The organism is Amycolatopsis sp. NPDC003676 (assembly GCF_053587275.1).
This window is the reverse complement of record NZ_JBSFNS010000032.1, coordinates 1-86,937: the sequence shown is the minus strand read 5'-3', so window position 1 is coordinate 86,937 and position 86,937 is coordinate 1. Positions and strand designations below refer to the sequence as shown.

Here is an 86,937-nt window from a genome sequence, read left to right as displayed (position 1 = left end):
ACGCCGTCGGCGCGGATTGGGTGCATCTGACGCACCGAACGCCACATTGGGTGCATCGCACGCACCCAATGCCACATTGGGGCGCTAGCCCCACCCACCGACCGCCGCCGACACACCCAACGATCGAGGCACCCAGCCCCTCCCCCGCACCCCGATATGAAGCGTCCCTGCACAATCAAGCTTCGGGGTGCCCCACGCACGCCAGGGCGCAATGTCGCCGCCAGGCGACGAGCCGAAAGACTCACCGCCGACGAAACGCCTCCTCAATAACCCCCCACCGCTGCAAGTTATGCCGAGCATCAGCCAACGCGTCATGCTGATCCCCAGGCGCAGCAGGCAACTTAGGCTTCCCCGCATCCTCCCACCGCTGCCGCAAATCCCGGGTGAACCGAGGCAACTGCCGAGGCAACGCAGGCATCGGCCCCCACAACTGCGCCAACGCCACATGGTCATAAGCGGCGAACCAAGCCCAAAGCTCGATCCCCCCAGGCGGCTTCCCGAAGAACTCCAGCAGATCCGCCCGAATCCGCTCGCGACTCCGCCAAGCCGGATCCGCCGGCGAGGGCAGCTTGGGCAGCACATTCTCCCGCACCCAAGCCCCGGCCCTGCCAGGGTCGAAATCAGTGGACACGGCATAGAACTCGCGTCCGCGCTCGTCAACGACACCGATCGACACCAGGTCAATCGTCACGCCGTCCTCAATAAACTCGGTGTCGTAGAAAAAACGCACCGGGGAACTCTAGTGGGGCGCTACCCGGCCTTCGTCTCCGGCACCCGATCGGCGTCAAGACCACTCGGCTGAGGCGGCACCGCGGGCTTGACACCGGCGGCCTCGGCCGCCAGCAGTTCCTTGGCCTTCGCCGCGTAAATGTCCACGTACTCCTGGCCGGACAGCTCCATCAGCGCGTACATGATCTCGTCGGTGATCGACCGTTCGATGAACCGGTCGCCCGACAGCCCCTCGTAGCGGGAGAAGTCGAGCGGCTTGCCGAAGCGGATCTCGAGCCGCCGCGGCCACCACATCTTGGAGCCGATCGGGTTGACCTTGTCCGTGCCGACCATCGCCACCGGGACCACCACGCCGCGCGATTCGAGCGCGATCCGGGCGACGCCGGTCTTGCCCTTGTACAGCCGGCCGTCCGGGGAGCGGGTGCCCTCGGGGTAGATGCCGAGCAGGTGCCCGTCCTTGACCAGCCGGATCGCGGTGTCGAGCGCGGCCTGCGCGGCGTTGCCGCCGGAGCGGTCGATGGGGAACTGGCCGACGCCGGTGAAGAACCACTTCTTGAGCAGGCCCTTGAACCCGGGCTCGGTGAAGTACTCCGACTTCGCCGGGAAGGTGACCTTGCGCTTGACCCGCAGCGGCATGAAGAACGAATCCGCGACCGCGAGGTGGTTCCCGGCGAGGATGGCGCCACCCGTCTCGGGGATGTTTTCGGCGCCGACGACCTTGGTGGGCCACAGCGTCTTCAGCAGCGGCCCGATGAAAACCCACTTCATCAGCAAGTACAGCACCGGGTTCCAGTCCTTTCCTGCCCGCGCGGGCCCCGGCAGGTCAGGGTACGGAACAAGCACCGGCCCGCACAACGCGCCAGCGGGCGGTCACCCGGGGGCAGCGACCGATCTCACAGCGGGACCGGAAGGATCCTCGCTTCCGGAGTGGGCCCCACAACCCGGCTTCGGCGTGAGAGCATGGGAAGACTCCACCGCTTCGATTCGGAAGGGCGTTCGTGATGGGCGTGCTCGCCGGCGCGGAACCGTTCTCCCACCCGGGTACCTCCGGGGCCGGCTTCCTGCTCTGCCACGGATTCACCGCGACGCCCGACGGCATGCGCGCCTGGGGCGAGCACTTGGCCGCCGAGGGCTTCGCGGTGCGCTGCCCGCTGCTGCCCGGCCACGGCACGCACTGGCGCGACCTCAACCGGACAACCTGGCAGGACTGGTACGCCACCGTCCGCGAGGCGCTGCTGGCGCTGCGCGCGGAATGCGACCAGGTGTTCGTCGGCGGGATGTCGATGGGCGGGACGCTCGCCCTTCGCCTCGCCGAGGAATTCGGCGCGGACATCTCCGGCATCGTGCTGGTCAACCCGTCGGTCACGCGGCTGAGCCTGGACGCCAAGGTGCTGCCGCTGCTGTCGCGGGTGGTCCCGTCGATCCGCGCGATCGGCAACGACATCGCGAAGCCCGGCGAGGTCGAGCTGGCCTACCCGCGCACGCCGGTGCGGGCCGCGGCGAGCCTCGCCCGGCTGTGGAAGATCGTGCGCGCCGACCTGGCGAAGGTGACGCAGCCGGTGCTGCTGCTGCACTCGCGGGTCGACCACGTCGTCGAACCCGAGAACTCGCAGATCGTTCTGGACGGCATCTCGAGCACGGACGTGACCGAGGTGGTGCTGGAGAACAGCTTCCACGTCGCGACGCAGGACCACGACGCGGAACTGATCTTCAGCCGCAGTGTCGACTTCGCCCGGCAACCGCGGGCGGGACAGGTGGGTGCCGGATGAACCGGGGGAAAGGCGCGGACGGACCCGAGGACGTCGACGCCACGTTCGCCGAGATCGTGGCCGACCTGCGGGCCGAGGGCGTGGGCGTGTTCCTGGACGAGGACCCGTTCTCCAGCGCCGGCCCCGCGTCCGCCGAACCCGAGGCGTCCGCCGGAGCCGAACCCGAAACGGGCAAGGCCAAGCCGAAGCCCACCGCGGACCCGCCCGCTCCGCCCGCGCCCGCGTCGTCGTCGGACGGCTGGCGCACCGGCGGCAGCGACTGGGACACCACCATGTTCTCCGGCGACCCGGCCGAGGACGACGAGCACTACGTGCCGCCGGAGCCGCCGCCGCTGCCGCGCTGGCGCAAGGGCGCGTTCATCGTGCTGCTGTTCTTCGTCGTCGGGCTCCTGCTGCTGATCGTGCCGAACCTGATCGGGGTCGGGCCCGCGCTCGCCACGCCGCTCGGCATCCTCTCGCTCGCCACCGGCATCGCGCTGCTCCTGCTGCGCGTGCGCCAGGGCCCGCCGCCCGGCGCGGACCCCAGCAACGGCGCCCAGGTCTGACCGGACGGGCATGCGGATCGACTTCCAGGCGTCGCGGCGTTCCACGGTCGGCGCGGAATGGGAACTCGCGCTGGTGGACCGGCGCAGCGGCGAACTGCGGTCGGTCGCGGAGGAACTGCTCGCCGCGGTCTGCCCGGAGGGGGAGGCCGAGCATCCCCGGATCAAACAGGAGCTGCTGCTCAACACGATCGAGGTGGTCAGCGGCGTCTGCCGCACGGTCGGCGAGGTGAAAAAGGACCTCGACGAGGCGCTGGACGAGGTGCACCGGGTCGCCGACCCGCTGGGCGTCGAGCTGTTCTCCGCCGGATCGCACCCGTTTTCCTCGTGGTACCGGCAGAAGGTGACCGACAAGGAGCGCTACGCCAAGCTCATCGACCGCACCCAGTGGTGGGGCAGGCAGATGCTGATCTACGGCGTGCACGTCCACGTCGGGCTCGACCACCGGGACAAGGTGCTGCCGGTGCTCGACGGGCTCCTGCGCTACGCGCCGCACCTGCAGGCGCTGTCCGCGTCGTCGCCGTACTGGTCCGGAGAGGACACCGGGTACGCCTCGAACCGGGCGCTGATGTTCCAGCAGCTGCCGACCGCCGGGCTGCCGTTCCAGTTCCGCGAATGGGCGGAGCTGGAGGGCTACGTCGAGGACATGTTCACCACCGGCGTGATCGACCACTTTTCCGAGATCCGCTGGGACATCCGCCCGGCCCCGCACTTCGGCACCATCGAGATGCGCGTGTGCGACGGACTGCCGACGCTGCAGGAGGTCGGCGCGATTTCGGCGCTCACCCAGTGCCTGGTGGACGACTTCAGCGCCCGCCTCGACAAGGGCGAAACGCTGCCGGTGCTGCCGCCGTGGCACGTGCAGGAGAACAAGTGGCGCGCCGCGCGCTACGGCCTCGACGCGATCGTCATCCTCGACGCCGCCGGCCGCGAACGCCTCGTCACCGAAGATCTCGCCGAGCTGCTGGACCGGCTGGAACCGGTCGCGCGGCGGCTGGACTGCGTCCGCGAGCTGCGCGATGTCGAGAACATTCTCCGGGTGGGCGCGAGCTATCAGCGGCAGCGGGCGGTCGCGAAGCAGTACAACGGATCTTTGAAGGCCGTGGTCGCCGCGCTGGTCACCGAGATGCGCGACGGCGTTCCGCACGCTTAGCTGGTCTGGGAGGCAGCGATGTCGCATACGTTCAGCACGCTCGTCGAGCTCAACGGCAAGACCGCCACCGGTTTCCGCGTCCCGGCCGAGGTCGTCGAGGCGCTCGGCCAGGGACGGCGGCCGAAGGTGCGGGTGAGGATCGGCCCGCACGCCTACCGCAGCACGGTCGCGGTCTACTCCGGCGAGTTCATGCTGCCGCTCAGCGCGGCGAACCGGGAGGCGGCGGGGGTCGCGGCCGGGGAGACGGTCGAGGTCACGCTCGAAGCCGATCTCGCCGAGCGGACGGTCGAGATGCCGGACGATCTCGCTGCCGCACTGGCTGACCGGAAGGGCGCGCGGGCCGCGTTCGACAAGCTTTCCTTTACCGCCCAACGGGAACGCGCCGAAGCTGTTACTTCCGCCAAGCGCGCGGAGACCCGGGAGCGGCGGATCGCGAAGATCGTCGCGGAGCTTGCCGGGGACGGGCTTCCCTAGCCCACCGTTACCCCTGGCTTGCCGAAGCCGCCGAGCACGGTGTCGACGACGCGGGTCGCCAGCGTGTCCGGATCGGCGGAGTCTTGGTCCTGCGCTGCTTCGTGGATGAGCGCGCAGTACACGCGGCGTGCCCAGACCAGGTCGACGCCGGGCCGCAGTGTGCCGGTTTCCTCCAGGCGCTGGAAGAAGACGTCGCACTGGGCGACGACGTCCGGGGTCAGGACGCCTTCTTCCTGCGGGTGCGCGTTCATCGCGAACCCCCACCGGAGCTTGACGCTCAGCACCTTCGCGGTCACCTGGTAAAGCGCGACCAGCGGCGGCGTGACGTCCGGCCGGACGCTGGCGAGCGCGTCGTGGAACTGCTGCGTCGCCCAGAGAGTCATCGCGTCCACCAGCGCGTCGCGGCTGGCGAACCGGCGGTGCACCGTCGTCCGCGAGACGCCCGCCGCCTCCGCGATCTGCTCCATCGTCGCCGCCGGGTTGTCGCTGAGCACCCGTTCGGCGGCCTCCAGGATCGCCTGGGCCGTCCGTTCCGAGTCCGCGCGCAGGGCCCGTTTCTCCATGCTCACCAGTTTACGCCATGGTTGCCACTCTCATCATAGTTGCGACACTTGTGTTGCAACTGCTAGCTTAGATGCATCGGACCTGACACGCCTTTGGGGGCTTTCGAATGGACATGCAGTTGACCGGCAAGACCGCAGTGGTCACCGGAGCGAGCCGAGGAATCGGCCTGGCCACGGTTTCCGCGCTGATCGGCGAAGGAATGCGAGTGGTGGCCGCGGCCCGGACGATCACGCCGGAACTGAAGGAAACCGGCGCGGTGCCGATGTCCGTGGACCTGTCCACTCCAGACGGCCCCGGACGGCTGATCGACCAGGCCGTGGCTGAGCTAGGCGGATTGGACGTCCTGGTGAACAACGTCGGCGGCGGCGACAGCAGCGAGGGCCAAGCTGGCGGTTTCTTGTCTCTCACCGATCAACAGTGGACAGACATGGTGGAGCTGAATTTCCTTGCCGCGGTACGGGCTTCTCGCGCTGCCCTGCCGCACCTGATCGAACGGCGGGGCGCGATCGTCACGGTGTCCTCGAACGGTGCGCGGATCCCGCATTCGGGCCCGATCGCTTACACCACCGCGAAAGCCGCGCTGACGGCGTTCGGGAAGGCACTGTCGGAGGAGTTCGGACCACAGGGCGTACGGGTAAATACGGTCTCCCCCGGGCCGGTTCGTACCGCACTGTGGGAAGGCCCAGACAGCTACGGCGCCGAGCTGGCTTCGTCGATGGGGCTGTCGCATGGGGATTTGCTGGCCGCGGTTCCGGCCGGTGCAGGGATGCTGACGGGCCGGTTTGTCGAACCGGAGGAGGTGGCCACGCTGATCACGTATCTCGCATCGCCGCTGGCCGCGAGCATCACCGGGACGGACCATCTTGTCGATGCGGGGGCGGTGAAGACTGTGTGACGGCTGATCGCCTAGGCCGGTTGCTCCACGCCGACCTGGGCTGGGTGAGGCGGGCGTGGGCTCGGCTCGGTGAGGCACCGCACGCTCCGCGGGCAAGAGGTGAAGCGGCAAGATCGCGCGGCTTGCCTGGTCGGTCTAACTCCGGCAGCGAGGTTTTGTCCCGCGCACCCGCGCACCCGCGCACCCGCGCACCCGCGCACCCGCGCACCGAGGCCGCCTACCCCACCGCGCAACTCGCGGTCACCGCCGCCCACGAAATTCTCGCCCGGTAGCGGCGAAACCGCGACTGCCCAACCCCAGTAAGGAGATTCCCGGCCACCTACACCCCGACGGCGCGCCAAGACCGTGACGAGCGCCTAGCTGCTGAGCTCCCGCAACAAGGTTCCCGGCCCGAGCACCCGCGCGCCGAGATCGCCGACCCGGCCGCGCAGTTCGCGGTCGGCCGTCACGACCACGACGTGATCCTCCAGACGTTGCCGGGCGGCGGCAGTCACCTCGACGATCTTCGAATCGCCGTCGGTGTCCGCCGAGACGACCTCGACGCCCGGGATCGGCTCCACTCCCCTGGCCTTGCCCTCGACCACCAGCACCACCCGGGGCCACCAGGACCACGCCGGGCCCGCGCCGATGCCGGCCACGTCGTCGCGCAGTCCGCGTTCGGCCGGGCCGGTCAGCTGGTCGCGGAGCCGTTCCGCGGCGCCGCGGCGGTCGCGCCACCAGCCGTCCGGACGGGAGCCCATCACGTTCGCCGCGTCGACCACCAGGACCAGTTCCCGGCCCAGTTGCTCGCGCAGCACCGGCCAGGCGGCGGCGAAATCACGGTGAAGGTCGAGCGCGGCCACCTCGTCCGGCGGGACCCAGCGCATCTCGGCGCTTTCCTCGTTCGCGACCTGCGCTTGCAACGCACTGTCGGCCAGCCCGAGCACGGTCGTGTACTGCCACTCGCCGTGGTCCAGCACCGACGCCGACATCGCGCGAAACGCCGACGCCGGAATGGCGGCTTCTTCCCACGCTTCCCGAGCAGCGGCCTCGTGCACGGTCTCGCCGACTTCGAGCGCACCGCCGGGCAAGGCCCACGTGCCGCCGTTGTGCACCCACCACGCACGACGCTGCAGCAACACGCCCCGCCGGGGATCGCACAACAACAACCCGGCCGCGCCGAACGCGCCCCAGTGCTGCCTGCCGCAAGAACACCGCACAAAGCGGTTGGCGGTCATCGGCGTCACCCGGCCCAGCCTTCCACAGAACCGCGCGAGTGCCTATGCCGGTCAAAACCCGAAGATCGCTCCGGCGACAGCGGCAGGTTACGAACCTCGTGCGCGGCGAATCCAGGGCGAACCGGAATCAGCAGCCACCACACGCCCAACGCGAACGCCCGGCGGGATCGCGCACCGCCGGTGCGACGCTCCCCGCCAACGGGAACCAGCAAACCCGGCGACACAGCCATCACCAACGCCGCCCACCTGCTACCACTCCGGCAAGAACAGCAGCCCACCAACCGGCCCAGCGAAAACCGGAATCAACAGCCACAACGCGGCCACCGCCAACGCCCAGCCACAACCGCCCGACGGGAGTCGCGCACCGCCGGTGCGACGCCCCCTGCCAACGGGAACCAGCAAACCCGGCAACACAGCCATCACCAACGCCGCCCACCACTCCGGCAAGAACAGCAGCCCAGCGAGAGCAAGAACCGGAATCAGCGCCAGCAAGCCCTACAACGTGTCCATCGCCAACGCAGCCGCCCCCACGATCGCCGTGTCGTCCCCCAGGTGCGCAGTCCGGATCCGAGCCAGCGGGCGGTGCCGCGCACCCGTAATCGCCCCGGAGTAATGCTCCCGGGCCTCGTCCAGAAACAACGGCGCGGACTCCGAAACCCCGCCCCCGATGACGATGATCTCCGGGTCGAAGACGTCCGCCACCAAAGCGAGTCCCTCGCCTAGCCACTTGGCCAGCTCCGCCATGGCGCGCAAGGCGATCGGGTCGCCGTCGCGGGCCGCGCGGGCTACTCGGCGGCCGGTGACTGAGCCGGGGTCTCCGGCAATTTCTCGGGACAGCACGGTGGAACGGCCGGGATACCGGGCGAGCAGTTCCACGGCGGTCGCGGCCAGCGCGGTTCCGCTGCAGTAGCGCTCCCAGCAGCCGTACTTTCCGCACGGGCAGGCGCGGCCGTCGCGCACCACGGTGAGGTGGCCGAGTTCAGGGGCCACTCCGTGTGCGCCGCGGTAGATCTCGCCGTCCAGCAGCAAGCCCGCGCCGATTCCGGTGCCCAGGGCGACCAAAGCCGCAACCCCGGCCCCGCGGGCGGCGCCGAAGCGGTGTTCGGCGACTACCGCGGAGTTGACGTCATGCTCCAGGGTCACCGACAGGCCGACGCGTTTCGCGATCCGGTCCGCCACCGGGGCGTTGCGCCAGGCCAGGTGCGGCGCGAACATCACCGAGCGCCGGTCGCGGGTCACGAAACCGGCGACCGCCAGGCCGACCGCGGCGACGTCGTGGCGGTTGCGCAGGCTTTCGACGACCCCGGCGATGGCGTCTTCGAGCGCGTTCTCCTCGCTCGGCGTCCCGACGCGCGCCGTGTCGAGAAGCGAGCCGCGCTCGTCCACGACGCCGGCTCGCACGCTGGTGCCGCCGACGTCCACCCCTACGGTCAGCAATCAGTTCTCCCGATCCGGCTGCCAGTCCGCGCGCTTGCGGACGACGATGTGCTGGACCCGCGACGACGATTCCGAAGACGACGCTGCCGCGGTCGCGGGCGGATGCGCGGCGGGCCGGAACCCGGGCATGTGCACGCCCTCGTCCGGCTCCCAGCGGTCCGCGAGCACCGCCCGCAGCAGCGCGACGAGCTGAGCGGCCTGTTCGAGGACCCTGGCCACGAACTCCGGCCGCTCGCCGCGCACGACGGCGACGATCGCACACAGCGGGCACCATCCGCATCCCGAAGTGCTGTCCTCCACACCGGTGCCACCCTCGGCGCCGGGTTCCTCCGGGGCGCCGTGCCCGGCGGCCATCACACCTTCGAGCCACGGCGCGGCGCGTTCGATCACCATCTCGACCAGCAGCCGGATCTCCCCGGCCAGCTTCAGGCCGTCCGCGTAAGACCCCTCGTGTTCTTCGCTCACCCGGATCCCCGGTTCCCGGCCAGGCTGACCACCAGGCCGTCGGCGTCGGATTCCGCGCCGGTGATCCGGCACGGGCGCAGCGTCTCGGGCAGGGCGACCAGCCGGCGGAACCCGTCCACGGTGATCGCCAGGTCGTCGTCCACGCGGGCGAGGTCGACTGCCGAATCCCGGTCCAGCGGGAGCGCGACCCGCAGCCGGAAGCCGTCTCCATCAGCAGCGACCGACAGCAGCGGCGTGACCGGTTTTCCGTTGCCGGACAACGGATCCCGGCTGCCGTACAGCTCGCGGGCCAGCTCGGCGAGCGCCTCCGCGCCCACCGGTTCGCTCGCCCGGTGTTCGACGCGGGCCAGCTCGCCGGGACCGAAACCGGCCTCCGCGAGTTCCGCCAAAACCGCGTCCTGCTGATCCCGCCGGGTGCGCAGCCATTTCGCCGCCGAACCGCGCCAGAAACCGGGCGCGGGCATCAGCCGGTTGGCGATCAGGCCGTCGACCGCGATGCCGCGCAGCGCCAGCGACGTGAGCGTCCGCCGTGCCTCGGCGACCACCACTCGTTCCGGCGTGAGCACCAGCCGCACGGTCGTCACGCGTGGGTCGGTGAGCAGTTCGCGCAGCGCGTCCAGATGTGCGCCGAGCTGCCGGACCGACGCCGCGACGCGCCGGTTGCCGAAAACCCGGCCCAGGTAACCCGACACGGCTTCCGGCAGCGAAAGCAAGCGCAGCGTCTCAGCGGTCGGACCACAGTCGACCACCACGGTGTCCCACGGACCCTGCGACGCCAGCCGCCGCACCTCGCTCAGCGCGAGCAGCTCGTCGACGCCGGGCAGCACGGTCAGCTCTTCCGCGTCCAGGATGTCCAGACCGGCTCCGGCCAGCACTTTCCGCAGTTCGCCGCGCAGCTCGTGCCACGTGCGATCGGCCAACGCCCGCGAGTCCACCTGCGCCGCCCACAGACCGGCTGGCGTGCCGTCCCGGCGGATGTCCACTTCGGAGGGTTCGGCGGCAAGCGGCGTGCCGAACGCGTCGCCGAGCGAATGCGCCGGATCGGTGGACACGACGAGCGTCTTCCTGCCGCGGCCGGCGAGCGCGGCAGCGGTAGCCGCGGCGAGCGTCGTTTTCCCGACACCCCCCTTGCCGGTGAACAGCAGGATGCGCATTTAGCCCTCGGCCCTGCGCTTGAGCTCCTTGAGCGCGGTGTCCATGACCATCTTCTCCGCCTTACGCCGCAGCAGCCCGATCATCGGGAGCGCCAGCTCAACGGACAGCGTGTAGGTGACGCGGGTGCGCCCGCCGCCGAGCGGTTCGAGCGCGTACCGGCCGTTCTGCGCCTTCTGCATCTGGCCCTTGACCAGGTGCCAGCTGACGCCGAGACCGGAATCGTCCCAGTCGTACTCGAGCGTGTACACGTCCTTGATCGGCCCGGCATCGAGGGTGAGCTTCACCTGTTTCGCGCGGCCCGCGTCGTCGGTCGCGAGCACCTCGGTCTCGCGGACCGCCTTGGCCCACTCCGGGTACGCGGGGAAATCGGAGATCACCGACATCACCCGCGCGGGCTCGGCGTCGACCTCGATGGACTGCGTGGACTGCTCGGCCATGGGACGAAGCGTAGCCGGACAGCACAGTCACCAGCGCAGCACGTACGGCTGCCCGGTCTCCTTGAAGTGACCTACGTTACGGCATTCGGTGTGCCCGACCCGGCGCCGCACGGCCAGCGGCTGGTGCACGTGCCCGAATACCGACCAGCGCGGACGCTGCCGCCGGATCAAGTCCAGCAGCGCCTTCGAACCGAGTTCGGCGCGTCGCGCGACCACGTCGTAGGTCAATTCGGGCACCGCGGGCGGGATGTGCGTGCACAGGACGTCGACCTGGTCCAGCAAGGAAACCGCCGCGTCGAACTCCTCGCGCGCCCGCAAGTACGGCCGCCACGCCGCGCCCTTGCGCGGACGCGGGAGCACGCCGTCCGGCAGGACAGCGCCGCCGGCGAAGCCGAACCGCAGGCCGCCGATGGTGACGACCTCGCCGTCGACCAGGTGCACGCCTTCGCCGGCGAACTCCGGCCAGGCTGACGGCGCGTCGACATTGCCGGGGATCGCGTACGTCGGCGCGGTCATCGAGGCGAACATCGTGGAGTACTGCTCCCGGACCGCTTCGTCGACTGCGGCGGCCGGGTCGTCCAAGGTGGCCCACAGCGTGCGCGAGTAGGCGACCGTCTCGTCCCTGGTGCCTTCGCGGCGCAGGCGGGCGAACTCGCCGACTTTCTCCGCGCCGAACAGCACGCCCATGATGCCTTTGTCGTGGTCGTGGTAGTCGACGAAGTCGAGCAGGTCGCCGAGCACGACCAGCGCGTCCGCCCCGTCCCCCGCCCGCTTCAGCGCGTCGGCGTTGCCGTGCACGTCCGAAACGACGTGAACCCGCACAAGAGCCTCCTACTCGACGGTCCGGGGCGGAACCCCCGGCTCGCGCCCGTCCTCGAGGATCTCCTTCAGGCTCAGCGCCACGTCCTTCGCCGCGCGCGCCCGCCGGTCGAACTCGCGGCGCAGTTCGCGCGGGCTGAGCTCGCGCGGGACGCCGCCGGGACCGGCCGGCGTGGCCCGGAGGAAGTAATGCAGCACGGTGCCGTCGAGAACAGGTTCCAGCCAGACCTCCATGGTACCGATCAAGGCGCCCGTGACGGTCCAGCGCAGGCCCTTGTCCCCCCGGTCGGTGTAGACCTGCAACTCCAGGTCGGGCCAGTACCGCCGCCACGAACGCGGGTCGGCGAAGGCCGCCGCGACGGTGGACGGGGGCACGACGATGAAGGTCTCGTCGACGAGATCGAGAGCTGGCGGTGCGTGCACCCGGACACGATGTCACGACCTCGCCGCGCGCCCCGTGCCAGCATGGTCTTAAGGTCTACGGCACGCTAAGTTGACTGGCGGGTAACCGCACGCGTCGAACACGGAGGTCCGAGTGCGCGAATACAGCGCCCCCGCCGGGAAGCCGGTGACCGACGACGAGAATCTGGCCGATGTCGTCTGGGCGAACGCGGAGCGGTTCTCCGACGTGGTCAGCTTCCGGCGGCAGGTCGAGGGCACCTGGCTCGACGTGACCGCGAAGGATTTCGCCGACCAGGTCGCGGCCGTGGCCAAGGGCCTGATCGCGGCGGGCGTCGGGCACGGCGACCGCGTCGCGCTGATGTCGAAGACCCGCTACGAGTGGACGCTGGTCGACTTCGCGATCTGGGCCGCGGGCGCGGTCACGGTCCCGATCTACGAGACCTCGTCGCCCGAACAGGTGTACTGGATCCTGTCCGACTCGGCCGCCAAGGCCGTCGTCGTGGAGACCGGCGCGCACCGGAAGGCGATCGACGAGATCAGCGGGCGGCTCAGCACGCTCGAGCACACCTGGCAGATCGAGGGCGACTCCCCTGCGGTCGACGAGCTGACCGCGCTGGGCGCCGAGGTCTCCGACGAGGACCTGCACACCCGCCGCCGCAGCGTCACCGCGAACGAGACGGCCACGATCGTCTACACCTCGGGCACCACCGGGCGGCCCAAGGGCGTCGAGCTGACCCACCGGAACCTGCTGGCCGAGATCCGCGCGGACATCGAGGCGTTCCCGGAGCTGATGGAGCAGGGCAACTCGCTGCTGTGCTTCCTGCCGCTCGCGCACATCCTCGCCCGCGCGATCGCCATCACCGCGCTCACCGCCCGGGTCACGCTCGGCCACACGCCGGACGTGAAGAACCTGGTCCCGGACCTCGGCACCTTCCGGCCGACGTTCGTGGTCGCCGTGCCGCGCGTATTCGAGAAGGTCTACAACACCGCCAAGCAGAAGGCGCACGCCGACGGCAAGGGCAAGATCTTCGACGCCGCCGAGGCCACTGCGGTCGCGTACAGCGAGGCGCAGGAAAAGGGCGGCGCCGGGCTCGGCCTGCGCGCGAAGCACCTGGTGTTCGACAAGCTGGTGTACGGCAAGCTCCGCGCCGCGCTGGGCGGCCGCTGCATCGCCGCGGTGTCCGGCGGGGCCCCGCTGGGCGCGCGGCTGGCGCACTTCTTCCGCGGCATCGGCGTGCCGGTGTTCGAGGGCTACGGCCTCACCGAGACGTCCGCCGCGGCGAACGTGAACACCAGCGCGGCGTTCCGCGTCGGCACCGTCGGGCGCCCGGTCGCGGGCACCTCGGTGCGCATCGCGGAGGACGGCGAGGTCCTGCTGAAGGGCGACGTCGTGTTCGGCCGGTACTACAACAACCCGGAGGCGAGCGCGGAAGCCCTCACCGACGGCTGGTTCCACACCGGCGACCTCGGCGAACTGGACGCGGAAGGCTTCCTCAAGATCACCGGCCGCAAGAAGGAGATCATCGTGACGGCGGGCGGCAAGAACGTCGCCCCGTCCGGTCTCGAGGACACCATCAAGGCCGCGCCGCTGGTGAGCCAGGTGATGGTGGTCGGCGATCAGCGGCCGTTCATCGCCGCGCTGGTGACTGTCGACGAGGAGTACTTCCCGGCGTGGAAGTCCCAGCACGGCAAGCCCGCCGAGGCGACGGTGTCCGAGCTGGCCGAGGACGCGGACCTGCGCGCGGAAATCCAGGCGGCGGTCGACGAGGCGAACAAACAGGTCTCGCACGCGGAGTCGATCAAGAAGTTCACCGTGCTGGCCAACGACTTCACCGAGGCTGGTGGCGAGATCACGCCCAGTTTGAAGTTGAAGCGGAATGTCGTGAACAAGAATTACGCGTCCGACATCGAGGCGCTGTACCGGAAGTAGCCCGGAAGAAAAACGGGCCCGCACCGGGTTTCCGGTGCGGGCCCGTTTTCTTCTGTCACATCGCGACCGGCTCCTGGAGCTTGTCCTTGAAGAAGTACTCGGACGCGAGGTTCTTGCGGATCTGGTCCGCGTTCCCCGCGTATCTCGAATCGTTCTTCAGCACGTCGTCGATCCTGTCCAGCATGGCCTTGTTGTTTTCCCGGACCTCTTTGTTCGGCATCCGGTCGACGTCGGCGGCCATTTCGTCCCAGGTCTTGTTCCGGTTCCCGACCGGCACGTCCTCCAGTTTGTAGTCGGCGCGCAGGCCCGGGTTGACCTTGTTCTCGTTCCGGAGCACGTTGTCGTACTCCAGCAGGGAACCGTTGGTGTTGTTCTTGGTGAAGTTGCCGTCCTGCTTCTGGAAGGCATGGCCCAGTTCGTGCGCGATTTCGTTGTCGCTCTTGCGGGGATCCATGTTGATCACTTCCTCCCGCGGGTTGAACCCGGCACCGCCGTCCCGGTCGAGAAGGTGGTTGGCCCGCGCGTTCTGACCGGATGGCTTCGGGGTGCCGTCCGGATTGAAGTAGTCCTTCCGGTCGTACCCGAGCATTTCGGCGAGCGACTTGTCGTTGTATTTCGGGTCGATGTTGTGCTTGAGGTAGTCGGGCAGTTCCGACACCTTCGTGGTCGCCGCGTATTTGGGGTCGTCGGGGATGCGCAGCACGCCCGGCTCGTTCTTCAGCACGCGCGGGGGATCTTCGGCCTTGAACTTCTTCAAGGTCTCGTCGATCTTGGCGTCGACCCGCTCCTTTTCGGCCTTGGCCTCCTCCCCCTCTTTGATCTTGTACGGAGGGGCTTTTTCCTTCTCGGCGACCTCTGTCTTGTTCAGCCCTTCCTTCTTCTTCGCGAGTTGCTCTTCCAGCGACAAGCCGGGCTTCTTCGCGGGCGGCGGACCGCCCGGGACCTTTCCGGGCGGCGGAGGAGCGGCCGGAGGCCCGCCGGGGACCTTGCCTGGCGGGGGCGGCGGAGGCGGCGCAGGGGGTCCGCCGGGAGCTTTGCCCGGCGGCGGCGGAGGCGGGGGTGGCGGCGGAGGAGCCGACGACGCCGTGGTCGTCTCCGGAGTCGGTTCCCGGGGCGGAGGCGTCGGCTCGCGCGGCGGCGGGGTGGGCTCGCGCGGCGGCGCGGACGACGGATTGGTGTCCTGCACGTGTCCGGCGTTGTTGCCGCCGCCCGGGGTTTCGTTCGGGCGCGCGTCGTCGTTCGGGCCGGATTTCTGCCTGCCCAGGCAGTTGCCAAGGCCCAGCGGGTCGGCGTCGGCGAGCGGGTTGGGCACGTAGGCGGCCGGATTCGGGGCCGGGGCGAGGCCGAGCGGGTCCTGGCTCAGGTAGCGGCCGGTGCCGGGGTCGTAGTAGCGGAAAACGTTGTAGTGCAAGCCGGTCTCGTCGTCCGCGTACTGGCCGGGGAACCGCAGCGGCGTGGCGCCCGGGCGAGTGCGGCCCCACAGCGAACCGGACGCGCGCCAGGCGACGGTGCCGTAGGCGTCCACCAGACCCACCGGCGTGCCGACCGGGTCGGTGACGAACGAGAAGAACCGGGCGCTGCGGCCCAGCAACTCGGTCTGCGTCACCGGGCGCACGGTGCCGGGCAGGTGGTCCCACGTCAGCGTGAGCGGGCCGGACCCGGCCAGCCGGTGTTCCTGTTCGACCAGGAGCTGGCCGCTCCACGAGAACAGCGTCTCCTCGGCCGGGGTTTCCGCGCCGGGCAGCCAGCGTTGTTTGGCGATGCGACGGCCCAGCGGGTCGTAGCGGTAGCGCCATTCCACGCCGTCCGGGGTTTCCACGGCCAGCAACCGATCCTGCGCGTCCCAGCGGTAGGTCCAGGTGCGCGAGTTCTCGTGGCGGGCGACGAGGCGCCCCTGTCCATCGTGGACATACCGCACCGAGCCGGCCGCGGCGAGCCGGTTTCCGGTGTAGCCGCGCGAACCGGAATCCGCTTCGGCGAACGGGAGTTGCGCATGCCGGATGTTGCCGGACGGGTCGTAGTGGTAGGTCTCCTGGCCGTCCCGCCGGGACACTGCGGTGACGCGGCCGACGGCGTCGAGCTGGTATCGCGTGGAGCCGGACAGGGTGTCGTCCACGCCGATCAGGTGGCCGTCCGGGCGGTAGTGGTACTCGCGCCGCTGCCGGATCTGGCTGCCCGCGGCCAAAGTTTGCGCGACCAGCTGGTGCTCGGCGTCGAAAGCCTGTGCCAGCACGGTGTTGCCGCCCAGGACGCGTTCGACCTCGTGGCCCGCTTCGTCGTGGCGGAAAAGCACTTCGTGCCCGGCGGTCGACAGCGCGACTGCCTTCCCAGCGTCGTCGAAGCTCCACTCGCTGACCGAGCCGGACGGGGTGGTGCGGCGCATTCCCGAAGGATCGTGGACGTACGAGACCGCGCGGCCGTCGACCGATTCCCGGACTACGCGGCCGTCTTCGTCGCGCTCGATCTCCAGCACGCAGGAACCCTCGGTGGCGCGCGCGAGGAAGCCGACGGGGTCGTACTCGTAGCTGATGGTCCCGCTGTCCGTGCGACGCTCGATCACGTTGCCGAGCGCGTCGTAGCGGTATTCAGTGGCCGCGCCCAGCCCGTCGACCGACCGCACGAGCTGGCCCGCCGCGTCGTAGGCGAACTGCCGCTCGCGGCCGTCGAAGTCGCTTTCCGCGATGAGCCTGTTGTCGGCGTCGTAGGTGTAGTTCCAGGTCAGGCCCGCCGGATCGGTGATCCGGACGAGCCGCAGTTCGGTGTCGTACTCGTACGAAGTGCGGGCGCCGGTGGCGTCGATCTTCGCGACCGGCAGGTCGAACGGGCCGTATTCGAACCGGGCGTCCGTGCGTTCCACGAGGTTTCCCTCGGCGTCGTAACGCCATTCCTCGTGCCGCCCGGACGGGCCGGTCCGGCTGGCCTGGCTTCCGTCGACCGTCCAGCCGAACCGGGTGCCGTCGGCCACCACGCGCGGGCGGCCGAACTGGTCGCGCTCCACCGGGTCGGGCTCGCCGCGCGGCGGCTCTCCCCCCGTCAGCTGGCGGTCCTGGGCGAACTCGGTCGCGGCGATCCCGGCCTGCGCGGTGAACAGATCCGGCGCGGTGCCCGGCGGATAGGCGCGCCGCCAGGTGCGTTCGGCGGTCTCGACGGTGACGGTCAGCGTGCCGTCCGGCGCGGAGCTGACCTGCGCGCGGCTGCCGTCCGGACGGACGACCGCGGTCAGCAAGCCCTCGGCGGTGTACTCGAACCCGGTGGTGCGGCCGAGCGGATCGGTGCGCGACAGCAGCCGGTCGTAACGGTCCCATGTGGACACTGTGGCCGCGCCGAGCGGGCTGACTTCCTTGGTCGGCTGCGAGGTTTCGTTGAAGTGGAACTCCGTGACGTGACCCAAAGCGTTGGTGTAGCGGGTGATCCGCTGCTCGCGGTCGTAGGCGAACTCGCCGTCGTACACGCCCCGGTCGCCGACTGTGCGGACGCAGCGGCCGTCGGCGTCGTAGATGTAGCGGTACCAGATGCCGTTGCGATCCTGCCAGCCGGTGATCCGGCCGTCGGCGTCGTAGTCGTATTGCGTTGCCAGGCCGGAGGAATTGAAGACCCGGACCAGCCTTCCCCGTTCGTCGTAGCCGAAAGTGCGGACCAGCACCGGTTCCTTGCCCTCGCCGAGCACCCGGATCGCGGTGACGCGGCCTGCCTCGGCGTCGAGTGCCACGCGGTAGCCCGCGGAGTGGCGGATCAGCCGGGGAGCGCCGCTTTCGTCGTACTCGACGTCCATCCGGTCGCCCGCGGCGTCGGTCGCGGCCAGCAGCGGGAAGACGCCGTCGCGACCGGGGCCGAAGCGCAATTCCGTGCCGTTGACCGGATCCTCCAGCAGGTACCCGCCGTCGTCAGTCGCGGTCAGCGGGCGGCGCGGGCCTTCCAACGGCAGCCCTCCGGTCCGTGGATACACCAGGATCCGGCCGTCCGCCGCGTAGAACCGGACGGCTTCGGAGTCGGCTTCGAGCCGCTGGTCCACCGTCGACGTCCAGCTCGGACCGAACCAGCGGCCGGACCGGTAGGACGAGACGTGCAGCCGGTCGAGCACGAGCGGGCTCGGCAGTTCGAGGTCGACGTCCGCGATCAGGACGGAGCCGCGCACGACGTCGACCGGGTCCCCGGCGGTCTTGCACTCGTCCTTGCCGCCCCGGGTGTCGCCCGCTTTCGGGTCGTCCTTCGGCGGGGTCTTAACGGTCTCGCCCGGGTTGCCGCTCCGGTCCGACGGCGGCGGCTCCTCGGAGTGGTTGCCCTGCGGTTTCGTTTCGTCCTTCGGCGGCTGGGAATGGTCGCCCTGCGGTTTGGTCTCGTCCTTCGGCGGACCGGAATGATCTCCGGAGGCGGTGGTCGAGTCCCCGCCGTGCTCCGGCTTGGGCTCTGACTTCGGCTTAGTCTCGATGTTCTTCGGCGCGCCCGACGGCTTGGGCTTGCCGCCCTTGATGCCCTTCAACGCCTTCGCGGCGTCCTCGAACAGGACGCCCGCCTTCTTCAGCAACGGCATCAGCGCCTTGAGCGCGGCGACCAGCTGCTTGGTGATCTTGGCCAGCTGCGCGGCGGTCTTGGCGACAGCGCCGACCACCTGCGGCAGCACCCACGCCATCCCGATCCCGGCGGTGAACAGCACCTGCAACGCCCAGCTGATCAGGTGTCCGACGAGCTGCGCGATGATGTCGCGCACCAGCATCCGCACGGCCGCGACGACCTCACCCGCGGTCTTCACCCCGGACGCCGCGCCCTCGGTGCCCTTCTGCGCGGCACCGAGCAGGTTCGCCACGTCCTTGGTCCGCTCGCGGTAGGAGTCGGCCGCTTCGCCGGTCCAGCTCTGCAGGTCCTTCTCGACGCAGGCGGTCAGGTCCTTGCCGATGCTTTCGAGCTCTTTCGCGACGTTCTGCCACGTCTCGGCCTGCGCTTTGATCTCGTCGGCCTTGCCGGTCAGCGCCTCCAGCGCCTGCTTCAGCGGCCCGACGTGCTCGATCAGCCAGCCGACGCCCGCCGCGAGGATCGACCCGAACGGGTCCATCGCGGTCGACAGCACGTCCAGCGCGACCCCGACCGCCCCCATCGCGATCGACGCCCAGTCGCCGGATTCGATGCCGGACTTCACCGCCTCGCCCGATTCGAGCAGCGTGATGCCCGAATACGCCTTGGTCGAGTCCTTCGTCTCCGCGATCAACGGGTTGCTCACACCGAGAACGCTATCCGGGACGGCGAGGGCCTTTTCCGGCCTCGCACGCTAGTTGCCCGTGCATCCACGAAGAGCTGGACGCACGGGCAAGCCGGTCGTGGGGGCTCAGGCCTGCGGCGGCTGAGCCTGGTACTGCTGCTGCGGCGCCTGCGCGTACTGCTGCTGCGGGGCGGCCTGCTGCTGTTGCGGAGCCTGCTGCTGAGCGCCGTCCGGGACCACATACACCGCGGTGCCGTAGGCGGCGATTTCGCTGGCGGTGCCCGCGATCTCGTTGCAGTCGAAGCGCAGCGCGAGCACGGCGTTGGCCCCGTGCTGCATGGCTTCCTGGCACAGCCGGAAGAGGGCTTCGTGGCGCGAGTCCGACAGCAGCTTCGTGAGGCCCTTGAGCTCGCCGCCTCCCATCGCCTTGAACCCCGACCCGATGTTGGAGAACATGTTGCGGCTGCGGACGGTGAGCCCGAAGACCTCGCCGAACACGCGGACCACGCGGTACCCGGGCAGATCGTTCATCGTGGACAGCAGGATCGGGAACTGCGGCGTTTGCGCTGGTGCGGCTTGAGTCATGCGCGGATCGTATCGTCGGCGACGCGCTCACGCTGTGATTCGCGCACTCCAGTCCAGATGATGCCGATATGCCCACCCTCGTTCCGCCCCGACGTCGTTGCCCGCGCTGGCCGCCACGAGCTTTTCGACCCGGGCGCGGCGCAGCCGGTCGTAGGCCGCGAACGCCGCGGGCGCGTCCGGGAGATCGCGCAGGCATTGGCCGAGCACCACCGCGTCTTCCAGCGCCATCGACGCTCCCTGCCCGGCCGCGGGCGACGCCGCGTGGGCGGAATCACCGGCCAGCACCATCGACGACGTCGACCACACGCGGGTGGTCGGCAGGTCGTAGGAGTGACCGCCGTGCACGTCGTCGCCGGTCGCTGCCACGATCTCGGCGCACGGCAGCGGGTCGTCCGCGAAGGCAGCGTGGATGAACTCACGCCAGCCTTCCGGGGTGACGGCGGCGATCTCGGCGCGTGAACGTTCCTCGTCGGGGACGCGGGCGAACCAGAATGTCGCGCCGTCCGGAGCGGTGGTGTAGCCGAACGCGGCGCGGCTGCCGCGGAACATCCGGTAAACGCCGGGCGCGGGAGGAAGGCCTTCGGCGCGGGTGTAGCCGTAGACGACGGTCAGGCCGGTGAAGCGCGGCGGCTCGGCCTGGGGATCGATGAGGGTGCGGACCACGGAATGCAGGCCGTCCGCGCCGACGAGCACATCTCCGGACTCGGTGGTGCCGTCCTGGAAGGTCGCGGTGCCGCCCTCGGTGGCGGAGATCAGGCGCTTGCCGTGGACGATCTGGACGCCTCGGCGTTCCGCTTCCTGTTGCAGCGCACGGTAAAGCGCGGCGCGGGTGAGGGTGCGCGGGCCGTCGAGTTCGCGGTCGAACTCATGCGCGCCGAGCGTGGTTCCGTCCGGACCGACGAGCTCCATGCCGGTGGAGGCGAAGGACGCCTCGATCACCGGAGAGTCGGCGTCGATCGCGCGCAACGCGTTCATGCCGTTGTGCATCACTACGAGGAACGCACCCGCGTCCGCTCCCCCGCTGGGATGCGCCTCGAACACCACCGACTCGTGCCCGGCCAGCCGCAGCGCCATCGCCGTGACCGTGCCCGCGACTCCGCCGCCTGCGATCAAAACCCGCATCGCGCCCCCCTGGATACGACCGTGCCGCCGCCACCGTAGCGGGTGGCGGCGGCACGGAACCAGTGCTCAGGCGCGCTGCGCGACCGCGAGCCGCACGCAGACGGCGAGGGCGCGGACGGCCTCCTCCACCTCGGCCAGCTCGGGGAAGGTCGGCGCGATGCGGATGACCGCGTCGGCCGGGTCGTCGCCGTGCGGGTGGGTGGCCCCGGCCGGGGTCAGCGCGACGCCCGCCTCCTTGGCCAGCCGCACGACCTCCTTCGCGGTGCCCTCCGGGACGGTCAGCGAGATGAAGTACCCGCCGGTCGGCTTGGTCCAGGTCGCGAGGTCGCCCAGCTCCTCGCTGAGGATGCGCTCGACGGCGGCGAACTTGGGCGCGATCAGCTCGGCGTGCTTGCGCATGAGCGCGCGGACGCCGTCGGCGTCCTTGAGGAACAGCGCGTGGCGCAGCTGGTTGACCTTGTCCGGGCCGATGGTGCGCTTGCTGAGCACGCTCTGCCACCAGGCGAGGTTGGCCTCGGACGCGCCGAAGAACCCGACGCCGGCCCCGGCGAAGGTGATCTTCGAGGTGGAGCCGAACACGAACGCGCGGTCCGGGTTCCCGGCCTCGGCGCAGAGCGCGAGGATGTCGGCCAGCTCCGGCTCGTCGTCGGTGAGGTGGTGCACCGCGTAGGCGTTGTCCCAGATGATCCGGAAGTCCGGCGCGGCGGCCGGCATCGCGGCGAGCCGGCCCGCGGTCTCGGCGCTGAAGGTGACGCCGGTCGGGTTGGAGTACTTCGGCACGCACCAGATGCCCTTGACCGCGGCGTCGTCGGCGACGAGGCGCTCGACGGCGTCCATGTCCGGGCCGGTTTCGGTCATCGGCACCGGGATCAGCTCGATGCCGAACCGCTCGGCGAGCGCGAAGTGCCGGTCGTAGCCGGGCACCGGGCACAGCATCGCGATGCGGGGCTCGTCGGCCCAGCGGCGCGTCGCGCCCGGCAGGGTGCTGAGCATCGCCTGGGCGATGGTGTCGTGCATCAGCTCCAGGCTGGAGTTGCCCGCCGCGAACAGCTGCTCGACCGGCACCTGCAGCGCGTCGGCGAAGATGCGGCGCAGCTCCGGCAGCCCCTTGAGCCCGCCGTAGTTGCGGGTGTCGGTGCCGTCCTCGGCCTTGTACTGGCCGTTCGGCAGCGTCAGGAGATCTGCGGAGAGGTCGAGCTGCCGGGGCGACGGCTTGCCGCGGGTGATGTCCAGGGACAGGCCGCGCTCGACCAGCGCAGCGTAGTCGCGACGGGCGGTGTCGACGTCGACAGGAGCTGTGGTCATACCACCACGCTAAACCGCTCGCACAAGCCAGTTTGGGTGACCCCCGGCTCTCGTGGGCTAGCGTGGGATCCGTGCGGTACCTGGTGCATGCCGAGCAACGGCAGTTCTCCTTGCGGGACAAGGACGCCTGGCGTCCCGGCGACGGCGGGTGGACCGAGGAGGCGGTGTCCGTGCACCGCGTCGCGGTAGAGCCCTCGTCGCTCTCCGTGGCGACCGCGCGCTCCGATTGGGTCGAGGTCGACGTGTCGGTCTCCGCGGCCGCACCGTCGGTGTTGCCGGACGCGTCCCACGTCGTGGAAGCCGACCTCGACGTCCCCGGCGGCGAGGCGACGCTGGCCGGCCCCGCCGGCTACGCGCGGCAGGAGCACCGGATCTCGGTCCCGCCCGGCCGGTACCGGGTCCGAGTGTCCTATGTGGAAAGCGGCCCGCCGGACGCCGAATGGCACGACCACGAGTTCGGCGAGCATTTCCGGTACGTGCTGGACCTGTGGCCGACCGCCGGAACCGCCCCGGTCGCGGTGCTGCGCCAGGGCGCCGAGGTCTGGGACGGCTGATATCCCGTTGGCGGCGCGCGGACGGGGACGGCAGACTCGGCGGCATGCAGTGGATCACCACCGAGATCGGCGAAGAGTTCGTGCGCGGTGCACTTGAGCTGGAACGCACGCCGCAGGGCTTGCTGCCGCACCGGCTGACCGCACGGGCGCGGGCGCAGAACACCGACAGCAGGCTCGCGCTGGCCGAGACCCAGCCGTCCGGCGTGCGCCTGGCGTTCCGCACCGAGTCGACCGCCATCGAACTGGACACCCACCGCACGAAGGTCGGCTACGCGGGCGTCCCGCCGCTGCCGGACGGCGGCTACGACCTGGTGCTGAACGGACGTTCGGCCGGTTCCGCCACGGTGTCGGGCGGCGACGAACTGATCCTCGACATGATGACCGGCTCCGGCGAAACCCGCCCCGGCCCGCCCGGCACGGTCCGGTTCTCCGATCTGCCCTCGGGTGTCAAGGAAGTCGAGATCTGGTTGCCGCACAACGAAACCACTCGCTTGGTCGCGTTGCGCACCACTGCCCCGATCTCGCCGCTGCCGCCCGCTGGACGCGTCTGGCTGCACCACGGCAGCTCGATCAGCCACGGCACCGGCGCGGCCGGGCCCTCCCAGACGTGGGCCGCGCTCGCCGCCGCGGCCGCCGGGGTGGACCTGATCAACCTGGGCTTCAGCGGGAGCGCGCTGCTGGACCCGTTCACCGCGCGAGCGATGCGGGACACGCCCGCCGATCTGATCAGCGTGAAGCTGGGAATCAACATCGTGAACGCCGACCTGATGCGATTGCGCGCTTTCGGCCCGGCTGTGCATGGTTTTCTGGACACGATCCGGGAGGGGCATCCGGACGTTCCGCTGGTGGTGATTTCGCCGTGGTTGTGCCCGATCCACGAGGACACGCCCGGGCCGGGTGCGCCGGACTTCAGTGCCGGGACGCTCCGATTCAAGGCGACGGGCGATCCTTCTGCGGTGGCGGAGGGGAAGCTGACACTGAAGGTGATCCGGAAGGAGCTGGCGCAGATCGTGACGGCTCGGGAGGATCCGGAGCTGTATTACGTGGACGGGCTTTCGCTGTACGGGGAAGGGGATTTCGCCGCCCGCCCCCTGCCGGACGCACTGCATCCGGACGCGGCGACACATCGGTTTGCCGGGGAACGGTTTGCCAAGCAGGTCTTCGGACCAGGCGGCCCCTTCGCGGGCTGAGGAGCGCTGCTAGTTTTCGAGCCATGGCGGACCACACTCTCCGGGCAAAGCTGACCGACTCCGGCAGCGGCGTGCTGCTCTTCGGCATCACCCCGCCGCGCCTCAGCACCTCCCCCGAGCGGATCCGGGAGATCACCGCCGCCACTCTCGCGCGGCTCAGCGACCTCGACGTCGACGGCCTCGCCCTCTACGACATCGACGACGAGAGCGACCGCAATCCCGAGGAGCGGCCGTTCCCCTACCTGCCCACCCTCGACCCGGCCGCCTATCACGCGGGCTATCTCAGCGAGTGGGACCGGCCGGCGGTGATCTACCGGTGCGTCGGCAAGTACCCCGGGGACGAGCTGCGCGACTGGCTGCGGACCGCCGACACCGAGCGGGTGCTGTCGGTCTTCGTCGGGGCGTCCTCGAAGGGCAAGGAAGTGCACACCCGGCTGTCCGAGGCACAGGCGTTGCGCCGCGAAGTGCGGCCGGACCTGCTGCTCGGCGGCGTCGCCATCACCGAGCGGCCCGACGAGCACCTCCGGCTGATCGCCAAACAGCAAGCCGGCTGCGCGTACTTCATCTCGCAGGTGATCTACAGCGCCGACGCGGCCAAGAGCATGGTCTCCGACTACTTCTACGCGTGCCGCGAGCAGCAGCTCGAACCGAAACCGGTCCTGTTCACCCTCTCGGTGTGCGGTTCGGCGAAAACGCTGGCGTTCCTCAAGTGGCTCGGCGTCCACGTCCCGCGCTGGCTGGAGAATTCCCTGCGCCACGCGGACGACACGCTGGCCGAGTCCTACGAACAGTGCCTGGCCAACGCCCGCGAACTGGCCGCGTTCTGCCGCAAGCTCGGGATGCCGTTCGGGTTCCTCGTGGAGAGCGTGTCGATCCGCAAGGTCGAGATCGAGGCGTCAGTGTCCCTCGCGCGAGAGGTCAGCGGGCTGCTCGGCCGGACCGGTTAAAGCGGATCCAGCGCGGTGATCTTCCACTGTCCGTCGGTGCGATGCGCCGTCACGGAAAGCTGGCCGACCGACGATTGAGGCGCACCGCCGCCGGGCAGGATCGTTTGCTGGTCAAGGAAAAGCAGCAGGCTCGCGTCGTCGCCGTGCAGGGAGCGGACTCCGATCGCGCGGACGGTCGTCGTGCGGACGAGTTTGTCGTTCGTCGCGCGTTGGCGGGCCGCGGCGAATTGGCTTTGGTACTGGCCGACCGCGGAACCCGTGAGGACATCGCCCGCGGCGCGAGCGGTGCGGTCCAGATTCGCGTAGTCGTAAGAAAAGACCGCCTTGACCGCAGCGCTGACCTGGTCGGTGACTTGAGATGTCGCGACGGGGTCGACCATCGCTTCGTCGTCTTCGGGTTGCAGCAGCGACGCTTGCACCCCGAACCACACCGCGCACGCCAGCGCGACTGCGGCCACGCCAGCGGTGATCGTCCGCCGGTTCACGAGCCCACCGCCTGGACAGCGCCGATCTTCCACGCATCACCGTCGCGCGCGAAGTCCACGGCCAGACGCGCCTGTTTCGCCGAGGGCGCGCCATCGCCGGTGCTCACGCGGACGTTCAGGACTGCGATCAGCCTTGCCGTGCCTGCCGAAGGGTTCAGATCGGTGACAGCGGCTTGCACCAGCGAAGCTGTCGACACGATCTTGGCGCGCTTGGCCCGGTCGATCTGCATTTGCCGGTCGCCGGACAGGTCTTTGCCGTACTGCCCGGTGGTCGCGGAGATCCAGCGGTCCACGTCGACCGCGCTCGTGCGGTAGTCGATCGTGTTGAGCGTGACCAGGCTCGTGCTCGCGGCGGCCAGCACGGCGTCCCGGGCCCGGCCGCGCGCGAGGCTGTCGTCCTGCGCCGCGCTCCACCACGACCAGCCGAACCAGGCAGCGGCCAGTACCGCGACTACGGCCAGCGCGGTCAGCACCCGTCCGCTCAGGAAGGTCGGTCCGGAATCCTCAGCCGAGTCAGCCATCACGAACCGCCCAGCAACGCCCCGAGCCCGCCCTTCAGCGGCGCAGTCAACTGCCCCAGCAGACCCGGCAACTGCTGCTGCGAACCCTGGTCCGAAGGCGCGGAAGCCTTGGGCGCGGCCGGAATCGCGGGCGGCTTCCCCGCGTACGGCGCGTTTTGCGCACCCCGCACCTCGGTCGGGCTTCCGGGAGGCTCAGCGCAGTAAGCGTTCATGTTGACCGGCGCTTCGCTCGTGTCGTTGGCCGGACGCTGTTTCGTGCCCTCGTACCCCTTCGTGCACGAATGCGGGTCGAAGAAGTTGAACACCACGCCCAGATGCCCGGTGCCGTCCGGCGAGGTCGTCGGCGAGAACGCCGAGATCACCGGGTACGCCACCAAAAGCTCCTCGATCGCGTCCTTGCGCATCGAGGTGACCTGCGCGGTGGTGAGCGAGTTCGCGAACAGCACCCCGAGGTCGGTCCCGGACGTCGCGAGCACGTCGCTGATCTGGCGGCTCAGCTGCGGAGCCTCGTCGATCACCTTGCGGATAGCCGGATCCGACGATTTCAGCTGCCCGGCGATCGTCTTCAGCCCGGACGCGAACGCCGTGATGTTCTGCGCCTGCCGTTCCTGCGTGGCGAACACGGTCTTCGAATTCGCCAGCAAGCCTTGCGTGTCCGGGACGTACTGCGCGGCCGTCGCGGTGAGGGAACTGGTGCTGTCCAACAGCTTCTGCAACTCCGGCCCGGAACCGGCGAACGCGTCGTACGTCTCGTCCACCACGGTCTTCAACGACTCCGGATGGACGCTCGCGACCAGGCCGTCGAGATGGGTCAGCACGGAATCCGGCGTCGCGGGCAGCGACGTGCGGTCCTGCGTGATCACCGCGCCGTCCTCCAGGTACGGGCCGGATTCGCGGTCCGGCAGCAGGTCCACGAACTGCTCCCCCACCGCCGACCGGTTCGCGACCTGCGCGTGCAGCGCGGACGGGATGTCCGGGCCGCCGGAGTCGATGTCGAGGCGGACGTCGATGCCCTGCGGGGTGAGCGTCATGGCCCCGACCCGGCCGACCGTCACGCCGCGGTAAGCGACTTCGGAGTTCACGAAAACCCCGCCCGAGTCGGCGAGTTTGAGCGTCACGTGGTAGCCGCGGTTGCCGAAAATCCGGTCGAGACCGGCGTAATGCCCGCCCGCGTACGCCACCGAAACGATGGCGATCGCGAAGAACACCAGCAGCTGGATCCGGACTTTGCGCGTATTCATCAGCCGCCTCCCAGCAGACCGCCGAGCAACCCGCCCAAGCCCGGTTTCGCTCCGCCCGTAGCCGGGGTGTTGGGCAGCGGCAACGGCAACTGCGGCAGCTGCGGCGTCCCTTGCCCGGCAGCGGGCGGCGTGCCTCCGGTCGAAGGCGGCGTCGGCAGCTGGAACGGCGGCTGCGAAGAGTTGGTGAAGTTCTGCACCAGCTTGTCGAGATCCAGGTTGATCCGCGCGTCGACGTTCGCGTAGTCGCCCTTGATCACGTTGCCCGCGTAGTCCGGGAACGGATAGGTGAGCAGGATCCGCAGCGCGTTCGGCAGGTCCTTGCCCGCCGCGCTGAGCTGGCGCAGCGTCGGTTCGAGCGCCTTGAGGTTCGCGATGAGCTGGTCCCGGCTGCGGTTCACCGTGTCGACCGCGACGCCGGACAGCTTGTTCAGCGAGTTCAGCATCGCCACCAGCTGGTCGCGCTGGTCGGCGACGATCTTCAGCCCCGGCGCGAGTTTGTCCAGCGCGGTGGCGAGGTTCTGCTTCTGCCCGACGAGCGTGGTCGACAGCTTGTCCAGCCCGTCGATCGCGCGCAGGATCTCGCCCTTGTGCCCGTCCAGCTGGGTGGCCAGTTCGTCCACTCGGGACAGCAGCGCGCGCATCTGCGGTTCGTTGCCCGACAGCGCGTCGTTGAGCTCGTGGCTGATGTTCTGCAACTGGTCGACGCCGCCGCCGTTGAGCAGCAACGACAACGCGCCCAGCACTTCCTCGATCTCCGGGTTGCGGTTCGTGCGCCCGAGCGGGATCTGCGCCCCGTCGGCAAGCTTGCCGGACGGCTTCTCCGCGGTCGGCGCGCTCAGCTGCACGAACTTCTCGCCGAGCAGGCTGGACTGGCGCAGTTCGGCGCGCGCGTTGGCGGGCAGCTGGACGTCGCCGTTCACCGTCATCGACACGAGCGCGGACCGGGTGTCCGGGGTCAGCGCGATCCGGTCGATCCGGCCGACCGCGACGTCGTTCACCTTCACGTTCGCCTGCGGCACCAGGTCCAGCACGTCGGTGAACAGCGCGGTGACGTGGTACGGGTGATCGCCGACGTCCGGGCCGCCGGGCAACGGCGTCGAGTACAGCCCGTTGAACCCGCCGTCGCTGCACCCGGCGAGCACCAGCACTCCGGCGAGCACGCCCGCCAGCCGTTTGCGGAGGCGTTTCACTTGGCGCCTCCGGGTTTCTGCGTCATCACGTCCGACAGCGGCAGCGGGAACGGCGGCAGCTGGCCGTTCTGCAGCGAGTTCAGCGCCTGCGGAATGGACGGCAGCTTGAGCGTGCCGTCGAGCACGGGCGCGAGCTTCTTGCAGATGGTGCCGAGCGTGTCCGGGAGCGGTTTCGGCGTGCCCGCGCTGATCAACCGGCAGATGGTGAGGATCGGCGGGTTGGTGATCTCGTTCAGGTTGTCGCGCACCGCGATCGTGCCGGACGCGGCGTCGTAGGTGTTGATGAAGTTCGTCGCCCCGGTCGGCGCGATGTCGAGCACCTCGGCGAGCGAGGCCCGCTGGTCCACCAGCACCTTGGTGAGCGACGCCAGTTTGGCCACATTGGACGAAAGCCCGTTTTTGTTGTCCGCCACGAACTGTTTGACGTCCCCGAGCGACGTGGACAGCGAATCGAGCGCGGCCCCGACGTCGTGCGAATCGTCGGCGAGGAACCCGCTGACGTCCGCGAGCCGCTGGTAGAACTCGTTCAGCTGACTGTCGCTTTGGGACAGTGCGGAGGTGAAAGAGTTCAGGTTCTTCACCGTGGAGAACAGGTCGTCCTTCGAATCGTCGAGCGTGCCGGCCAGGTCGGCGAGCCTGGTGACGGTCGAGTTCAGGTCCTTGCCGTTGCCCTTCAGGTTGGCCGCGGCCGTGTCCAGCAGGTCGGAGAACGCGCCGTTTTTGTTGGCCCCGTTGGGTCCGAGCGCGGTGGACAGCTTGTCGAGGCTCGCGTAGAGGTCGTCCAGTTCGACCGGCGTCGCGGTCTTGTCGCGCGCCAGCACGGTTCCGCTCGCGAGCGTCGGACCGCTGTCGTACGACGGGGTCAGCTGCACGTACCGGTCGCTCACCAGGCTCGGCGAAACGACCACCGCGCCCACGTCCTTCGGGATCGGGACGTCGTCGTTGACCTTCATGTCCACGCGCACCGCTTGGCCTTCCGGCGTCACCGCAGTGACCTCGCCGACCGCCACGCCCAGCACGCGCACGGACGAACCAGCGTACAGGCCGACGGTTTTGCCGAAGTACGCCGAGATCTTCGTCCCGCCGGTGTCGCGCAGCACGAGATAGATGCCCGCCGTGAGCAGAAGCGCGGCTACGCAAGCGAAGCCAAGCCAGGTAACGAGGCTCCGTCCCGCTTTAGTGTCGACAGTCATCGTCCACCCACCCCCTGGTCAGGTGCGGAGATCGGCGGCGTACAGCCCTCCGGGTTGATCGAGAGCCCGCCCGCCGTGATCGTCGGCGGCAGCAGCCCGCACAGGTACCCCTCGAACCAGCGCCCGTTGCCGGTCGCGTTCGCGCCGACCCGGGCGAACGGGGCCATCAGCTGCAGGCTCCGGTCGAGGTTGCCCTGGTTGCGCTGCAGCACGTCGGTGACCTTCCCGAGCGCGGCGAGCGTCGGCCCGATCTGCGTGCGGTTGTCCGCGACCAGCCCGGACAGCTGCTTCGAGATCTCCTGCGTGCCCTTGAGCAGCGTGCTGATCTGCTCGCGGCGCTGCTGCAGTTCGGTCAGCAGCAAGTTGCCGTCGCTGATCACCTGCTGCAACTGGGCGTTCCGATCGGACAGCGTCTTCGAGATCTTGCTCGTGTTGGACAGCAGCGCGTGCAGGTCGGCGTCGCGCGAGGACACCGTCTTCGACAACGCCGACAGCCCGGACAGCGTGTCCTTCAAGTACTGCGGACTGTCCTTGAGCGAATCCGACAGCACGGTGAAGCTCTGCGCCAACTGCTTGGTGTCGATGTCGCCGACGGTCGTGGACAGCTGGTTGAACGCGTCCTGCAGCTGGAACGGCGTCCGCGTGCGCTGCACCGGGATCGTGTCGCCGGGCGTCTGCGTGCCGCCGCCCTTCGTGTCCAGCGCGAGGTACTTCTCCCCCAGCAGCGTCTTGATCTCGATCGACGCCGTGGACGCGTCGCCGACCCGCACGCCCTTCACTCGGAACTTCACGAGCACCTGCTTGTGCCCCAGTTCCACCGAAGTCACCTGCCCGACCTTGACGCCGGCCACCTGCACCTCGTTGTCCGGCGCGAGCCCGGCGGACTCGGCGAACGCAGCGGTGTAGGTGGTGCCGTTGCCGAACATCGGGATGCTGTCGGAAAAGTACGTCACCGCGGTGATCAGCACGATGAGCACGAGCGTCACCGCGCCGACGCTGGCTTGGTTCCGGTCTTTCAGTCGCTTCACGGGCCACACCTCGGCGCGCGTTCGGTGCCGGGGACCGGAACGATCGGCAGCGTCACGTCCAGTGAGGAAATGCCGATAGTGCCTTCGATCCCGCACAGGTAGTAGTTGAACCAGCTGCCGTAGCTCAGGGTCCGGGTGAACTTCTCCAGGTTCCCCGGCAGCACCTGCAGCAGATGCTCGATGAGCGGCTGCGAATCGTTGAGGTTGTTCGACAGCTTCCCGAGCTGGGCCACGTCCTGCTGCACGACCGGCCGCGCGTCCGCCAGCAAGCCCGCGGTCGCGTTGGTCAGGTCGCCGAGCGCGCCCACCGCGTCGCCGATCGGCTTGCGCTGCTCGGCCAGGCCGCTCACCAGCCGCTGCGTCTGGTCGACGAGGTCGCCGAGCTGGGGGCCGCGCGCGTTGACCGTGCTGAGCACCTGGTTGAGATTGTCGATGACCTGCCCGATCACCTTGTCCTTGCCCGCGATCGCCGACGTGATCGACGCGGTGTGCGACAGCAGGCTGGTGATCGTGCCGCCCTCGCCCTGGAACACCTGCACGATCTCGGCGGAAAGCTGGTTGACCTCCTTCGGGTCGAGCGCTTTGAACAGCGGCTTGAACCCGTTGAACAGCACGGTCAGGTTGAGCGCCGGCTTGGTCCGCTCCGGCGGGATCGTGTCGCCGGGGGACAGCAGGTCGCCGCCGCTGACGTCGGTGCCGAGCGAGAGGTAGCGCTGGCCGACGAGGTTGCGGTACTTGATGGTCGCGGTGGCGAGCGAGGGCAGCTTGTAGGCCGATTCGACGAGGAACCGCACCTCGGCGTAGTTCTGCTCGCCCTGGTCGACCCCGATTGTCTCGACCTGGCCGACCTTCACGCCGGAGATCCGCACGTCGTCGCCGGCCTGCAGCCCGGACGCGTCGGTGAACTTCGCGACGTAGGACGCGGTGTTGCCGAAGTTCGTGTTCGCGATCGTGGTGGCGAGGACCCCGGTGAGCAGCACGGTGACCACGGCGAAGATGCCGATCTTGATCAGCGCGGGAACGAACGACCTCATTTCAGCTCCACCTCCGCCCCGCGGTACAGCGGCCCGACCAGCAGCCCGGACCAGCCCGGCACGTTCTCCGGCGTGGTGTTCAGCGTCGGCGAGACCAGCAGGTCGAGCAGTTTCTGCTCGTCGGCCGACCCGACGATGCTGGGCGCGCCGCCGGTCGAGCCGGACCCGCCGGGCAGCGGGCCGTTGGTGAAGTCGCCGGGCAGCGTGCCGTCCGGATTGTGCGGCGGAGCGGGTTTGCTCGCCCCGTCCTTCACCGCGCCGTCCGGCGGATACTGCGGCCAGTGCCCGGGTTTCGGCACCTGCGGATAGCAGCGCGGGCCGCGTTTGTCGTCGTACTTCGGCTCGTCGACGCCGGGCAGGTACTTGCCGCGGCTCGCCGAGAACTCGATCGTCACGCGGCTGACCTCCGGATGCGCGGTGCCCTTGCCGAACGCCAGCTCCGCGTTCGGCACCGTCCCGGCCAGCTGCTTGAACAGGCACGGGTATTCCGGCGCGTACTTCGCGAGCACGTCGAGCGTGGGCTGCACGGCGGTGGTGAGGCGGATGATGTTGTCCTTGTTGACTTCCAGGAAGCGCGTCAGGTCGGTGGCGGTGCCGGTGACCGAGGAGTACAGATCGGTCAGGCCGCGCTGTTTCTCCACGATGGTCTGCGTCGTCGTGGTGAGGTCCGACAGCGCCTGCAACGCGTCCGGCGCGGCCTTGTCATAGATGCCGGAAACGTTGGCCAGCCCGGTGATGTCGGCCTTGAGATCCGGCAGCGACGGGTTGAGCTTGCCGAGGTAGTCCGACAGCTGGGTCAGTGTCTCGCCGAGCTTCTTGCCGCGGCCGTCGAGCGCGGTGGACACGGCGTTGAGCGTGCTGGAAAGCTTTTCCGGCTGCACCGCCTGCAGCAGCGGCATGACGTGGTTGAGGACCTGCTCCAGCTCGATCGCGGTGCTGCTGCGGTCCTGCGGGATGACGTCGCCCGCCTTGATCGGCCGCTGCGCCTGCTCGGGCAGCTGGAGCGCGACGTACCGTTCGCCGAACAGCGTTTTCGGCAGCAACCGCGCCGAAACGTTCGACGGGATCACATCGGTCTTGTCCGGCTGCAGCGCCAGTTCCAGCTCCGCGTGGTCGCCGACCGGCCGCACGTCGCGGATCTCGCCGACGAGCATCCCGCGCACCTTCACGTCGCCGCCGACCCGCAGCTGGCTGCCGACGTGGTCGGTCTCCAGCTTCACGAGCGTGACCGGCGTGAACACCTTGCGGTACGCGGCGATCGTGGTGGTGAAGAACAACGCCGCCACGACCAGGAAGACCAGCCCCAGCAGCTGGTACTGGAGCCGTTTGCGCAACTCTCGACGGGTACTCATCCGGATATCCGCACTGTCGTGTTCGCGCCCCAGATCGCGAGGCTCAGGAAGAAGTCCAGCACCGAGATCAGCACGATCGACGTCCGCACCGCGCGGCCCACCGCGATGCCCACCCCGGCCGGGCCGCCGGACGCGGTATAGCCGTAATAGCAATGGGAAAGGATCACCAGCACGCTGAACACGATCACCTTGGCGAACGACCACAGCACGTCCTCCGGCGGGAGGAACAGCGTGAAGTAATGGTCGTACGTGCCCGCGGACTGGCCGTAAAGCCAGATGGTGATCTGCCGCGACGCGAGATACGAGGACAGCAGGCCCACCGCGTACAGCGGGATCACCGCGGTGACGCCGGCGAGCACGCGCGTGGTGACGAGGTACGGCATGCTCGGCACGGCCATCACTTCGAGCGCGTCGATCTCTTCGGAGATCCGCATCGCGCCGAGCTGTGCGGTGAACCCGCAGCCGACGGTGGCCGACAGCGCGAGCCCGGCCGACAGCGGCGCGACCTCGCGGGTGTTGAAGTAGGCCGAAATGAACCCGGTGAGCGCGGCGGTGCCGAGCTGGTTCAGCGCCGAATAGCCTTGCAGGCCCACGATGAGACCGGTGAACAGCGTCATGCCGATCATCACGCCGAGCGTCCCGCCGATCACCGCGAGGCCGCCGGTGCCGAAGCAGACTTCAGTGAGCAGTCGCGTGGTTTCCCGGCCGTAGCGACGGATTGTGCGCGGCGACCAGGCGAGCGCCCGGCCGTAGAACGAAAGCTGCTTCCCGAGTCCTTCGAGACTCGCGCCGGGGCGCGCGATGATCTCCAGCGTCCGGTCGGACGTGCGCGGCTGCTCGATCGGTTCGGCCGTCATGTCACAACGCCTTCGGGGGCACGACTTTGAGGTACACGGCGGTCAGCACGACGTTGATCAGGAACAGCAGCAGGAAGGTGATCACCACTGCCTGGTTCACCGCGTCGCCGACGCCCTTCGGCCCGCCCGCCGGGTTCAGCCCGCGGAACGCGGCGACCACGCCCGCGACGAAGCCGTACAGGAACGCCTTGATCTCGCTGATCCAGAGGTCCGGCACCTGCGCGAGGGCGTTGAAGCTGGCCAGGTACGCGCCGGGCGTGCCGCCTTGCAGGACCACGTTGAAGAAGTAGCCGCCGAGCACGCCGACCACGCTGACCAGGCCGTTGAGCAGCACCGACACCACGATCGCGGCGAGCACCCTCGGCACCACGATCCGCTGGATCGGGTTGACGCCGAGCACTTCCATCGCGTCGATCTCTTCGCGGATCTTGCGCGCGCCAATATCAGCACAGACGGCGCTTCCTCCTGCACCGGCCACCAGCAGCGCGGTGATCAACGGGCTCGCCTGCTGCACGATGGCGAGCGCGCTGGCCGCGCCGGTAAAGGACTGCGCGCCGATCTGCGTGGTCAGCGATCCCAGCTGCAGCGCGATGACCGCGCCGAACGGGATCGCGACCAAGGCCGTCGGAAGAATGGTCACGCTCGCGAAGAACCAGCACTGCTGGATCCATTCGCGGAACTGGAACGGGCGCTTGAAAATCGCCCGCAGGACCTCCCAGGACAGCGTGGCGAGCCTGCCGACCTGGGTCAGCGCCGCGGTGCCCGGGAGAGTGACCGAGCCGCTTCCGCCCACCGCACCTCCCAGTAGTCACCCCCGAGTCTTGCCCATCCCCGCCCGCCGATTTCGGTTAGCGGTGTTCACTCCCGTCCCTTCAGCCCCCAGCCGTCACCCTAGGCCCACCAGCACCGATCACAGTTTCAACGCATGGGTAGCCGTGGCCCCGCCGTCGGCGACGAACTCGCTGCCGGTGCAATACGAACTCTCGTCGCTGCCGAGGAACACCAGCAGCGGCGCGATCTCGTCGGCGCGGCCCACCCGGCCGAGCGCGACCTTCTTGCCCACCCAGGACACGTCCACGTCCGCGCCCGCGGCGTCGGACACCATTTTCGTGTCGATCATGCCCGGATGCACCGAGTTGACCCGGATCCCGCGCGCGCCCAGTTCCAGCGCGGCGACCTTGGTCATCCCGCGGATCGCGAACTTGGTCGCGGTGTAGGCGACGAGGAACGGCATCCCGGCCAGACCCTCCACAGAGGACACGTTGACGATGGAGCCGCCGCCGGCCCCTGCCATCGGTTCAACGACCGAGCGCATGCCGAGAAACGCCCCGATCTGGTTGATCCGCACGACGCGTTCGTATTCGGCCAGCGGCGTCTTCGCGAGCTCCGAAAAGTACAGCACCCCGGCGTTGTTGACCAGCACCGTCGGCGCGCCGAATTCCGTCACCGTGCGGTCGACCGCGGCCGTCCAGCCGTCCTCGTCGCTCACGTCGAGGTGGCAGAACACGGCCGATTCGCCGAGTTCGGCGGCCAGCTCCTTGCCTTCGTCGTCGAGGACGTCGGCGATCACCACCTTCGCGCCCTGCGCGACGAACGCGCGCGCGGCCGCCGCGCCCTGGCCGCGTGCTGCTCCGGTGATCAAGGCGACTTTGCCGGCCAACCGGTCCTCGGTCATGCGTCCTCCGGGTTCAGGGCAGCGAAAGCAGATCGGTCGCGGCGAACATCCGCTCCGGGTCGCGATCGGCGAAGTGCGCGCCGACGGTCGCGGCGAGTTCGCCGGTGGTCCAGGCGCCGTTGGCGGTGTCGAACCGTTCCTCGACCGACGGCGGCTTCAGCAACGCGACCATGCCGCCGTGGACGACGAAAACCTGCCCGTTGATGGCATCCGCGTCCGGCGAAGCAAGGAATGCGACAAACGGAGCGACATGCTCGACGGACAACGGATCGAGCCCGTCCGTGGGTGCTTCGCCGAAGACATCCGCGGTCATCGCGGTGCGGGCGCGCGGGCAGATCGTGTTGGCGCGCACGCCGTATTTCGCCAGCCCGCGCGCCGCGGACATGGTGAGCGCCGCGATGCCCGCCTTGGCCGCCGAGTAGTTGGGCTGGCCCGGCGAACCGACCAGGAACGCCTCGGACGCGGTGTTCACCAGCCTGCCGTACACCGGCTGTCCCTCCATTTTGGAGCGATCGCGCCAGTACGCGGCGGCGTTGCGGGACAGCAGGAAATGCCCGCGCAGGTGCACCGCGATGACCTTGTCCCAGTCCTCGTCGGACATCGAGAACAGCATCCGGTCGCGGAGCACGCCCGCGTTGTTCACGACGATGTCGAGGCTGCCGAAATGGTCCACCGCGGCCGACAGCAGTTCCTTCGCAGTCTCGGCCGAGGAGACGTCCCCGGCCACCGCGAGCGCTTTGCCGCCGTGCTTCTCGATCTCGGCCACGACGTCCGCCGCCTCGCCGATGTCGTTGACCACGACGGACGCGCCTTCGCGGGCCAGCGCGAGCGCCTCGGCCCGGCCGAGCCCCGCTCCGGCCCCGGTGACGACAGCGACCTTGCCCTCGAGAGTCATCGAACCGCCTCAGCCCGGTTGTCGTTCGTGTTCCCTGCGGCCGATTTCACCCGCGAGCCTCCTCGTCGAAGCCTGCCTGACGAAGCACAGACTAGAATCTGTTCTCGTATTGAGCAAGCCCCGATCAACCGGTCGTGAACAGGGCATTCTTCGGGCAGTTCGTCACCGCTTGCGAAACACGTTCTACTTCACCCTCCGGAACCGGCCCGATCACCAGGTTCTCGTCGTCGTCGAGATCGAAGACCTCCGGCGCGAACCCCACGCACACCGCGTTGGCCTCGCACAGCGTCCGGTCGACACTGACCTCCATGCTTCCTCCCGCTCGCCGCTCCTGGTACAACTAGAACAGGTTCTAGCTTACCGCCGGGGCCCGGTACGACACCACAACGAGACCGGCGGGGTGGAGGTGACGGGTGCGGATCGACTATACGAGCGAGCAGCAGGCGCTGGCCGCTGAGCTGCGGGAATACTTCGCCGAACTGATGACGCCCGCGCGGCGGGAAAGTCTCGCCGCGCCGGGCGGCGAATACGGCGACGGGTTGGCGTACAAGGAAATCGTCCGGCAGCTCGGCAAGGACGGCTGGCTCGCGCTCGGCTGGCCGCGCGAGTACGGCGGCCAAGACCGGAGCATGCTCGACCAGCTGGTTTTCACCGACGAAGCGGCGATCGCCGGGGTGCCGGTGCCGTTCCTGACGGTGAACACGGTCGGCCCGACGATCATGCGGTTCGGCACGCCGGATCAGAAGGCGTTCTACCTGCCGAAGATCGCCGCGGGCGAGCTGCATTTCGCGATCGGCTACTCCGAGCCGGGCGCGGGCACGGACCTCGCCTCGCTGCGCACGCGGGCTACCCGCGACGGCGACGAGTACGTGGTCAACGGGCAGAAAATGTGGACCAGCCTGATCGAGTACGCCGACTACGTGTGGCTCGCCGCGCGCACCGATCCGGAGGCGCGCAAGCACAAGGGCCTGTCGATCCTGATCGTGCCGACCTCCGCGCCAGGCTTTTCCTGGACGAAGGTGCACACCGTCGCCGGGCCCGGCACCAGCGCGACCTACTACGACGACATCCGCGTGCCGGTCACGTCGCGGGTCGCCGAGGAGAACGCGGGCTGGCCGCTGATCACCAACCAGCTCAACCACGAACGCGTCGCGCTCACCTCAGCCGCACCAGTGCGGAAAGCCCTGGCCGACGTCGTGGAATGGGCCCGCGAGGAGTCGCTGACCGACCGCGAATGGGTCCGGACGCACCTCGCGCGCGTGCACGCCTACGCGGAGTACCTGAAGCTGCGGAACTGGAAGATCGCCTGGGCCGCGGCAGCGAGCGAACTCGGCCCGGCCGAGGCGTCGGCGACCAAGGTGTACGGCACCGAGATGGCGATCGAGGCGTACCGGCTGCTGATGGAGGTGGTCGGCGCGGCCGCCGTGGTGCGCGACGGCTCCCCCGGCGCGGTGCTCGCGGGACGGCTGGAACGGCTGCACCGCTCGGCGTTGATCCTCACTTTCGGCGGCGGCACCAACGAGGTGCAGCGCGACATCGTCGCCGCCACCGCCCTCGGCCAGCCCGTGACGCGTTAGGAGTTCTCCCGGTGGACTTCTCCCTCACCGAAGCACAAAACGACCTTTCCGCGCTGACCCGGCGCATTCTCGCCGACCAGGTCACCGCGGAATCGCTGGGCCCGCACGGCTCCGGCGGTTTCGATGCTCCACTGTGGACGGTTCTGGCCCGGTCCGGCGTCCTCGACGCGGCCCTGCCCTCGACGGTCGGCGGCGGCGGTTTCGGGTTGCTGGAACAGTGCTCTGTCCTGATCGAGATCGGCCGCGCGGTCGCTCCGGTCCCCTATCTGTCGTCGGTCGTCCAGGCTGGCTCGGTGCTCACTGATCCGTTGCTGGCCGAGCGATGGCTGCTGCCGGTTTCGCGCGGTAAAGCCGTGCTCGCTGTCGCCCTGGGCGGATCGTTCGTCGCTTCAGACGGACGCCTCACGGGTACGCAGACCGCTGTTCCCTTCGCAGCCTTCGCGGACGCCTTACTCGTCGAAGCTGCCGACGGCGTGTACATCGTCGAGAAGGACGCTGTTGGGGTCTCTATCGACGCGCAGTCCACCACGGACCATGCTGACGCTGGTTTGGTGACGCTGTCCGACGCCCCCGGAGTCGCTCTCGGCGATGTCGGCGAACAGCTGCGCCTTCGCGGCGCTCTCGGCGCTTGCGCGCAACAGTTGGGTGTCTTGGAATGCGCGCTCGAACTGACCGCTGCGTACACGCGCGAACGCAAGCAGTTCGACAAGGTGCTGGGCAGCTTTCAGGCCGTCCGACACCGCCTCGCCGACGCGTACATCGACGTCGAGGCCGTACGGCTGACGCTGTGGCAGGCAGCCTGGAAACTCTCCGAGGGTCTGCCCGCTGCCGCTGACGTGGCCACGGCGAAGTTCTGGGCCGCCGAAGCCGGACATCGCGTCGCGCACACCGCAGTGCACCTGCACGGCGGCGTCGGCATCGATGTCGAGCACCCCATCCACCGCTACTTCGCCGCCGCGAAGCGCCTGGAGTTCACCAGCGGCGGCGCGACGGAGCAGCTGTTGGGGTTGGGCAGGGCTCTCGTGAGCGGCAATCCCGGTTAGAACCGCGATCGCCGCTCACGAGTCCAACGGCGTGATGTGCCGCAGCCGACGCGGTCCGGTATCCGGCCGCGTCGGCGGTGCGCCCACCACCAGCCGCGCGTTGGCGACGAACGCCCCGTCCGGCGACGCGAGGATCGGATCCAACGCCAACGACCGCACCTCGGGGTTGTCCTCCGCGAGCGCCGCGACGCGCAACACCATGTCCTGCAACGCAGCGAGGTCCGCAGGCTCGTCGCCGCGATACCCCGTCAGCAACGGCGACGTACGCGGCTCACGAATCAGCGTCGCCGCGTCGACGTCCGTCAACGGCACCGCCCGGTACGCGCGGTCGCCAAGCAGCGTGCTGACCAACCCGGACAGCCCGAACGACACGAGCGTGCCGAACGACGGATCGTCCTGCAGCCCGATCGCGCACGACAGCCCCTTCGGCGCCATCCGTTGCACGTACACGTCTTCGTCGCCCGACACCGCGCACAGATCCCGGTACGCACCGCGTACGGAGTCTTCGGACATCAGGTCAAGCCGTACGCCCGCGAAGTCCGGCCGCCCCCGCAACCGCTCGTCCACCGCCTTCAACGTGACGGGGTAACCGAGTTCAGCCGCGGCGGCCACTGCGCTGTCCTCACTGGACGCCACCCGGAACGGCACCACATCCACGCCGTAACAGCTGAGCAACCGCACCACGTCGTCGTCCGACAACAGCGTCGAACTGCCGTCCTCCGGCAACAACTCGCGCACGATCTCCTGCGCCTGCTCGACATGCAGCCCGCCCGGCCGCACCAACGTCCCCTGCGGCCGCTGCCGCCACGCCGCGTACCGCACCACGCGCGCCAACGCGTTCACCGCGCGCTCCGGACTCGAATACGACGGAATCGACCCACGCGTCGGCACCCCGTCGTCGGACAGCACCGCCAGCTCGTCCGGCACGCCCTCCGCCGCAAGGAACGTCGAGACAATCGGCTTCGACTGCTTCATTTCCGACACCGCTTCGCGCAACGCTCGCGCGTACGCAGCCCCCGGAATCGCCACCGGCGGCGCGAAGACCGCTATCAACGCGTCGGTCTCCGGCGAATCCAACGCTTCGCGCACCGCCGTCGCGAACTCGTCCGGTCCCGCTTGCGGCCCGATGTCGACCGGATCGAACGCCAGCCGCAGCCCCTCCGCGCGGGCGGTGTCGGCGGCCAGCAACCCGATCGCACTGGAGTTCCCGACAATCCCGATCCGAGGCCCCGCCGGCAACGGCTGATGCGCGAACACCAGCGCCGTGTCGAACAACTGCGCCAGCGACTCAACGCGTACAACGCCAGCCTGCTCGAACAACGCCTGCACACTGGCCTCGTCGACCTCCGCCGACGTCGCCGCGAGCTGCGGCCGCACCGCATGCCGCCCGGACTTCACCGCCACGATCGGCTTCGACCGCGCCAACCTGCGCGCGAGCCGCGCGAACTTCCGCGGGTTGCCGAACGACTCCAGATACAGCAACACCAGATCGGTGTCGGGATCGGTTTCCCAATACTGCAGCAGATCATTGCCGGACACATCCGCCCGGTTGCCCGCCGACACAAACGTCGACAACCCGAGCCCGCGCGACCCCGCGTCGGCAAGAATCGCCGTCCCGAGCGCGCCTGACTGACAGAAGAACCCAGTCCGCCCCCGCTTCGGCAATCGCGGCGCGAGCGTCGCATTGAGTCGAACGTCCTTCGCGGTGTTCAGCACCCCCAACGCATTCGGCCCGACTACGCGCATCCCGTGCGCCCGCGCCTCGCCGACCAGCCGCAACTCCGCGTGCAACCCGAGCGGCCCGGACTCGGCGAACCCGCCGGACACGATCACCAGCGTCTTGACGCCCTTGGCCAAACAAGCGTCCAACACCGATTCGACAGCCTCCGCGGGCACCGCCACCAACGCGAGATCGACGGGATCCGGAATATCCAGCACCGACGGATACGCCCGCACCCCGCGAACCGACCGATGCTCCGGATTGACCGGGTAAACGGCCCCCGCGAAGTCGGCCGCGAGCATGTTGGCGAACGCGACATGCCCGACCTTGGTGGGATCCGCCGACGCCCCGATCACCGCCACCGTGTCCGGATGGAGCAGATTGTGCACACTCCGCGCCTCCGCGGCTTGCTCCCGCGACCGCGCGACCGCGAGCGACTCCTCCGTGGGGTCGATGTCGAACTCGAGATGCAGCACGCCTTCCTCGATCGCGCGGCTGACCTGGTAGCCCGCGTCGCGGAACACGCGCACCATCGCCGCGTTCTCGCTCAGCACCTCCGCGACGAACCGCCGCAGCCCGCTCTCCGACGCCGCCGCCGCGAGGTGCTCCAGCAGAATCGACCCGAGCCCGCGCCCCTGATGCTTGTCGTCCACGACGAACGCGACCTCCGCCGACGGCCCCTGATCGAGCCGCTCGTAGCGCCCCACCGCGACCACGTCGTCCCCGAGCAAGGCCACAAACGCGACCCGATCGTGGTGGTCCACAGTGGAAAACCGCTCAAGATCCCGCGGCGGGATGCGAGGGTAGGCGCCGAAATACCGGAAGTACCGGGTGCGCTCGGAAAGCCTGCCGTGCAACGCGACGAGCCCGTCGGCGTCACTGGGCACGACGGGTCGCAAGTGGACAGTGCCGCCGTCGGAGAGGACGACGTCGGCTTCCCAATCGCGGGGGTAGTCGTAAGGATCGCGCTTTCCGCTTGGGACGGGGTGCTCTGCCGAAGCGGAATGGTCCGACGCCACCCGCTTGCCAGCCGCCGCAGAATCCTCCGCTCCGAAATCGCCAGACATCGCCTCACCTCTCGCCGTGGCGCTCCCGTCCGCCGCGCCGGGTTCCCTGGCCGCGGACGGGCCGGACGCCGCGTTGCTGCTGTCCGCGGCGGAGTTCCCCACCGGCGCGTTTCCACTCATCCCGAAACCGGCGGCTCCAGTCTCACCCGCCGTCCCGTCGCCGCCCGTCGCATCGCCGCCATTCATCGCCCACCGCCGCTCATCGCCCCGGGTTCTCCAGCTGGCGCAAGCCGTTCCGAGGCCGCGCGTCCGCCAGCCGCCGGGTTCGCGGTCGAAGCCCCGCCGGAGGCACCCGGCACGCCGCTCCGCGCGGGTCCGCCCGGTGCGCCGCCCTCGCTGTGCTTGGCGGCGGCCGATCCGAGCGTTCCGGTGCCTTCGGGATTCCGCGCTCCTGGCCCGGGCGTCGTGCGGTGCGCGCCGGAGCCGGGATGGCGAGGCTGGTCGGGCATGGTCAGTCCCTCGGATCGTCCGGGTCGAGGCCGTGCAGCGGGAAGATCGCGCGGCGGGTGTCGCGGATCGCGATGTCCACCGGGTCGTCCGCGTCGTCGCCCCACGGTTTGAAGGCGGTGTCCTTGCCGTCGGTCATCGCGGCGGGGAGGTCGGCCGCCGGAGCCGCGCGCGTGACCGTCGAGACCCAGCCGGGCGGCAGCGGCGTTTCCGGCGGGACATCGCGGTCCAGCACGGTCGCCATCAGGTGCGTCCACGAGCGCGGCACCACGCGGATCAGCTGGTATCCCCCGCCGCCGACGGCCAGCCAGCGGCCGTTCGCATAGCGTTCGGCGAGGTCGCGCAGGGTGGAGTAGATGGTGCGGTGGCCGTCGACCGACAGGGACATGTCCGCCATCGGGTCTTCCTCGTGCGAGTCGACCCCGCACTGCGTGACGAGCAGCTGCGGCTGGAACTCTTGCAGCACAGCGGGAACGACCGCGTCGAACGCCCGCAGCCACCCGGGGTCCCGCGTGTGCGGCGGCAGCGGGATGTTCACCGCCGTGCCGGATGCCTTGCCCTTGCCGACCTCGGCGGAGTAGCCGGTGCCGGGCCAGAGCGTGAACGGGTGCTGGTGCATCGAAACGGTGAGGACGCGCGGGTCGTCGTAAAACGCGGCCTGGACGCCGTCGCCGTGGTGCACGTCGGTGTCGACGTACGCGATGCGGTCGAAGCCGTGGTCGAGCAGCCACGAGATGGCGATCGCGCAGTCGTTGTAGATGCAGAACCCGGAGGCGTGATCGCGCATCGCGTGGTGCAGCCCGCCCGCGATGTTGACTGCCCGCCGCACCTCGCCGTCGGCGATCTTGCGGGCGGCGAGCAGCGTCGAGCCCACGACCAGCGCGGTCGCGTCGTGCATCCCGGGGAACACGGGGTTGTCGTCGGTCCCGAGCCCGTGCCCGACGTCCCAGCTGACGTCCGGAGCCTCCCGCACCGCGGCCAAGTACTCGGGCGCGTGCACGCGCAGCAGCTCCTCGTCGCCGGCCGCGGTGGGCACGAGCAGTTCGACCCCGTCGAGCACGCCCAGCTCAGCGGCGAGCCGCACGGTGAGGTCGAGCCGGACGGGGTTGAACGGATGGTGCCCGCCCAGGTCGTACTTCAGCAGCGACGGATCCCAGACAACTGCAGGCGACGACATGCCCCGCACTGTACTTCCCCGCCGCGCCCCGAGCCGGGTTCCGCAACAGGCCAGAACCCACCCACGCGCCCCTTCAGCCGCCGGATTCCGCGGCGGGGCGAAACTCAGCCGCGCGTCCAGACGACGCCGCGCGCCTCGTACTCCAGCATCTCCTCCAGCCCGGCCGCCGCGTCGGCGCCGAGTTCCCGTTTGACCAGCCACAAGGCCAGGTCCAGCCCGCTCGTGATGCCGCCCGAGGTGACCACGTCGCCGTCGTCGACCACGCGGGCTTTCTTGACCACGCCTCCCTGCTGGACAAGCGTCTCGACCGCGCCGTGGTGCGTCGTGCACGGACGTCCGCGCACCAGTCCGGCCGCGCCGAGCAGAAGCGTGCCCGTGCAGAGCGACGCCAGAGTCAGCCCCTTGCGCGGCGCGGCGGCGAGCGCGTCCGGCAGCACCCGGCGGTCGATCTCCGCCCAGATGCCCGGACCCTTCCGCTTCCCGTAACCGCCGCCGGGCACGACGATGATGTCAGCGTCCTGCGGGGACCAGCCGCGCTCGACCTCCACCTTCGTCCCGTACGAAGCGCGCACGAAGCCCGGCCCGTCCACGCGCACGTATGAAACGTCCGTGCCGCGCTTCGCGTGCATGCCCGCCGCGGAGAACACCTCGTACGGACCGGCGAAGTCCTGCTCCTCGACGCCGTCGAACAACACGACCTGCACCCGCAACGGCCGCCGCCCGACCGCGGCCTCAGTCGCCGCCGCCCCGGTCGCTGCTCCGGTCGATGCAGCCTCGGTCCCTGCAGCAGCCCCAGCCGCCGCAGCAGCAGTCGGTACCGCCGCGGCGGACGTCGCCGCCATCGCCGCTCCGGCCGCCGCCGACCCGCGCAGGAATGTCCTTCGCTCCATGAACGCCGCCTCTCGCCTGGAAAAGCCTTCCGGACGAGAAGTCGGCCCGCGGCACCGAAAGTTCCGGCGAATTCAGCCGCGTTCGGGGCCGGTGGCCGCCGGACGTTCCGGATCCCGCGACCAGTGCGACCACGACCCCGCATACAGCGCCGCGGGCTCCGCACGCCCGGCTACCTCCAGCGCGAGCACCACCGAGGACGCGGTCACGCCCGAACCGCAGTAAGCGCCGACCGGAACGCCCTCGGCCAAACCCAGCGACGCGAACCGCTCGGCAAGCTCGGACGGCGACTTCCAGCGCCCGTCCGCACCCGCGTGCTCGGACGGCGGCGCGCTCACCGCACCCGGGATGTGCCCGGCGCGCGGGTCGACCGGCTCGGTCTCGCCTGTGTAGCGGACGTGCGCCCGCGCGTCGAACAGCACGCCTTCGCGCGCGAGCGCCGCCGCGTCGTCCGCCGACAGGACCGGCATGCCGCCCGGCTTGACCTCGATGTCGCCCGGCTCCGGCGACGACGCCTCGGCCGTCACTTCCCGCCCCTCGGCCAGCCACGCTGTGTAACCGCCGTCGAGCACCGCGACCTCCGGATGGCCGGCCCAGCGCAGCAGCCACCAGGCCCGCGCGGCGACCGAGCCGTCGGCGTCGTCGTACACGACCACCGGACGCCCGTCCCGAACGCCCGCTTTGCGCAGCTCACGCTGCAGCACGGCGGGGTCGGGCAGCGGGTGTCGGCCGCCGTCTCCTGGCGGCGAGGCCAGCGCCGTGTCGAGGTCGACGAACACCGCCCCGGGCACGTGTCCCTCCTGGTAGGACTCCGCTCCGGGCGGTCCGCCGAGCCGCCAGCGGACGTCCAGCACGACGGGACGCTCGCGATCGGGGAACGCGGCGAGCTCAGCGGGCGAGATCAACGGTCGCATGGCCCCATCCTGCAGGTCCGGACGCGGTTCGCGCATCAGGGCAGGACTTTTCGGCGGGGCCGCGCCGTTACGCCGAGGCGGGCCGTCGCTGTCGGGGCCAACGACTACGATGAGCTACGCGGACGAAGGGGACAGCGTGAACGATCTCATCGACACCACCGAGATGTACCTGCGTACCATCTACGAGCTCGAAGAGGAAGGTGTCGTCCCGCTGCGGGCCCGGATCGCGGAGCGGCTGCAGCAGAGCGGGCCCACCGTGAGCCAGACCGTGGCCAGGATGGAGCGCGACGGGCTGGTCGTCGTCGCCGACGACCGGCATCTGCAGCTCACCGACCACGGCCACGACCTCGCCGTCGCGGTCATGCGCAAGCACCGGCTCGCCGAACGCCTCCTCGTCGACGTGATCGGCCTCGAGTGGGAGCACGTGCACAACGAGGCGTGCCGCTGGGAGCACGTGATGAGCGAGGCCGTCGAGCGCAAGCTGGTGAAGCTGCTCGACCACCCGACCACGTCGCCCTACGGCAACCCGATCCCCGGCCTGGACAAGCTCGGCGACGGCGATCCCGCGCCGCGCGCCGAGGACGGCCTGGTGCGCCTCGACGAGTACGCCCGCACCGGCGGCGGCGAGGTGGAGATCCGCCGCATCGCCGAGCACGTGCAGCTCGACGAGTCGCTGCTCACCGAGCTGCGGACGGTCGGGATCGTGCCCGGCGGGCTCGTCACGGTCGGCAGGGCTTCCGGCGGCAGCGCGACCGTCGAGGTCAAGGGCACCGAGACCACGGCGCAGGTGTCCACCGCGGCGCTGCACGCCGTGCTGGCGCTCGCCAAGTGACCCCGGCGACCGACGCGGCGCGCGCGTTCCGGGAGGTCCACGGGCGAGCCCCGGCAGGCGTGTGGTCCGCGCCGGGCCGGGTGAACCTGATCGGCGAGCACACCGACTACAACGACGGTTTTGTGCTGCCCTTCGCGCTCCCGCACCGGCTCGCCGCGGCCGCTTCCCCGCGCCAGGACGGCAAGCTCCAGGTCGCCACCCTCGGCGACGACGGGCAGCTGCAGCACTCCGGCCCGCACGACATCGCCGCGCTCGAACCGGGTTCGGTGCCCGGATGGGCCGCGTATCCCGCCGGGGTGGCGTGGGTGCTGCGCGACCAGGGTTTTGCCGACGGAGCGGACCTGGTCATCGCCGGCGACGTGCCTTCCGGGGCCGGGCTTTCCTCCTCTCACGCGCTGGAATGCGCGGTTTCGCTGGCGTTGCTGGGCGTGGCCGGGGTGGAACTCGAAGACGGCGGAGCGAACACTCCCGCGCGTCCGGAGATCGCGCGCTGGGTGCAGCGGTCGGAAAACGACTTCGTCGGCGCGCCCACCGGGCTGCTCGACCAGACGGCGTCGCTGTGCTGCGAGGACTCGCGGGTGCTGTTCCTCGACGTCCGCTCGGGCGAGATGGAGCAGGTGCCGTTCCCGCTCGGCGAGGCCGGGCTCCGGGTGCTGATCATGGACACCCGCACCAAGCATTCCCACACCGACGGCGGCTACGGCGCGCGGCGGCGCGGCACCGAGCGCGCGGCGGAACTGCTCGGCGTGAAGGCGCTGCGCGACGTCGCGCTCGACGGCCTCGACGAAGCCCTCGCGCGACTGCCCGAGGACCTGGTTCCGCTGGTGCGCCATGTGGTCACCGAGAATCAGCGGGTGCTCGACGTGGTCGCATTGCTGCGCGAGAAGAAGCTCGCCGAAATCGGACCGTACCTCGACGCCTCGCACGTGAGCATGCGCGACGACTACCGCATCTCGACGCCCGAACTCGACCTCGCGGTCGACTCGGCCCGGTCGGCCGGCGCGCTGGGCGCGCGGATGACCGGCGGCGGGTTCGGCGGCTCGGCGATCGCGCTGGTCCGCGACGAGGATCTGGACGGAGTGCGCACCGCGGTCGAAACCGCCTGCGAGCAGGCCGGGTTCCGCCGCCCGCGGATGTTCACCGCGGTGCCGTCGCGCGGCGCGGGCCGCGACGAGGCCTGATTTCCGGAGCAACCCCCGGAGGGTCCGACACGTCGCTCTGAGGGGAGACTGTGCCGCAGAGTCGCCACCCCTCAGCAGAAAGGCCTTGACGTGACGGACCAGCAAAGCCCCCTGAAGCTCATCGTGACGGGCGGCGCGGGGTACGTGGGCAGCGTGTGCGCCGCCCGCCTCATCGAAGCGGGTCACCAGGTCACCGTGGTGGACGACCTGTCGACCGGGCACGCGGACGCGGTGCACCCGCAGGCGCGTTTCGTCGAGGGCGACGCCGCCGAGGTCGCCGCTGACATTCTCGGCGAGGGTTTCGACGGCGTGCTGCACTTCGCCGCGAAGTCGCTGGTGGGCGAGTCGATGGCCGACCCGGCGAAGTACTGGGAAGGCAACGTGGTGACCTCGCTGCGACTGCTGGAGGCGATGAAGAAGCACGGCACGCCGCGCCTGGTGTTCTCCTCGACCGCGGCGACCTACGGCGAGCCCGACGTGTCGCCGATCCCGGAAACGGCCCCGACGCAGCCGACCAACACCTACGGCGCCTCGAAGCTCGCCATCGACCACGCGATCACCAGCTTCGCCCGCGCCCACGGCATCGCCGCGGTCAGCCTGCGGTACTTCAACGTGGCCGGTGCCTACGGCGCGTTCGGCGAACGGCACACCACCGAAACCCATCTCATTCCTCTCGTTCTCCAGGTCGCGACCGGCGACCGCGAACACATCTCCATCTACGGCGACGACTACCCGACGCCCGACAAAACGGCCGTCCGCGACTACATCCACGTGGTCGACCTCGCCGACGCCCACCTCCTCGCCCTGCGCCACGCCGCCGCCGGCGAGCACCGCATCTACAACCTCGGCAGCGGCACCGGCTTCTCGGTGCTGGAGGTCGTTGAGGCCTGCCGCCGGGTGACCGGGCACGCGATCCCCGCCGTGGTGGCCCCGCGCCGCGCGGGCGACCCGTCGGTGCTGGTGGCGTCGAGCGACAAGGCCAACGGCGAACTCGGCTGGACGCCCAAGCTGACCGACCTCGACGGGATCGTGACGGACGCTTGGCAGTTCACCCAGTCGCGTCTTTCCTGACGACGGTTCCCGCCCGCCGGCGGCAGGCTGCGGGCGATATTTGCTTCGGGTCTGGCGGTTTGGGGCGGGGATTCAGGCGGATCCTCGCCCCGCTCCGTTGCGGGGGCCTTGATCGGGGAACCGCTCGGTGCGCCTAGCCGGGCGCTGAAAGTCCACTGAGGACTCACGGTGCGCCGTCAGCGCAGGCCACGGACGGAACCTCGTTCCACCGTCTCGGCGATGAACCGTTTCGCGAGGGCGCAACTCTGCTCCCCGCCGGCCCGCCGCGCGGTCAGCCCCGTTCATCGCATCCCCCTCGGCGGCCCCGGCTCGGCAGCACTCCCCGGTTCCGAAGGCGGAGACAACCCGAGATCCACCGCCGTACTGAGGTCGGCGAGGCCGATCAGTTTCGCCGGGTCCGTGCCGATATTCCAGGCAGCCTGCAGCAACTCCGCCACCATATGGCTAGGATCGGCCTCGACAGCGTTCGCCAATGCCATCCCGGCCAACGCGCCTTCCCCACGCATCAAAGCGGTGTACCCGAGACAGAGCGCAGCCTCGGCGCGATGCGGCGGAGGCAATTCGCGGACGAGCGTCAGCCACACCTCCTCAGCCTCCCGGGTCAGCGGCGTATGCGGCGGGACCGCAAGGGCCATGCACGCGTCACGGATGGGGGTGAACATCAGTGCGTGAGCCAGCCGAACGGCCTGGTCGTCGTCGGGCGGGCCAGCACCTCTGCGCTGGCGGAGGAACGCGTCGCGGAGTTCGGTCGCCGCAGCGTCCAAGACATCACTTTGCGACATTCCGGGGCTGTACAACGGTTCCGGGGACGACGCCAGCAGTTCGGCGCGACGAGCGATCGCGTCCGGGGAACGCGGTTCCAGCAAGGCGGCTAGCTCTTCACGGCTGCGAAAGACGACGAAACCCGCCTCCGTAGTCGCGGCGGCGATGACCGTTTCCTGCGGATCGGGCACAACGCCGCTGCAGTCCGGATCCAGATAGCACGACCAAGGCGCACCGGGTTCGATCTCGGCGGCCCACAGTGCGTGGAACAGGCGGAGGTTATTTCGAGTCAGGACCCGCCGAAGCTCGGCTAGGAATTCCCTATGGGGTGGACCGCTTTCGTCAGGCAAGCCGCCGACAAGGACAACGGTGACGCCGTTGTGCTCGTGGTCGGCGAAGCGCGGGATCAGCGCTTCCGCTTGCTCTGCCTGGAATTCTCGCGGCGGAAGGTCGGCGCGCAGCATCAGGCCGATCGTGGTTCCGGGGAGGCGATGGCCCAGCAGCACAAGGGAATCAGCGGGACGGAAGCCGAGCAGGTACGGGAGGGAAGCGATGAGGTCGGCCGGATTGCGGAGGGTGGCCCGGGAGATGCCGGGCGGCGTCGAGGTGGTCACGCCTCCACTGTGCGCCGGAAAAGCGCGAGTCAAGGCCAGCGCGGCAAATCTGTGGACGACGGCAGGCCGTTGTGGACAACCGCGTCACCGGCGAAGAGGACCAGCGGAAATTGTCGGTGGTGTGTGCATCAACAAAACTGTCCACAATAGACAAATGCTGCCGGAGCCAGCGAAAGGCTCCGGCAGCACTGGTCACAACACACTCAGCCGCAGTGTTCGAACGGGCTTTCGTACGACGAAGAGCCGACCGAACCGCCCCACTTGACGCACGTCGAACCGGCGGTCTTCTTCACCGGACCCGCGTAGTAGGTGAAGTTCCCCGAGTCCGTAGCCCTGGTCGAGCCCTGCACCTCCAGGAACGCCGAAGCCGCACTGGCGGTCCCCAGCGAAACCGCCTTCAGGGTCGTCACGCAGTTCTCTTTGGAGGACGAGTTGTACAGCAGGTACGCGGTGCCCGCCGTCCCCAGCGCCTGCTGGTCGATCACCGAGAAGCCCGACCCGCACACCTGCGTCGCCGAGTACGGGTTGCCGCCGCAGCCGTTCTTGCTCGTGAAGTCCTTCTTGCCGTAGTATGGCACCGCGACGCCGTTCAGCACGGCCTTCTGCGTCACGCCGTTCAAGTTCTCTTCGAAGTGCAGGTGCGGTCCGGTCACCCCGCCGGTCGCGCCCGCCTTGCCGATCTCCTTGCCCTGCCCGACGCTCTGGCCCACCGAGACTTCCTGCTCGGACAGGTGCGCGTACCGGGTCCGCCAGCCGCCGCCGTGGTCCAGTTCGATCCAGCGGCCGTAGCTGGTGCTGCCCTCGTTCGCGACGCGCGTGACCGTCCCGGGCGCGGCCGCGAGCACCGGCATGCCGGTGATGCCGGACTTCTGGAAGTCGACCGAGTTGGCCGGGTTGTGGCCGCTGAAGGTCGCCGCGGTGACCGTGACGCCGCACTTGAACGGCACCTGGAAGTTGGGGGCCGCGGACGCCGCCGACTGGGCGGCGAGCGTCAGGCCGCACGCGGGCAAGGCCACCGCGGCCGCGACCGCCGCGAACCGTCTCAATCTGGACATGGGGCGTACCTCCTGGTGGGGGAAATGTCCGAGCACCTCCAGCCAAGCCCGAGCCAGTACATTTTCCGTACAAGACGACAGGGAGGGCCCATGGGCACACCGGCGGCCTCGCTCGCCAACGCCCGGCGGCGGTTCGAGGGCGCCGACTGGGTGCGCTGGGGCGTGCTCGCCGTGCCGCCTCTGTTCGCGATCCCGAACGCGCGGCCGTGGGCGTGGCCGCTGATCGGGCTGGTCCTCGTGCTGTCCGTCCCGGCGCTCTGGCTCACCCGCGAGTCGAAACCGCGCTGGCTGATGCCCGTGACCATGATCGCCGTGGTCGCGGCGGCGGGAGCGCTCTGGATCATCCAGCCGAGCAGCTGGACCTCGACGACGATGTTCGGCGCGGTCTTCTACACCCTGCGCGTGAGCAGCCGGATCGCGGCGGCGGTCGCCCTCGCCGTGGCTTCGGCGGCGATCCTCGTCTGGTCGATCGCCTACGACCTCGATTGGCTGAACGCGGTCGCCCTCTTCGCGATCCTCGTCGTGATGGTGCTGCTCGCCATCAACCGCCGGGGTCGCGCGGAACGGCTGGAGCAGACCGAACTCGCGCTCGCCCGCGCCCAGACCGCCAGCGAGGAACACGCCCGCGCCGCCGCGCTCGCCGAACGCGCGCGCATCGCCCGCGAACTGCACGACGTCCTCGCGCACTCCCTCGCCGGTCTCGCGCTCAACCTTCAGGGCGCGCGCCTGATGCTGGTCCGCGACGGTGCGAGCGAAGAGTCTCTCGCGCAGATAGAACGCGCGCAGAAGCTGGCGACAGACGGTCTCGCCGAAGCGCGCAAGGCGGTCGCCGCGCTGCGCGAAGACGCCGTACCCGTGGAACGCTCGGTCTCAGACCTGCTAGCCGCGTACAGGCTCGACACCGGCTCTCGCGCCGACCTCGTGATCGAAGGCGAACCACGCGAGCTAGACGCAGCTGTCGGCACCACGCTCGTACGCGCCGTACAGGAGGCCCTCGCGAACTCGCGCAAACACGCGGGCGGTCCCGCCGTCGACGTCACGGTGGCCTTCAACAAAGACGAAGTCGACTTAACGATCATCGACCACCAAGGCCGCCGTCCGCCGGAGCCGCCGTCGCCGGGATACGGTTTGCGTGGCATGGGCGAACGGGTCGCACTGTTGAACGGGAAGCTCGAATGCGGCCCTGGGGAGGACGGATGGCGGATTCAGCTCACAGTGCCGGCGTGACGCTTCGCGTGGTGCTGGCCGACGACCAGGCAGTGGTGCGCGAAGGGCTCGTAACGCTCCTAGGGCTCCTGCCGGGCGTCGAGGTCGTAGGCGCGGCGGCAGACGGCGTACAGGCTCTCGAACTTGTCGCCGAGCACCAGCCAGACGTACTGCTCGTTGACCTGCGCATGCCGAACCGCGACGGCGTCGAGACGACCGAACTGGTCCGCGCGCAGCATCCGAAGACCGAAGTAGTCGTCCTCACCACGTACGCCGACGACGATTCCCTGCTCGCCGCGCTCAAAGCAGGTGCCCGCGGCTTCCTCACGAAGGACGCCGACGCCGACGCGATCGTCCGCGCGCTCCGTTCCGCGGCCGCCGGTCAGTCCACTGTGGACGGCGCGCTCCAGCAACGGCTGGTAGCGGCCGCGACAAGCCGCTCCCCCGTGCGCACGAAAGAACTCGAAGGCCTTACCGCGCGCGAAGTCGAGGTGTTGCGGCTGATCGCGGCCGGCCTGTCGAACACGGAGATCGCGCGCACCCTCGTGGTCAGCGAGGCGACGGTGAAGACGCACGTCAATCACCTGTTCTCCAAGGCGGGCCTGCGCGACCGCGCCCAAGCCGTCGCGTTCGCCTACCGCGCCGGGATCGCCGAGTAGAACGCCTGCTTCCCGCCGACGATCGGCAGCGTCACCGTCGTCCCGGTCAGGTCAAGCGACAGCCCGGTGCCCGGCTCCGGCCGCAGCGTGAAGTCGTGGTCGCTGGACGCCAGCACGAACTCCAGCCGATGCCCCGCGGCCACGATGTAGTCCTTCGGCATCAGCGAAACCTCGATGCGGTACCGCTGTCCGGGCGTGATCGGCGACGTGACCGACGGGCTGACGCGGTTCTGCGGATCCGTCCAGCCCCGGCTGATCACGTGGGAAGTGCCGTCCGGCGCACGGTCCAGCAGCACCGCGGTGACGTTCGCGGCAGGGCGGTCGAACGACAGCCGCAGGTCAGCTTTCGCGGTTCCGGACAGCCGGACCGGCTCCGTGACCGCGGAAGTGCGGTAGCGCAAGCGGTTCCCGGACGACGCCGCGTCGGCGAGCTGTTCGATCTTCTTGCTCGCGTCGTCGGCCAGCGTTTCGACGGTCGGACGGCCGGGCACCGGCTGCCGGTCGAGCGTCCCGGTCGAACGTCCGCCCGGCCACGGGTGCAGCTCGACGTCCGAGGTGCCTGGCGCGGGCCATTCGGCCTCGTCGACCCACGACTTGTCCTCGCGCTGGATCGTCGCCTTCGGCTCGCGCTCGATGCCGTTGTCGATGCCGTAGAGGTAGTGCGACATCCACTTGTTCAGCGTCGTGAGCCAGACGTCGCGGCGCAGCGAAATCGGGTCCGCGTGGCCGGACTGGTGCAGCCAGATCTTGTGGTCGACGCCGTGCTTCTTCAGCGCTTCGTACCAGGTCGCGACCTGCTCGGTCTTCACGTTCCAGTCGTTCAGCCCGTGCACCGCGAGCACCGACGCGTGCACCTTCCCGACGTCGTCGCGGTAGTTCCGCACGTCCCAGAACTGGCTGTAATCCCCGGTCAGCCGGTCCTGATCGGCGGTGAGGCCGTCGAGCACCGGACGGCAGACCTGCCGGTCAGCGCGCGAATAGACGTAGCCGGCGAGCACGTCCGTGTCCTCGCCCTGGTAACCGCCGGGAGCGACGACCGCGCCGGCATTCCGGTAGTAGCCGTACCAGCTAGAAATGGCGGCGATCGGCACGATTGTCTCGAGCCCTTCGACACCGGTGCTCGCCACCGCGTTGGGCAGCGTGCCGTTGTACGACACGCCCATCATGCCGGTCTTCCCCGTGCTCCAGGTCGCCGCGACGGGCGCTCCGGCCTTGTCGTGCGCTTCGGCGCGACCGTTCAGCCAGTCGACCACTGAACGCGCGCCGATCGTCTCGTTCACGTCGCCGGTCGTCGGACAGCCGGTGGACAGCCCGGTGCCGAGGGATTCGCCGTACACGACAGCGAATCCGCGCGCGGCGAAGTAGTTCTGGTAGCTCCACCCGATCGGTGCCGCGACGTGCGGACCCGGCACGTACAGCTCGGTGTCGACGTCGTGGTTCGGCACGTCGTTGCCGCCCGCGAAGTACGGGCTCGCCTCGTACACGACAGGCACCTTCATGCCCAGCTCCGTGGCGCGCGGACGCACCACTTGCGCGTGTACGAGGTCAGGCTTGCCGTCATGGTCACTGTCGACCGGCGCGGTGACCCAGACGTCTTCGCGGATGACGTCAGCCGGATCGAAGACCGGTTGTGCTTGACCATCGGTGAAAACCGGCCCTGTCGGCGAAGCCGCTTCAGCGACCGCGGGCACGGACAACGTGGCCACTGCGACGAAAACGGCAGCGACTCGAGCGGCAACTCCCACCAGGACCCCCAAGCTGGACGAAGCAGGCGAGCAAGTTGAGAGTTCCGTCAACCGCAAGTCGCGTCAACCGACTAACGTCGGAGCCATGGACGCACCGATAGTCACGGTTACGGTCTATCCGCAGAACGCGCGCGTCACCCGTCGCTGTCAAGTCACTCCGGCTGACGGGTCCCGCGTAGAGATCACGGGTCTCCCCCTGTCGCTCGACGCTGCTTCGGTGCGCGTGAGCGGCGCGGGCGACGCCTTGGTCACTGGCGTCGACGTCGCGTACGCGCAGCACGCCGCGCCTGCTGACCCGACGCTGCGCGCGCTCGTGGAGCAGCGACGCGCGGACCAAGCGGCTGTCGACGAGGTCGCGGACGACGAGAGCGCTGCTGCGGCACGCGTCGACCTGTTGACCGGCGTCTCGCGACGCAGCGGAGCAAGCTTCGCGAAGGCGTTGGCCGGAGGCGACGCAGAACCTGGGCGTGTCCAGGAAGTGAGCGAAGCGCTCAGCACGCAGTTAGCGGTCGCGCTCAAGGAACGTCGCGCGCTCGCCACGAGGCTGGAACGGCTGCGCGAAGACCTCGCCGCGTTAGACCGGCAGATCGAAACTCGCAGCGCACAGTCCGAACAGGACAGTTCGACGATCACCGTGGAACTGGAATCCCCTGCCACCGCCGAAATCGAACTGTCCTATGTGGTCCCCGGCGCGCGCTGGGAACCCGGCTACGACGTCCGCGTACGCGGCACCGACGTCACGGTCACCTCGTACGGACTCGTCAGCCAGCACACCGGCGAGGACTGGCCGGAATGCGAGCTGACGCTGTCTACGGCCCGCCCGGCGAACACCGTCGTGATCCCGGAACTCCAGCCCTGGTACCTGGATCGGCAACAGCCCGAGCGACGGTCGATGGTGCCGCCCGCGCCCGCAGCGATGGCGTACGGCGGCGCAGCACCGGCCGGTCGAGACGGCTTCGCCGCGCACCTCTCCGCAGTGGAACAAGGCACCACCGCGGTCACCTACCGCCCGGCGCGCCCGGTCGGAATCCCGTCCGGCGCACAAGGTCACCGGACGACGCTCGCGCAGCTAGACCTGACAGCCGAACTCGACTACGTGACCGCACCGACGCAGGCAGCGGAGGCCTACCTGCGCGCGAAGGTGGTCAACACCGCCGAGCACACGCTTCGCGCCGGTCGCGCCGCGGTGTTCCACGAGGCCGAATTCGTCGGCAGCACGCAGCTGGAGCTGTGGGCTCCCGGCGAGGAACTCGAACTCGCGCTGGGCGTCGACGACCGGATCCGCGTCGAACGCGAACTGGTCAAGCGCAGTGCCAGCAAGGCGACGTTCTCCACGCAACGCCGCCGCGAAGCCGACTACCTGACGACCGTGACCAACCACAGCCCGCGCGAAGCCGTGGTGGCCGTGCTCGACCAGGCCCCGGTCTCCCGGGACGACTCGATCACGGTGCGGGACCTGCGGCTGAGTCCGGAGCCGGTCGAGCGCACCGAACTGGGCCAGTTCACCTGGCGGCTCACGATCGCGCCCGGGGCGTCCGCGACGGTCTCGCTCGGCTACCGGGTGGACGTCGCGAAGGGCGTCGAACTCAGCGGCTGGCGCGAGTGACGCGTCAGCCCTGGGAGATGTAGGCCTCCAGCTGTTCCTGGCTCTGCTCCAGCTGCTCCATCCGGATCTTCACCACGTCGCCGATGCTCACGATCCCGGCGAGGCGCCCGCCGTCGAGCACCGGCACGTGCCGGATCCGCCGTTCGGTCATCACCACGCTGAGCTGGTCCACCGGATCGTCCGGGGTGCAGCTGGCGACCATGGTGGTCATGATGTCCGCGACCGGCCCTTGCAGGACCGAAGGCCCGTGGTCGTTGAGCTTGCGCACGACGTCGCGTTCGGACACGATCCCGGCGATCCCGCCTTCGGCGTCCACCACGACCATCGCGCCGACGTTGTGCCGGGCGAGCCCCGCCAGCAGCTCGGCGACCGTCGTCCCCGGCGACACTGTGGCGACCGTCGCGCCCTTGCGCTGAAGCACATCCGCAATCCGCATGGCGATGCCCTCTCCTCGGTGAGTCGGGTCACATCAGGTTAGGGCCCCGCTGCCGTGTGCGAAAGTCCAGCGGGATGCGTCCGTTCGTGCTAATGCGCTCCTCCGTCGAACACCCGGCGCAACCGGGCGAGCCCGGGTCCGATCTGATCGGTGGCGATCGCGCCGTAGCCGAACAGCAGCCCGTGCCGCCGCGCCGCCACGGAGAAATCGCCGAGCGAGAACAGCCGGACGCCCGCCCCGGTCGCCTTCCGCGCGAAGCCGCGCAGGTCCCGGTCCGCCGACGCGCTCAGGTGCAGACCGGCCGACGCGGGCACCGGCTCCAGGACGTCGCCGAACTCGGCCCGCAGACCGTCCACGAGCAAGTCGTGGCGGGCGCGGTAGATGCCGCGCATCCGGCGGACGTGCCGGGCGAACCCGCCCTCGGCGATGAACGCCGCGACCACCGCCTGCTCGATTCCCGGGGAATGCCAGTCGGCGAGGTATTTCGCCTTCACGATCGCTTCAGCGAGAGCGGGCGGCGCGGCGAGAAAACCCAGCCGCAGCGCGGGCGACAGGACCTTCGAGAACGAGCCGACGTAGACCACCCGGCCGTGAGAATCCAAGCTGTGCAACGGTTCCAGCGGACGTCCGGAGTAGCGGAACTCGGTGTCGTAATCGTCCTCGACCACCACTGCCCCGTTGTCCTCAGCCCAATCCAGCAACGCTCGCCGGCGAGACGGCGACATCGCGACACCGAGCGGGTACTGGTGCGACGGCGTCACGTGCACCAGACGAGTGCCGGGCGGAATCGCGTCGACCACGATGCCCTCGTCGTCCACCGGAACCGGCGCGACGCGGACTCCGAGCGTGCCGAGCAGCAGGCGCGGCGGCGGATAACCGGGATCCTCGACCGCAGCCAGATCGCCGGGCCGCAACAGGACGCGGGCGACGAGGTCGATTGTCTGCTGCGCGCCCGAAGTGATCACGAGATGTTCGGGGCGCACGCGAACGTTCCGGGACACCGCGAGGTGCCGCGAGAGTTCGGTACGCAGCCGGGGATCGCCTTGCGGTTCGCCGTAAGTCATCAGCTCCGCGCGGGTACTGCGCAACGACTGGGTCATCAGGCGACGCCAGGTGTCGAACGGAAACAGCCGCACATCCGGGACTCCGGCGCGGAAATCGAACTCCGGCGGGTCCGTGAACGCCCGAGGCGGCGCGGGCACGTCTGTCCACTCTGGACGCGGCTGGACGCCCTCGGCGAGCCCGGCCGGTTCGACAGGACGCGGCGCGGCGCCGGCCCGCACATAAGTACCGGCTCCGACCCGGCCGGTGAGGAATCCTTCCGCGGTGAGGCGTTCGTACGCCGCGGTGACGGTGGTGCGCGAAACGGCCAGCTGGTGCGCCAGCTCCCGGGTCGGCGGCAGCGCGTCGCCGTCGCGGAGCCGCCCGTCGAGCACCGCTTCGCGGATCTGTCGGTAGATCTCGTCGCGGTGGCCGCGGGTGCCGGACAGGTCCAGGTGCAGGTCCACTCGTCCAGCCTAGATTGGTCCACCGCAGTTAGCTCTTCTTTGGCTCTCTTCCTGGACCGATCCGCCGGTTAGCGTGAGCCCATGACCACGTTCGACCTCGACCGGCAGTCCCTCCTCGTCCTCGACCCGATCGTCGCGAAGACCACCGCGGCGGACCTCGACCGGTCCACGCCGTGCGCCGGCTGGACGCTCGCCGATCTGCTCCGCCACCAAGTCAGCGAAAACCGCGCCTTCGCCGAAGCAGCGCGCAACGGCTCCGCGAAGGACTGGGACAGCGGTCAGCTCGGCGAAGACCCGTACGCCGCGTACGCAGCTTCGGTGACCGACTATCTCGCCGCGTACGGCGAAGCCGACGTCGCGGAACGCCAGATCGCCATCAACACCTTCGGCACCTTCCCCGGCACAGTCGCGATCGCGATGCACCTCGTCGACACCGTCGCGCACGGCTGGGACCTAGCCAAGACCCTCGACGTCGCCTACGACCCGGTGCCGGAAGCGGTGCACGCCGCCCTGCAATTCGCGCTGATGATCCCGACTGACCCGAAGGAACGCGTCGAGCGCGGAACCTTCGCGCCGGTAGTGCCGGTCAGCACCGACGAAAGCGAACTGGACCAGTTCCTCGGGTTGCTGGGCCGCGACCCGGAATGGCGGGTCAGCTGACCTTGTCCGCCGAAGCCGACCAGGTGTCGCAGGCGGACGGGCCGGCTCCGGTGTAGCCCGCCTTCGCCCAGGCCAGCTGGTTCGCGCGGGTGCCGTGGTCACCGCTGTCGTCGGCTCGGCCGTAGTCGGCGACAGCGGCGTTCGCGGTGGCCCGGCTGATCGACCCGTGGTCCGCCGCGGCGTTGAGGAACAGCGCGCCGAAGCAGTTGGCCTGCAGCTCGATCCGGCGCACGACGGCCTTGTCCGCGTCGCTGGTCGGCTCCGGCGAACCCATCTCCGCGCTCGCCGCGTCGAGGATGCCGCTCTCGCGCTGGACGTGGTGGCCGTACTCGTGCGCGAGCGTCGCCAGGTGCCGGGCCCGGCTCAGCCCGGCGTCCGACAGCATCCAGTCGGTGGGCGCGTAGATCGTGGCGTCGCCGCCGCAGTAGTACGCGACCGCTTCGTCCCTGGACGGCGCGTTGCCGCAAGCGCTGGTCTTCGGCAGCGTGACCGACACCTTGACCGGCAGGTTCGGCTCGTCCGCTTTGTCCAGCGCGGGCTGCCACGCCTGTTTCAGGCAGCCGACCAGCGCGGTGTAGAAGGTCTTGAGCTGCTCCGCGTCGCGGCTCAGATCCGGCAGATCGCACGACACCCGGCCGAGCGCGACGCCCTCGGCCAGCAACGGATTGCCGCTGAGCTTGCGCACCGGTTTGGCGTCCTGGCGGTCCGGCATCGCGTCGGCGTCCGGGGCCGCGATCGCGTGCCCGGACACCTCGTGCGGCACGACGGCCATGAGCGCGAGCGTGGCCGCGACGATCGCCACCGCGGCGACGGCGCCCAGCGCTTTGCCCGCTTTTCGGCGCGGCGGCGGTGGCTGCGGTCCTGCGGGAGGCCACGGGCCCCCGGCGTAATACGTCATTCCTCCCCCTCCCGGCCAGCATACGGAGACCGCGAGCCGCCCTGGATCACGAAACGGGAACGCCGGGCTCCTGGCCTGATCCGCGACCGGCAGCGAGACTGGACGTTATGACTGTCGAAGATCCGTACCTGTGGCTGGAAGACGTGACGGGCGACGAGGCGCTCGAATGGGTCCGTTCGCGCAACGCGGAGACGCTGGACGTGCTCACCGCGAGCGAGAGGTTCGGGCAGCTGCGGGACTCGATCCGCGAGGTGCTCGACGCGGGCGGCCGGATCCCGTACGTCGCGCGCCGGGGGACGCACTACTACAACTTCTGGCAGGACGCCGAACACCCGCGCGGGCTGTGGCGGCGCACCACGCTGGAGCAGTACCGCACGGAGGAACCGGACTGGGAGATTCTGCTCGACGTCGACGCGCTCGCCGCGGCCGAGGACGAGAACTGGGTCTGGAAGGGCGCCGCGGTGCTGCGCCCCGGGCACCGGCTCGGCCTGGTCCAGCTGTCGCGCGGCGGCGCGGACGCGACCGTCGTCCGCGAGTTCGACCTCGACGCGCACGAGTTCGTGGCGGACGGCTACACCCTGCCCGAGGCGAAGCACCGGATCGGGTGGATCGACGCCGACCGGGTGTACGTCGGAACCGACTTCGGCCCGGGCTCGCTGACCACGTCGGGCTATCCGCGGCTGGTGAAGGAATGGCGGCGCGGCACCCCGATCGAGGACGCGGTGCTGGTCGCCGAGGGCAAGCCGGACGATGTCGCGGTGATGGGCGTCCACGACCCGACCGAGGGTTTCGAACGCGATTTCGTGCGCCGTGCGATCGACTTCTACCGCACCGAGTATTTCGAGCGGACCCCGTCCGGACTGGCCAAACTGGACCTGCCCGAGGACGTCGAGGTGTCCACGCACCGCGAATGGCTGCTCGTGCACCCGCGCAGCGCGTGGACCGTCGGCGGCGCCGAGCATCCTGCGGGCACGCTGCTCGCGATCAGCTACGACGCGTTCAAGTCGGGCGACCGCGACTTCATCGCGCTGTTCACCCCGGACGCGCACACGTCGCTGGACTACTACGCGTGGACCCGCAACCATCTCCTGCTCGCGACTCTGCACGACGTCAAGTCGGAGCTGCGCGTGCTGACGCCGGGCCCGGACGGCTGGGCCGAGGCGGAATTGGGCGGTGCGCCGGAATTCGGCAGCGCGCAGATCGTGGACACCGAACCGGACGTCGATGACGAATACCTGGTGGATTCCTCCAGCTACGTCCAGCCGTCCACGCTCACCCGCGGCGTCGTCGGCGGCGACGTCGAGGTGCTCAAGCAGGCTCCGGAGTTCTTCGACGCGACCGGGATGGAGGTCAGCCAGTACTTCGCGACGTCGGACGACGGCACGAAGATCCCGTACTTCGTGGTCCGCCCGCCGGGCGCGGAGAACGGCCCCACGCTGCTGTACGGCTACGGCGGTTTCGAGGTTTCGCTGACTCCGTCGTACGGCGGCGTGGTCGGCCGGTCCTGGCTGTCGCGCGGCGGCACGTACGTGGTCGCGAACATCCGCGGCGGCGGCGAGTACGGCCCGGAATGGCACATGCAGGCGGTGAAGGAGAATCGGTACAAGGCGTACGAGGACTTCGCCGCGGTCGCGCGCGATCTCGTCGCACGGGGCATCACGACGAAGGAACGGCTCGGCATCCAGGGCGGCAGCAACGGCGGGCTGCTGATGGGCGTCATGCTCACCCGCTACCCGGAGCTGTTCGGCGCGATCGTGTGCCAGGTGCCGTTGCTCGACATGAAGCGCTACCACCTGTTGCCGGCCGGGGCCTCGTGGATGGCCGAATGGGGCGACCCGGACGTCCCGGAAGAGTGGGAGTACATCTCGAAATACTCGCCGTACCACAACGTTTCGGCGGACGTCGGCTATCCGCCGATCCTCTTCGTCACCTCGACGCGCGACGACCGCGTGCACCCCGGGCACGCGCGCAAGATGGTCGCCCGGATGCGCGAGCAGGGCCACGACGTGGAGTACTTCGAGAACATCGAAGGCGGCCACGGAGCGGCCGCGGACAACGAACAGCTCGCGTTCCGTTCGGCGGTCGCGTACGAATTCCTCTGGTCGAAGCTTTCCTAGACCAGTCCCCGGGGCCGCGCCCGCACGCGCGGCCCCGGGCGTACCGACGGTCCTCTGTGGACATCCGCGAGCGCTCGCTCGAATTGAGCCCAGGCGTCGGTGACGAACGCGAGCCACGGCGTGCCGAGCCGCCGCAACGCCCGCCCGTGGCCGACTAGTACGCCGCCGGTTTCCAGAATCGCCCTGGCTCGCCATCCTGCGCTCGCGGTGATTCTTTGCCGCCGCAACCGATCCACGTGACAGCCGAGCCGCCGTTCCAACCCGGCGAACACGCGAGCGGCGACCTCCGTGGTGACCCGGTCGCGGGTGCCGTCCCGCAACGCGCGGTAGTAGCCGAGCGCGAGAACGTCGGCGATCAGCTGACTCATCACGTCGCTTTTCCCCGGCTGGCTCGCGGTTTCGAGCAATCGGGCGACCAGCCGCCGGTCTTCCGCAGTCAGTTCGTCCGGCTGGTGCTGGAACCGCCGGACGCTGCGCGCCACCACCGGATCCAGCCGCACCCCGCTCCCCCACGCCGGCTGCGGCCGGACCTTCCGCCGCCGCGCCTCCGCCTCGAACCCCGAACTCCACTCCACGGCGGTCATGCTGCCGCGTGGATGTGCCGTTGCGGCGGGGAGGTTGTGGAGATTCGGTGGAGCTACGGGACGAACAACCCCACGGCGGCCCAGTGGAACACTTTCGGGTCGCCTAAACCGGATTCGGTGAGCCATCGGGCCGCCTGACGGGCAGCGTCCTCGCTCTCGATCAGCCCGTGCCGTCCAGGCACGATGCCGGTGGCGGCCCGGACGTCGTCGACCAGGCCGCCGAGGCAGCGCCAGGTGTGCCAGAGTCCCTCGTCGTAACCGACCAGCTCGAAGCCGAGCAACTCGCCGGACGTGCTCGCACCTTCCGCGATCCGCCCGCCGACGACGCTGGTCTCGCGATCCCAGCCGTCCGCGATGATTTCGCGGACGATCGGCCCGGCTTCGTCCGGCCTGAAGCCCACCTCGAGCACGTGAAGCCCGGTCTGCCGAGCGAAGGCGAGATCGCGGAACCAGTCGTCGTGCACCTCCGCGACGCACTCGCTGATCGACACGAATTCGCTGGTCCGCCGCACGGCGCGGTAGCCCGCCGAAACGAGAGTCACGACCGCTAGTTTCCTCCCCGGTCAGCCCAGACCGTCCGCCGGATCCAGTCGGCGTACGCGGGCACGCTGCTGTACAGCCCCGGCCCGCCCGCACAAGCCGACCGCGCGGTGCCCGGCCCCGAAGTCACCCCGATCAGTTCCCAGCGTCCGCCAGCTCCACGTCGGATCTGCGGACCGCCGGAGTCGCCGATGCACGCCATCGCTTCCGGCCTCGGGCTAACCGTGCACAACCGCGTCCGACCCGCATAGCCCGGGCCGCATTCGGACTCCGCGCCGCGCCGGACGTCCAGTTCCTGCAACCGTTCCGGGAACCTTGCTTTGGCTGCGTCGTTCGTGTCCACGGTGGTGCCGAACCCGAGCAGCCGCGTCGGCGTCCCGGGCACACCTGGCCTCGACGCCAGCCGGATCGGACTCTCGGCAACCGGACGGTCCAGCTTGATCAACGCGACGTCGTTGCGGTTGAAGGGAATGCTCTCGCTCTGCAGCGCGTAACCCGGATGCGTGATCACCTGCGCGATCCGCCGGACAGTCCCGCCGGAATGCTGCCGCTCGCTGCCGATCCGGACGGTGCCGTCCGGAGTCACGAGGTTCGCATCCACACAGTGCCCCGCGGTCAGCACCCACTGCGGATCGATCAGCGAGGCACCGCACACGCCGCGGTCGCCGGTCTGGCTGACTGTCTCCGGTATGGACGCCATGAACGAGTAGCGCTGCGACGAATCACCGCCCTTCACGATCGCCTCGGCAGTGCCGGTCGAGAACAAGGCGGTGCACACCGCGGCGGCCATCGTCACGGCGACCGCCCGGCGGCCAGCAGACTTGGTCACGGAGAAGTCCTTTCGTTCGCTTCCCGGTCAGCCTGCCCGGCCAAGATCATCCGGACCATGCGGTCAGCCGGTCTCTCCGCGGTAGGGCCTGCCCCCATTGTTTCTGTACCTACTAGTATGTACGCTGAGGTCATGTCCACCAGAGACCAGCTCATCGCGAGCACCCAGGACCTGTTGTGGGAGCGGGGGTACGTCGGCACCAGCCCGAAGGCGATCCAGCAACGCGCCGGGGCCGGGCAGGGCAGCATGTACCACCACTTCACCGGCAAGGCCGACCTGGCGCTCGCCGCGATCCGGCAGAACGCCGACGATCTGCGCTCCTCCGCCGAGGCCGCGTTCGCCCAGGGCACGACCGCGGTCGAACGTGTCTCCGCCTACCTGCTGCGCGAACGAGACGTCCTGCGCGGCTGCCCGGTCGGCCGGCTGGCGCTGGATCCCGAGATCGTCACGAACCCGGAATTGCGTGCGCCGCTTGAAGAAACGTTCGACTGGCTGCGCGGCCGTCTCGCCGAAGTACTCGCCGAGGGCATCGCGAACGGCGAACTGCCGAGTGATCTCGACCCAGCCGCGACGGCAACCACGCTGGTCGCGGTGCTGCAAGGCGGGTACGTCCTCGCCCGATCATCCGGGACGGTCGAGCCGTTCGACCAAGCAATCCGCGGAGCACTCGCCCTTCTCGGCCGACGGTGACGCCGATGTACGCGATGCAGTACGAGATCGACCTGCCCGCCGGATACGACATCGAACACCGAGTCGCCACGCGAGGCCATCGCACCGATGCCTTTCCCGGACTGGGGTTGAAGGCGTATCTGGTGCGCGACAACCAGTACTCGCCTTTCTATTTGTGGGCCGACACCGCCGGAATGAGCCAATTCCTCTGGGGCGGCGGCGGATTCGACGGCATAGTCCGGGATTTCGGCCGCCCGCCAGTGCAGCATTGGACCGGCGCTCGCTGCCTGTCTGGTCCGGCGCGCGCGACCGCCCCAAGCTTCGCGACCAAACGCATGCGCCCGCTGCCATCGGGGTTCGCTGCGATCGAACGCGAGCTCGACGAACTCGCGCACCTGTCCCAAAACCCGGCCGTGCACACCACCGCGCTGGCCATCGACCCGCACCGCTGGGAAGCCGTGCGCTTCACCCTCTGGACCACCGCCCCGAACGAGGACACCGACGTCCGCTACCGGGTTCTTCACCTGTCCCAGCCGAATCTCGACCAGCTGAGCTGAAAGGTCCTCCCATGCCGCTCGTCCGCATCGACGTGCTGTCCGAACCCAACGCCGACCGCCTCCCCGCCATCGGCGAAGCCGTGCACCAGGCGATGACCGAAACCATCGACGTCCCCGTCGACGACCGGTTCCAGATCCTGAACAGCCACGCCGCCGACCGCCTGCGCTACGACCCGGACTACTTCGGCGTCCACCGCGACGACGACATCGTGTACATCGCCATCACCTTGCGCGCCGGGCGCACGAACGAGCAGAAAACCGCACTGTACCGACGAGCGACGGAACTCATCGCCGAGTCGACGGGGATCGAGCCGAGGAATGTGTTCTTCAGCTTGACGGAAAACCATGAGGTGGACTGGTCGTTCGGCGAAGGGGTCGCACAGATGCTGCCTTGAGCGATTTGACGGATGCGGTGTAACTATCGGCGCATGACGAGCGATCCGTAGGCGAGGCGGGAGAAGTCCGCCGCTGTCGACTTGTCTTTGCGAGGCTTGAGTGACACTGACAAAGGCGGATATCCCGCTGGGACCGCTGGCCGGCACCGAACTGACGTTGTGGTGCAGCAAGTCCGGACGGCTCTGGCACGGCGACAGCGAGTGCCCCGCCCTCAAGCAGTGGGCACGCAAAGCCGAGCAAACCCAGCCGAGCAAAGGATCCCTCGCAGACTTGGCGTCGCCAGGTGAAGTGCATTGCGCACCACCAGGCCCGCTGGCACAGCACCTCGTTGCCGCAGAGGCGCTGGTCAAGTTCGACGCTCATACCGACACGCTCATCCAGGATCTGGCACAGAACAAGGTGGACCTGACAGCGTTCGACCTCGGCACCGTCCGGCAGGCACATCCTATTATCGCCAAGGCACCACTCGCGAAGGTATGGAAAAGATGCCGGGAGCGCCGCGAACTATTCCTCAGCGACCTCTCGAGAAGACTTGAGGACCGGCTGCCAATAATGCTTGCCGCAGCCTGGGCACGAATCAACGAAAAGCCGCACAGCGGCATACGCAACCGCAAATACGACAAGTTCGAAGATATCGCAGTGCACAAGTTCGAGCCCATCGAAGACCTCTCCGAATGGGATGTGCGAGAGCTGACGGGCCGACACGTTCTACCCAAGTACCTCGACCTCGTCAAGAAAGGGGAATATCACGTATCGGCATCCGATAAAGTATCAGCAGAACAGGCCAGATGGGCACGAAGAGCAGTCGAGAAGATGCCCGGTGATCAACCCGATGAGGAGCGGAGCACCCACATAGGGCAAATTCACGACGCATGGATCAAGACCACCCGCCAGTGGATAAGCATCCTTGAAGGAATCTGCACAGCCCACGATGGCATGACCTTCGCGGTCTTCCACGAAGGCCAGCTTCCAGTGGCACCTTATGTTATGCACAAACTATTTCCGAGCGCCCGAATAAGGGCGACAGATTTCACCTGGCTCGCGGGTTCCATACCGGCAATCTTTCGACTATTTCTTCAACAGCGGAACTGCGGCCTGGTCGGCCTGGAACTAGAAAGGGAAGAACCCTACCTATTCGACGGCAAACGCCCAGCATTGTTTCTCAAGAATCTCTTCACGCTCTACGGGCTTCCGAAAATCGCCAAGCACGTAGAGACAGTTGCGTCGGACCCGCCTCGGCGGCCTCCCGTGGATACCAGCGGCACTGACGACTACTTCCACGGCTTCGGCTATGGCGCGCACGACAGCGGGCTCACCCCCGGGCAGTGCAATTACGCCCTGGCCATGGCGTCGCGCGACCGGCGGATCCGCAAGAGCTGGATAACCGAGATCGACGACGAACCAGACGAGCCCACCGTCGCCGTCGGAGGTCTTCCGCCGGAAGTAGTTCAGCTGCTGGAACAGGGAAACTCTGGCGACTTGCTCGCCAAGATCCAGCTCTATGTCCGGCGCGATCAGCTCGCCGCCGTGCGCGACGCGGTGCAGAAACCCGGAGGTCTGGAGAGCGAACTTCAAGCAGCGCTGGCCAACGCGTGGTGGATGTTCGGCGGCGAGTTCGTCGAGAAGTCGCTCCGTCGCCGTCTGGTGAGAACCATCGAACTCGACATCCCACTGCTCCGGCCGGACGGGGTGCTGCATGTGGTGGAGCTGAAACGCGCCGACGTCCAGGTCGCCCGGTGGCATCGCAACAGGCCCATCGTGGCCAACGCGGTCCACGAGGGAGTCGGCCAAGCCATGAACTACCTGACGCTCCTGGACGAGCAGCGCACCGACCTGCTGAACGAATTCGGCATCGACACTCGTCGCGCGAGCGCAACGGTTGTCGTCGGATGCCGCACCTCGCCGGAGGGTCCGCCGCCTGCGGACATCCACGAAACGTTGCGCATCTTCAACAGCCACCTCAGCCGGGTCGAGGTCATCACGTACCAGCAACTGCTCGAACGCGCGGAACGAGTTCTCGACCTCTTGGGAACGCCCGATGGGGCGTCTGCTCAGTCAGCAGACGCCCCATCGGGAGAGTGAAGAATTAGCTGCAGCCGGAAGTAGCCCCGCAGCCCTCGCAGGCGTAGCACGATCCGGCGGGCCTCATCTTCGTCCCGCAGGTCATGCAGAGAGGTGCGTCGGCGGCCTTGCCGAGGTGCAGTTCCATCAGCTCGGCCGTGCTGTGCGCGTCACGCGACGAAGTGTCCGTTGTGGACTCTTCCGCGCGGGCGGGCGACGAATCCACACTGCTGCGCAGCGCCTCGATCTCGAGGTTCTGCCCGCCGTAGTTCGCCTCGACCTCCGCCGAACGCTCGTCCGCGGTGAAAATGCCCAGCTGGGCCCGCTTTTCGTACGGCAGGTAGTCGAGCGCCAAGCGGCGGAACAGGTAGTCCATGACGCTCGTGGCGATCCGGATGTCCGGGTCGTCGGTCATGCCCGCCGGTTCGAAACGCAGGTTCGAGAACTTCGAGACGTAGAACTCGAGCGGGATGCCGTGCTGCAGGCCGACCGAGATCGACATCGAGAAGGCGTCCATCACGCCGGACAGGGTGGAGCCCTGTTTGCCGAGCTTCACGAAGATCTCGCCGAGACCGTCGTCCGGGTACGAGCCCGCGTGCAGGTAGCCCTCGGCACCGCCGACCGTGAACGACACCGTCTGGCTCGGGCGCTTCTTCGGCAGGCGACGGCGCACCGGGCGGTATTCGACGACCTTCTCCGGCTCGGTCTCGGCCGCGGCTTCCTTCTTCTTGCCCGTGGACAGCGGCTGGCCGACCTTGCAGTTGTCGCGGTAGATCGCGAGCGCCTTGAGGCCGAGTTTCCAGCCCTGGAAGTAAATCTCCTCGACGTCCTCGACGGTCGCCGACTCCGGCATGTTGACCGTCTTCGAGATCGCGCCCGAGATGAACGGCTGCACCGCGGCCATCATCCGCACGTGGCCCATCGGCGCGATGGACCGGTCGCCGACCGCGCAGTCGAACACCTCGTAGTGCTCGGGGCGCAGGCCCGGCGCGTCGACCACGTGGCCGTGCTGCGCGACGTACTCGACGATCGCCTCGACCTGCTCGGCCTGGTAGCCCAGCACCCGCAGCGCGCGCGGCACGGTCTGGTTCACGATCTGCATGGACCCGCCGCCGACGAGCTTCTTGAACTTCACCAGCGAGAAGTCCGGCTCGATGCCGGTGGTGTCGCAGTCCATCATGAAGCCGATGGTGCCGGTGGGCGCGAGCACCGAAGCCTGCGCGTTGCGCCAGCCGTTGCGGGTGCCGAGCTCGATGCCCTGCTGCCATTCCTGCGACGCGAGAGCGCGAACCGCCGCGTCGTTGCTGTGATAGGTGCGGACCAGCTCGTTGGCCGCGGCGTGCTTGCGCATGACGCGCTGGTGCGCCTCGGCGTTGCGGGCGTAGCCCTCGTACGGCCCGACGACGCCGGCCAGCTCGGCCGAACGACGGTAGGACACGCCGGTCATCAGGGACGTGATCGCGGCGGCGAGCGCGCGGCCGCCCTCGGAGTCGTACGCGTGGCCCAGCGCCATCAGCAGCGCGCCGAGGTTGGCGTAGCCGATGCCGAGCTGGCGGAACTTGCGCGTGGTGTCGGCGATCGGCTCGGTCGGGAAGTCGGCGAAGCAGATCGAGATGTCCATCGCGGTGATGACGAACTCGACGGCCTTCGCGAACAGCGGCGCGTCGAACGTGCCTTCTTCGGACACGAACTTCAGCAGGTTGAGCGACGCGAGGTTGCAGCTCGAGTTGTCGAGGTGCATGTACTCGCTGCACGGGTTGGACGCGGTGATCCGGCCCGATTCGGGGCAGGTGTGCCAGTCGTTGATCGTGCTGTCGTACTGGATTCCCGGGTCGGCGCATTCCCACGCCGCCTGCGCCATGCTGCGGAACAGCTTCTTCCCGTCGGTGCGGTCGATGACCTCGCCGGTGAGCCGGGCGCGCAGGCCGAAGTCCGTGCCGTTCTCGACGGAGTGCATGAACTCGTCGGAGACGCGGACCGAGTTGTTCGCGTTCTGGTACTGCACCGACGAGATGTCGGAACCGGAGAGGTCCATGTCGAACCCGGCGTCGCGGAGGACCTTGATCTTTTCCTCTTCGCGCGCCTTGGTCTGGATGAACTCCTCGATGTCCGGGTGGTCGACGTCGAGCACGACCATCTTCGCCGCGCGCCGGGTGGCTCCGCCGGACTTGATGGTGCCCGCGGACGCGTCGGCGCCGCGCATGAACGAGACCGGGCCGGAGGCGGTGCCGCCGGAGGTGAGCAGCTCCTTCGAGGACCGGATCCGCGAGAGGTTGAGGCCCGCGCCGGAACCGCCCTTGAAGATCAGGCCTTCCTCGCGGTACCAGTTGAGAATCGACTCCATCGTGTCGTCGACGGCGAGGATGAAGCAGGCGGACACTTGCTGCTTCGAGGACGTGCCGACGTTGAACCACACCGGGGAGTTGAAGCTGAAGACCTGGTGCAGCAGCATCCAGGTGAGCTCGTGCTCGAAGATCTCGAGGTCGGACGGACCGGCGAAGTAGTCGTGCTCGGCGGCGGCCTTCACATAGGTGCGCACCACGCGGTCGATGAGCTGCTTGAGGCTGCTCTCGCGCTGCGGGCTGCCGACCGCGCCGCGGAAGTACTTGCTGGTGACGATGTTGGTGGCGTTGACCGACCAGAACTCGGGGAATTCGACCCCGCGCTGCTCGAAGTTGACGCTGCCGTCGCGCCAGTTCGTCATGACGACGTCGCGGGTCTCCCACGCGACCTCGTCGTAGGGGTGGGTCCCCTCGGTGGTGAAGACCCGCCGGACGGTGAGGCCCTTGTTCGGCTTCTTGTTCTGTCCGGCCGCAGCGCCGGTTCCCACGGTTTCGGTCATGCGGTCCTGTCCCTCGCTCCCCGCGACCCGGTGACGGCTCAGTCGTCGCCGGCGCGCTCGCCTTCCTGGTCCTCCGCAGTTCCCGCCATGGCTTTCCGCAGGTCCGAGATCTCCTTCTCGAAGTCCTCGACCGAGGAGAAGGAGCGGTAGACGCTGGCGAACCGGAGATACGCGACGCCGTCCAGTTCCCGCAGCGGGCCGAGGATGGCGAGGCCGACCTCGTGGCTGGGGATCTCGGCCAGTCCGGCGGAACGGATCGACTCCTCCACGCGCTGCGCGAGCTTCTGCAGCGCGTCGTCGTCGACCGGACGGCCCTGGCAGGCCCTCCGCACGCCGTTGACCACCTTGTCCCGGCTGAACTGCTCGGTGGCGCCGGACCGTTTGACCACGGCCAGCACCATCGTCTCCGACGTGGTGAAACGCCGGCCGCACTCGGCGCACGAACGCCGCCGCCGGATCGCCTGTCCCTCGTCCACCTCTCGGGAGTCGACGACCCGAGAGTCCGCATGCCGGCAGAACGGGCACCTCATCCGCCGATCACCTTCCCCTCCGCGCCGGTCGATTCCTGTCCCAACCGGCCCCTGCCGCCACGCTACGGCCTGGACCGCGGTCACCGCGCGCGACCCCGCGCCTGGTGATCGACTTGTGGACACCCGGTGGGCAACTGCCGGCCGACTGTGGACAACTGCCGCCAGTCTACCCCTACCCGTGGACCAACTACAGCGGTGTAACTACTAGATATAGGGGTAGACCATAGATCGCCTCCGGGGCGGGCGCAAGAAACCCGAGAGGGTGAAAGACCGGTTGCGCAAGATGCGACCGGGTGGTTTCCGACAGTCATGATCCGGCAGAACCCGATCCCCCGCTCGATTCCCCCGCCGAACCGTTGCCGGACCAGGCGACCGGCACGGTGAGCGGCATGCCGGGCAGCAGCGCGGTGTCGTCGAGGTTGTTGAGCTCCTTGATGCGTTCGACGACCGCGCCCTGGTCGGCGTTCGGCGCGAACCGGGCGGCGAGCGCGCCGAGCGAATCGCCGGGCTGCACGGAAACGGACGCGGTTTGCGACGGCACCGGGCCGCTGGACACCCCCGAGCCGAAGACGCCGAGCCCGGTCACGATGAGGCAGGCCGCGAAGGCGATCGCGAACAGCCACGGCCACCGCACCGACGGCCGGTTCGCGGTCTGGCAGGCGACGCCGCCGCGCCGTCCGGCGACGACCCGCGCCCGGGACGGCGGCCGCAACGGCTCGCCGCGCCGCTCGCGCGCGGTGCGGCCGGGATTGGCCGGGACGGCGGCGGGGATGTGCCGAACCGCGGTGCGGCCGCGGACGTCGCGGGGCTTGCGGGCGGGGGCTTCTTCGGTTTCGACGGCCGACGGTGCCGACGTCTGGAAACCGGCTCGCTCAGCGGACCGGACCGCAGTGCGGCGACGCGCCTCACGGGGATTGCGGACCGGAGCTTCTTCAGTTTCGACAGCCGACCGGGTCGACGTCTGGAAACCAGCTCGCTCACCAGACCGGACAGCGGTGCCGGAGCGCAGCTCGGCTGCACTTGCCTGCGCGCCGCGCTCAGTCGAGGGCGAAAAACCGGCCGATTTCGCGGCCGACCGCGCACCGGCCCGCCCGACAACCTCGCTCGCGTCTCGCCCGAGCGGCATCGGCTCGGCCGGGGACACGAACTCAGCGGGCGCTTCCGTCGACCGCGCACCGGTGCGCCGGGACGCATCGCCGGTCAGCGACCGTCCGGAGTCAGCCAATTCGCCACCGGCGAGTCCGGCCTCCGCCGCCGCCTGCCAGGCGCGCCGCCGCACGGGTTCGCCGCGCGAACCTCCCCGGCCCCGCCGCGAGTCGCCGCGGCCCGCCTCGCCGCGCGAACCCTCGGCGGACCGATCCGAAGCGGGGCCGCGCCGGGCGCCAGCCCGGCCGCGAAGCTCCACGACCTCGCCGGAACCGCCCGGCAGGCCCGGATCAGCGCCCGTTCCGGCTTCGACCTCCTCCGGAACACCATCCTTTCGGGTGGCATCGACGCTCTCCGCACGCCGCCGCGACCGGCGCGCCGGACCGCCGGACCCGGGCGTCCTCCGGGACGGGACCGCCCCTTCCGACGCACCGCCGCCCTCGGCGGGACGGTCGGCAGGGACGGGCCGAAGCGGGCGGACGAGCCCGCGATCTGCCAGGATCGACATGACGGAACCTCCTCGTGACCTGCGGATCCGTCCGGTCCGGGCCGTACACCTGCGCCGCAGCGGTCCAGATCGAACAGGCGTTCTATCGAACGTCCGTGCGAAGGTCTACCACCCCGCACCGACAAAATCGAGAGGACACGGCGTGTCGATCGAACAGATGTTTGAAATCGTCGCGCGCGGTGGCTAACGTCGGTGACCAGGACATCTGCCGGACCGGCTCCGGCGGGTGCCGCCGGACGGGCGTTCGCGGAAAACGCGGATCCCGGACCGGCGCACGCGGACACGCGCGGGACGCCGACACGGCGGCCGCGGGACGGCTGGAGGCGACGCAGCGTTGGAGAAGGACACGGTGAAGGGCACCGCGGCGAAAGGGGCCAAAACGGCCTCACGAGGCAAGGCGTCCGCACGATCCGCGCGCGAATCCGGCCACGAGAGCACGGGGAAGGTGAGCGCCATGCCGGAGGTGTACGACGTGGACGAGACGCTGACCGTCCGCCAGCAGCAAGTGCTCGACGTCATCCGCACGTGGGTGAGCCGCTTCGGCTACCCGCCGAGCGTGCGCGAGATCGGCGAGGCGGTGGGGCTCACGTCCACGTCGTCGGTGTCGCACCAGCTGCGCGCGTTGCAGCGCAAGGGCTACCTGCGCCGGGACGCCAACCGGCCGCGCGCGGTGGGCGTGCTCGCGTCCACGGACGACAATCCGATGGGCATCGACATGGACCAGCAGCCGTCCGTCCCGAAGGCGGCGTACGTGCCGCTGGTCGGGCGGATCGCGGCAGGCGGTCCGGTGCTCGCCGAACAGGCCGTCGAGGACGTTTTCCCGCTGCCGCGCGAGATCGTCGGCGAGGGCGAGCTGTTCCTGCTGAGCGTCACCGGCGATTCGATGGTCGACGCGGCCATCACCGACGGCGACTGGGTCGTCGTCCGGCAGCAGCCCGCCGCGGAGAACGGGGACATCGTCGCCGCGATGATCGACGGCGAGGCCACGGTGAAGACGTTCAAGCGCAAGGACGGGCACGTGTGGCTGATGCCGCACAACGAGGCGTACGAACCCATTCCCGGCGACGACGCGTCGATCCTGGGCAAGGTCGTGGCGGTTCTGCGCCGTCTCTGACCGGCTCGCTCACCCGCGTCTCGTGAGTGGCTGTGCCGGTGAGAACCGGCGCAGCCACTCACGAGCCCTAGCCCGGACCCTGAGGTTTCGGTTGACGGCGAAGTTCGCCAGCGGGCGTTGCGGTTGCGAGCCGGGTCAGGAGCGACGGCGTTTCCGCGCCAACAGGAACCAGGCGGCGAGAACGACAACCGCAGCAACACCAGCGGCGGGGATGAGCGGGAAACTGCCAGCGTCTTCCGCGGCTGGCTGCGGGGTGGCGGCACCGCCAGGCTTCGGCGCGGGCGCTTTCGCGGTGACCAAGGCGGTCGCGTTCTTGATGGCCCGCACCGGTTCTCCGACGCCTTCGCTCGCGGACAGCAGCGTGCCGTCCGGTTCGAACGCAATCGCTTCGCCCTGCTTTTCGTTCGGCAGCGGAATCCGCACGGGTTCTCGTTGCAGCGCTGCCGCGACGTCGCCGTCCGGGGCCGCGTACAGGTACGCGTCCGTGTAGGTGCGCAGGGCGATGACTTTGCCGTCCGCGCTGGTCGCGCCTCCGGTGATCAGCGCCGAACCGAACGAGCCGACCGGACCGCCTGGGGTGTCGGTGCTGCGGACGCGCAGAGTGCCGACCTGCTCCAGTTTCGTCGGGCCGGGAGTCGCCAGCGGACCCGACGGCTTGTAGACCTTGGAAGTGCCCAGCAGGTCCTTGGTCACCAGGAACGGCGTGCCGGACTGGTCCAGGACAAGGGCTTCGGTGTCGTGCGGACCGTCCGGATAGGTCAGGCGATGCACGACCGCAGCGCCGCCGGACGGTTTCAGCTCCAGCAGGGCGACTGTTTCGCGTTTCGCGCGGTTGTCGCCGGTGTCCGAAAGCCAGAGAGTGCCGTCTTTGCCTCGAGCGAGATCTTCGACGTCGTACGGGTCCGTCGGATCGGTCAGGACGTCCTTGACCTGGCATTTCCGGTCCAGGACGAAGACCTGCACCTTGGTGCCGCCGTCGTTGATGGCGTACCAATGCTCACCGTCGGAAACCAGGCCGGACAGTTCGTTCAGGCGCTTGTCCGTGACCTGGCACAGCGTCTCCGGCGAAGGAGCAGGAGCCGCCACAGCCGGGACAGCGCCCGCGAGCATCAGGACAGCCGTCAGTGCCAGGACGACCCGCACCAGTTCACCTCCGTAGTGCACGACCCGCTCGGGCCGTGCACTACGGAAGACGTTCAGAGCGCCGAGGCGTTGGTCTCGAACGCCCGCAGAGCCGCGGCGAGGTCCGGCCGGACCCGCACCTGCAGGCGCGTGCCGTCGGCGACGTGCTCCTCTTCCAGCACCTCGCCCTCCGCGTGCGCCCGCGACACGAGCTCGCCCCGCGCATACGGGACCAGCACGTCGATCACCGTTTCCGCGCGCGGCAGCCGCTCGGCCAGCACCTCAGCCAAGTCGGCCACGCCCGAACCGGTGCGCGCCGAGATCTGCACCGAACCGGCCAGCGCGTGCCGCAGCCGGGCCAGGGTGACGTCGTCGGCCGCGTCGGCCTTGTTGATCACCAGCAGTTCCGGCGGAAGCGGCTCCTTGCGGCTGCGGGTGATCTCGGCGAGCACCTCGCGCACCGCGTTGACCTGGTCTTCGGGAGCCGGGTCGGAACCGTCCACGACGTGCAGGAGCAGGTCGGCGTCGGCCGCCTCCTCCAGCGTCGAGCGGAACGCGTCCACCAGCTGGTGCGGCAGGTGCCGCACGAACCCGACGGTGTCGGTGAGGGTGAACGTGCGCCCGTCGGCCGTCTGCGCCCGGCGCGTGGTCGGGTCGAGGGTGGCGAACAGCGCGTCCTCCACCAGCACCCCGGCCCCGGTCAGGGCGTTGAGCAGGCTCGACTTGCCGGCGTTGGTGTAGCCGACGATCGCCACGCTCGGCACCTCGTTGGCCACGCGCTTGCCGCGCTTGGTCTCGCGGATGGTGTCCATCGCGGCGATCTCCCGGCGCAGCTTCGCCACGCGCTTGCTGATCCGCCGCCGGTCCGTCTCCAGCTTCGTTTCACCAGGTCCGCGCAGGCCCACGCCGCCGTTCGCGCCGCCCGCGCGGCCACCGGCCTGCCGGGACAGCGCCGAACCCCACCCGCGAAGCCGCGGGACGAGGTACTGCAGCTGGGCCAGCTCGACCTGCGCCTTGCCCTCCTTGGAGCGGGCGTGCTGGGCGAAGATGTCGAGGATCAGGGCGGTCCGGTCGATCACCTTCACCTTGACCTTCTCCTCCAGCTGGCGCAGCTGGCCGGGCGAAAGCTCGCCGTCGCAGATCACCGTGTCGGCGCCGGTCGCCACGACGATGTCGCGGAGCTCGCGCACCTTGCCGGAGCCGACGTAGGTCGCCGGATCGGGCTTCTGCCGCCGCTGGACGATGCCTTCGAGCACCTCCGAGCCGGCTGTCTCGGCCAGTCGCGCCAGTTCGGCCAGCGACGCCTCGGACTGCTGGGCGGTGCCTTCAGTCCACACGCCGACCAGCACAACGCGCTCCAGCCGAAGCTGCCGGTACTCGACCTCGGTGATGTCCTCGAGCTCGGTGGAGAGGCCCGCGACCCGACGCAGTGACGCGCGGTCCTCGAGCTCCATCTCCCCGACCGAGGGGTCGTAGGGGTCGTTGTCGTCGTAAAAGTCTTCGTGTGTCTGTTCTGTCATCGTGCCTCCATGGTCCCACGTTTCGGCGTGGGAGCCGAACGGATTACCTGCTGGGATAAACCGAGATGTACAGCGCCGTGCGTTCCGAAGCCGGATCACGCGGCCTGGCCTTGAATTCTTCGAGCAATCCGTCGAGCCGCCGCTTGAACTCCGCGACGTCCTCGGCGCCCACCTGGACCACGAGCCGGGTCGTCTCCGTCTCCGCCAGGTCGGCCTCGGCCATCTCGGCCAGATAGGCCTCGAACATGGCCTCGTTGACCATCACGGGGTCCGCGTCGCTGTGGTCCAGCTGCCAGGAAAGCCCGGTGGACAGGTACGGGATCTCCTTCGCTCCGCGCGCGCCGCGCCGCGGCTCCTGCGCGACGAGAAAACCGGTGTCGACCAGGCGTCGCACGTGGTGCAGCGTGGTCGCCGGGTCGCGGCCGAGCCGCTCCGCCAGTTCCTTGTTCGTCATCGCTTCAAAGGTGGTCAACCGGATGATGCGCAGCCGTATTCCGGACGCGAGCGCGGCGACCTCGGCTTCGGTGGAGGGACGTCGGTTCAGCGGCATCCGAGCAGCCTAGACAAAGTGATTGACTCTTTCCAATCACTGGACAACACTCGATCGGGTGCGTCGAGACTCGTTGTTCTTCCACGCCGACTTCCGCAGGCTGTGGGCCGGGGACACGGCGAGCCAGCTGGGGATGTTCGTCGGCATCACCGCCATCCCGCTGCTCGCCGCGGTCACGCTGGCCGCCACGCCGTTCGAAATGGGCCTGCTGACCATGGCCGAGACGCTCGGCTTCCTGGTCGTCGGCCTGCCCGCGGGAGTGTGGGTGGACCGGATGCGCAAACGGCCGCTCATGCTCGCCGCCGACCTGGTCCGCGGAATCCTGCTGCTGAGCATCCCGTTCGCGTGGTGGGCCGGCGTGCTCACGATGGCGCAGGTGCTGGTGGTCGTACTGCTCGTCGGGTTCGCGACGGTGTTCTTCGACGTCTCCTACCAGGCGTATCTGCCCGCGCTGGTCGGCCGCGAAAAGCTGCTCGAAGGCAACGCGAAACTGCAGGGCGTGCAGTCGTCCGCGCAGATCGCCGGACCGAGCCTCGCCGGCGTGCTCGTGCAATTCGTCGGCGCGGCCAGCACTGTCCTGCTCACCGGGCTCGGCTACCTCACGTCCGCGCTGTGCCTGTGGCGTATCCGCACGGTTGAAACCCGCCCGGAGCGCACTGAACACGACCGCCTGGTGCCGCAGATGCTCGAAGGCCTGCGGTTCGTCGCCGCCGACCGGCCGCTGCGCGCGATCGTCGCCTGCACCGCCACGTCGAACTTCTTCAACGGGGTCGTGCAGGCCGTCGAGGTGCTGTTCCTGACCCGCACGGCCGGGCTGAAACCGGCCGAGGTCGGCGGGCTGCTCGCGGCGAGCGGCATCGGCGGCATCGCGGCCGCGCTGTGCGCCGGGCCGATCGTCCGGAAGATCGGGCAGGCGCGGTCGATCTGGCTGGTCCCGGTGCTGTTGTGGCCGGGCGGGATCCTGGTCCTGTTCGCCGGGCCGGACTGGCGGATCGTGGTCACCGGGCTGGGCATGGCCGCGTTCGGGTTCGGCGTCATCCTCTACAACATCGCGCAGGTCTCCTACCGCCAGGCGATCACCCCGGACCGGCTGCTGGGCCGGATGAACGCGAGCGTGCGGTTCGTCGTCTGGGGAGCGCTGCCGCTCGGCGGGCTGCTGGGCGGCGGGCTCGGCGAATGGCTCGGGCTCACCGGCGCGCTGTGGATCGGGACCGCCGGTCCGGTCGCGGGCGCGCTGTGGGTGATCTGCTCGCCGCTGCGGCGCATGCGCGACCTGCCGACGGGCGGGGAAATCGCTGTACCCGCCCCGTAAAGTGCGGGCATGAACGAGAAGATCCCGCACAAAGTCGGCGTCGACGGCCTTGCCGCCAAATGGGTACCGGTGTGGGAACGCGAAGGCGTATACCGGTTCGACCGCGCGCGCCCGGACGTCTACTCGATCGACACGCCGCCGCTGACCGCGAGCGGTTCGCTGCACATCGGGCACGTCTTCTCCTACACGCACACCGACGTTCTGGCGCGCTACCAACGGATGCGCGGCCGTTCGGTCTTCTACCCGGTCGGGTGGGACGACAACGGCCTGCCCACCGAACGCCGCGTGCAGAACCATTTCGGCGTGCGCTGCGAGCCGTCGCTGCCCTACGACCCGTCGTTCTCCCCGCCGGAAAAGCCCGGCAAGAACGCGATTCCGGTGTCGCGGCGCAATTTCGTGGAGCTGTGCCTTGAACTGACCGAAACCGACGAGAAGGTGTTCGAGGAGGTCTGGCGGAGCATCGGGCTTTCGGTGGACTGGACGCTGGCGTACCAGACCATCGACCCGGCGACCACGGAAATCTCGCAGCGCGCGTTCCTGCGCAACCTCGCGCGCGGCGAGGCGTACCAATCCGAAGCCCCGACGCTGTGGGATGTCACCTTCCGCACCGCCGTTGCCCAGGCGGAGCTGGAAGACCGCGAACGGCCGGGCGCGTATCACGATCTCGTCTTCACGGCGGATGACGGCGAAGTGCTGATCTCGACGACGCGGCCCGAGCTGCTGCCCGCGTGCGTCGCGCTCGTCGCGCATCCGGATGACGAGCGGTACCAAGGCCTTTTCGGGAAGACCGTGCGCACGCCGGTGTTCGGCGTCGAGGTGCCGGTGCACGCGCACCATCTCGCGGATCCGGAAAAGGGCACCGGCATCGCGATGGTGTGCACCTTCGGCGACACCACGGACGTCACCTGGTGGCGCGCGCTGCAGCTGGAAACGCGTCCGGTGCTGGGCCGAGACGGCCGGTTCCGCTCCGAGCCGCCGCACGGCGTTCCGGCCGAGACGTACGAGCCGCTGGCGGGCAAGACTGTCCACACTGGACGCCAGATCGTGGTGGACCTCCTGCGGGAGGCGGGCGCGCTGCGCGGCGAGCCGAGGCCGATCACGCATCCGGTGAAGTTCTACGAAAAGGGCGACAAACCACTGGAAATCGTCACCAGCCGCCAGTGGTACCTGCGCAACGGCGGCCGCGACGACGCTCTGCGCGCGAAACTGCTGGCGCGCGGCGAGGAGCTGAACTGGGTCCCGCCGCACATGGAGGTCCGCTACCGCAGCTGGGTCGAGGGCCTGACCAGCGACTGGCTGGTCAGCCGCCAGCGGTTCTTCGGCGTGCCGATCCCGGTCTGGTACCCGCTGGACGCCGACGGCGAGCCGGACCACGACGCGGTGCTCACCCCCGACGACGCGAGCCTGCCGGTGGACCCGAGCACCGACGTTCCGCCGGGCTACGCCGAGGAGCAGCGCGGCGTTCCGGGCGGGTTCGTCGCCGAGGCGGACGTGATGGACACCTGGGCGACGTCGTCGCTGACGCCGCAGATCGCCGGGCGCTGGAGCATCGACGACGACCTGTTCCGCCGCGTGTTCCCGTTCTCGCTGCGGCCGCAGGCGCACGAGATCATCCGCACCTGGCTGTTCTCCACCGCGGTCCGCGCTGAACTGGAGGAAGGCGTGCTGCCGTGGCGGGACGCGGTGATCTCCGGCTGGGTGCTGGACCCGGACCGCAAGAAGATGTCCAAGTCGGTCGGCAACGTCGTCACCCCGGCTGACCTGCTGGAACGGCACGGTTCCGACGCGGTGCGCTACTGGGCGGCGAGCGCTCGGCCAGGCGTGGACACGGCGGTGGACGAGGGCCAGATGAAGGTCGGGCGACGGCTGGCGACGAAGCTGTTGAACGTGAGCCGGTTCGTGCTCGGCCTCGGAACTCCAAAACCGGAATCGGTCGCCACGGAGCCGCTGGACCGGTCCGTGCTCGCCGCGCTGGCGAAGGTGATCGAGGAGGCGACGGCCGCGTTCGAGGCGCTCGACCAGGCGCGTGCGTTGCAGGTGACGGAGACGTTCTTCTGGACGTTCTGCGACGACTACGTGGAGCTGGTGAAGGGCCGCGCGTACGGCGACGTCGGCGCGGAGGCGGCTGAATCAGCCCAGGTGGCGCTGCGGACGGCGCTGTCCGCGCTGGTGCGGATGTTCGCGCCGGTGCTGCCGTTCGCGACCGAAGAGATCTGGTCGTGGTGGCAGGAAGGTTCCGTGCACCAGTCGTCCTGGCCGACCGTGCCGGACACCGACGGGGACGCCACGCTGCTGCCGCTGGCCGGTTCGGTGATCGCTGCCGTGCGCCGGGCCAAAACCGACGCGAAGGTCTCCATGCGGACTGCCGTCGAGACGCTGTCGGTCACCGCTCCGGCCGACGTGCTCGAAGGCTTCGCCGGAGTCGCCGAGGACGTGCGGATCGCCGGGGTGGTGAACACCGTGGCCACCCGGGAAGGCGAACTTTCGGTGGCGGTGACGATCAGCTGATCAAGCGCCCGCGGCGAGCCACCAGGCTTCGTCCAGCTCGCCGCGGGCCACGATCTCGGCCGGTCCGGTCAGCGTGGATTCGCCGCGCCCGACCGTGACCGACACCCTGCCGCCCGGGATGTCCACTGTGGACTCGCCGGTGTCCTTGCCCGCGAGGTGCAGCGCGGCGGCCACCGCGGCGACCGTGCCGGTGCCGCAGGCCCGCGTCTCCCCCACGCCGCGCTCGTGGACGCGCATCCGCAGCGCGCCTTCGGAGAGCACGTTGACGAACTCCAGGTTGACCCCGGACGGGAACACATCGTGGTCGAAATCGGGCTGGTCGCGCAGGTCGAGGCCGGCGATGTCGGTGTCGGTGACCGACACCAGGTGCGGGTTGCCGACGTTGACCGCGACCCCGGAGAACGGCTGCCCGGCCACCACGGTGACCGACGTGCCGGTGATCGCCGCCGGGCCCATCTGGACGGTGACCGAACGGTCCGGGTGCACGACGACCGGCCGGTCGCCCGCGCGGGTGCCGATGACGAACTCGCCCTCCTCGGCCAGCCCGGCGTCGACCAGGTAGCGCGCGAAAACGCGGGTGCCGTTGCCGCACATCTCGGCGATCGAACCGTCGGCGTTGCGGTAGTCCATGAACCACTCGCCTGCCGATTCTTCGCCGATCGCCTTCGCGCGCACGACGCGCAGCACGCCGTCCGCGCCGATGCCCCGCTGCCGGTCGCACAGCGCCGCCACGCGCTCCGCCGTGAGGTCCAGGCGGCCGGCCGCGTCAGGCAGCAGCACAAAGTCGTTCTGCGTGCCGTGGCCCTTGAGGAATTCGATGCCGCCCATGCCTCCAGGCTACTGGTCGAGCGCGGCGAGGACCCGCGCAGCCAGGTCCGCCGATCCGCCGTCGAACCACTGGATCCGCTTGTCCCGCCGGAACCACGAACGCTGCCGCCGCACGAACCTGCGAGTGGCCTGCGCGGTCGCCGCCGCTGCCGCCGCGAAGTCTCCTTCGCCGTCCAACTCGGCCAGCACCTGCTGGTAACCGAGCGCCCGGGAAGCGGTCTTCCCGTCCCGTAAACCGCGACCGAGCAACGCGCGCACCTCGTCCACGAGACCGCCTTCGAACATCCGCTCCACCCGCAGGTCGACGCGCTCGTCCAGCTCGGCGACCTCGCGGTCGACCCCGATCAGCACGGTGTCCCAGCGCGCCGGACCCGGTTTCGGCAGATTCGCCGAGAACGGCTCGCCGGTGATCTCGATGACCTCCAGCGCGCGCACGATGCGGCGAGTGTTCGTGGGCAGGATCGCGGCCGCCGCGACCGGGTCGCGCTCCCCCAGCCGGGTGTAGAGCGCGGCGGTGCCGAATTCGGCGGCCTCTTCGTCGAGCCGCGCGCGCACCGCGGGGTCGGTGCCGGGGAAACGGAGGTCGTCCAGGACCGCCTGCACATACAGCCCGGATCCGCCAGTCAGCACCGGAACCCGGCCCGCGTCGAGAATCCGCTCGATCGTGCCGCGGGCATCACGCTGATAGGCGGCGACCGACGCGGTCTCGGTCACGTCGAGTACGTCCAGCAGGTGGTGCGGGACCCCTCGCCGCTCTTGCACAGTCGCTTTGGCGGTGCCGATGTCCATGCCCCGGTAGAGCTGGAGCGCGTCGGCGTTCACCACCTCGCCGTCCAGCGCCAGCGCGAGCTCGACGGCCAGCGCCGTCTTCCCGGTGGCGGTGGGGCCGACGACAGCCACCGGACGGGGCTGTTGAGCAGGGCTGATCACGCCGCGAAACGCTACCCGGCCGGGGATGGACGCGGGCACGGAGCGTCAAGGAGAAGTAGGATCAACGCTTTCAGGCGGCTCATCCAGTACCACGGCGCGCGCTGAGCTGCTTGAATGCCGCTGGGGCCCCATGCCCCCGGCAGAGCACGACAACAGCGTAACCCGGCCCCGCTCACGCGGCGGGGCGCCCGCAGCCGCGGGCGTACAGGCGATAAGGAGCCTGCGATGGCCCAGGAGAACACGTCCCCCGGCACCCCGGCACCGCACCCGGTGCCGCACGCGCACGGCGCCGGCCATGCCGCGCCTCCGGTGCCGCCCGCCGAGCCCGCCCCCGCCACCTGGGGCCGGGTCGACGGGGAAGGCACCGTTTACGTCTTCACCGCCGACGGCGAACGCGAGGTCGGGGTCTGGCAGGCAGGCACGCCCGAGGAAGGCCTGCTGCACTACGCGCGCCGCTTCGACGACGTGCGCACCGAGGTCGAACTGCTCGAAACGCGGCTGAACTCCGGGGCGGGCGACCCGAAGCACGCGCTCTCGAGCGCCACCCAGATCCGCGACGGGCTCGGCGAGGCGGCCGTGGTCGGCGACCTGAAGGCGCTCGCCGCGCGGCTCGAGTTCGTGATCGGGCTGGCGGAGAAGGCGCTGGTCAACGTCAAGCACGAGCGCGAGGAAGCCCGGGCCGCGGCGGTCGCGCGCAAGCAGGCGCTGGCCGACGAGGCGGAGAAGATCGCCGCCGATTCCACGCAGTGGAAGGCCGCGGGCGACCGGCTGCGCGCGATCCTCGACGAGTGGAAGACGGTCAAGGGCGTCGACCGCAAGACCGACGACGAGCTGTGGAAGCGGTTCTCGAAGGCGCGCGAGGCGTTCAACCGCCGCCGCGGCTCGCACTTCGCCGAACTGGACAAGCAGCGGGCGAGCGCGAAGCAGCGCAAGGAAGAGCTGATCGCCGAGGCCGAGTCGATCGCCGATTCGGACGACTGGGGCGCCACCGCCGGCCGGTACAAGGACCTGATGGCCGAATGGAAGGCCGCCGGGCGCGCGCCGAAGGACAGCGACGAGGCGCTGTGGCAGCGGTTCCGCGCGGCGCAGGACGCGTTCTTCGCCCGCCGCTCGGCCGTGTTCTCCGAGCGCGACGCGGAGTTCGCCGGCAACGCCCAGCGCAAGGAAGAGCTGCTGGTCGAGGCCGAGAAGATCGACGTGGCGGCCAACCTCGAGGCGGCCAAGTCGGCGCTGCGCCGGATCCAGGAGCAGTGGGACGAGATCGGCAAGGTCCCGCGCGAACGCATCCGCGAGCTGGACGGACGGCTCAAGGCCGTGCAGGACGCGGTGAAGTCGGCCGAGGACAGCCGCTGGCGCCGCACCGACCCGGAGGCGCAGGCGCGTGCCGCGCAGTTCCGGGAGCGGGTCGAGCAGTTCGAATCGCAGGCCGCGAAAGCGCGGGCCGCCGGGGACGAGCGGCGGGCGAAGAAGGCCGACGAGCAGGCCGCCCAGTGGCGGGAATGGATGGAGGCCGCGGAAGCCGCGGTCGCCGATCGCTGAGCTGTACGCGAAAGGGCCGGTACCGCTGGGTACCGGCCCTTTTCGCGTTCGCTTGGTTCAGTCGCGCGAGAACGCCGTCCGCATCCAGAGCGTCGCCAGGATGATGGTCGCGATCCACGCCACGATCATCCCGATTCCCGGACCGTCGCCTGCCGCTCCGCTGGCGTGCGCGGACTGCTGCGACCAGATCGCCAGCAGGCCGTCGACCGAGGCGAACCAGCCGCCCGCGGCGCAGCACCACGCGATCCACCAGCGGCGCGACACGAGCGCGACCGCGCCGATGAACACGCCGACGCCGGTGGACGTCACGGCGAACAGCTGCGGGACGCCGCCCGCCTGGCCGGCCACCGTCTCCCAGCCCGCGTGGCCTTGGGCCCACGGCAGGATTTGGGCCACCAGCAGCACGAAGATCAGCACCGAGATGGTGAAACCGCGCCTGCCCAGCTCGACCGTGCGCGCGGCGCGGCGGCCCGCGTCGTCGATCTCGTCGCTGAGTCGCCGGTCGACCTCGGCCGGCGTTCCCGGTTCGCTCATCCTGCACACCCACTCACCGGGGCCGGCTGCGCCGCCGGGGCTCCGAAGCCCGGCAGTCCCAGGGTGACCCCGCTCGTCTTGGGCCGAAGACCGGCTTCGGCGTTGTCGCCCGCTCGCGTGCGGCGATGCGTCAGGAGGTCGCCGTCGGCGACGAGGTGGTGCGGCGCGCCGTAGCTGATCACCGTCTCCACGACGTCGCCCGGCCGGACCGAGCGGTCGACGGCCGGACCGGACGGCGTGAAGTGCACCAGCCGTCCGTCGCGGGCGCGCCCGCTCATCCGGTGCGTCTCCGCGTCCTTGCGGCCCTCGCCCGCGGCGACCAGCAGCTCGACCCGGCGACCGACCAGCTTGCGGTTCTCTTCCCAGGAGATCTCGTTCTGCAGCTCGACCAGCCGGTCGTAGCGCTCCTGCACGACCTCCTTCGGCAGCTGCTCCGCCATCTCCGCGGCGGGCGTGCCGGGGCGCTTCGAGTACTGGAAGGTGAACGCGCTGGAGAACCGCGCGGCGCGCACGACGTCGAGCGTCGCCTGGAAGTCTTCCTCGGTCTCGCCGGGGAAGCCGACGATGATGTCGGTGGTGATGGCGGCGTCCGGCATCTTGGCGCGCACCTCGTCGAGGATGTTCAGGAACCGCGTCGACCGGTACGACCGGCGCATCTCGCGCAGCACCCGGTCCGAACCGGACTGCAGCGGCATGTGCAGCTGGTGGCAGACGTTCGGCGTCTCGGCCATCGCGTCGATGACGTCCGAGGTGAACGCGGCCGGATGCGGCGAGGTGAACCGCACGCGCTCCAGTCCGTCGATCCCGCCGGTGGCGCGCAGCAGCTTGCCGAACGCGAGCCGGTCGCCGAATTCGACGCCGTAGGAGTTCACGTTCTGGCCCAGCAGGGTCACCTCGAGCACGCCCTCGGCGACCAGCGCCTCGACCTCGGCGAGAATCTCGCCGGGACGGCGGTCGCGCTCCTTGCCGCGCAGCGACGGCACGATACAGAACGTGCAGGTGTTGTTGCAGCCGACCGAAACCGACACCCAGCTCGCGTAGGACGATTCGCGGCGCGCGGGCAGCGTGGACGGGAACGTCTCGAGCGATTCGAGGATTTCGACCTCGGCCTCGGCGTTGTGCCGCGCGCGCTCCAGCAGCGTCGGCAGCGAGCCGATGTTGTGCGTCCCGAAGACGACGTCGACCCACGGCGCGCGCTTGACGATGTCGCCGCGGTCCTTCTGCGCGAGGCAGCCGCCGACGGCGATCTGCATGTCCGGATTGGCGACCTTGTCCGGGCGGAGGTGCCCGAGGGTGCCGTAGAGCTTGTTGTCCGCGTTCTCCCGCACGGCGCAGGTGTTGAACACGACCAGATCCGGCTTCGCCAGCGCGGAAGCGGGGACGTAGCCGGCTTCCTCGAGCTGCCCGGCGAGCCGTTCGGAGTCGTGCACGTTCATCTGGCAGCCGAACGTGCGGATCTGGTACGTTTTCGCGTTCATCGCCGTCCAGACTAAACCCCGGAGCCGACGCCGGACCCGGCACCCGCCTCGCGGACGTTATGCGACCTGGCTCACCTGGCATTCCGTTAATCGGGAAATGTGCCGTTGACCGGGAACGGAAATGCACCGAACCGGCCATCGCAGAACAATGCCGCCGGAATTTTCCTATTGTTTTCCGCACACTCCCGAAGATAAGATCACCGCCATTGTTTCCGAATCGGACCGCCGCCGCTCTGGAGGAAAAGTGCGCAAGGTTTTCGCCTGCTCCGCGGCTGCTGTCGCGAGCGCCCTCGCCGTCGCGGCATTGGCGGCCGCCCCGGTCACCGCGGCCCCGGCTCCCCGCTCGGTCACTTGGTCCGCCGACCCGGCCGACGGGGCCAAGGCGTTCAACTCGGTCCAGTGCGCCGACGGCCACTTCAAGACCGCGGACTCCGTGAAGGGCACAGTGTTCGTCGCCGAGCAGCTCGCGAAGGAGGAACGCTGCGAGGCGGTCGGCCCGGACCTCGAAGCGGGCAAGACCTTCTACCTCGGCTGGTCGTCGAAGTACCGGATCACCGACTCCACCAGCCGGTACGTGTTCCAGCTGAAATGCAGCCCGAGCACCGGCACCGCGAACCACCCGATCGTCCTCAAGATCTCCGGCGGCAAGCTCCAGCTGGAGGAATGGACCGTCGACCACACGAGCGTCAAGCTCTGGGAAGCGCCGGTCTCGAACGACCAGTGGCACGACATCGCCTTCCGGATTTCGACTGACCGGACCAAGGGCACCATCCAGTTCTGGTTCGACGGCAAGCAGCAGACGTTCTCCGACGGGTCGACCACTTACACCGGCACCACGATCGACGGGGACCGCAACTATCTGAAGTGGGGCGTCTACCACGAGGCCGACCAAACGGCGACGCAGTGGTTCAGCAAGATCCGGATGGGCACCAGCCTGACCGACGTCACCGGCTGACCTCTGGCACCATCGCCCCATGCGATGGAGGCTGACGCTGGCGCTGGCAGTGCTGACGGTGCTGCTGAGCGGGTGCGGGCCGAGCTTCGCGAACCTGCACCTGCGCGTCGCGGCCGGGTCGGTGGGCGGCGTCTACCACGACCTCGCCGGGCCGCTGGCATCGTCGTGGGCGGGCGAACTCGGCATCGAGACGCCCGAGGTACTCGCCACCCAGGGATCGCGCGACAACCTCAACCGAGTGCTTTCCGGGGGCGCGGACGTCGCGTTCGTCGCGGCCGACCTGGCCGCGGACGCGGCGGCCGCGCACCCCGGCAAGCTCGCCGCGCTGGCCCGCATCCACGACGAC

Annotated in this window: 79 protein-coding genes; 29 read left to right on the top strand and 50 right to left on the bottom strand. The window is 69.4% G+C overall.

Going from position 1 to position 86,937, the window contains the following annotated elements; translation table 11 throughout:
• Positions 1-241: 241 nt before the first annotated feature.
• Both ACWDNU_RS20695 and ACWDNU_RS20690 read right to left on the bottom strand, forming a co-directional pair.
• Positions 242-730, bottom strand: a complete 489-nt coding sequence (locus ACWDNU_RS20695) for a polyadenylate-specific 3'-exoribonuclease AS (protein ID WP_067595152.1) — start codon at positions 728-730, stop codon at positions 242-244.
• 20 nt (positions 731-750) lie between these two features.
• Positions 751-1,512, bottom strand: coding sequence for a lysophospholipid acyltransferase family protein (locus ACWDNU_RS20690; RefSeq protein ID WP_354745442.1), 762 nt, complete (start codon positions 1,510-1,512; stop codon positions 751-753).
• Positions 1,513-1,730: 218 nt separating this feature from the next.
• On the opposite strand from ACWDNU_RS20690, the gene ACWDNU_RS20685 reads away from it, so the two are divergent.
• The 4 genes from ACWDNU_RS20685 to ACWDNU_RS20670 are packed head-to-tail and all read left to right on the top strand — an operon-like array spanning position 1,731 to position 4,667.
• Complete coding sequence (locus ACWDNU_RS20685) at positions 1,731-2,498, top strand: alpha/beta hydrolase (protein ID WP_449670082.1); 768 nt, start codon at positions 1,731-1,733, stop codon at positions 2,496-2,498.
• On the top strand, positions 2,495-3,043 hold the full coding sequence (locus ACWDNU_RS20680; RefSeq protein ID WP_370939017.1) for a hypothetical protein: 549 nt from the start codon (positions 2,495-2,497) through the stop codon (positions 3,041-3,043). The genes ACWDNU_RS20685 and ACWDNU_RS20680 overlap by 4 nt, the downstream gene beginning before the upstream one ends.
• A gap of 10 nt (positions 3,044-3,053) precedes the next feature.
• The gene (locus tag ACWDNU_RS20675) at positions 3,054-4,193 is read left to right on the top strand and encodes a glutamate--cysteine ligase (protein WP_370939019.1); all 1,140 of its coding nucleotides are present in this window, start codon (positions 3,054-3,056) and stop codon (positions 4,191-4,193) included.
• A gap of 18 nt (positions 4,194-4,211) precedes the next feature.
• Complete coding sequence (locus ACWDNU_RS20670; RefSeq protein WP_449670081.1) at positions 4,212-4,667, top strand: YdeI/OmpD-associated family protein; 456 nt, start codon at positions 4,212-4,214, stop codon at positions 4,665-4,667.
• Here the strand turns inward: ACWDNU_RS20670 and ACWDNU_RS20665 are convergent.
• Positions 4,664-5,230 carry a TetR/AcrR family transcriptional regulator gene (locus tag ACWDNU_RS20665; protein WP_370939021.1) on the bottom strand — a complete coding sequence of 189 codons (567 nt, stop codon included), beginning with the start codon at positions 5,228-5,230 and terminating at the stop codon, positions 4,664-4,666. The genes ACWDNU_RS20670 and ACWDNU_RS20665 overlap by 4 nt on opposite strands.
• 107 nt (positions 5,231-5,337) lie before the next feature.
• Here ACWDNU_RS20665 and ACWDNU_RS20660 point away from each other — a divergent pair, with 107 nt between their 5' ends.
• A complete protein-coding gene (locus ACWDNU_RS20660) occupies positions 5,338-6,126 on the top strand; it encodes an SDR family oxidoreductase (protein ID WP_449670080.1) in 789 nt (262 codons plus the stop codon).
• Between the two features lie 356 nt (positions 6,127-6,482).
• On the opposite strand, the gene ACWDNU_RS20655 is transcribed toward ACWDNU_RS20660, so the two are convergent.
• From ACWDNU_RS20655 to ACWDNU_RS20625, 7 genes are all read right to left on the bottom strand, one after another.
• Positions 6,483-7,352, bottom strand: a complete 870-nt coding sequence (locus ACWDNU_RS20655) for an NUDIX domain-containing protein (protein ID WP_449670079.1) — start codon at positions 7,350-7,352, stop codon at positions 6,483-6,485.
• Between the two features lie 486 nt (positions 7,353-7,838).
• Positions 7,839-8,765, bottom strand: a complete 927-nt coding sequence (locus ACWDNU_RS20650; RefSeq protein WP_354745587.1) for an ROK family protein — start codon at positions 8,763-8,765, stop codon at positions 7,839-7,841.
• Between the two features lie 15 nt (positions 8,766-8,780).
• Positions 8,781-9,245 carry a hypothetical protein gene (locus ACWDNU_RS20645; protein ID WP_449670078.1) on the bottom strand — a complete coding sequence of 155 codons (465 nt, stop codon included), beginning with the start codon at positions 9,243-9,245 and terminating at the stop codon, positions 8,781-8,783.
• Positions 9,242-10,399 (bottom strand): ArsA family ATPase, encoded by a 1,158-nt coding sequence (locus ACWDNU_RS20640; protein ID WP_449670077.1) that lies wholly within the window; start codon positions 10,397-10,399, stop codon positions 9,242-9,244. The genes ACWDNU_RS20645 and ACWDNU_RS20640 overlap by 4 nt, the downstream gene beginning before the upstream one ends.
• Positions 10,400-10,837 carry an SRPBCC family protein gene (locus ACWDNU_RS20635; RefSeq protein WP_037809841.1) on the bottom strand — a complete coding sequence of 146 codons (438 nt, stop codon included), beginning with the start codon at positions 10,835-10,837 and terminating at the stop codon, positions 10,400-10,402. It abuts the gene before it with no gap.
• 27 nt (positions 10,838-10,864) lie between these two features.
• The gene (locus ACWDNU_RS20630) at positions 10,865-11,659 is read right to left on the bottom strand and encodes a metallophosphoesterase family protein (RefSeq protein WP_354745462.1); all 795 of its coding nucleotides are present in this window, start codon (positions 11,657-11,659) and stop codon (positions 10,865-10,867) included.
• Between the two features lie 9 nt (positions 11,660-11,668).
• Positions 11,669-12,079, bottom strand: a complete 411-nt coding sequence (locus tag ACWDNU_RS20625; protein ID WP_370939027.1) for a polyketide cyclase / dehydrase and lipid transport — start codon at positions 12,077-12,079, stop codon at positions 11,669-11,671.
• Between the two features lie 112 nt (positions 12,080-12,191).
• Between ACWDNU_RS20625 and ACWDNU_RS20620 the strand changes: the two genes are divergently transcribed.
• Complete coding sequence (locus ACWDNU_RS20620; RefSeq protein ID WP_449670076.1) at positions 12,192-13,988, top strand: AMP-dependent synthetase/ligase; 1,797 nt, start codon at positions 12,192-12,194, stop codon at positions 13,986-13,988.
• 55 nt (positions 13,989-14,043) lie between these two features.
• On the opposite strand, the gene ACWDNU_RS20615 is transcribed toward ACWDNU_RS20620, so the two are convergent.
• From ACWDNU_RS20615 to ACWDNU_RS20600, 4 genes are all read right to left on the bottom strand, one after another.
• Positions 14,044-19,203: an RHS repeat-associated core domain-containing protein gene (locus ACWDNU_RS20615; RefSeq protein ID WP_449670075.1), complete on the bottom strand. Its 5,160-nt coding sequence runs from the start codon at positions 19,201-19,203 to the stop codon at positions 14,044-14,046.
• 105 nt (positions 19,204-19,308) lie between these two features.
• Positions 19,309-19,767 (bottom strand): YbjQ family protein, encoded by a 459-nt coding sequence (locus ACWDNU_RS20610; RefSeq protein ID WP_449670074.1) that lies wholly within the window; start codon positions 19,765-19,767, stop codon positions 19,309-19,311.
• A 27-nt stretch (positions 19,768-19,794) separates the two neighbouring features.
• Positions 19,795-20,889 carry an FAD-dependent monooxygenase gene (locus ACWDNU_RS20605; RefSeq protein WP_449670073.1) on the bottom strand — a complete coding sequence of 365 codons (1,095 nt, stop codon included), beginning with the start codon at positions 20,887-20,889 and terminating at the stop codon, positions 19,795-19,797.
• A gap of 66 nt (positions 20,890-20,955) precedes the next feature.
• Positions 20,956-22,194 carry an aminotransferase class I/II-fold pyridoxal phosphate-dependent enzyme gene (locus tag ACWDNU_RS20600; protein WP_449670072.1) on the bottom strand — a complete coding sequence of 413 codons (1,239 nt, stop codon included), beginning with the start codon at positions 22,192-22,194 and terminating at the stop codon, positions 20,956-20,958.
• Between the two features lie 71 nt (positions 22,195-22,265).
• Between ACWDNU_RS20600 and ACWDNU_RS20595 the strand changes: the two genes are divergently transcribed.
• Genes ACWDNU_RS20595 through ACWDNU_RS20585 form a run of 3 tightly spaced genes read left to right on the top strand, consistent with a single transcriptional unit; the run spans position 22,266 to position 24,885 of the window.
• The gene (locus ACWDNU_RS20595; RefSeq protein ID WP_449670071.1) at positions 22,266-22,748 is read left to right on the top strand and encodes a hypothetical protein; all 483 of its coding nucleotides are present in this window, start codon (positions 22,266-22,268) and stop codon (positions 22,746-22,748) included.
• Between the two features lie 44 nt (positions 22,749-22,792).
• Positions 22,793-23,938, top strand: coding sequence for an SGNH/GDSL hydrolase family protein (locus ACWDNU_RS20590; RefSeq protein WP_449670070.1), 1,146 nt, complete (start codon positions 22,793-22,795; stop codon positions 23,936-23,938).
• Positions 23,939-23,961: 23 nt separating this feature from the next.
• Positions 23,962-24,885, top strand: coding sequence for a methylenetetrahydrofolate reductase (locus ACWDNU_RS20585; protein WP_449670069.1), 924 nt, complete (start codon positions 23,962-23,964; stop codon positions 24,883-24,885).
• Here the strand turns inward: ACWDNU_RS20585 and ACWDNU_RS20580 are convergent.
• From ACWDNU_RS20580 to ACWDNU_RS20520, 13 genes are all read right to left on the bottom strand, one after another.
• Entirely contained in the window at positions 24,882-25,370 is a 489-nt protein-coding gene (locus ACWDNU_RS20580) for a hypothetical protein (protein ID WP_449670068.1), read from the bottom strand. The two genes, ACWDNU_RS20585 and ACWDNU_RS20580, sit on opposite strands and share 4 nt — an antisense overlap.
• Positions 25,367-25,891, bottom strand: a complete 525-nt coding sequence (locus ACWDNU_RS20575; RefSeq protein WP_449670067.1) for a hypothetical protein — start codon at positions 25,889-25,891, stop codon at positions 25,367-25,369. The genes ACWDNU_RS20580 and ACWDNU_RS20575 overlap by 4 nt, the downstream gene beginning before the upstream one ends.
• The gene (locus tag ACWDNU_RS20570; protein ID WP_370939043.1) at positions 25,891-27,132 is read right to left on the bottom strand and encodes an MlaD family protein; all 1,242 of its coding nucleotides are present in this window, start codon (positions 27,130-27,132) and stop codon (positions 25,891-25,893) included. Before ACWDNU_RS20570 ends, ACWDNU_RS20575 begins: the two co-directional genes overlap by 1 nt.
• Positions 27,132-28,322: an MCE family protein gene (locus ACWDNU_RS20565; RefSeq protein WP_449670066.1), complete on the bottom strand. Its 1,191-nt coding sequence runs from the start codon at positions 28,320-28,322 to the stop codon at positions 27,132-27,134. Before ACWDNU_RS20565 ends, ACWDNU_RS20570 begins: the two co-directional genes overlap by 1 nt.
• Positions 28,319-29,515, bottom strand: coding sequence for an MCE family protein (locus tag ACWDNU_RS20560; RefSeq protein ID WP_370939045.1), 1,197 nt, complete (start codon positions 29,513-29,515; stop codon positions 28,319-28,321). Before ACWDNU_RS20560 ends, ACWDNU_RS20565 begins: the two co-directional genes overlap by 4 nt.
• Positions 29,512-30,543 carry an MlaD family protein gene (locus tag ACWDNU_RS20555; protein WP_449670065.1) on the bottom strand — a complete coding sequence of 344 codons (1,032 nt, stop codon included), beginning with the start codon at positions 30,541-30,543 and terminating at the stop codon, positions 29,512-29,514. Before ACWDNU_RS20555 ends, ACWDNU_RS20560 begins: the two co-directional genes overlap by 4 nt.
• Positions 30,540-31,577, bottom strand: a complete 1,038-nt coding sequence (locus ACWDNU_RS20550) for an MCE family protein (protein ID WP_370939047.1) — start codon at positions 31,575-31,577, stop codon at positions 30,540-30,542. The genes ACWDNU_RS20555 and ACWDNU_RS20550 overlap by 4 nt, the downstream gene beginning before the upstream one ends.
• Positions 31,574-32,929: an MCE family protein gene (locus ACWDNU_RS20545; RefSeq protein WP_449670064.1), complete on the bottom strand. Its 1,356-nt coding sequence runs from the start codon at positions 32,927-32,929 to the stop codon at positions 31,574-31,576. Before ACWDNU_RS20545 ends, ACWDNU_RS20550 begins: the two co-directional genes overlap by 4 nt.
• On the bottom strand, positions 32,926-33,786 hold the full coding sequence (locus ACWDNU_RS20540) for an MlaE family ABC transporter permease (RefSeq protein WP_370939050.1): 861 nt from the start codon (positions 33,784-33,786) through the stop codon (positions 32,926-32,928). The genes ACWDNU_RS20545 and ACWDNU_RS20540 overlap by 4 nt, the downstream gene beginning before the upstream one ends.
• 1 nt (position 33,787) lies before the next feature.
• Positions 33,788-34,579 (bottom strand): MlaE family ABC transporter permease, encoded by a 792-nt coding sequence (locus ACWDNU_RS20535; RefSeq protein ID WP_344267887.1) that lies wholly within the window; start codon positions 34,577-34,579, stop codon positions 33,788-33,790.
• 117 nt (positions 34,580-34,696) lie between these two features.
• Complete coding sequence (locus ACWDNU_RS20530; RefSeq protein WP_449670063.1) at positions 34,697-35,461, bottom strand: glucose 1-dehydrogenase; 765 nt, start codon at positions 35,459-35,461, stop codon at positions 34,697-34,699.
• Positions 35,462-35,474: 13 nt separating this feature from the next.
• The gene (locus ACWDNU_RS20525; protein ID WP_449670062.1) at positions 35,475-36,356 is read right to left on the bottom strand and encodes a 3-oxoacyl-ACP reductase; all 882 of its coding nucleotides are present in this window, start codon (positions 36,354-36,356) and stop codon (positions 35,475-35,477) included.
• 124 nt (positions 36,357-36,480) lie between these two features.
• Positions 36,481-36,666 (bottom strand): ferredoxin, encoded by a 186-nt coding sequence (locus ACWDNU_RS20520; RefSeq protein WP_449670061.1) that lies wholly within the window; start codon positions 36,664-36,666, stop codon positions 36,481-36,483.
• A 103-nt stretch (positions 36,667-36,769) separates the two neighbouring features.
• Between ACWDNU_RS20520 and ACWDNU_RS20515 the strand changes: the two genes are divergently transcribed.
• Together ACWDNU_RS20515 and ACWDNU_RS20510 are read left to right on the top strand one after the other, a co-directional pair.
• On the top strand, positions 36,770-37,933 hold the full coding sequence (locus ACWDNU_RS20515; protein ID WP_449670060.1) for an acyl-CoA dehydrogenase family protein: 1,164 nt from the start codon (positions 36,770-36,772) through the stop codon (positions 37,931-37,933).
• Between the two features lie 11 nt (positions 37,934-37,944).
• Positions 37,945-38,976 carry an acyl-CoA dehydrogenase family protein gene (locus ACWDNU_RS20510; RefSeq protein ID WP_370939055.1) on the top strand — a complete coding sequence of 344 codons (1,032 nt, stop codon included), beginning with the start codon at positions 37,945-37,947 and terminating at the stop codon, positions 38,974-38,976.
• A gap of 15 nt (positions 38,977-38,991) precedes the next feature.
• On the opposite strand, the gene ACWDNU_RS20505 is transcribed toward ACWDNU_RS20510, so the two are convergent.
• The 4 genes from ACWDNU_RS20505 to ACWDNU_RS20490 all read right to left on the bottom strand — a co-directional run bounded on the left by ACWDNU_RS20505 (position 38,992) and on the right by ACWDNU_RS20490 (position 45,189).
• A complete protein-coding gene (locus tag ACWDNU_RS20505; protein WP_449670059.1) occupies positions 38,992-41,763 on the bottom strand; it encodes a bifunctional acetate--CoA ligase family protein/GNAT family N-acetyltransferase in 2,772 nt (923 codons plus the stop codon).
• A 451-nt stretch (positions 41,764-42,214) separates the two neighbouring features.
• A complete protein-coding gene (locus ACWDNU_RS20500; RefSeq protein WP_449670058.1) occupies positions 42,215-43,387 on the bottom strand; it encodes an acetoin utilization protein AcuC in 1,173 nt (390 codons plus the stop codon).
• A 104-nt stretch (positions 43,388-43,491) separates the two neighbouring features.
• Entirely contained in the window at positions 43,492-44,277 is a 786-nt protein-coding gene (locus ACWDNU_RS20495; protein ID WP_449670057.1) for a DJ-1/PfpI family protein, read from the bottom strand.
• Between the two features lie 72 nt (positions 44,278-44,349).
• Positions 44,350-45,189, bottom strand: coding sequence for a sulfurtransferase (locus tag ACWDNU_RS20490; RefSeq protein ID WP_449670056.1), 840 nt, complete (start codon positions 45,187-45,189; stop codon positions 44,350-44,352).
• 109 nt (positions 45,190-45,298) lie between these two features.
• Here ACWDNU_RS20490 and ACWDNU_RS20485 point away from each other — a divergent pair, with 109 nt between their 5' ends.
• The 3 genes from ACWDNU_RS20485 to galE all read left to right on the top strand — a co-directional run bounded on the left by ACWDNU_RS20485 (position 45,299) and on the right by galE (position 48,273).
• Positions 45,299-46,021 carry a metal-dependent transcriptional regulator gene (locus tag ACWDNU_RS20485; protein WP_449670055.1) on the top strand — a complete coding sequence of 241 codons (723 nt, stop codon included), beginning with the start codon at positions 45,299-45,301 and terminating at the stop codon, positions 46,019-46,021.
• Positions 46,018-47,202 (top strand): galactokinase, encoded by a 1,185-nt coding sequence (galK, locus tag ACWDNU_RS20480; RefSeq protein ID WP_449670054.1) that lies wholly within the window; start codon positions 46,018-46,020, stop codon positions 47,200-47,202. The genes ACWDNU_RS20485 and galK overlap by 4 nt, the downstream gene beginning before the upstream one ends.
• A gap of 90 nt (positions 47,203-47,292) precedes the next feature.
• The gene (galE, locus tag ACWDNU_RS20475; protein WP_449670053.1) at positions 47,293-48,273 is read left to right on the top strand and encodes a UDP-glucose 4-epimerase GalE; all 981 of its coding nucleotides are present in this window, start codon (positions 47,293-47,295) and stop codon (positions 48,271-48,273) included.
• Between the two features lie 281 nt (positions 48,274-48,554).
• Here the strand turns inward: galE and ACWDNU_RS20470 are convergent, their stop codons facing one another.
• Both ACWDNU_RS20470 and ACWDNU_RS20465 read right to left on the bottom strand, forming a co-directional pair.
• Entirely contained in the window at positions 48,555-49,649 is a 1,095-nt protein-coding gene (locus ACWDNU_RS20470; protein ID WP_449670052.1) for a DUF4192 domain-containing protein, read from the bottom strand.
• 203 nt (positions 49,650-49,852) lie between these two features.
• Positions 49,853-50,704 carry a M23 family metallopeptidase gene (locus ACWDNU_RS20465; RefSeq protein ID WP_449670051.1) on the bottom strand — a complete coding sequence of 284 codons (852 nt, stop codon included), beginning with the start codon at positions 50,702-50,704 and terminating at the stop codon, positions 49,853-49,855.
• 90 nt (positions 50,705-50,794) lie between these two features.
• On the opposite strand from ACWDNU_RS20465, the gene ACWDNU_RS20460 reads away from it, so the two are divergent.
• Positions 50,795-51,931, top strand: coding sequence for a sensor histidine kinase (locus tag ACWDNU_RS20460; protein ID WP_449670050.1), 1,137 nt, complete (start codon positions 50,795-50,797; stop codon positions 51,929-51,931).
• Positions 51,928-52,569 carry a response regulator gene (locus ACWDNU_RS20455; protein WP_377872677.1) on the top strand — a complete coding sequence of 214 codons (642 nt, stop codon included), beginning with the start codon at positions 51,928-51,930 and terminating at the stop codon, positions 52,567-52,569. Before ACWDNU_RS20460 ends, ACWDNU_RS20455 begins: the two co-directional genes overlap by 4 nt.
• Here ACWDNU_RS20455 and ACWDNU_RS20450 read toward each other — a convergent pair.
• Positions 52,545-54,275 (bottom strand): Xaa-Pro dipeptidyl-peptidase, encoded by a 1,731-nt coding sequence (locus ACWDNU_RS20450; RefSeq protein ID WP_449670049.1) that lies wholly within the window; start codon positions 54,273-54,275, stop codon positions 52,545-52,547. The two genes, ACWDNU_RS20455 and ACWDNU_RS20450, sit on opposite strands and share 25 nt — an antisense overlap.
• Positions 54,276-54,399: 124 nt before the next feature.
• Here ACWDNU_RS20450 and ACWDNU_RS20445 point away from each other — a divergent pair, with 124 nt between their 5' ends.
• Complete coding sequence (locus ACWDNU_RS20445; RefSeq protein WP_449670048.1) at positions 54,400-55,920, top strand: DUF4139 domain-containing protein; 1,521 nt, start codon at positions 54,400-54,402, stop codon at positions 55,918-55,920.
• Positions 55,921-55,924: 4 nt separating this feature from the next.
• On the opposite strand, the gene ACWDNU_RS20440 is transcribed toward ACWDNU_RS20445, so the two are convergent.
• A complete protein-coding gene (locus ACWDNU_RS20440) occupies positions 55,925-56,356 on the bottom strand; it encodes a CBS domain-containing protein (RefSeq protein WP_370939069.1) in 432 nt (143 codons plus the stop codon).
• A gap of 89 nt (positions 56,357-56,445) precedes the next feature.
• Positions 56,446-57,864, bottom strand: coding sequence for a MocR-like pyridoxine biosynthesis transcription factor PdxR (pdxR, locus tag ACWDNU_RS20435; RefSeq protein ID WP_449670047.1), 1,419 nt, complete (start codon positions 57,862-57,864; stop codon positions 56,446-56,448).
• Positions 57,865-57,945: 81 nt separating this feature from the next.
• Between pdxR and ACWDNU_RS20430 the strand changes: the two genes are divergently transcribed.
• A complete protein-coding gene (locus tag ACWDNU_RS20430) occupies positions 57,946-58,524 on the top strand; it encodes a TIGR03086 family metal-binding protein (protein ID WP_449670046.1) in 579 nt (192 codons plus the stop codon).
• On the opposite strand, the gene ACWDNU_RS20425 is transcribed toward ACWDNU_RS20430, so the two are convergent.
• Positions 58,517-59,422: a neutral zinc metallopeptidase gene (locus tag ACWDNU_RS20425; protein WP_370939072.1), complete on the bottom strand. Its 906-nt coding sequence runs from the start codon at positions 59,420-59,422 to the stop codon at positions 58,517-58,519. The two genes, ACWDNU_RS20430 and ACWDNU_RS20425, sit on opposite strands and share 8 nt — an antisense overlap.
• A 107-nt stretch (positions 59,423-59,529) precedes the next feature.
• On the opposite strand from ACWDNU_RS20425, the gene ACWDNU_RS20420 reads away from it, so the two are divergent.
• A complete protein-coding gene (locus ACWDNU_RS20420) occupies positions 59,530-61,539 on the top strand; it encodes a prolyl oligopeptidase family serine peptidase (RefSeq protein ID WP_449670045.1) in 2,010 nt (669 codons plus the stop codon).
• Here the strand turns inward: ACWDNU_RS20420 and ACWDNU_RS20415 are convergent.
• From ACWDNU_RS20415 to ACWDNU_RS20405, 3 genes are read right to left on the bottom strand one after another with little or no spacing between them, the layout of a single operon-like run.
• Positions 61,536-62,123, bottom strand: coding sequence for a hypothetical protein (locus ACWDNU_RS20415; protein ID WP_449670044.1), 588 nt, complete (start codon positions 62,121-62,123; stop codon positions 61,536-61,538). The genes ACWDNU_RS20420 and ACWDNU_RS20415 overlap by 4 nt on opposite strands.
• Positions 62,124-62,176: 53 nt before the next feature.
• Complete coding sequence (locus ACWDNU_RS20410; protein WP_449670043.1) at positions 62,177-62,665, bottom strand: hypothetical protein; 489 nt, start codon at positions 62,663-62,665, stop codon at positions 62,177-62,179.
• A 5-nt stretch (positions 62,666-62,670) separates the two neighbouring features.
• A complete protein-coding gene (locus ACWDNU_RS20405; RefSeq protein WP_449670042.1) occupies positions 62,671-63,492 on the bottom strand; it encodes a S1 family peptidase in 822 nt (273 codons plus the stop codon).
• Between the two features lie 132 nt (positions 63,493-63,624).
• Between ACWDNU_RS20405 and ACWDNU_RS20400 the strand changes: the two genes are divergently transcribed.
• From ACWDNU_RS20400 to ACWDNU_RS20385, 4 genes are all read left to right on the top strand, one after another.
• Entirely contained in the window at positions 63,625-64,182 is a 558-nt protein-coding gene (locus tag ACWDNU_RS20400) for a TetR/AcrR family transcriptional regulator (RefSeq protein WP_449670041.1), read from the top strand.
• A gap of 5 nt (positions 64,183-64,187) precedes the next feature.
• Entirely contained in the window at positions 64,188-64,718 is a 531-nt protein-coding gene (locus tag ACWDNU_RS20395; protein WP_449670040.1) for a DUF4865 family protein, read from the top strand.
• Between the two features lie 11 nt (positions 64,719-64,729).
• Positions 64,730-65,113, top strand: a complete 384-nt coding sequence (locus ACWDNU_RS20390) for a tautomerase family protein (protein ID WP_449670039.1) — start codon at positions 64,730-64,732, stop codon at positions 65,111-65,113.
• A gap of 100 nt (positions 65,114-65,213) precedes the next feature.
• The gene (locus tag ACWDNU_RS20385; RefSeq protein ID WP_449670038.1) at positions 65,214-67,196 is read left to right on the top strand and encodes a Shedu anti-phage system protein SduA domain-containing protein; all 1,983 of its coding nucleotides are present in this window, start codon (positions 65,214-65,216) and stop codon (positions 67,194-67,196) included.
• A gap of 4 nt (positions 67,197-67,200) precedes the next feature.
• Here the strand turns inward: ACWDNU_RS20385 and ACWDNU_RS20380 are convergent, their stop codons facing one another.
• From ACWDNU_RS20380 to ACWDNU_RS20370, 3 genes are all read right to left on the bottom strand, one after another.
• Positions 67,201-70,017, bottom strand: a complete 2,817-nt coding sequence (locus tag ACWDNU_RS20380; protein ID WP_449670037.1) for a vitamin B12-dependent ribonucleotide reductase — start codon at positions 70,015-70,017, stop codon at positions 67,201-67,203.
• A 38-nt stretch (positions 70,018-70,055) separates the two neighbouring features.
• On the bottom strand, positions 70,056-70,547 hold the full coding sequence (gene nrdR, locus ACWDNU_RS20375; protein WP_037809784.1) for a transcriptional regulator NrdR: 492 nt from the start codon (positions 70,545-70,547) through the stop codon (positions 70,056-70,058).
• Positions 70,548-70,854: 307 nt separating this feature from the next.
• On the bottom strand, positions 70,855-72,201 hold the full coding sequence (locus tag ACWDNU_RS20370) for a LysM peptidoglycan-binding domain-containing protein (protein WP_449670036.1): 1,347 nt from the start codon (positions 72,199-72,201) through the stop codon (positions 70,855-70,857).
• Positions 72,202-72,655: 454 nt separating this feature from the next.
• Here ACWDNU_RS20370 and lexA point away from each other — a divergent pair, with 454 nt between their 5' ends.
• Entirely contained in the window at positions 72,656-73,315 is a 660-nt protein-coding gene (gene lexA / locus ACWDNU_RS20365) for a transcriptional repressor LexA (RefSeq protein ID WP_037810096.1), read from the top strand.
• 135 nt (positions 73,316-73,450) lie between these two features.
• On the opposite strand, the gene ACWDNU_RS20360 is transcribed toward lexA, so the two are convergent.
• The 3 genes from ACWDNU_RS20360 to ACWDNU_RS20350 are packed head-to-tail and all read right to left on the bottom strand — an operon-like array spanning position 73,451 to position 76,507.
• Entirely contained in the window at positions 73,451-74,458 is a 1,008-nt protein-coding gene (locus ACWDNU_RS20360; RefSeq protein WP_449670035.1) for a hypothetical protein, read from the bottom strand.
• 53 nt (positions 74,459-74,511) lie between these two features.
• Entirely contained in the window at positions 74,512-75,957 is a 1,446-nt protein-coding gene (gene hflX, locus ACWDNU_RS20355) for a GTPase HflX (protein ID WP_449670034.1), read from the bottom strand.
• 43 nt (positions 75,958-76,000) lie between these two features.
• Entirely contained in the window at positions 76,001-76,507 is a 507-nt protein-coding gene (locus ACWDNU_RS20350; protein ID WP_449670033.1) for an ArsR/SmtB family transcription factor, read from the bottom strand.
• Positions 76,508-76,565: 58 nt separating this feature from the next.
• Between ACWDNU_RS20350 and ACWDNU_RS20345 the strand changes: the two genes are divergently transcribed.
• Together ACWDNU_RS20345 and valS are read left to right on the top strand one after the other, a co-directional pair.
• Positions 76,566-77,819 carry an MFS transporter gene (locus ACWDNU_RS20345; protein WP_449670032.1) on the top strand — a complete coding sequence of 418 codons (1,254 nt, stop codon included), beginning with the start codon at positions 76,566-76,568 and terminating at the stop codon, positions 77,817-77,819.
• Between the two features lie 9 nt (positions 77,820-77,828).
• Entirely contained in the window at positions 77,829-80,327 is a 2,499-nt protein-coding gene (valS, locus tag ACWDNU_RS20340) for a valine--tRNA ligase (RefSeq protein ID WP_449670031.1), read from the top strand.
• On the opposite strand, the gene dapF is transcribed toward valS, so the two are convergent.
• Both dapF and miaA read right to left on the bottom strand, forming a co-directional pair.
• The gene (gene dapF, locus ACWDNU_RS20335; protein ID WP_449670030.1) at positions 80,328-81,155 is read right to left on the bottom strand and encodes a diaminopimelate epimerase; all 828 of its coding nucleotides are present in this window, start codon (positions 81,153-81,155) and stop codon (positions 80,328-80,330) included. It abuts the gene before it with no gap.
• 9 nt (positions 81,156-81,164) lie between these two features.
• Positions 81,165-82,085: a tRNA (adenosine(37)-N6)-dimethylallyltransferase MiaA gene (miaA, locus tag ACWDNU_RS20330; RefSeq protein ID WP_449670029.1), complete on the bottom strand. Its 921-nt coding sequence runs from the start codon at positions 82,083-82,085 to the stop codon at positions 81,165-81,167.
• 225 nt (positions 82,086-82,310) lie between these two features.
• Between miaA and ACWDNU_RS20325 the strand changes: the two genes are divergently transcribed.
• Positions 82,311-83,624: a DUF349 domain-containing protein gene (locus ACWDNU_RS20325; protein ID WP_370939091.1), complete on the top strand. Its 1,314-nt coding sequence runs from the start codon at positions 82,311-82,313 to the stop codon at positions 83,622-83,624.
• 57 nt (positions 83,625-83,681) lie between these two features.
• Here ACWDNU_RS20325 and ACWDNU_RS20320 read toward each other — a convergent pair whose 3' ends face one another.
• Positions 83,682-84,158 carry an Rv2732c family membrane protein gene (locus ACWDNU_RS20320; RefSeq protein ID WP_449670028.1) on the bottom strand — a complete coding sequence of 159 codons (477 nt, stop codon included), beginning with the start codon at positions 84,156-84,158 and terminating at the stop codon, positions 83,682-83,684.
• Positions 84,155-85,636, bottom strand: a complete 1,482-nt coding sequence (miaB, locus tag ACWDNU_RS20315; RefSeq protein ID WP_449670027.1) for a tRNA (N6-isopentenyl adenosine(37)-C2)-methylthiotransferase MiaB — start codon at positions 85,634-85,636, stop codon at positions 84,155-84,157. The genes ACWDNU_RS20320 and miaB overlap by 4 nt, the downstream gene beginning before the upstream one ends.
• A gap of 244 nt (positions 85,637-85,880) precedes the next feature.
• Here miaB and ACWDNU_RS20310 point away from each other — a divergent pair, with 244 nt between their 5' ends.
• Both ACWDNU_RS20310 and ACWDNU_RS20305 read left to right on the top strand, forming a co-directional pair.
• Entirely contained in the window at positions 85,881-86,591 is a 711-nt protein-coding gene (locus tag ACWDNU_RS20310) for a heparin lyase I family protein (protein WP_449670026.1), read from the top strand.
• A 19-nt stretch (positions 86,592-86,610) separates the two neighbouring features.
• Positions 86,611-86,937, top strand: a 327-nt coding sequence (locus ACWDNU_RS20305; RefSeq protein WP_449670025.1) for a TAXI family TRAP transporter solute-binding subunit, incomplete at its 3' end; no start/stop codon positions are given.

Bases quoted from the DNA above. Each gene is read 5' to 3' on its own strand.
- ACWDNU_RS20685 (WP_449670082.1), top strand. From the start codon at position 1,731: ATGGGCGTGCTCGCCGGCGCGGAACCGTTCTCCCACCCGGGTACCTCC.
- ACWDNU_RS20680 (WP_370939017.1), top strand. From the start codon at position 2,495: ATGAACCGGGGGAAAGGCGCGGACGGACCCGAGGACGTCGACGCCACG.
- ACWDNU_RS20675 (WP_370939019.1), top strand. From the start codon at position 3,054: ATGCGGATCGACTTCCAGGCGTCGCGGCGTTCCACGGTCGGCGCGGAA.
- ACWDNU_RS20670 (WP_449670081.1), top strand. From the start codon at position 4,212: ATGTCGCATACGTTCAGCACGCTCGTCGAGCTCAACGGCAAGACCGCC.
- ACWDNU_RS20665 (WP_370939021.1), bottom strand. From the start codon at position 5,230: ATGGAGAAACGGGCCCTGCGCGCGGACTCGGAACGGACGGCCCAGGCG.
- ACWDNU_RS20660 (WP_449670080.1), top strand. From the start codon at position 5,338: ATGGACATGCAGTTGACCGGCAAGACCGCAGTGGTCACCGGAGCGAGC.
- ACWDNU_RS20640 (WP_449670077.1), bottom strand. From the start codon at position 10,399: ATGCGCATCCTGCTGTTCACCGGCAAGGGGGGTGTCGGGAAAACGACG.
- ACWDNU_RS20635 (WP_037809841.1), bottom strand. From the start codon at position 10,837: ATGGCCGAGCAGTCCACGCAGTCCATCGAGGTCGACGCCGAGCCCGCG.
- ACWDNU_RS20610 (WP_449670074.1), bottom strand. From the start codon at position 19,767: ATGACTCAAGCCGCACCAGCGCAAACGCCGCAGTTCCCGATCCTGCTG.
- ACWDNU_RS20605 (WP_449670073.1), bottom strand. From the start codon at position 20,889: ATGCGGGTTTTGATCGCAGGCGGCGGAGTCGCGGGCACGGTCACGGCG.
- ACWDNU_RS20600 (WP_449670072.1), bottom strand. From the start codon at position 22,194: ATGACCACAGCTCCTGTCGACGTCGACACCGCCCGTCGCGACTACGCT.
- ACWDNU_RS20590 (WP_449670070.1), top strand. From the start codon at position 22,793: ATGCAGTGGATCACCACCGAGATCGGCGAAGAGTTCGTGCGCGGTGCA.
- ACWDNU_RS20585 (WP_449670069.1), top strand. From the start codon at position 23,962: ATGGCGGACCACACTCTCCGGGCAAAGCTGACCGACTCCGGCAGCGGC.
- ACWDNU_RS20575 (WP_449670067.1), bottom strand. From the start codon at position 25,891: ATGGCTGACTCGGCTGAGGATTCCGGACCGACCTTCCTGAGCGGACGG.
- ACWDNU_RS20570 (WP_370939043.1), bottom strand. From the start codon at position 27,132: ATGAATACGCGCAAAGTCCGGATCCAGCTGCTGGTGTTCTTCGCGATC.
- ACWDNU_RS20560 (WP_370939045.1), bottom strand. From the start codon at position 29,515: ATGACTGTCGACACTAAAGCGGGACGGAGCCTCGTTACCTGGCTTGGC.
- ACWDNU_RS20550 (WP_370939047.1), bottom strand. From the start codon at position 31,577: ATGAGGTCGTTCGTTCCCGCGCTGATCAAGATCGGCATCTTCGCCGTG.
- ACWDNU_RS20545 (WP_449670064.1), bottom strand. From the start codon at position 32,929: ATGAGTACCCGTCGAGAGTTGCGCAAACGGCTCCAGTACCAGCTGCTG.
- ACWDNU_RS20540 (WP_370939050.1), bottom strand. From the start codon at position 33,786: ATGACGGCCGAACCGATCGAGCAGCCGCGCACGTCCGACCGGACGCTG.
- ACWDNU_RS20530 (WP_449670063.1), bottom strand. From the start codon at position 35,461: ATGACCGAGGACCGGTTGGCCGGCAAAGTCGCCTTGATCACCGGAGCA.
- ACWDNU_RS20525 (WP_449670062.1), bottom strand. From the start codon at position 36,356: ATGACTCTCGAGGGCAAGGTCGCTGTCGTCACCGGGGCCGGAGCGGGG.
- ACWDNU_RS20520 (WP_449670061.1), bottom strand. From the start codon at position 36,666: ATGGAGGTCAGTGTCGACCGGACGCTGTGCGAGGCCAACGCGGTGTGC.
- ACWDNU_RS20505 (WP_449670059.1), bottom strand. From the start codon at position 41,763: ATGTCTGGCGATTTCGGAGCGGAGGATTCTGCGGCGGCTGGCAAGCGG.
- ACWDNU_RS20500 (WP_449670058.1), bottom strand. From the start codon at position 43,387: ATGTCGTCGCCTGCAGTTGTCTGGGATCCGTCGCTGCTGAAGTACGAC.
- ACWDNU_RS20495 (WP_449670057.1), bottom strand. From the start codon at position 44,277: ATGGAGCGAAGGACATTCCTGCGCGGGTCGGCGGCGGCCGGAGCGGCG.
- ACWDNU_RS20490 (WP_449670056.1), bottom strand. From the start codon at position 45,189: ATGCGACCGTTGATCTCGCCCGCTGAGCTCGCCGCGTTCCCCGATCGC.
- ACWDNU_RS20485 (WP_449670055.1), top strand. From the start codon at position 45,299: ATGAGCTACGCGGACGAAGGGGACAGCGTGAACGATCTCATCGACACC.
- ACWDNU_RS20465 (WP_449670051.1), bottom strand. From the start codon at position 50,704: ATGTCCAGATTGAGACGGTTCGCGGCGGTCGCGGCCGCGGTGGCCTTG.
- ACWDNU_RS20460 (WP_449670050.1), top strand. From the start codon at position 50,795: ATGGGCACACCGGCGGCCTCGCTCGCCAACGCCCGGCGGCGGTTCGAG.
- ACWDNU_RS20445 (WP_449670048.1), top strand. From the start codon at position 54,400: ATGGACGCACCGATAGTCACGGTTACGGTCTATCCGCAGAACGCGCGC.
- ACWDNU_RS20440 (WP_370939069.1), bottom strand. From the start codon at position 56,356: ATGCGGATTGCGGATGTGCTTCAGCGCAAGGGCGCGACGGTCGCCACA.
- ACWDNU_RS20430 (WP_449670046.1), top strand. From the start codon at position 57,946: ATGACCACGTTCGACCTCGACCGGCAGTCCCTCCTCGTCCTCGACCCG.
- ACWDNU_RS20425 (WP_370939072.1), bottom strand. From the start codon at position 59,422: ATGACGTATTACGCCGGGGGCCCGTGGCCTCCCGCAGGACCGCAGCCA.
- ACWDNU_RS20420 (WP_449670045.1), top strand. From the start codon at position 59,530: ATGACTGTCGAAGATCCGTACCTGTGGCTGGAAGACGTGACGGGCGAC.
- ACWDNU_RS20415 (WP_449670044.1), bottom strand. From the start codon at position 62,123: ATGACCGCCGTGGAGTGGAGTTCGGGGTTCGAGGCGGAGGCGCGGCGG.
- ACWDNU_RS20400 (WP_449670041.1), top strand. From the start codon at position 63,625: ATGTCCACCAGAGACCAGCTCATCGCGAGCACCCAGGACCTGTTGTGG.
- ACWDNU_RS20395 (WP_449670040.1), top strand. From the start codon at position 64,188: ATGTACGCGATGCAGTACGAGATCGACCTGCCCGCCGGATACGACATC.
- ACWDNU_RS20390 (WP_449670039.1), top strand. From the start codon at position 64,730: ATGCCGCTCGTCCGCATCGACGTGCTGTCCGAACCCAACGCCGACCGC.
- ACWDNU_RS20380 (WP_449670037.1), bottom strand. From the start codon at position 70,017: ATGACCGAAACCGTGGGAACCGGCGCTGCGGCCGGACAGAACAAGAAG.
- nrdR (WP_037809784.1), bottom strand. From the start codon at position 70,547: ATGAGGTGCCCGTTCTGCCGGCATGCGGACTCTCGGGTCGTCGACTCC.
- ACWDNU_RS20370 (WP_449670036.1), bottom strand. From the start codon at position 72,201: ATGTCGATCCTGGCAGATCGCGGGCTCGTCCGCCCGCTTCGGCCCGTC.
- lexA (WP_037810096.1), top strand. From the start codon at position 72,656: ATGCCGGAGGTGTACGACGTGGACGAGACGCTGACCGTCCGCCAGCAG.
- hflX (WP_449670034.1), bottom strand. From the start codon at position 75,957: ATGACAGAACAGACACACGAAGACTTTTACGACGACAACGACCCCTAC.
- ACWDNU_RS20350 (WP_449670033.1), bottom strand. From the start codon at position 76,507: ATGCCGCTGAACCGACGTCCCTCCACCGAAGCCGAGGTCGCCGCGCTC.
- valS (WP_449670031.1), top strand. From the start codon at position 77,829: ATGAACGAGAAGATCCCGCACAAAGTCGGCGTCGACGGCCTTGCCGCC.
- dapF (WP_449670030.1), bottom strand. From the start codon at position 81,155: ATGGGCGGCATCGAATTCCTCAAGGGCCACGGCACGCAGAACGACTTT.
- ACWDNU_RS20325 (WP_370939091.1), top strand. From the start codon at position 82,311: ATGGCCCAGGAGAACACGTCCCCCGGCACCCCGGCACCGCACCCGGTG.
- ACWDNU_RS20320 (WP_449670028.1), bottom strand. From the start codon at position 84,158: ATGAGCGAACCGGGAACGCCGGCCGAGGTCGACCGGCGACTCAGCGAC.
- miaB (WP_449670027.1), bottom strand. From the start codon at position 85,636: ATGAACGCGAAAACGTACCAGATCCGCACGTTCGGCTGCCAGATGAAC.